The sequence below is a fragment of the Stenotrophomonas sp. 93052_Sma genome (assembly GCF_056481145.1).
In genome coordinates this window covers 115343-230403 of record NZ_CM151134.1, presented here as the reverse complement: position 1 = coordinate 230403, position 115061 = coordinate 115343, and the positions used below count along the sequence as shown (strand labels likewise).

The 115061-nt window shown below is 63.6% G+C and carries 91 protein-coding genes, 16 pseudogenes and 1 riboswitch (2 of these 108 running past the window's edge); of the genes and pseudogenes, 39 read left to right on the top strand and 68 right to left on the bottom strand.

The window, feature by feature from the left end; all coding sequences use genetic code 11:
- Nucleotides 1-1187: pseudogene (locus tag ACZK2V_RS01015) on the bottom strand (ATP-binding protein); it reaches 2410 nt to the left of the window's first position.
- 75 nt (nucleotides 1188-1262) lie between these two features.
- Between ACZK2V_RS01015 and ACZK2V_RS01010 the strand changes: the two are divergent.
- The 7 genes from ACZK2V_RS01010 to pnuC all read left to right on the top strand — a co-directional run bounded on the left by ACZK2V_RS01010 (nucleotide 1263) and on the right by pnuC (nucleotide 10034).
- On the top strand, nucleotides 1263-1901 hold the full coding sequence (locus ACZK2V_RS01010) for a response regulator (RefSeq protein ID WP_049421098.1): 639 nt from the start codon (nucleotides 1263-1265) through the stop codon (nucleotides 1899-1901).
- Between the two features lie 378 nt (nucleotides 1902-2279).
- Nucleotides 2280-3050, top strand: a complete 771-nt coding sequence (locus tag ACZK2V_RS01005) for a hypothetical protein (protein WP_049398613.1) — start codon at nucleotides 2280-2282, stop codon at nucleotides 3048-3050.
- 111 nt (nucleotides 3051-3161) lie between these two features.
- Entirely contained in the window at nucleotides 3162-5153 is a 1992-nt protein-coding gene (locus ACZK2V_RS01000; protein WP_486322904.1) for an XVIPCD domain-containing protein, read from the top strand.
- Between the two features lie 246 nt (nucleotides 5154-5399).
- Nucleotides 5400-5807, top strand: a complete 408-nt coding sequence (locus ACZK2V_RS00995; protein ID WP_189720358.1) for a glycine zipper 2TM domain-containing protein — start codon at nucleotides 5400-5402, stop codon at nucleotides 5805-5807.
- 125 nt (nucleotides 5808-5932) lie between these two features.
- On the top strand, nucleotides 5933-7057 hold the full coding sequence (locus tag ACZK2V_RS00990; protein ID WP_201117826.1) for a phosphotransferase enzyme family protein: 1125 nt from the start codon (nucleotides 5933-5935) through the stop codon (nucleotides 7055-7057).
- 43 nt (nucleotides 7058-7100) lie between these two features.
- Nucleotides 7101-7196: riboswitch (TPP riboswitch) on the top strand.
- A 70-nt stretch (nucleotides 7197-7266) separates the two neighbouring features.
- Entirely contained in the window at nucleotides 7267-9456 is a 2190-nt protein-coding gene (locus ACZK2V_RS00985) for a TonB-dependent receptor (RefSeq protein WP_049421096.1), read from the top strand.
- An 8-nt stretch (nucleotides 9457-9464) separates the two neighbouring features.
- A complete protein-coding gene (pnuC, locus tag ACZK2V_RS00980; RefSeq protein WP_201117824.1) occupies nucleotides 9465-10034 on the top strand; it encodes a nicotinamide riboside transporter PnuC in 570 nt (189 codons plus the stop codon).
- A gap of 635 nt (nucleotides 10035-10669) precedes the next feature.
- Here the strand turns inward: pnuC and ACZK2V_RS00975 are convergent.
- The 4 genes from ACZK2V_RS00975 to ACZK2V_RS00960 all read right to left on the bottom strand — a co-directional run bounded on the left by ACZK2V_RS00975 (nucleotide 10670) and on the right by ACZK2V_RS00960 (nucleotide 13676).
- Nucleotides 10670-11086 (bottom strand): hypothetical protein, encoded by a 417-nt coding sequence (locus ACZK2V_RS00975; protein ID WP_486322903.1) that lies wholly within the window; start codon nucleotides 11084-11086, stop codon nucleotides 10670-10672.
- Between the two features lie 84 nt (nucleotides 11087-11170).
- On the bottom strand, nucleotides 11171-12145 hold the full coding sequence (locus tag ACZK2V_RS00970; protein WP_049423112.1) for a Dyp-type peroxidase: 975 nt from the start codon (nucleotides 12143-12145) through the stop codon (nucleotides 11171-11173).
- 318 nt (nucleotides 12146-12463) lie between these two features.
- Nucleotides 12464-13039 (bottom strand): OmpO family porin, encoded by a 576-nt coding sequence (locus ACZK2V_RS00965; RefSeq protein ID WP_004134798.1) that lies wholly within the window; start codon nucleotides 13037-13039, stop codon nucleotides 12464-12466.
- A gap of 451 nt (nucleotides 13040-13490) precedes the next feature.
- Complete coding sequence (locus tag ACZK2V_RS00960; RefSeq protein ID WP_130768359.1) at nucleotides 13491-13676, bottom strand: hypothetical protein; 186 nt, start codon at nucleotides 13674-13676, stop codon at nucleotides 13491-13493.
- 274 nt (nucleotides 13677-13950) lie between these two features.
- Between ACZK2V_RS00960 and ACZK2V_RS00955 the strand changes: the two genes are divergently transcribed.
- Nucleotides 13951-15741 carry an ATP-dependent nuclease gene (locus tag ACZK2V_RS00955; RefSeq protein WP_014645525.1) on the top strand — a complete coding sequence of 597 codons (1791 nt, stop codon included), beginning with the start codon at nucleotides 13951-13953 and terminating at the stop codon, nucleotides 15739-15741.
- Between the two features lie 234 nt (nucleotides 15742-15975).
- Here ACZK2V_RS00955 and ACZK2V_RS00950 read toward each other — a convergent pair.
- The 9 genes from ACZK2V_RS00950 to ACZK2V_RS00910 all read right to left on the bottom strand — a co-directional run bounded on the left by ACZK2V_RS00950 (nucleotide 15976) and on the right by ACZK2V_RS00910 (nucleotide 26290).
- Nucleotides 15976-17135, bottom strand: a protein-coding gene (locus ACZK2V_RS00950; protein ID WP_086009122.1) for an IS3-like element ISPa39 family transposase whose coding sequence is annotated in 2 segments (ribosomal slippage) — nucleotides 15976-16877 and nucleotides 16877-17135 — 1161 coding nt in all. Because the reading frame shifts where the segments join, the coding sequence is not laid out codon by codon here.
- A gap of 237 nt (nucleotides 17136-17372) precedes the next feature.
- A complete protein-coding gene (locus ACZK2V_RS00945; RefSeq protein ID WP_033835097.1) occupies nucleotides 17373-18014 on the bottom strand; it encodes a hypothetical protein in 642 nt (213 codons plus the stop codon).
- 16 nt (nucleotides 18015-18030) lie between these two features.
- Nucleotides 18031-18729 (bottom strand): HupE/UreJ family protein, encoded by a 699-nt coding sequence (locus ACZK2V_RS00940; RefSeq protein WP_008264906.1) that lies wholly within the window; start codon nucleotides 18727-18729, stop codon nucleotides 18031-18033.
- Between the two features lie 29 nt (nucleotides 18730-18758).
- Entirely contained in the window at nucleotides 18759-21896 is a 3138-nt protein-coding gene (locus tag ACZK2V_RS00935; protein ID WP_014645523.1) for an efflux RND transporter permease subunit, read from the bottom strand.
- 9 nt (nucleotides 21897-21905) lie between these two features.
- Nucleotides 21906-23138: an efflux RND transporter periplasmic adaptor subunit gene (locus tag ACZK2V_RS00930; RefSeq protein ID WP_014645522.1), complete on the bottom strand. Its 1233-nt coding sequence runs from the start codon at nucleotides 23136-23138 to the stop codon at nucleotides 21906-21908.
- Nucleotides 23135-24385, bottom strand: a complete 1251-nt coding sequence (locus ACZK2V_RS00925) for a TolC family protein (RefSeq protein WP_014645521.1) — start codon at nucleotides 24383-24385, stop codon at nucleotides 23135-23137. The genes ACZK2V_RS00930 and ACZK2V_RS00925 overlap by 4 nt, the downstream gene beginning before the upstream one ends.
- Nucleotides 24386-24473: 88 nt before the next feature.
- Nucleotides 24474-24839 (bottom strand): hypothetical protein, encoded by a 366-nt coding sequence (locus ACZK2V_RS00920; protein WP_075075811.1) that lies wholly within the window; start codon nucleotides 24837-24839, stop codon nucleotides 24474-24476.
- Nucleotides 24840-24969: 130 nt separating this feature from the next.
- Nucleotides 24970-25620 carry a hypothetical protein gene (locus tag ACZK2V_RS00915; protein ID WP_033835782.1) on the bottom strand — a complete coding sequence of 217 codons (651 nt, stop codon included), beginning with the start codon at nucleotides 25618-25620 and terminating at the stop codon, nucleotides 24970-24972.
- A 19-nt stretch (nucleotides 25621-25639) separates the two neighbouring features.
- Nucleotides 25640-26290, bottom strand: coding sequence for a HupE/UreJ family protein (locus tag ACZK2V_RS00910; RefSeq protein WP_223224807.1), 651 nt, complete (start codon nucleotides 26288-26290; stop codon nucleotides 25640-25642).
- 379 nt (nucleotides 26291-26669) lie between these two features.
- Here ACZK2V_RS00910 and ACZK2V_RS00905 point away from each other — a divergent pair, with 379 nt between their 5' ends.
- Nucleotides 26670-26993, top strand: coding sequence for a hypothetical protein (locus ACZK2V_RS00905; RefSeq protein ID WP_008264507.1), 324 nt, complete (start codon nucleotides 26670-26672; stop codon nucleotides 26991-26993).
- 111 nt (nucleotides 26994-27104) lie between these two features.
- On the opposite strand, the gene ACZK2V_RS00900 is transcribed toward ACZK2V_RS00905, so the two are convergent.
- From ACZK2V_RS00900 to ACZK2V_RS00865, 8 genes are all read right to left on the bottom strand, one after another.
- Complete coding sequence (locus ACZK2V_RS00900) at nucleotides 27105-28439, bottom strand: MFS transporter (RefSeq protein ID WP_033836038.1); 1335 nt, start codon at nucleotides 28437-28439, stop codon at nucleotides 27105-27107.
- A 97-nt stretch (nucleotides 28440-28536) separates the two neighbouring features.
- A complete protein-coding gene (locus tag ACZK2V_RS00895) occupies nucleotides 28537-31782 on the bottom strand; it encodes a CusA/CzcA family heavy metal efflux RND transporter (RefSeq protein ID WP_014645518.1) in 3246 nt (1081 codons plus the stop codon).
- Complete coding sequence (locus ACZK2V_RS00890; RefSeq protein WP_014645517.1) at nucleotides 31782-32957, bottom strand: efflux RND transporter periplasmic adaptor subunit; 1176 nt, start codon at nucleotides 32955-32957, stop codon at nucleotides 31782-31784. Before ACZK2V_RS00890 ends, ACZK2V_RS00895 begins: the two co-directional genes overlap by 1 nt.
- Complete coding sequence (locus tag ACZK2V_RS00885) at nucleotides 32958-34181, bottom strand: TolC family protein (protein ID WP_033836037.1); 1224 nt, start codon at nucleotides 34179-34181, stop codon at nucleotides 32958-32960.
- Between the two features lie 87 nt (nucleotides 34182-34268).
- Complete coding sequence (locus ACZK2V_RS00880) at nucleotides 34269-34832, bottom strand: RNA polymerase sigma factor (RefSeq protein ID WP_049429827.1); 564 nt, start codon at nucleotides 34830-34832, stop codon at nucleotides 34269-34271.
- A 14-nt stretch (nucleotides 34833-34846) separates the two neighbouring features.
- Entirely contained in the window at nucleotides 34847-35275 is a 429-nt protein-coding gene (locus tag ACZK2V_RS00875; RefSeq protein ID WP_087948687.1) for a periplasmic heavy metal sensor, read from the bottom strand.
- Nucleotides 35276-35292: 17 nt separating this feature from the next.
- On the bottom strand, nucleotides 35293-35580 hold the full coding sequence (locus ACZK2V_RS00870) for a CnrY/NccY family anti-sigma factor (RefSeq protein WP_130768358.1): 288 nt from the start codon (nucleotides 35578-35580) through the stop codon (nucleotides 35293-35295).
- Nucleotides 35581-35780: 200 nt separating this feature from the next.
- Complete coding sequence (locus tag ACZK2V_RS00865) at nucleotides 35781-36062, bottom strand: hypothetical protein (RefSeq protein WP_033836035.1); 282 nt, start codon at nucleotides 36060-36062, stop codon at nucleotides 35781-35783.
- A 72-nt stretch (nucleotides 36063-36134) separates the two neighbouring features.
- On the opposite strand from ACZK2V_RS00865, the gene ACZK2V_RS00860 reads away from it, so the two are divergent.
- Nucleotides 36135-36395, top strand: a complete 261-nt coding sequence (locus ACZK2V_RS00860; protein WP_486322902.1) for a hypothetical protein — start codon at nucleotides 36135-36137, stop codon at nucleotides 36393-36395.
- Here the strand turns inward: ACZK2V_RS00860 and ACZK2V_RS00855 are convergent.
- Nucleotides 36396-37555 (bottom strand): IS3-like element ISPa39 family transposase gene (locus ACZK2V_RS00855; RefSeq protein ID WP_086009122.1). Its coding sequence is split into 2 segments (ribosomal slippage): nucleotides 36396-37297 and nucleotides 37297-37555, totalling 1161 coding nucleotides; the frame shifts between segments, so codons are not numbered across the junction.
- An 80-nt stretch (nucleotides 37556-37635) separates the two neighbouring features.
- On the opposite strand from ACZK2V_RS00855, the gene ACZK2V_RS00850 reads away from it, so the two are divergent.
- Nucleotides 37636-38007 carry a hypothetical protein gene (locus tag ACZK2V_RS00850; RefSeq protein ID WP_486322901.1) on the top strand — a complete coding sequence of 124 codons (372 nt, stop codon included), beginning with the start codon at nucleotides 37636-37638 and terminating at the stop codon, nucleotides 38005-38007.
- A gap of 153 nt (nucleotides 38008-38160) precedes the next feature.
- On the opposite strand, the gene ACZK2V_RS00845 is transcribed toward ACZK2V_RS00850, so the two are convergent.
- The 3 genes from ACZK2V_RS00845 to ACZK2V_RS00835 form a co-directional block, all read right to left on the bottom strand.
- Complete coding sequence (locus ACZK2V_RS00845) at nucleotides 38161-39492, bottom strand: TniQ family protein (protein ID WP_080052957.1); 1332 nt, start codon at nucleotides 39490-39492, stop codon at nucleotides 38161-38163.
- Between the two features lie 2 nt (nucleotides 39493-39494).
- Nucleotides 39495-40322 carry a hypothetical protein gene (locus ACZK2V_RS00840; RefSeq protein ID WP_158704735.1) on the bottom strand — a complete coding sequence of 276 codons (828 nt, stop codon included), beginning with the start codon at nucleotides 40320-40322 and terminating at the stop codon, nucleotides 39495-39497.
- 217 nt (nucleotides 40323-40539) lie between these two features.
- Entirely contained in the window at nucleotides 40540-42930 is a 2391-nt protein-coding gene (locus ACZK2V_RS00835; RefSeq protein ID WP_130768356.1) for a hypothetical protein, read from the bottom strand.
- Nucleotides 42931-44343: 1413 nt separating this feature from the next.
- On the opposite strand from ACZK2V_RS00835, the pseudogene ACZK2V_RS00830 reads away from it, so the two are divergent.
- Nucleotides 44344-44993 (top strand): annotated as a pseudogene (locus ACZK2V_RS00830) (DUF3363 domain-containing protein).
- A gap of 6 nt (nucleotides 44994-44999) precedes the next feature.
- Here ACZK2V_RS00830 and ACZK2V_RS00825 read toward each other — a convergent pair.
- The 9 genes from ACZK2V_RS00825 to ACZK2V_RS00785 form a co-directional block, all read right to left on the bottom strand.
- On the bottom strand, nucleotides 45000-45266 hold the full coding sequence (locus ACZK2V_RS00825) for a glutaredoxin family protein (RefSeq protein ID WP_008786730.1): 267 nt from the start codon (nucleotides 45264-45266) through the stop codon (nucleotides 45000-45002).
- 10 nt (nucleotides 45267-45276) lie between these two features.
- Nucleotides 45277-45975, bottom strand: a complete 699-nt coding sequence (gene copM, locus ACZK2V_RS00820; protein ID WP_071228802.1) for a CopM family metallochaperone — start codon at nucleotides 45973-45975, stop codon at nucleotides 45277-45279.
- A gap of 224 nt (nucleotides 45976-46199) precedes the next feature.
- On the bottom strand, nucleotides 46200-47396 hold the full coding sequence (locus ACZK2V_RS00815) for an MFS transporter (protein ID WP_049462200.1): 1197 nt from the start codon (nucleotides 47394-47396) through the stop codon (nucleotides 46200-46202).
- A 91-nt stretch (nucleotides 47397-47487) separates the two neighbouring features.
- Entirely contained in the window at nucleotides 47488-47832 is a 345-nt protein-coding gene (locus ACZK2V_RS00810; RefSeq protein WP_223224736.1) for a MerR family DNA-binding protein, read from the bottom strand.
- Nucleotides 47833-47929: 97 nt separating this feature from the next.
- Nucleotides 47930-49435: an efflux transporter outer membrane subunit gene (locus ACZK2V_RS00805; RefSeq protein ID WP_149909466.1), complete on the bottom strand. Its 1506-nt coding sequence runs from the start codon at nucleotides 49433-49435 to the stop codon at nucleotides 47930-47932.
- Between the two features lie 20 nt (nucleotides 49436-49455).
- A complete protein-coding gene (locus tag ACZK2V_RS00800; protein WP_134952122.1) occupies nucleotides 49456-52632 on the bottom strand; it encodes an efflux RND transporter permease subunit in 3177 nt (1058 codons plus the stop codon).
- Nucleotides 52629-53936 (bottom strand): efflux RND transporter periplasmic adaptor subunit, encoded by a 1308-nt coding sequence (locus ACZK2V_RS00795; protein WP_164171306.1) that lies wholly within the window; start codon nucleotides 53934-53936, stop codon nucleotides 52629-52631. The genes ACZK2V_RS00800 and ACZK2V_RS00795 overlap by 4 nt, the downstream gene beginning before the upstream one ends.
- A gap of 423 nt (nucleotides 53937-54359) precedes the next feature.
- On the bottom strand, nucleotides 54360-54737 hold the full coding sequence (locus ACZK2V_RS00790; RefSeq protein WP_134952144.1) for an ArsR/SmtB family transcription factor: 378 nt from the start codon (nucleotides 54735-54737) through the stop codon (nucleotides 54360-54362).
- A 43-nt stretch (nucleotides 54738-54780) separates the two neighbouring features.
- Nucleotides 54781-55869: a cation diffusion facilitator family transporter gene (locus tag ACZK2V_RS00785; RefSeq protein WP_134952143.1), complete on the bottom strand. Its 1089-nt coding sequence runs from the start codon at nucleotides 55867-55869 to the stop codon at nucleotides 54781-54783.
- Nucleotides 55870-56102: 233 nt separating this feature from the next.
- Between ACZK2V_RS00785 and ACZK2V_RS00780 the strand changes: the two genes are divergently transcribed.
- Complete coding sequence (locus ACZK2V_RS00780) at nucleotides 56103-56351, top strand: metal-sensing transcriptional repressor (protein WP_169708473.1); 249 nt, start codon at nucleotides 56103-56105, stop codon at nucleotides 56349-56351.
- A 9-nt stretch (nucleotides 56352-56360) separates the two neighbouring features.
- Nucleotides 56361-57659, top strand: coding sequence for an MFS transporter (locus ACZK2V_RS00775; protein ID WP_149909468.1), 1299 nt, complete (start codon nucleotides 56361-56363; stop codon nucleotides 57657-57659).
- Nucleotides 57660-57709: 50 nt separating this feature from the next.
- Here the strand turns inward: ACZK2V_RS00775 and ACZK2V_RS00770 are convergent, their stop codons facing one another.
- Nucleotides 57710-57991: an ArsR/SmtB family transcription factor gene (locus ACZK2V_RS00770; RefSeq protein ID WP_425523792.1), complete on the bottom strand. Its 282-nt coding sequence runs from the start codon at nucleotides 57989-57991 to the stop codon at nucleotides 57710-57712.
- Nucleotides 57992-58303: 312 nt separating this feature from the next.
- Here ACZK2V_RS00770 and ACZK2V_RS00765 point away from each other — a divergent pair, with 312 nt between their 5' ends.
- From ACZK2V_RS00765 to ACZK2V_RS00750, 4 genes are all read left to right on the top strand, one after another.
- Nucleotides 58304-60799 (top strand): heavy metal translocating P-type ATPase, encoded by a 2496-nt coding sequence (locus tag ACZK2V_RS00765; RefSeq protein WP_134950776.1) that lies wholly within the window; start codon nucleotides 58304-58306, stop codon nucleotides 60797-60799.
- Between the two features lie 15 nt (nucleotides 60800-60814).
- A complete protein-coding gene (gene cueR / locus ACZK2V_RS00760; RefSeq protein WP_049462209.1) occupies nucleotides 60815-61294 on the top strand; it encodes a Cu(I)-responsive transcriptional regulator in 480 nt (159 codons plus the stop codon).
- A gap of 15 nt (nucleotides 61295-61309) precedes the next feature.
- The gene (gene fdx, locus ACZK2V_RS00755; protein ID WP_008786744.1) at nucleotides 61310-61648 is read left to right on the top strand and encodes an ISC system 2Fe-2S type ferredoxin; all 339 of its coding nucleotides are present in this window, start codon (nucleotides 61310-61312) and stop codon (nucleotides 61646-61648) included.
- Nucleotides 61649-61865: 217 nt separating this feature from the next.
- Nucleotides 61866-62624, top strand: coding sequence for a MauE/DoxX family redox-associated membrane protein (locus ACZK2V_RS00750; RefSeq protein ID WP_049462210.1), 759 nt, complete (start codon nucleotides 61866-61868; stop codon nucleotides 62622-62624).
- A gap of 77 nt (nucleotides 62625-62701) precedes the next feature.
- On the opposite strand, the gene ACZK2V_RS00745 is transcribed toward ACZK2V_RS00750, so the two are convergent.
- Complete coding sequence (locus ACZK2V_RS00745; RefSeq protein ID WP_049462211.1) at nucleotides 62702-62893, bottom strand: heavy-metal-associated domain-containing protein; 192 nt, start codon at nucleotides 62891-62893, stop codon at nucleotides 62702-62704.
- A 100-nt stretch (nucleotides 62894-62993) separates the two neighbouring features.
- Nucleotides 62994-63110: an Lrp/AsnC ligand binding domain-containing protein gene (locus tag ACZK2V_RS00740; RefSeq protein ID WP_239684509.1), complete on the bottom strand. Its 117-nt coding sequence runs from the start codon at nucleotides 63108-63110 to the stop codon at nucleotides 62994-62996.
- 28 nt (nucleotides 63111-63138) lie between these two features.
- Between ACZK2V_RS00740 and ACZK2V_RS00735 the strand changes: the two are divergent.
- Nucleotides 63139-63528 (top strand): annotated as a pseudogene (locus ACZK2V_RS00735) (CopG family transcriptional regulator); the annotation flags it as partial.
- Nucleotides 63529-63578: 50 nt separating this feature from the next.
- A pseudogene (locus ACZK2V_RS00730) lies at nucleotides 63579-63686 on the top strand (P-type conjugative transfer ATPase TrbB); the annotation flags it as partial.
- Between the two features lie 1017 nt (nucleotides 63687-64703).
- Here the strand turns inward: ACZK2V_RS00730 and ACZK2V_RS00725 are convergent.
- Together ACZK2V_RS00725 and ACZK2V_RS00720 are read right to left on the bottom strand one after the other, a co-directional pair.
- The gene (locus tag ACZK2V_RS00725) at nucleotides 64704-65471 is read right to left on the bottom strand and encodes a histidine phosphatase family protein (protein WP_134950774.1); all 768 of its coding nucleotides are present in this window, start codon (nucleotides 65469-65471) and stop codon (nucleotides 64704-64706) included.
- Between the two features lie 927 nt (nucleotides 65472-66398).
- On the bottom strand, nucleotides 66399-66794 hold the full coding sequence (locus ACZK2V_RS00720; protein ID WP_134950773.1) for a hypothetical protein: 396 nt from the start codon (nucleotides 66792-66794) through the stop codon (nucleotides 66399-66401).
- A gap of 264 nt (nucleotides 66795-67058) precedes the next feature.
- On the opposite strand from ACZK2V_RS00720, the gene ACZK2V_RS00715 reads away from it, so the two are divergent.
- The 5 genes from ACZK2V_RS00715 (at nucleotide 67059) to ACZK2V_RS00695 (ending at nucleotide 71682) form a co-directional block, all read left to right on the top strand.
- Nucleotides 67059-67367: a hypothetical protein gene (locus ACZK2V_RS00715; RefSeq protein ID WP_049462213.1), complete on the top strand. Its 309-nt coding sequence runs from the start codon at nucleotides 67059-67061 to the stop codon at nucleotides 67365-67367.
- A gap of 210 nt (nucleotides 67368-67577) precedes the next feature.
- Complete coding sequence (locus ACZK2V_RS00710) at nucleotides 67578-68867, top strand: hypothetical protein (protein WP_486322900.1); 1290 nt, start codon at nucleotides 67578-67580, stop codon at nucleotides 68865-68867.
- Nucleotides 68868-68883: 16 nt separating this feature from the next.
- The gene (locus ACZK2V_RS00705; RefSeq protein ID WP_486322899.1) at nucleotides 68884-69969 is read left to right on the top strand and encodes a hypothetical protein; all 1086 of its coding nucleotides are present in this window, start codon (nucleotides 68884-68886) and stop codon (nucleotides 69967-69969) included.
- 55 nt (nucleotides 69970-70024) lie between these two features.
- Nucleotides 70025-71047: a P-loop NTPase family protein gene (locus ACZK2V_RS00700; RefSeq protein WP_223224734.1), complete on the top strand. Its 1023-nt coding sequence runs from the start codon at nucleotides 70025-70027 to the stop codon at nucleotides 71045-71047.
- Between the two features lie 314 nt (nucleotides 71048-71361).
- A complete protein-coding gene (locus ACZK2V_RS00695; RefSeq protein ID WP_486322898.1) occupies nucleotides 71362-71682 on the top strand; it encodes a TniQ family protein in 321 nt (106 codons plus the stop codon).
- Between the two features lie 732 nt (nucleotides 71683-72414).
- Here the strand turns inward: ACZK2V_RS00695 and ACZK2V_RS00690 are convergent.
- Nucleotides 72415-73020: pseudogene (locus tag ACZK2V_RS00690) on the bottom strand (IS3 family transposase); the annotation flags it as partial.
- 572 nt (nucleotides 73021-73592) lie between these two features.
- On the opposite strand from ACZK2V_RS00690, the gene ACZK2V_RS00685 reads away from it, so the two are divergent.
- From ACZK2V_RS00685 to ACZK2V_RS00655, 7 genes and pseudogenes are all read left to right on the top strand, one after another.
- Nucleotides 73593-75428, top strand: a complete 1836-nt coding sequence (locus ACZK2V_RS00685; protein ID WP_149908952.1) for an ATP-dependent nuclease — start codon at nucleotides 73593-73595, stop codon at nucleotides 75426-75428.
- Nucleotides 75425-77224, top strand: coding sequence for a UvrD-helicase domain-containing protein (locus ACZK2V_RS00680; protein ID WP_149908951.1), 1800 nt, complete (start codon nucleotides 75425-75427; stop codon nucleotides 77222-77224). Before ACZK2V_RS00685 ends, ACZK2V_RS00680 begins: the two co-directional genes overlap by 4 nt.
- 283 nt (nucleotides 77225-77507) lie before the next feature.
- Nucleotides 77508-78457 (top strand): annotated as a pseudogene (locus ACZK2V_RS00675) (DUF2268 domain-containing putative Zn-dependent protease).
- 212 nt (nucleotides 78458-78669) lie between these two features.
- Nucleotides 78670-78942, top strand: a complete 273-nt coding sequence (locus tag ACZK2V_RS00670; protein ID WP_012509703.1) for a hypothetical protein — start codon at nucleotides 78670-78672, stop codon at nucleotides 78940-78942.
- A 156-nt stretch (nucleotides 78943-79098) separates the two neighbouring features.
- Entirely contained in the window at nucleotides 79099-79785 is a 687-nt protein-coding gene (locus ACZK2V_RS00665; protein ID WP_486322897.1) for a hypothetical protein, read from the top strand.
- A 429-nt stretch (nucleotides 79786-80214) separates the two neighbouring features.
- On the top strand, nucleotides 80215-80478 hold the full coding sequence (locus ACZK2V_RS00660) for a helix-turn-helix domain-containing protein (RefSeq protein WP_049398603.1): 264 nt from the start codon (nucleotides 80215-80217) through the stop codon (nucleotides 80476-80478).
- Nucleotides 80475-81857, top strand: a complete 1383-nt coding sequence (locus ACZK2V_RS00655) for a HipA domain-containing protein (protein WP_486322896.1) — start codon at nucleotides 80475-80477, stop codon at nucleotides 81855-81857. The genes ACZK2V_RS00660 and ACZK2V_RS00655 overlap by 4 nt, the downstream gene beginning before the upstream one ends.
- Before the next feature lie 36 nt (nucleotides 81858-81893).
- Here ACZK2V_RS00655 and ACZK2V_RS00650 read toward each other — a convergent pair.
- Nucleotides 81894-82557: pseudogene (locus ACZK2V_RS00650) on the bottom strand (Ivy family c-type lysozyme inhibitor).
- 115 nt (nucleotides 82558-82672) lie between these two features.
- On the opposite strand from ACZK2V_RS00650, the gene ACZK2V_RS00645 reads away from it, so the two are divergent.
- Entirely contained in the window at nucleotides 82673-83149 is a 477-nt protein-coding gene (locus tag ACZK2V_RS00645; protein ID WP_201117804.1) for a YybH family protein, read from the top strand.
- 145 nt (nucleotides 83150-83294) lie between these two features.
- Here the strand turns inward: ACZK2V_RS00645 and ACZK2V_RS00640 are convergent.
- The 5 genes and pseudogenes from ACZK2V_RS00640 to ACZK2V_RS00620 all read right to left on the bottom strand — a co-directional run bounded on the left by ACZK2V_RS00640 (nucleotide 83295) and on the right by ACZK2V_RS00620 (nucleotide 86378).
- Nucleotides 83295-84318: pseudogene (locus ACZK2V_RS00640) on the bottom strand (NAD(P)H-dependent glycerol-3-phosphate dehydrogenase).
- Between the two features lie 20 nt (nucleotides 84319-84338).
- Complete coding sequence (gene secB / locus ACZK2V_RS00635) at nucleotides 84339-84857, bottom strand: protein-export chaperone SecB (protein WP_005407596.1); 519 nt, start codon at nucleotides 84855-84857, stop codon at nucleotides 84339-84341.
- Between the two features lie 100 nt (nucleotides 84858-84957).
- Nucleotides 84958-85395 (bottom strand): rhodanese-like domain-containing protein, encoded by a 438-nt coding sequence (locus ACZK2V_RS00630; protein WP_486322895.1) that lies wholly within the window; start codon nucleotides 85393-85395, stop codon nucleotides 84958-84960.
- A 57-nt stretch (nucleotides 85396-85452) separates the two neighbouring features.
- Nucleotides 85453-85878 (bottom strand): hypothetical protein, encoded by a 426-nt coding sequence (locus ACZK2V_RS00625; protein ID WP_049423133.1) that lies wholly within the window; start codon nucleotides 85876-85878, stop codon nucleotides 85453-85455.
- A gap of 32 nt (nucleotides 85879-85910) precedes the next feature.
- On the bottom strand, nucleotides 85911-86378 hold the full coding sequence (locus ACZK2V_RS00620; RefSeq protein WP_005407593.1) for a YiiD C-terminal domain-containing protein: 468 nt from the start codon (nucleotides 86376-86378) through the stop codon (nucleotides 85911-85913).
- A gap of 35 nt (nucleotides 86379-86413) precedes the next feature.
- Here ACZK2V_RS00620 and ACZK2V_RS00615 point away from each other — a divergent pair.
- The 3 genes and pseudogenes from ACZK2V_RS00615 to ACZK2V_RS00605 all read left to right on the top strand — a co-directional run bounded on the left by ACZK2V_RS00615 (nucleotide 86414) and on the right by ACZK2V_RS00605 (nucleotide 89605).
- Nucleotides 86414-87221: pseudogene (locus ACZK2V_RS00615) on the top strand (uroporphyrinogen-III synthase).
- Nucleotides 87222-87325: 104 nt separating this feature from the next.
- Nucleotides 87326-88303 carry a uroporphyrinogen-III C-methyltransferase gene (locus tag ACZK2V_RS00610; RefSeq protein WP_049423137.1) on the top strand — a complete coding sequence of 326 codons (978 nt, stop codon included), beginning with the start codon at nucleotides 87326-87328 and terminating at the stop codon, nucleotides 88301-88303.
- Nucleotides 88304-88309: 6 nt separating this feature from the next.
- The gene (locus ACZK2V_RS00605) at nucleotides 88310-89605 is read left to right on the top strand and encodes a heme biosynthesis HemY N-terminal domain-containing protein (protein ID WP_201117802.1); all 1296 of its coding nucleotides are present in this window, start codon (nucleotides 88310-88312) and stop codon (nucleotides 89603-89605) included.
- 219 nt (nucleotides 89606-89824) lie between these two features.
- Here the strand turns inward: ACZK2V_RS00605 and ACZK2V_RS00600 are convergent.
- A pseudogene (locus tag ACZK2V_RS00600) lies at nucleotides 89825-91118 on the bottom strand (acetyl-CoA C-acetyltransferase).
- 93 nt (nucleotides 91119-91211) lie between these two features.
- On the opposite strand from ACZK2V_RS00600, the pseudogene ACZK2V_RS00595 reads away from it, so the two are divergent.
- Nucleotides 91212-92098 (top strand): annotated as a pseudogene (locus ACZK2V_RS00595) (hypothetical protein).
- A 117-nt stretch (nucleotides 92099-92215) separates the two neighbouring features.
- Here ACZK2V_RS00595 and ACZK2V_RS00590 read toward each other — a convergent pair.
- The 11 genes and pseudogenes from ACZK2V_RS00590 to glnA all read right to left on the bottom strand — a co-directional run bounded on the left by ACZK2V_RS00590 (nucleotide 92216) and on the right by glnA (nucleotide 104504).
- Nucleotides 92216-92830: a superoxide dismutase family protein gene (locus ACZK2V_RS00590; RefSeq protein ID WP_049462224.1), complete on the bottom strand. Its 615-nt coding sequence runs from the start codon at nucleotides 92828-92830 to the stop codon at nucleotides 92216-92218.
- A gap of 31 nt (nucleotides 92831-92861) precedes the next feature.
- On the bottom strand, nucleotides 92862-93431 hold the full coding sequence (locus tag ACZK2V_RS00585; RefSeq protein WP_071228810.1) for a superoxide dismutase family protein: 570 nt from the start codon (nucleotides 93429-93431) through the stop codon (nucleotides 92862-92864).
- A gap of 93 nt (nucleotides 93432-93524) precedes the next feature.
- Nucleotides 93525-94971 (bottom strand): annotated as a pseudogene (gene ntrC / locus ACZK2V_RS00580) (nitrogen regulation protein NR(I)).
- On the bottom strand, nucleotides 94964-96025 hold the full coding sequence (locus ACZK2V_RS00575) for a two-component system sensor histidine kinase NtrB (RefSeq protein ID WP_132808743.1): 1062 nt from the start codon (nucleotides 96023-96025) through the stop codon (nucleotides 94964-94966). Before ACZK2V_RS00575 ends, ntrC begins: the two are co-directional and overlap by 8 nt.
- Before the next feature lie 115 nt (nucleotides 96026-96140).
- The gene (locus ACZK2V_RS00570; RefSeq protein WP_486322894.1) at nucleotides 96141-98186 is read right to left on the bottom strand and encodes a TonB-dependent receptor; all 2046 of its coding nucleotides are present in this window, start codon (nucleotides 98184-98186) and stop codon (nucleotides 96141-96143) included.
- Nucleotides 98187-98291: 105 nt separating this feature from the next.
- On the bottom strand, nucleotides 98292-98606 hold the full coding sequence (locus ACZK2V_RS00565; protein WP_049423150.1) for a hypothetical protein: 315 nt from the start codon (nucleotides 98604-98606) through the stop codon (nucleotides 98292-98294).
- An 84-nt stretch (nucleotides 98607-98690) separates the two neighbouring features.
- Nucleotides 98691-99866, bottom strand: a complete 1176-nt coding sequence (gene mltA / locus ACZK2V_RS00560) for a murein transglycosylase A (RefSeq protein WP_486322893.1) — start codon at nucleotides 99864-99866, stop codon at nucleotides 98691-98693.
- A 67-nt stretch (nucleotides 99867-99933) separates the two neighbouring features.
- Nucleotides 99934-100680, bottom strand: a complete 747-nt coding sequence (locus ACZK2V_RS00555; protein ID WP_486322892.1) for an N-acetylmuramoyl-L-alanine amidase — start codon at nucleotides 100678-100680, stop codon at nucleotides 99934-99936.
- Between the two features lie 229 nt (nucleotides 100681-100909).
- Complete coding sequence (locus ACZK2V_RS00550) at nucleotides 100910-102340, bottom strand: ammonium transporter (protein WP_049423160.1); 1431 nt, start codon at nucleotides 102338-102340, stop codon at nucleotides 100910-100912.
- Nucleotides 102341-102361: 21 nt separating this feature from the next.
- On the bottom strand, nucleotides 102362-102700 hold the full coding sequence (locus ACZK2V_RS00545; protein WP_004134334.1) for a P-II family nitrogen regulator: 339 nt from the start codon (nucleotides 102698-102700) through the stop codon (nucleotides 102362-102364).
- A gap of 394 nt (nucleotides 102701-103094) precedes the next feature.
- Nucleotides 103095-104504, bottom strand: a complete 1410-nt coding sequence (glnA, locus tag ACZK2V_RS00540) for a type I glutamate--ammonia ligase (protein WP_004153533.1) — start codon at nucleotides 104502-104504, stop codon at nucleotides 103095-103097.
- A 224-nt stretch (nucleotides 104505-104728) separates the two neighbouring features.
- Between glnA and ACZK2V_RS00535 the strand changes: the two are divergent.
- A pseudogene (locus ACZK2V_RS00535) lies at nucleotides 104729-105521 on the top strand (undecaprenyl-diphosphate phosphatase).
- Between the two features lie 73 nt (nucleotides 105522-105594).
- Nucleotides 105595-106422: an META and DUF4377 domain-containing protein gene (locus ACZK2V_RS00530; RefSeq protein ID WP_049423162.1), complete on the top strand. Its 828-nt coding sequence runs from the start codon at nucleotides 105595-105597 to the stop codon at nucleotides 106420-106422.
- 137 nt (nucleotides 106423-106559) lie between these two features.
- Here ACZK2V_RS00530 and ACZK2V_RS00525 read toward each other — a convergent pair whose 3' ends face one another.
- The 9 genes and pseudogenes from ACZK2V_RS00525 to ACZK2V_RS00485 all read right to left on the bottom strand — a co-directional run.
- Nucleotides 106560-107171, bottom strand: a complete 612-nt coding sequence (locus ACZK2V_RS00525; RefSeq protein ID WP_049423164.1) for a YbhB/YbcL family Raf kinase inhibitor-like protein — start codon at nucleotides 107169-107171, stop codon at nucleotides 106560-106562.
- A 10-nt stretch (nucleotides 107172-107181) separates the two neighbouring features.
- Nucleotides 107182-109250, bottom strand: a pseudogene (locus ACZK2V_RS00520) (tetratricopeptide repeat protein).
- A gap of 56 nt (nucleotides 109251-109306) precedes the next feature.
- Nucleotides 109307-110294 (bottom strand): annotated as a pseudogene (locus tag ACZK2V_RS00515) (YheT family hydrolase).
- A 52-nt stretch (nucleotides 110295-110346) separates the two neighbouring features.
- Nucleotides 110347-111094, bottom strand: a pseudogene (locus ACZK2V_RS00510) (lysophospholipid acyltransferase family protein).
- A gap of 164 nt (nucleotides 111095-111258) precedes the next feature.
- Entirely contained in the window at nucleotides 111259-111693 is a 435-nt protein-coding gene (locus ACZK2V_RS00505; protein ID WP_486322891.1) for a hotdog fold thioesterase, read from the bottom strand.
- Between the two features lie 10 nt (nucleotides 111694-111703).
- A complete protein-coding gene (locus ACZK2V_RS00500) occupies nucleotides 111704-113755 on the bottom strand; it encodes a phospholipase D family protein (protein ID WP_071228820.1) in 2052 nt (683 codons plus the stop codon).
- On the bottom strand, nucleotides 113752-114369 hold the full coding sequence (locus ACZK2V_RS00495) for a YceI family protein (RefSeq protein ID WP_032128717.1): 618 nt from the start codon (nucleotides 114367-114369) through the stop codon (nucleotides 113752-113754). The genes ACZK2V_RS00500 and ACZK2V_RS00495 overlap by 4 nt, the downstream gene beginning before the upstream one ends.
- A gap of 4 nt (nucleotides 114370-114373) precedes the next feature.
- Nucleotides 114374-114850: a SixA phosphatase family protein gene (locus ACZK2V_RS00490; RefSeq protein ID WP_005407539.1), complete on the bottom strand. Its 477-nt coding sequence runs from the start codon at nucleotides 114848-114850 to the stop codon at nucleotides 114374-114376.
- A 49-nt stretch (nucleotides 114851-114899) separates the two neighbouring features.
- On the bottom strand, nucleotides 114900-115061 hold the 3' portion of the coding sequence (locus ACZK2V_RS00485) for a ParA family protein (RefSeq protein WP_010487235.1). The gene runs 468 nt beyond the window's last position; only the last 162 of its 630 coding nucleotides appear in the window; its start codon lies beyond the right edge, outside the window; the stop codon is at nucleotides 114900-114902.

Genomic DNA, 115061 nt, shown 5'->3' with positions numbered 1-115061 from the left:
ACCCGCTTGCCCTGCAGGTCGGACAGACCCAGCAACGCCGGGCTGTCACTCCGGCTGACGATCACGTTCGGCACGCTGATGAAGGGCTGGCTGAACACCCAGTCCGGGCCCAGGTAGCGAGAATCGGCAGGAATGCCCATCACCGCCTGCAGCTCGCCGCGGCGCGCCTTCTCGCGCACCTCGTACCAGTCATGGCTGTTTTCCACCTGCAGGTTGGCGCCAGCCTGCAGCAGGCGCCGCAGGTATTCGCTGGCCAGGCCACTGGGTTTGCCATCCTGGTCCGCGAACGACAGCGGCGCCGCGTTCGGCGCGAAGCCGATCTTCAACGGCTGCTCCAATACCCGTTTCTCGGCCTGGCTCAACGCCAGCTGTGCCGATGCCGACCACTGCGGAGGTGGCAGCCAGCGCTGCACCAGCGCATCGCGCTGGGCCTGGCTGGTCGCAGCCAGTGCCAGGTCCAATGCTTCGGCCAACGGCTGCTTGCTGTTGGGAACACCGAAGTGCAGCCGTTCGGGCGGCAGATCGCTGGGACGCAGCAGCACGACCCCCTGCAGGTCCTCGCGTGCGATCAGTTCGGTGGCCACGTAGGCATTGCCGATGTAAACGTCGGCCTTGTCGTCTCTGACCATCTCCAGCGCCGCCAACGAGCTGTTTGCGACAAGCTGTCGTGCCCGGGGAAAGCGCGCCCGCACCTGCGGGCCGGTCAGGAAGTCCTGCTCGATCACCACCCGCAGTCCATCCAGGTCGGGGATATCGGAGGCACGCAGGTCATCCGGGCGTCCCACCAGGGCCAGCGGTGCCTCGCCATAGGCGGCGGTGTAGACCATGCAGCGGGTGCGGTCGGCACTGAGACCGACATTCATCACTACATCGATCTCGCCACGACATGCCGCATCCAGCACGGATGTCCAGTCGGGATAGCGTCGTGCCTCCACCTTCACGCCCAGCTGACGGGCGATAAGCGACAGATAATCCGGCCCCAGCCCGATCTGCCGACCATCACGGAGGGACTCGAACGGCGGCCAGCCGCTGTCATACTGGCCCACAACGATGCTTGGATGCGCGGCCAGGTACTCGCGCTGCAGGGGAGTGAGCGGCAGCAGTCCTGGCACGGCCTGTACCGGTGCGGCAGGCAGCACCAGCACGGCCAGCAGCAGGACCAGCCCGCGAACAGCCCAGCTACGCATCGGCGTCGATCTCCTAGAATCCTGCCAGGAACCGCGATGGTCGCGGTCCGGCGTGCCCGGTGGCCATACTAGAGCATGAGCTTGCGCATCATCATCGCAGACGACCACCCGGTGGTCCGTATCGGTACCCGTGCCGTTATCGAATCGAGCGGGGTGGGCCGCGTGGTCGGCGAAGCCGACAGCGCGCAGGCGCTGATGGCCCTGCTCGGCAGCCAACCCTGTGACCTGCTGGTCACCGACTACTCCATGCCGGGCAGTCCCCAGGCCGACGGCTTCGCCATGATCGGCATGATCCGCCGCCGTTATCCCGACCTGCCGGTGCTGATGCTCAGTGTCTCCAACAACCTGGCGATCCTGCGCATGGTGCTCGACAGCGGCGTGCTCGGCCTGGTCGACAAGAGTTCGTCGATGGACGAACTGCCACAGGCCATCCAGGCGGTCTACCGGGGCCAGCCCTACATCAGCCGCAGCCTGCGCGAGCGGGTCGAGGCCGCTGGCAGCTGGCGCATGCGCGAGGGCGACGGCAAGCCACTGTCGCCACGCGAGGTGGAGGTGCTGCGGCTGCTGGGCACCGGCATGACCGTGAAGGAAATCTCGCTGCAGCTGCACAAGAGCGTCAGCACCATCAGCCGGCAGAAGGGTGACGCCATGCTCAAACTGGGCCTCAAGGGCGACGCCGAGCTGTTCGATTACCTGCGCGACGGCAAGATCTGAGAGCCAGATCACACAAGAAGGGCAGCTGCCATCGCCCTCTTTGACCGGCCGCCGATCTGTGCCAAGATGGTCCGGCATGAGTTCTCAATGCGAGGTCGAAGGAATCGACCGGCTCATGTCCTCGCTCCCGTCCCTGGTGGACGTGGCGCGGTTTCCTGCCGGCCGTCTGGCCCGGCAACGCTGACCATGGAGAGGCGCATGCATCATCCCCCCAAGCTACGTTGGACCCTGCCGTTGCGGCCTCTGCGCGCATTCGCGGCGTGCCTGCTCGTCTCTCTTTCCGCTGCCGCCTGCAGCGCCGCCGATCCGGCCCCCTCGTCCTCCCAGCCCGGCGCCCCTGCGCAGGCTGCCAATGCGCCCCGACAGGATGTTGCCCCGATGCAGACCCCCACCCCCGATGCCGCCGCCACCCCGCCCGACGCGCCGACCGTGATGTATTTCACCTACCAGGTGGACGGCGATGGCGCGACCTCCTATGAGGTCCAGAACGGCAGCGTGGCGACCTTCTGGTTCGGCCACACCTTCACTCTCGATGGCACCACGTACTACACGGGTTTCTCCTGGGATACCCGCGAGCACTACGGCAAGCCGGGCGAGCAGACGCCGGCCGGTCCGGATGACCGCGCCAACCTTGCCGAGGCCACCTTCGTGCTGGCCGGCACCGACGCCAGGAAGCCATGGAAGTTCCGTGGCCAGGAATGGACCATCGGCGCACTGGGCGCGTACGACAAGGCCGACGATGTCGATACCCGGCGCAAGCCGCTTGAACATCGCACGGCCGATGGTCGCCTGCTGCTGGCGGTGCCGACCAGCAGCTTCGACCGCGGCATCAGCAGCACCGGCTATGCGCTGCTGCTGTTCAACCCCAGGCGCAGCGAAGACGACGTGGACAGCAAGGTCTGGCGCTATGTCGGTTCAGTGCGCACGGGTGAGGACAACAGTGCCGCCTGCGACGACGGCAACGTGATGCCCTGCACCGACAGCGATGGCGAACTGGCCTTCGCTGCCGACGGCAACGGCCTGCCGCGACTGACCGTGACCTTCAAGGGCACCACCATCGAAGGCCCCGGCAAGACCCGCGCACTGGGTGCCGGCGACGCCGTGCACTACACCTTCGACAGCGCGACCCAGCAGTACGTCGCGCCCTGATAGCACCCGCCACGCGCGGGTTCCCTGTTGACCGACATGTTCTTGACTCACGGATGAGTCCGGTTGGCGATTCGCGGCACGCGCCGCTCCATCAACCCCGAGGAAAACGTCATGGCACAGCATGACTACAGCAGAAAGGAAGTCCTGGACATCGTCGAGCAGGTCGCCAGGCAGAAGGGCATCCCTGTGGATGACTTCATGCGCTTCGCGCACATCGAGACCGGCGGCACCTTCAACGAGCGCGCCCACAACACCTCATCCGGCGCCAAGGGCCTGTTCCAGTTCGTGCCCGGCTCCGCGCGCCAGTACCACCTGACCGGCCACGAGTTCGACCCCACCCGCAACACCGAAGCGGCCGCGCAGATGTACCAGGACAACCTGGACTCGATGGCGCGCCGCAACGAGCGCACCGGCAACCCGTACCTGTCCGGGGGCAACACGCCCACCGGACTGGACCTGTACCTGGCCCACCAGCAGGGCAGCGCCGGCTACGGCTCGGTGCAGACTGCCATTGCCACCGGCACCTTCGGTGTGGTCCGCAACAGCCACGGCGACGAGATCAACATGCGCCGCAACGTGCTGAACCAGATCGGCTCCGACGCGAAGGCGCTGACCGGCCACACCCTGGCCGAGATGCGCGGGATGAACGACGGCGACCTGGCGCGGACGTTCTCCAGCTATTACATCCACAAGTACGCAGCGATCAGCATTCCGGAAAAGAACATCGAACCGCAGGCGGTAGTACAGGGCCAGGGCCAGACCCCGGCAGCACCTGCGCAGGCCAGCGCAGCCGTGGCGGCGGGTGCAGCCACGCTGGCGGCAACCGCAACGGCAGCTGCCACACCGAAGCCAGGCATTGAACTGCAGGCCGCCTACGAGGCCGGCGTGAAGTACGACGACGTCAAGTACGCCATCAACATTCCGGGCCACGCACTGTACGTACCGGGCAAGACCGGCAAGAACGTGGAGCAGGGTTACATCGACTGTTCCGGCTGGGTCGGCACGCTGCAGAACCGGACCATGGACGAGATCAACCAGAAGGCCGGGCACGCGGTGTTCAGCAAGGCTGATCGCATCGACCTGGGCAACCTCGGTTCCGGTGGGATCGTGCGCAAGGCGTTCGACCAGTCCGGCGTGCTGCTGGACCGCGACGCGATCCTGAAGCCCGATGCGCTGAAGGAAGGCATGATCATCGGCCTGGATACGGCCAGGACCCGCCATGAGCACTGGAACGGCATCGACCACATCGTGATGGTGGTGCGCGACCCCAACACCGACAAGCTGCTGATCAGCCAGTCCACCGGCAGCAAGGGCGTGCACACCATGCCGGTCGAGGACTACCTCAAGCAGGTGAAGGACCACCCGAACTGGAAGCTGTACGCCTCCGATCCGCTGTCCAAGGCGCGCGACCTGCTGGAAAACCGCACCCAGTCGCACGAGCAGACCCAGGGCAAGCCTGCGGCCGAGCACAAGGCCGCTGCCACGCCGCACGCCGAACTGTACAAGCAGGGCGCGCACAGCGAGGGCGTGCGCAAGGTGCAGGAGCAGCTGGGCCACCTGGGCTACGTCGGCGCCGACGGCAAGCCGCTGGTCGAAGATGGCCGCTTCGGCCGCAACACCGACGCGGCAGTGCGCCAGCTGCAGAAGGACAACGGCCTGGTGGTCGACGGCATTGTCGGGGCGAAGACCCTGGAGGCAATCAAGGACGCACGCGAACGGCCGTTGCTGAACGACGAGCGGCACCCGCGCAATCCGTTGTTCATCCAGGCCAGCAAGGGGCTGGAACTGCTGCCGGCCGGGACCTTCAAGGACCGCCACGCGCTGGAAAGCGCTGCTGCGGCTTTGACCAAGGAGGCGCATGCCGCCGGCCTGCAGCGCATCGACTCGGTGGTGCCCAGCCCGAACGGTGAGCGCCTGTTCGCCGTGCAGGGCACCATCGGCGACCCCGCCGCCAGCCGCGTGGCGGTGGAGACCCGTGCCGCCAGCGAGCAGAGCCTGGCACTCAGCAGCGGTGCCGTGCAGGGCGCGCCGAACGTGCTGCATCAGCAGCAGGACGCCCAGCAGGAGCAGGCCCGGCAGGCCCAGAAGGCGATGGGCGTCTAAGCCCGCGGCGCCTTGGGAGAGAAGGGAGGGCCACGTCCGCGTGGCCTTTTCCCTTTCTGCCAGCTGAGCGGCCGAGGCCGCTTTCAGCCTTGCTTCATGCCGCCTGCCGCTAGATGAATGCGCAAGCCGCACGGTGGACCAGGCAATGTTCCGGCAATGTTGGAACGCCAGCGTGGACATCACGGCAGCCGGGGCGCCCCGCGCCCTCCCTGCCCAGCGTGGCATGCACCTCACAGGAGAACGAACATGCTCAGTACTTCCGCACTCAGCTTCCGTGGTCTGGCGATGACCCTGGCCCTGCTGGCCGGCGTCGCCGTGGTCAGCGATGCCAGCGCGATGTCGAGGAAGGACAAGCGCACCCTGGTCGGCGCCGTCGTCGGTGGCGTGGCCGGCAACCTGCTCTCCAACGGTGATCCTGCTGCCACTGTCGGCGGTGCCGTGGCCGGCGGCGCGATCGGCAACCTGACCACCTCCGACCGCCGCGATCGTCGTTACTACGACAATCGCCGTTACGACAACCGCTACGATCGCCGTTACGACCGTGGCTACTACCGCAGCGGCTACTACGACCGCGGTGACGACCGTCGCTGGCAGCGCGAGCGCTACTACGACAACCGCTACTACCACGACCGCGGCCGCCATCGCGGCTGGTAAGCAGCGCGGCATCCCCCATGCCGATGCACGGACGGGCGGGTCGATGACCCGCCCGTTTGCGTTGGCCGCGTGCATGGCGTTGAATGCGCAGCCTTGGATGTGACTTTCCCCACTGGGGCTGCGGCATGACTTCTTCCTCCCACCGCGTGCAGGGCCTCAACAACGACGAGGTTGCTGCCGACTGGCCACCGATCAGCGCGGCGGACATTGCGTGGCTGCGCCGGCGCTACCCTCAGCTGGATGCAGACAGCCACCCGCACTGGCACAGCCCGCGGCCACTCTCGGCCGCTGCCATCGTCAATGGCAGGGACGGCGCGGTGTTCATCAAGCGCCACCACCACAGTGTGCGCAGTGCGGCCTGCCTGGAAGAAGAACACCACTTCATCGCCCATCTCGCTGCCGCCGGCGTACCGGTGGTGCAGTTGCTTGCGGCAGCCGATGGCCGCAGCGCCGTCGAGCACGGCGAATGGACCTTCGAGCTGCATGCGGTTGGCGTCGGCGAGGACCTGTACCGCGACGCCGTGTCGTGGTCGTTGCTGACCGATGTCGCGCAGGCCCGCGAAGCCGGCCGCATGCTGGCCCGGTTGCACCGTGCCGCCGCCAGCTATCACGCGCCACAGCGCAGTACCCATCTGCTAGTCGCGCGCGACGATCTGATCCGCGCCGACGATCCCATCGCCGCGATCAAAGCCGAACTGCCCACACGACCGGGGCTGGCCCGCTATCTCGCGCGCATTCCGTGGGAAGCACAGCTGCAGCGCGACGTGCTGCCTTGGCACACGGGCCTGGCCGAGCGCCTGCGCGACGAGCCACGGCTGTGGGCGCACAACGACTGGCATGTCTCCAACCTGCTGTGGCGCGACGGGCAGGTCAGCACCGTGCTGGATTTCGGCCTGGCTTCGCCCACCAGCGCACTGTTCGACCTCGCCACCGCGATCGAGCGCAACGCAGTGGCGTGGCTGGAACTGCAGCGCGGCATGGAGGCGGTGCGCATCGACATCGCACTGGCGTTGCTCGACGGCTACCGCGAGGTGCTGCCGCTGTCGGCGGCACGCGTGCAGCTGCTGGCCGACCTGCTGCCGATGGTCCATTTCGACTTCGCACTGTCCGAAGTGGAGTACTTCGAAGGCATCACTGGCTCGACCGCGAACGCGGATGTGGCCTGGCAGCCCTTCATGCTGGGGCACCCGGCGTGGTTCCACGGCGCGCCGGGGCAGGCACTGCTGCAGGCGCTGCACGCGGCAGCCTGAAGGGCACCGGCTCGCAAATCCGTACCATTTGTAGTGAAATGGTCACCTGAAGCGGGGGTGCCTGGATCTGCCAGGCTGAGAGAGTCCCTTGGAACCTGATCCGGTTTGCACCGGCGTAGGGAGCTTTGAGCCGCAGCCACACCCCCGTCATGGGCCGGTGCACCTGCGCGCCGTCGCTTCGTCTCCCTTGTTGTCCGAAGACGAACCGAATGAACCGCTGCCTGCGCCCCACCCTGCTCTCCCTCGCCCTCTGCGCCGCCTTGCCGCTGCATGCCAGCGAGGCCGACGCTGCCACCGATGCGGCTGCCACCGGCGCCGAGCGCTCGCCCACCGAACTGGCGGCAGTGCGCGTGCAGGCCGGCAAACCCAAGGCCGATACCTCACGCGTGAACGCCTTCGGTGGTGGGTCCTGGAGGGACACCCCGGCCTCGGTGAACGTGCTCGAGCGCGACTACCTCGACCGCCGCCAGGTGCGTTCGCTGTCCGAGCTGGCCAGCAACGATGCCTCGCTGGGTGATGCGTATGCGCCGGTGGGCTACTACCAGAACGTCGCCATCCGCGGCTTCGCGCTGGATGCCGCCACCAGCTACCGCTTCAACGGCCTGTCCATCGCCGGCGAACAGCGCCTGGCGCTGGAGAACGTGCAGTCGGTTGAGATCCTCAAGGGTGAAGCCGGCCTGGCCGCGGGTGTGATGGCGCCCGGCGGCATCATCAACTACATCGGCAAGCGCCCGGCCGAAGTGCGCACCGCCACGCTCGGTACCGACTCGGAAGGCTCGCGCTACGTCGCCGTCGATGTCGGCCACTGGATCACCCCGCGTTTCGGCCTGCGCCTGAATGCCGCATGGGATTCCAGCAATTCCTACGTCGAGCACGCCGATGGCCGTCGCAACTTCTACTCGCTGGCCGCCGACTGGCTGATTGGCGAACGCGGCAAGCTGGAAGTGGATGCCAACTACCAGACCAGCTCGCAGCGTTCGGTGTCCGGCTACCAGCTGCTGGGCGCGCGTGAGCTGCCGCACGGCGTGGATCGCGAATTCCTGCTCGGCTACCAGCCCTGGCAGCGCCCGGTGGATATCGCCAGCACCAACATCACCGCGTTGCACACCTACGACTTCAACGATGCCTGGCAGTCGCGCGTCTCGGTCGGCCACAGCCGCTCGGTGATCGATGACAACGTCGCCTTCGCCTACGGCTGCTACTACGCCACGCAGTGTGCCGATGGCAGCGTGCCGGGCAACTACTTCGCGCCCAATGGCGACTACGACGTCTACGACTACCGCAGCCCGGACGACACCCGCCGCAACCAGCAGGCCCGTGCCGAGCTGCGCGGCCGCTTCGAGACCGGCAGCGTCGGCCATGAGTTGACCCTCGGTGCCGACTACTTCCGCCGCACGGTAGACAAGCGCCCGAGCGTCAACGAGTACGTCGGCACCAGCAACATCCACGACGCACAGGTGCCGGTGTTCGCGCCGTCGCCGAAGATGCCAGGGCCGTCCGCACGACGCCTGGACAGCCGCCAGACCGCATTCTTCGCGCTGGACCGGATGAGCTTCGGTGATGACTGGCAGTGGCTGGCCGGCGGCCGCTTCGTGCGCCTGGACGAGCGTGCCTACGACAAGCGTGGTACCCCGCAGCGGCACAGCCGCCTGTCGCGTTTCCTGCCGCAGACCGCCGTGGTGTGGAAGGCCACCGACCAGCTCAACGCCTATGCCAGCTACGTGCGCGGCATCTCGCTGGGCCAAGAAGCGCCGTTCTGGACCAGCAACGCCGACACCTTCCTGCCGTCGGTGCAGTCGCGGCAGCTGGAAGTGGGCGTGAAGTACGTGCCGGTCGAGGCGCTGACGCTGGGCGCAGCCATGTTCCGCATTTCGCAGCCGTACCAGTACGCCAGGCCGGACAACAGCGACGTCGGCTACACCTTCGTCGAGGAAGGCAAGCAGACCCACACCGGCCTGGAGTTGACCGCCAATGGCCAGCTGACCGATGCGCTGCAGATCGTGGCCAGCGCCAGCATGCTGCAGGCACGTGCGCGCGACACTGGCACGCCGGCCTATGAAGGCCATCAGCTGGTGAACGTGCCGAAGGTGCGCGCCAGCGTGCACGTGGCCTATGCGCTGCCGTTCGTGCAGGGCCTGGATGTGACCGGCGGCTGGCGCTATGCCGGTGCCAACGTGGCCCGCGCCGACGGTGGCGTGCGCGCACCTGACTACTCGGTGTTCGATGCCGGCCTGCGCTTCCAGCATCGCCTGCACGAACGTGCGGTGACCTGGAACCTGTCGGTGGACAACGTGTTCAACCGCTTCTACTGGCGCGATACCGGTAGCAGCGGCGGTGACTACTACCTGTTCCCCGGCGCACCGCGACAGGCCCGCCTGTCGGTGACGTTCGCGCTGTGAGCGGCGTCATGCTCGAGTGGACCGCCGCGCTGTGCAGCATCCTCGGCGTCTGGCTGATGGCCAAGCGCCGGCTGGTGGCGTGGCCGGTCGGCCTGCTGTCGGTGACGCTGTATGGCCTGGTGTTCGCCGAGGCCAAACTGTACTCCGACACCCTGCTGCAGGTCGCCTTCGGTGGCTTCCTGGTCTACGGCTGGCTCAACTGGCGGCAGCACGCCGCCGACGAGGGCAGCGTCCGCATCGTGCCACTGGCACGCGGCAAGCTGCTGCGCGACCTGGCCATCGGCCTGTGTGGTGGCGTAGCGCTGGGTGCGGCCATGCACACCTTCACCGATGCCGCGCTGCCGTGGCTGGACGCGATGCTGACCGCGCTGAGCCTGGTCGGCCAGTGGTGGCAGGCGCGCCGCCACGTGGCCTGCTGGTGGGTGTGGATCGCGGTGGACGTGGTCTACGTGGGTGCCTACCTGTTCAAGTCGCTGCACGTGACCGCCGCGCTGTACGTGTTCTTCCTCGGCCTGGCCGTGTTCGGCCTGCGCGCATGGAGCGCGGCAGCCCGTGAACCAGAGGCAGCAACGCAGTAGCGCCACGCCATGCGTGGCCGGGGCTTACCGGTAGTCGCCAACCTTGGTTGGCGCACACCTGCCGACCAAGGTCGGCATCTACCCAACACATCCACGCAGGGCCTGAATCTACTGCACCCGCAAGATCAGTAGAGCCACGCCATGCGTGGCCAGGGCTTACCGGTAGTCGCCAACCTTGGTTGGCGCACGCCTGCCGACCAAGGTCGGCATCTACCCGGCGCATCCACGCATGGCCTGAATCTACTGCACCCGCAAGATCAGTAGAGCCACGCCATGCGTGGCCAGGGCTTACCGGTAGTCGCCAACCTTGGTTGGCGCACGCCTGCCGACCAAGGTCGGCATCTACCCGGCGCATCCACGCATGGCCTGAATCTACTGCACCCGCAAGATCAGTAGAGCCACGCCATGCGTGGCTGGGGGCCTACCGGTAGTCGCCAACCTTGGTTGGCGCACACCTGCCGACCAAGGTCGGCATCTACCCAACACATCCACGCAGGGCCTGAATCTACTGCACCCGCAAGATCAGTAGCTCCACGCCATGCGTGGCCGGGGCTTACCGGTAGTCACCAACCTTGGTTGGCGCGCGTGCCGACCAAGGTCGGCATCTACCAGGCGCATCCACGCATGGCGTGGATCTACTGGGTAAGCAGCAGGCCCAGCCGCAGCGGTTGGCGCATGTCGGGCGGCGGTGCCGCCTGCAACGGCGCGGCCTGCAGCGTCGCGCGCAGGTCGGCGTCGACCTGGGCATCGCCCAGGCTGTCGAATTCCAGTTTCGATATGCGGCCATCCGCCGCGATCCATACGCTCACCGGCAGCGGCGTCGGCGTATCCGGGTGTGCCTGCAGCCATTCCAGCACGCGCTGCGCCTGCGGGTTCTGCTCCTGCTGCAGGCGCTGCTGCAGCTGGCCGCCCACGGCGGCGGCATAGGCCATCCAGTGTGCGGGAGCCTCCTGTGCGGAAACGCTGGCACTTCCAAGTGCGAGCGCACCGAACAGCGCGGCCAACAGCCGCCACCAGCGGCGTGCGCCGGTTGTGTTCCTTGCCATCGCCATCGCCCGCTCCTGCGCTCTCATCCAACGGCTGATGGTCGGCGCGGTAGATGACAGGCAGATGGCGGTCGGCACTCCCCGGCGCGATCAATCGCCTAGGTCGGCCAGCACCTTGCGCGAGGGCGCGAAGAAGGTCACGCCGGTGGTGGCGGTGGAGAAATCGAGGATACGGTCATGCAGCGGCGCGGGATTGCCGATGAACATGCGCTCGAGCATCTTCTCGATCACCCACAGGCGGCGCGTGTAGCCAATGAAGTAGGTGCCGTACTCGCCACGGCCCGGGTTGGCGAAGGGCATGTTGTCGCGCAGAATCTCGTGCTCGCCGTCGGCGTCTTCGATGGTGCACAGGGTCTTGTGCGATTTCTGTGCATCGGCCGGCGCATCGTCCAGTTCGATGTTGTCGTGCTTGGTGCGGCCGATGATCGCTTCCTGCGCCTCGGTCTTCTGCGCGCGCCAGGCATCGAGGTTGTGCAGGTACTTCTGCACCACCACGTAGCTGCCGCCGGCATGCTCCGGATCTTCATCGCCCACGATGGTGGCTTCCGGCAACGACAGCCCTTCCGGATTGGCGGTGCCGTCGACGAAGTCGAGCAGGTCACGGCCATCGAAATAACGGAAGCCGGCCACATCATCGACCGTTTCCACCGCATCGCCGAACGCCATCAGCAGGTTGCGCTCGAATGCCACGATCAGGTCCATGGTGCGCGCACGGATGTGGTACAGCAGGTCACCCGGCGTGGACACCGCGGTGTGGGTCGCGCCCTTGATCTCGCGGAACGGCTTCAGTTCACGCGGCGGCGTGGTGCCCACCAACGGCTGCCACACGCGGTGACCAATGGCCACGTTGCAGGTGAAGGTGCGCTCGATTTCACGGATGGCCGTGTTCTTGATCAGGTCATCGGTGCTGGCCAGCACCTCGCGTGCCTTGGCGATCGACGCCTCGTCATCCTTCACTTTCAGCACCAGGAACGCCGCCGAATGGGTCAGTGGCGCGGTGATCTGCTGCGGCTCGTTGTCGAGCGTGTGGTTGAGGGCGGTGATCGGTGCGGGCTGGGAGTTCACGGCGATTCCTGCTGGCTTGAGGCGGGCGCATCGCGTGTGGCGATGTGCGGGCGATCATAGCGGAACCGCCTGACCGGGGACGGAGCGGTTCTCGTTCCGATGCCGGCGCTGCAGCACTATTCCTGCGTCAGCAGGGCTTGCAGGACCAGCGCCGTGCCATCGAAGCCAAGCGTGCAGCAGTGGTATGGGATGCCGCAGCAGGGCGTCAGTGAGCCCGCATAAAAGTGAAGCCCGGCGCGAGGCCGGGCTTCGGTTGGCGTGTGGGAGAGAGAGAGAGAGTCACACGCCAGCACAACACGCACTAACGACAGGCGTTTGTTACCAGGTGAAGCGCGGGCCCACGAACCACTCGCGGTCGCCGGCCTTGGCCAGCTTCACTTCGCCACTCAGGCCCCAGTTCTGGTTGAACTTGGCGGTGGCGCCGACGCGGCCGTAGAACTCGCCGTCCGGGTTGTAGCCGTGCTTCTTGCTGAAATCTTCGTAGCCGGCCATCACGTAGCCTTCCACGTACGGGTTGAACGCGGTGCGCACGCCCACTTCGGTGGAGTAGCCGTTGAAGTCCAGGCCGCGCTTCTCGTCGTACTTCTGGTACGCAACACGGGCCACCAGGTCGGTGTTCGGTGCGATGCCGTAGTTGTAGCCGACACCCAGGCGCCACTGGTCGACGTCATTCTTGAACTTGTCGGTTTCCTGGGCGCTGTAGTCGCCAAAGACGTGGAAGTTCGGGTGCACCGCAACGGAACCCTTCACCTTCCAGCCATCGGCGTCGCCGCCCTTGGCATCGGTGTTCACGTAGCCGCCTTCAACGTAGTTGTACGACAGGCCATCGGTTGCCGATGCAGCGAACGGCAGAGCAGCCAGAAGACCCAGGGCAAGCAGCGAATTCTTGTTCATCGGGACACACCTTTAATTATTTTGGTTTCGTCGACCGCCTCCCGGGAGGGGGGAGAGAGGAGGCGGTCGACAGGTGTGAATTATCCGTTAGGGGGTCTAATCAACCCTGAATATTGAACTGACTGGTGTATAAATAAGGCTGGCGTTCAGGGAACTCCGCATGGCATTTAGCCACGTGCCCATAGTTGGGCACTTGAACGCCAACTATGGGAACACATCGGCGTCCCAACTATGGGAACACTCTCGGGCACCGACTAGGGGTACGCCCCGAGTAGCCTGGGCGAGCGGCACTGAGACCAAGAAGATCTAGGCGTGAATAGCCCTGAGGCTCACTCAGACCTTCCGCTCAGATCGCCGGCAAGGCCGCCGACGCGCAGCGAGCCAGCAGGCCCACCCGACAAAGAAGACGGCAAAAGAAGCGATAAACAAGCCGACGATCAGGATATCTCGATCAATTGCGTTCATGTCCTCGCCACCGTTTGAGGTGATTTTCTTGACTATCTGATGATATCGAAATTGGTTTGGCTCTGCGAACGACCTCAAGCACATCGGCCCATTGCTTTTGAGAGATGGCGGCGATGCAGACGAATCCGTCAACCAAATCAATCAATGTGCTGCCCTCAACACTGCGCAGCATGCAAGGATCTCTCTTCGTCTGCCCGATAGAGCGCCGCCAACTAGAATCTGGCAATCGTGGTGGAACATTGGACACAATTCTAGCCAGCTACCCCTGCTGCGCAGTTGTCCTACTCCGTCAGACTGAAGGGAGCGCATCTTCTCTCCAGCTCCTAGGTCACTCCAATTCCATTCCGCCTCCTGCTACGGTAGCGGGTACGGAGAATTCGCCGAACGAAATCGGCTGAGCATTGACTTCGTCGCAAATGGAAATGAAAAATTTCTAGGGGGGATACATGCATATAAAGAAGATCACGCTACATCGCTTTAAGCAGTTTCGGGACACAGAGATAGAGATTGATCAAGGCCTTTCGCTTGTTGTTGGAGGAAACAACTCCGGCAAGTCCTCGATTCTGCAAGCTCTCGCTATCTGGCAGTTCTGCAAGACTATGCTAGAGATCGAGAAAGGGCGATCCAGCTGGCTGCAAACCAAGAACAAAACTGGCCTGGGCATGGGTATTGCGGATTTCACGCCGATGCAAATTCCATCGCTCAGCCATCTCTGGACCAATCTGAAGACTAGCAAGGACGACGAGCCCGACGGCTATACACTGAAGATTGGCGTCTATTGGGACCTGCCCGACAAACAGGAGCGGCACTTGGAGATAGGTCTGTCACAGGCCAATGATCGTCTCTTTGTGCGAACCACTTCAACGAATCTGGTAGCTGCTGAGATCGTCAACGCAAAGGGCGAGCCGATCGATGGCAACGTCCCGCGAGTGGGATATCTACCGCCATTCGCTGGCATCACTGATCGTGAAGGCAGACTGACTCCTGCCATGAGAGAACGTCTGATAGGCCAAGGCCTATCGGGTGGAGTCATTCGCAACGTCCTATTCGATCTGCACGAACACAACAGGAGGGAACGTGAACGCCTGCGTGGAAACAGCAGAAAGTTGAAGGATTCCTCGCTGAAATGGCTGCGCTCGAACGACCCTTGGGAGATCCTGCTACGCACGATGCAGTCCATCTTTGCCACTGATTTGAGGGTCGTTCCTTTCAACGAGAGATTTCACAGCTACCTTCGTGTAGAGAGCGCCAAGGGTGAACTGAAGGGTGACACATTCAAGCGACACCCCAAATACACTCCAAGAGACCTTATGGTGGAGGGAAGTGGCTTCCTCCAATGGCTGAGCGTGTACGCCCTCGCACTCTCACCCGATGTCGACGTCGTTCTTCTCGATGAGCCGGATGCACATCTGAACGCGACCCTGCAGAGGGAGCTGCTTATGTCCCTCGGGCACGTTGCAAGCCTCCGCAACAAGCAAGTACTGATGGCCACACACTCTCCTGAACTGATTCGCTTTTACGATCATGGGAAAATTCTGGCTGTCGCAGAAAGAAAGGCAAAGTACCTCCAAGAGGAAGTGGGCAAAGTCAAGGTTCTTGGCGGGATTGGGACGATCCAGACCCCTACCCTGCACTCCTTGATGGAGCACAGACGTATGCTGATCTTGGAAGCCGAGAGCGATTGGCGCTTCCTCCAGCTAATCGCTAAACAAGCAAACTTTGCGTGGCCCAAGAACGTTGTCCCTTGGTACTGGACGGGATCTGCCGGCGAGAGGCAGCAACTCTACCTCCAGCTGTTGGCGGAGATTCCTGGTCTTCGGGCAATCAGCATTCGGGATCGCGACGATGAGCCACATGCGACGGTCGGTAATGATCTTATCGACAAGTCTTTCACTTCCAAACAACCCCATTTCAAAGCCATGAAATGGCGGCGTAGGCACATTGAGAACCATCTCCTCTGCACGAGCGCCATAGCTCGCGCAGCTGGATCACCTCAAGGCGATGTCACCGCCTTCTTCGCCGAGCACGCTCTTGTTATCCCTGCTGATCCAACAGCTAGCGATATCGCACTACCAATCCGTGATGCGCATGGGAAAGAAATATTCATAAGCGGAAACTCCGTTCTTAAAAAATTCCGCGTAAGCAGAGAAGACGTCGCCAGGAATCTAACCTATGGAGAGGTACCCCAAGATATGCATACCTTCTTTGCCGAATTGAGTCAGCTTGCACAGCCCTGAATCCACGCGTCAGCTCAACGTATGCATATAGGTTAGAAGGGGAAGGATGGTCCGGCCCCTCACAATCCGGACCATCCTTTGCAGCCTACTACTTCTTCTTGGCTGCAGACTGCGCCTGAGCGTCGCACCTGTCCTTCAGCGCCTTGGTCTGAGGATCGGCAAGATCCACCTTGAACTTCGTCCGGTCAGCCAGCTGTTCACACGTTGACCTGCCCCCTTTCTCAGGGCCACTAGCTACTTAGTAGAGTCCAGGTTGGGGAGCATACCGCTCCGGTGGGTCAGGTTTCGATCAGCGGTCGAACCAGTCAAGGCACCTTCGTTGCGCAGCGCGGCGGCGAACTCGGCAGGCGTGCATTTGGGCAGTGAGCTGTGCGGACGCACCTCGTTGTAGTCCTTGCGCCAGATGGCGATTACCGCCCGTGCGTGCTCGAGCGAGATAAACCAGTTTTCGTTCAAGCATTCGTCCCGGAACTTGCCGTTGAAGCTCTCCACATAGGCGTTCTGCGTGGGTTTCCCTGGCTGGGTCAGCACAAGCGTCACGCCGTTGGCGGTCGCCCACTGGTCCAGCGCCCGGCCGGTAAACTCGGGTCCCTGGTCGGTCCTGATCGCCGCGGGGTAGCCGCGGAAACGGCATACCGCATCCAGGATGTCGGCCACGTTCTGGCCATTTATCCTCCGGCCGACGGCGATTTCCACCGCTTCCTTGGTGCAATCGTCCACCACCGTCAGGCACTTGATCGGGCGCCCGTTGGCCAGGGCGTCGAAGACGAAGTCCATCGACCAGGTGTGGTTGGGCCCCGACGGCAGCTGCAGCGGACGGCGCTCGACGGCCACGCGATCGCGCTTGCGGCGCTTGCGCACCGCCAGGCCAGCGTTGCGGTACAGCCGGTAGATTCGCTTGTGGTTGGCGATCCAGCCCTCCCGTTCCAGCAGGATGTGCAGCCGTCGGTAGCCGAACCGGCGACGTTCGCCCGCCAACGCAACGAGCCTGGCCTGCAACGGCGCGTTCGCCATGCGCGGCTGGTAGTGCAACACGCTGCGTGACAAGCCCAGTGCCCGGCAGGCCCGCCGCTCCGACAGGCCCAGCTTCGCCCGCACGTCCGCGACGGCAGCCCGTCGCGTCGGCGGGCTCAGTATTTTCCCCGCGCCACGATCCTCAGCGCTTCGTTGTCCAACATCGACTCGGCCAACAGCTTTTTGAGCCGCGCGTTCTCCGCTTCCAGTGCCTTCAGGCGCTTGGCGTCGGGCACATCCATGCCGCCGAACTTGCGCCGCCACAGGTAGAACGACGCGTCACTGAAGCCGTGCTTGCGGCAAAGCTCCTTGACCGGCGTGCCGGCGGCCGCCTGCTTCAGGAAGCCGATGATCTGCTCTTCGGTGTATCGCTTCTTCATGTCCGTCCTCTTGTGAGACGGACTCTACTAAGATCAGGTTGGCCCGGAAAACGGGGGGCAGGTCAACGTAGCAGGCTTTGCCTTAGGCGCCTCCTTCACTTCCGACTCGGCATGAAGCGCCGGATCATGTGCGAAGGCCGATGCGGACGCTGCAATGGAAGCGAAAAGGACGCTGATGAGGGCAAAACGATTCTTCATGTTGCTTCTCCTAGGTTGATTTCGGCGTTATGCCGGGTGTCACGGCTGGTAGAGGTCGGCTTGGTAGCCGGTAATTTGCACCTCGATGATCACGGGGGTGCTGCCGCGGTTCTGCCAGTACCACCCATGGGTACCTTCAAAGGGAGCAATGAACGTTCCCTCAGCCTGACGCTGGGCGCCTTCAACGGCGTAGCTGGTCCAGGGGCCCTTCACGTCGGGACGCTCGCCGTGCATGTCCACGGCAACATCAGACGTGGCCTTCCAGCTGAAAACCATCCCAGCGCCCTGAGCCATATGGGCCTTCACCTCCTGGCCCTTACCAGGGGCAAGCTCGATCGTCAGTGAGTCCTGCCGTAAAGGAGTGCTGGCGAGAGAGACAGCGGCGGGTTCGAAGGTCTGCTTGCCATTGCTCCCGAAGGCAACCTTGGCCTTCTCGAACAGCGCCGAGACGGCTTCGGCGCTGCCAGCAGATGCCGGAACTGGGGGAGCTACGGCCTCTACCTGGTCAGTGGAGGCTAGGGCGTCCAGACCCAGAACCTTGCCTACGCCCGTAGGGTCGATTCCGTACTCCGCGGGAAGCACGGTGGTGAGCAGAATCACCCCTGCAACGGCAGCGGCCAGGGCGGTGGATTTCAGCAGCTTGCGAGTGCTGGGCAGCTGATTGGAAAGCGTGATGGACATGAGTACCTCTGTAGATTCAGGAAACGAAGTAGCCGGTGAGCTGCATGCCAACAAGCACGAAGCCGGCGCACATAAGGGCGGTGTTGATGCTGTACGCCTGTCGATGGAATGACGGCAAGCGGCGCCAGAAGCCCATCACGATCAAGATGCCTGCGAGCGCGAGCAGCTGTCCGATCTCGACCCCCACGTTGAAGGCGAGCATGTTTGGGACAAGCCCGTCAGGTGAGAGCGAGAAATCCTGCAGCTTTGTCGCTAGACCAAAGCCATGGAAGAAGCCAAAGATCAGCACGGCGGCTTTGGTGTTGGGCTGTACCCCAAACCAGCGCTTGAACGCGCCCATGTTGTCCAGCGCCTTGTAGACAACCGACAGGCCAATGATTGCGTCGACCAGGTACGCATTCACATGCAATCCGCCCAGGACACCTAGCAACAAGGTGGTGCTGTGGCCGATCGCGAACAACGTCACGTAGATGCTGACATCACGCATCCGGTACAAGAAGAAGATCACCCCGAACAGAAACAGGAGGTGGTCGTATCCAGTCACCATGTGCTTGGCGCCGAGGTACGTGAACGCGATGAGCTGCAGGCCGGTACTGTCTTCCAGGAAGGCCTGGTCGCCTTCACTGACGCCATGCGCCCAAGCAACGCAAGGCAGAAGGATGGCTGCAAGCAGGTAGAGCCACGCTTGGGTTCGTTTGGAAATGGTCAACTGCATGTTCCTGGGAGGGGTTGAGATGGACGGGTTCACGCTGCGTCCTCCTTCCGCTCATCCCCTTCGCGGTGGATGAGGCGATAGAGCGCCGGCAACACCAGCAAGGTCAGCAGCGTGGAGGAGATGATTCCGCCGATAACGACCGTCGCCAGCGGGCGCTGAACTTCCGCGCCAGCCCCAACGTTTAGGGCCATTGGCAGGAAGCCCAGGCTGGCAACCAGGGCCGTCATCAGCACGGGGCGCAGCCGGGTCAGTGCACCTTCGGTTACCGCTTGGTGCAGGGGAGTGCCCTGTTCCCTAAGGCTCTTGATGAAGCTGATCATGACCAGGCCGTTGAGCACGGCGACGCCCGACAGCGCGATGAACCCCACGCCTGCAGAAATGGACAGGGGTATGTCACGCATCCACAGAGCCACCACGCCACCGGTCAACGCAAGTGGAACGCCGCTGAACACGATGGCAGCATCCTTGCCCGAGCCGAACGCCATGAAGAGCAAGCCGAAGATCATCACCAGGACGACCGGCACGACCACGGACAGCCGCTTGCTGGCAGAGATGAGCTGCTCGAAGGTACCGCCATACTCAATCCAGTAGCCTTCCGGCAACTGCACCTCCTGACCAACCTTCTCTCGCAGCTCCTCTACGAACGAACCAAGGTCGCGACCACGTACATTGCTGGTGATGACGACGCGACGCTTGCCGTTCTCGCGACTGACCTGGTTTGGGCCTGGCGCAACTTCAACTTTAGCCAGCTGCCCCAGCGGAACGAACGCTCTCTGTTCGCCGGAACTGGCCCCGAGGGCGACGGCTACCGGTAGCGATGCGAGCGTCCGGGTGTCCTGACGCAGGTTCTCGGGCAGACGAACGACGATGTCGAAGCGACGATCACCCTCAAAGACCTGACCGACCGCCTCACCGCCCAGCGCAACAGAGATGGTCTTCTGGACCTCGTCGATCGAAACGCCATAGCGGGCCAAAGCATCCAGGTCAGGCGTGATGGTCATAAGAGGCAGACCACTGATCTGCTCTAACTTCACGTCTGCGGCGCCTGGGATGGAACCTGCGGCGTCCTCGATCTGGCTGCCGATCTGCGCCAGCTGATCCAGGTCGTCACCGTACAACTTCACCGCCACCTCGGCGCGTACACCGGCAATCAGCTCGTTCATGCGCATCTGCACGGGCTGGGTGAACTCGTAGTTGTTGCCGGGAATTGCTCGGACAGCCTTCTCCAGCTCAGCAATGAGCTGCGCCTTTGGCTTGCGGGGATCAGGCCATTGGTCGCGATCCTTGAGCATGATGAAGGTGTCTGCGACCGACGGTGGCATGGGGTCGGTCGCTACCTCTGCTGTGCCGATCTTTGCGACAACCTCATCGACCTCGGGGAACTTCTTGATGGTCGCTTCAAGCTGGCGCTGCATGCCGATGGCTTGCGTCAGACTAGTGCCGGGAATGCGCAGCGCGTGAAGCGCAATATCACCTTCGTCCAGATTCGGAATGAACTCAGTGCCCATGCGACTGGCCAGAAGACCCGCCAGTACGGTGAGAACGGCTGCACCACCCACAACCAGTTTGCGAGCACTGACTGCCCGTTCCAGCATCGGGCCATACAGCTTGGTCACGCCCCGCATAGCCTTGGTTTCCTTCTCCGAGACCTTGCCCGTGACAAACTGAGCAACCGCAGCGGGAACGAACGTGAGGGACAATGCCATCGCACCAGTCAGCGCGATAACGACGGTCAGGGCCATCGGGTGGAACATCTTTCCTTCCACGCCGGAGAGCGCAAAGATCGGGATGTAGACGGCGGCAATGATGAACAAGCCGAACAAGCTGGGCTTGATCACCTCGGCACTGGCGCTGGCGGCCAAAGCAAAGCGCTCATCCCGGGTCAACAGACGCCCCAGGGCGTGCTGACGCTCGCCGAAGCGGCGCAGACAGTTCTCAACAATGATGACCGCGCCGTCGACGATCAGACCGAAGTCCAGCGCACCCAAGCTCATCAGATTTGCTGAGACACGGTTCTGGACCATGCCGGAGATGGTCAGCAGCATGGTCAAAGGAATGACCGCGGCCGTGATCAGTGCGGCGCGAAGATTTCCGAGCAGAAGGAACAGCACCGCAATGACCAGCAGGGCACCTTCCAGCAGGTTCTTCTTGACGGTTTCAATGGTGCGGTCGACCAGCTCCGTACGGTCATAGACCGCATGCGCGCGGACACCTTCTGGAAGCGTCTCGTCGATCTCCTTCAGCTTGGCAGCGGTTCGCTGAGCGACTTCGCGGCTGTTCTCACCAATGAGCATGAATGCAGTACCAAGTACCACTTCCTTGCCATCTTTGGTCGCTGCCCCCGTTCGAAGTTCGGTGCCCTCGTGAACGTCTGCGAGGTCACCGACGCGAAGCGGCAGCCCCTCGCGATTGGCGACCACGATCTTGCGCAGGCCGTCCATGTCCGCCACTTGGCCAGGAACGCGTACAAGGTACTGTTCACCACTCTTTTCAATGTAGCCGGCACCCACGTTCGCATTGCTGCGCGCCACGGCCTCCATCACATCCTGCATGGTCAGCTCGTACGCCTGAAGCTTGCGCGGGTCAGGCGTGATGTGGAACTGCCGCACATAGCCACCGACGGTGTTGACCTCTGTCACACCTTTCAGATGTCGCATCTGGGGGCGTACCACCCAATCCTGGAGGGTACGAAGCGCCATCGGCGTCCAGGTCTCTTCAGCACCCTTCTCGGCTTCCACGGTGTACATGAAGATCTCACCGAGACCGGTGGCGACCGGGCCCAGCGTTGGCTTCAGCCCAGTTGGGAGCTGGGATGCGGCTTGCTGCAAGCGCTCGGCCACCTGCTGCCGCGCGAAGTAGATGTCGGTACCGTCTTCGAATACAACGGTGACCTGGGAGAGACCATAACGCGAGATGGACCGCGTGTACTCCAGCTTGGCCAAGCCGGCCAAGGCTGTCTCGACGGGGAACGTTACCCGCTGCTCTGCCTCCAGTGGAGAGTAGCCTGGTGCTTCGGTGTTGATCTGGACCTGGACATTGGTGATGTCAGGGACGGCGTCGATTGGCAGCTTGCTGTAGTTCCAGATGCCCAAGCCTGACAGCGCCAGGACCAGAAGCAGCACAAGCCATCTATGCGCGATGGACGCGCGAATGATTCGCTCTAGCATGATGGATCCTTAGTGGTCGTGGCTGGCGCCAGACTTCTCGATGTCTGCACGGATCAGATAGCTCTGCTCGGCGACGTACCGCGTTCCGGGCTTCAGTCCGCCAAGAACCTCTGCCCACTCGCCATCACGCTTTCCAAGCTCAAGCATGCGCACCTCATAGGTATCGCCCACCTGCGCAAATACGACGGTAAAGTCGCGAAATCGCTGGAGCCCTGACTCTTTGACGGCCAGTGGAACAGGTGTCTCGGCAATGATGACCTCGGCCGAGACAGCCATTCCTGGACGCCACTTGCCGTCACCATTGGGGATACTCACGCGCGCAACCACGCTTTGGCCGCTGCTTGCCAGCGGAAGCAGGCTTTGGAGCCTACCTTCAGTCTCCAAGGCACCCGTGGCGGAACGGATCCGCACTGCTTGACCTGGAGCGAGACGCTCGGCGTCAGTGCCCAGAGCTCGTAGATCGACCCAGACCTCTGACAGATCGGCAACGTCGAACAGTGTGTTGTCGCCGGCCACATCACCAACACTGGTGTTGCGCGCAAGAACGATGCCGCTGAAGGGAGCAATCACCGCGTAGGTGCGCATGCTGTCATTGCCTTCAACCGTCGCCAGCGTCTGCCCTGCCGAAACGCGTTGGCCCATCTCGACCGACACGCTGCGGACAATACCTGGGAATCGTGCTTTGACGGCGGCCTGGCGGCCAGTGTTGACCGCGATGTTTCCCATCAGCGTGACCGTATCGCGGATAGTGCCAGCGGTAGCCTCTTCCACCACCACACCCGCATCCTTGGCAGCGCTTGGCTCGATGGTGGTACGGCCTTCATAGGACTGATAGGACCAGGTGTGTGTCTTTCCTCCTACCACTGCGTCTGCCTTCACGTCGAAAGAATGAGGTTCCACGACCTCGCCGTTCCCTACGAGATAGTCGTTTTCGGCGGTGAAAGTGAAATCATTGACCTCACCGTCGAGGCGCTTCAACTGCATTGTTGCCTTCACCTCATTCGGTGAGATCGGCTTGTCATTTCGATAGGCGTAGAGGCGGAACTGAGGAGGCGTGTTGGTTTCATAGACGGTGACTTCAAGTGCGAAATCACCATCGCGGAGCATGCGACCGCGGTTGGGGCCGCGCTCGTAGTCGCCGGCCGCGGCGGCGGATTCTGCGGCTTCTTTCTCAACCGGCTTTTCACCGCCACAGGCGGCCAGTGCCAGCGGAAGCAACATAAGAAGGGCGTAACGATTCATGGGCGGATATCCTGGGCGGAGGCGGTGAGGCGATCTGCCTCGACCAGCAATCGGAGATAGAGTGCGGCGGACTCGACTTCGCGCTCACGAAGGTCGAACAGCGTCTTCTGCGCCTGGCTCAATGCGAGATAGGAGAATCGACCCTCCTCGAAGCCACGACGGCTCTGATTCATCGCCTGCTCCGCCTTGGGGAGCTGCCGCTCACGAACGGAGGTGACCTCCAACTGCGCTTGGCGCAGCTGTTGATAGACTCCGAACAGCTCCTGGTTGAGCTCCAACATTTGTGCTTCACGGCGTGACTTGAGCGCACTCAGTTCGTAGTCGACTTCGGATACCAAGTAGGCTGATCGACGCCGGGTTCCCAAGGGAACCGAGATCGACATGACCAAGCCACTGTCCTTCGTTGCTTCAAGACGGCGAAGTCCAAATCCAACACTCACGTCAGGCTTCGCGCTGGAAACGGCGACATCGCGGCGCGCGGCAAGAACTCTGGACTGGGCATCGAAGGCACGTTGCTGTGGCGCGTTCTGAAGGCGTTCGGACAGCGTCTGGTAGTCATCCAGCGGAGGGAGGATGTTTGTATCGCCGGCGACGGTGTCGAAGTCAGCGGTGAAAGAGCCCCAGGAAGACGCAAGCGCCATGCGCGAGGCCTCCAACCGCTGGACTGCTTGATCACGCTTGAGCTCTGCATCGGCCAGGGCAATTTCAGCGGCCCTCAGGTCTGAATCCGGGTTCCGTGCCGCAGAGACCCAGCGGGCCACCTCTCGCTGAAGCGCGCGGGCCATACGAATCCGCTCTTCCGCATGCTCGACATGCTCCTGCGCCGCAAGCACGTCGATGAATCGACCAGCGGTGCGTGTGGCGATGGCCACCCGGGTCACATCAGCCTCTCGCAGGGCTGCATCCACCTCGGCGCCGCCAAGCGCTTGGCGGGCCGCCCGCTTGCCACCCAGTTCCAGAATCTTGGATACCCGGAACGTTGCCTCGGCAGCGTCCATACCTCGCACGCTGCCACTACCGGCCACGTTCTCCAGTTCTCCGCCGAGCACCAACGGGGCTGCTAAGCCCTCTCGCGCCGCACGGTTCTTTGTCGCCTCTATTTGTGCGGCATCTGCCTGCACGCTTGGGTGAGTGCCCAGAGCGCGGGCGACCGCATCCTCCAGGCGCAGCACTTCGGCGGCGTAGCCAGGAACGGCCACACCGCAGGCGCCGGCAACAGCCAGCGCCCACACACTACGGAATTTCACGGAAGCCTCCGGAAAGAAAGTCAGAACGACGCGCCGCCTTCCGCTACACGGGAGGCGCGCTCAGGCTGCTAGAGCGCAGCTAGGGTCGTCAGACGATCGGAGGTCGGAAGGGTGACGCCGGGTGCCCTGCAGGCACCCTCAGAAGTCGCAGAGCATGGACTTCACCGGCCAGCGGTAGTGAAGCCAGGTAGACGTGGGGCGTGAACAGGCTTCCAGCGAAACTCGCATCTGCCTGATGCAGTACCGCATGAGCGCCAGTGGCGTGATCCGGGTCCAGATTGTCGCCCGCACCGCCGGCATGTGAATGGCCATGATCCACCGCTGCTGCGATGTCATGTTCCAATCCGTGCAGTTCGCTGAGCTGGATCACCATCGGCCGCGCAACGACACTCAACAGCATCAGCGCAAAGAAGCTGATCCTGAGGGCAAGGCCGTGGCGGGCGGAAAGACGCATATAGGTTAGCTTAAGCGGGGCTGGCTGGGGTTGTCGAGGGGGCCGAAACTGGGCGCAGCCCATCGGAAATACCGCACATAGGGCGGTGGCCGGGCCTTAAGCGCACCCGGCCACCGCTAACCGCTGCGGTTTACATCTTCTTGATCAACTCGTACTCCCCTCCGGTGCGGAGCAGAAGCGTTACGGGCTCCTCGCCCCTGTTGCGCCAGAACCATCCGTGGTTGCCGTCGAAGGCAGCCAGGAGCACCCCCTGCTTGGTGGCTTCCCCTCGACCCTTCTCATAGCTGATCGCTCGACCGCCGCCGTCTCCGTGGGCGTCGAAGTTCACGACGCCGCCTTCAACAGACCACTGGTAGCTGGCGCGCTCGCCCGCCTTCATGACGAGCTTGATCTCGGTGCCTTGGCCCGGCGCCAGGACAACCTGTTCTTCGTCCCGCCATTCAGCAGCGGTGGCCGCATTGCTCGCGGCAGGCTTCTGAGCAACTTCAACGGTCTTACGGTTCTGCGTGGACACCTGCGTCAGCAGGGCGGCTGCCTCGTCTTCGGCGGCCTTTGCGTCCATCGCAGCGTCAGCTGCCGCTTCCTCGGCAAGCTGTTCCTTGATCTCCCCCATTTCCTTCAAGCCCAGTACCCGACCAACACCAGTGGGATCGATTCCGTACTCAGATGGCATCACCACTCCAACCAGGAGGACAATGGCGATGCCGGCGGCAATTGCGGTGGTGCGTCCCAACTGGCGGCTGGTGGGGAGGTCGCCTTCGGCGGGCTTACTGTTGTACATGATGTAGTTCTCTTGAAAGTCAGGAAACGAAGTAGCCAGTGAGCTGCATGCCGATCAGAATGAATCCGGCGCAGAGCATGGCGGCATTGGCGGTGTAGGCGTGCTTGAAGAAGCTGGGCGTGCGGCGCCAGTAGCCCATTGCGATCAGAATCGCGCCAAGCGAGAGGATCTGGCCGATCTCCACGCCGACGTTGAACGCGAGCAGGTTGGGCAACAGACCATCGGGTGAGATGTCGTACTCGATGATCTTGGTTGACAGACCAAAGCCGTGGAACAGGCCGAAGATCAACGTCGCAACCTTTGTGTTTGGCTGGAAGCCGAACCAACGCTGGTAGGCGCCCAGATTGTCCAGGGCCTTGTAGACCACAGACAGACCAATGATCGCGTCGATCAGGTAGCTGTTGATGCCCACGTTGAACAGCACACCCAGCAGCATCGTTGTGGAGTGCCCGATCGCGAACAGCGTCACATACAGCGCGACATGCTTCATCCGGTACAGGAAGAACACCACGCCCAGGAGGAACAGGATGTGGTCATAGCCGGTGGCCATGTGTTTTGCGCCCAGATAGGCGAATGCGATCAGATTTACTCCAGATATTTCCTGGATGTAGCCCTTGTCGCCTTCGGCGATCGCGTGAGCCAACGCCCCGTCAGCTGTGAGTAGCAGCATGAACAGGGAAAGCAGTGCGAGTAGAGTTCGCGGCCAGTGCGACCGTAGTGGGGGTTGGAGAAGGACGCGCGAGAGCGCCCCGGATTCAGAACTGGGGATCATGATGAGGATCTACGAATGCGGTCAGCGGACCTCCGCCAAGGCTATCCGCTACGACACTGGGAACCGGCGCAACGTGCTACGAGTGCGCAGAGGGCGCGCACGGCACGTCACACGGATCACTGCGTGTAAGCGGGGTCCGGGCGGGGAACGAATGAATAATTTCTTGCAGCGACGAACGTCCAGTAAGGATTGACTGGACGGGCGCTGCCAAGCCTCTGCTCAGTGCGAGCACGAGGCCTGGGTCTCAGGCGATAGGAGGCCTGAACAGGGATGAGCGATGATGCTGAAGCTCTGCCGCTGGCTGGTGCCAGGGATGGATATCGCTCAGATCAACTCGAGCGGGTCCAGCAAGGCTGGCCAAGATGCCTACAGAAGCCGTCAGATCGGCCTGGTGCAACAGGCTGTGCAATCCAACCGCGTGTTCAAGATCACGGTCTGCGGCATCACTCACCCCAACATGGGGGTGACCATGTTCCACCGCAGCCTGCACGATGTGCTGCAAGCCGTGCAGCTCACCCAGATGATTCAGGACGGGTCGCACGAACAGACTCGCCACCAGCATCATGAAGATGCAGCTGCGCAACAGCACGCTGGTTGGTAGACGAAGGGATCGCACGGGCAAAGACTAGAGGCTTGTTCTGGCAAAGTCGATATGACAACGTCGGGCGCGAGCGGTGAAAGTGCCCTCTCGCGCCCCTTGTTCAAGTTTCCGTCATCCAGGCCAACGAGGGTGCACGTCGTCGATGACATACCGATGTGAGTGCTTGCCGTTGGAAGAAGCGTGTTCCGCCCAGTGGGGATGGTCCGCAGCCAGATCGTCGTGACCGTGGGAGATCTCGTCCGGGTCATGGGCGGGCCAGATTCTCCAGGCGAACACGAATCCGGCGATGCCGACTACTGCCAGTGCCATGATCGCCACTGGCATTCCAAACTTCGCACCCACGGCTCCCGCCAGAGGGTAGGCAATCAGCCAACACACGTGGGAGAGAGAGAACTGCGCTGCGAACAGGAATGGCAGATCGGTGGATTCCGCTGATCGCCGCAGCAGTCTGCCGCCAGGAGTCACCAGCCCCGCATAGCTCATCCCCAACAATGCCCAGCCGGCGAGCACGATGGGCCAACCTATGGAGGAGGGCGAGAGCAGCCAGGTAAGCCCGAGGGTCACAAGTACGATGCACATTGCAAGGGCTGAGGAGAGCATCACGCGCCTGTCAGCCACCCGATCGAGAACCTTGGGGAGGACAAGCGCCGTCAGCATCGAGCCGCCACCGAAAGCTGCCAGCGCCCATGCCACCTGTGACTCTGCTCCGCCGAGAACGTTGCGCACCACAACGACGGTGTTCACGAACACCATGGCGCCGCCGGCGGCCGCACACAGATTAAGGGCAAGCAACCCTTTCAGCCTGGGCGTCTTCAGGTAGATCCGCATTCCTCGAATCGCGCGGGCGTAGGGACCGTCCTTTCTTAGGGACGGAGCAACGAAGGGGAATGCAGTTGAGAACACCAAGATGGCGGATATCACGAAGCCTACGGACGTACCAGCGAACAGGCCGTGGAAGCTGATCAGCGTCAGCAGAGCAGCGGCCAACGCGGGACTCAGCAGGCTCTCCAGGTCATAGGCCAGGCGCGACAGGGACAGTGCTCGGGTGTAGTCGCGTTCCTCCTTCAGGATTTCCGGGATCGTCGACTGGAACAGAGGGGTGAAGCACGCCGAGGCCGACTGCAGCAAGGCAATGAGCAGGTACACCTGCCAGATCTGGTTGACGAACGGCAGACAAAGCGCCGCGCCCGCCCGCACCAGGTCGAGGGCAATAAGCACCGGTTTGCGTAGATTTGCCGGGACGATCGCTCCGGACAGAGGGGCCAACAGCACGTAGACAATCATCTTGATTGCCAGAGCCGTACCTAGCACAGCGCCCGCCTCAGCCCCCGCCAAGTCATAGGCCAAAAGAGAGAGCGCCACGGTAGCCAAGCCCGTGCCGATCAGCGCGATAACCTGCGCAGCGAACAGGTTCCTGAATGTTGGAAAGCGTAGGACCTCGATCATGGCTCACCTCTAGATGGAACAGTGGAAAGCGCCGCTGCCCTGCGGATCGTAATCCGATCCGCAGGGCAGGACGTGAAGCCGTGGAAGGGGCTTGCGCTCAATCGACTTCGGGTACCGGCAAGGGGTCTTCAATGCCCGCGGCCTTCCTGCGCGCAGTTCTTCGGAGTACCAGCCCGCACAGCGCAGGCAGCACGAACAGCGTCAGTACGGTTGCCGTGGCAAGACCCCCGATAACCACTGTAGCCAGTGGCTTCTGCACTTCGGCGCCCGTACCTGTTGCAATCGCCATCGGGACGAAGCCCAGGGAGGCAACCAGCGCGGTCATAAGAACCGGTCTAACGCGCTCCATTGCACCCAGTTCGACCGCCTCATCTGGCGGAAGCCCCTCGTGCAGGCGTTTCTTGATCGCGGAGATCAGAACCAGGCCGTTGAGCACCGCGACACCAGATACCGCGATGAAGCCCACAGCAGCTGAGATCGAGAAGGGGATTCCTCTCAACGCCAATGCGAAGAATCCACCGGCCAGAGCAAGTGGCACCGCAGTCAGTACCGTACCTGTCAGCAAACCGTTGCCAATCGCCATGTAGAGGACGGCTGCAATGAGAATGAAGCAGAGAGGCACAATAATCGCCAGTCGCTTCGTTGCTGCCTGCAGATTCTGGAACTGCCCGCCCCATTCGATCCAGGAACCCGTGGGCAACTGCACCTGCTGGGCAATAGCCGCCTTGGCGTCGTCAACGAAGCTACCCAGGTCACGCCCGACCACATTCGCTTCCACATAGATTCGACGTTTGCCATTGTCGCGGCTCACTTCGTTCAGACCCTGTGTGAAGCGGAAACTGACCAATTCACGAAGCGGAACAGACTGACGGCCTTCCTGACTGCCTGGCGGCAGCATAACCGGAACGGCTCCTAGTACATCGAGATCGCTGCGGTCCACACGGGGCAGACGAACCACCACGTCGAAGCGCCGATCACCTTCGAAGATCTGGCCCGCCATGCGACCTGCCAGAGCAGCAGACACTGTGTCGGCCACTTCCTTGACGGTGAGTCCGTAACGGGCGATCGCGGCCCGGTCGAACGCCATGTCAAAGGTCGGGAAGCCTCCCGTCTGCGCCACACGGACATCCGATGCGCCCGGAATCTTCTTGAGGACGGCCGCAATCTTGTCAGCGCTGCCGGCAAGCGCCGTCAGGTCTTCGCCATAGATCTTGACTGCAACGTCGCTACGAACGCCGCCGATCAGCTCATTGAAGCGCATCTCGATGGGCTGGGTGGCGTCATAGTTGTTACCAACAAGAAAGGCTGTCTTTTCTCGAATCCTCTCGATCACCTGCTCTTTGGTCTTCACTCCATCCGGCCATTGGTCCTTGGGCTTGAGGATCACGTAGTTGTCGGACGCATTGGGCGGCATGGGATCTGCGGCCAGGCTTGCGGTACCGGCCTTGGAGTACACCGTCTGTACCTCCGGCAACGTCATCAGTGCCTTCTCAAGAGGAAGGTCGATGGCGACGGACTGCTCGATCGATGTGGACGGGATGCGAACGGAGGACAGGTTGAGATTCTGCTCATCCAATGTGGGCATGAACTCCCGACCCACAAAGCCAAAGGCCACAACGCCGGCCACCAGGACGCCAAGACCACCGGCCAGGTAGGGCATGGGTTGGCGGATTGCGCTGCGAAGCATCGGCTGATAGCGGCTCTTGGTAGCAGCTACTACCCGTACTTCCTTCTCGGAAATGTGGCCCTTGAGCATGACCGCCACCATCGCCGGAACGAAAGTGAGGGAGAGCACGAATGCAGAGGCCAGCGCCAGCATCAGGGTAATGACCATCGGAGAGAACATCTTCCCCTCGACGCCCTGGAAGGTCAGGCAGGGCACGAAGACCAGGAAGATGACCGCCTGCCCATATACGGTCGGGCGGACCATCTCCTTGGACGAGGCGATCGTTTCATGCAGGCGCTCCGATAGATTGAGCGGGCGCCCAAGTGCATGCTGTCGCTCTGCCAGGCGGCGCAGTGCGTTCTCGACGATGATGACCGCGCCGTCGATGATCAGGCCAAAGTCGAGCGCACCCAGGCTCATCAGGTTGCCAGAGATCCCGAGCTTGTTCATGCCGATCGCGGTGATCAGCAGGGACAACGGAATCACCAATGCAGCAATGACAGCAGCTCGCCAGTTTCCGAGCAATGCACACAGGATGACCACGACTAGAAGAGCGCCTTCGGCCAGGTTCTTGGCGACGGTCTTGATCGTTGCGACAACCAGCTGGGATCGGTCCAAGGTGGGAACAATCGTCACGCCCGGCGGCATGGTCTTGCCGATCTCCTGCAGCTTGTCACCCACCGCCGCCGCCACAGTTCGGCTGTTGGCGCCAACCAGCATGAGTGCACTGCCGACGACAGTCTCGTATCCATTGCGGCTGGCAGCACCGCGGCGGAGCTCACCGTCAACGACCACACGTGCGACGTCACCCACCGTTACGGGAACTCCGTTGCGATTGCCCACAACGGCACGGGCAATCTCGTCCACGGAGCGGATGCGGGCGTCTGCGCGCACCAGATAGGACTCGCCCGACCTCTGGATGTAGTCTGCTCCGACCGACAGATTGGCATCCTGCAACGCGTCGGCCAGGTCGGTATAGGAGAACCCGTACTCCGCGAGCTTGCTCGCATTGGGCTCAACGACATACTCCTTGACGTAGCCGCCGAGGCTGTCGACGTCTGCTACGCCTGGCGTCGTGCGCAGCTGAGGCCGCACAATCCAGTCCTGGACTGTGCGCAAGTAGGCCAGACGTGCCATGTTGTCCGTCAGCCGTTCCCCTTGATCAGTCAGGAACGAACCGTCGCTTTGCCAGCCAGGCTTACCATCATTTCGCGGGGCATCTTTGCCATCTGGGTGGGTGAATTCAACGCTGTAGTGGAATACTTCGCCCAACCCGGTCGAAACCGGGCCCATCAGTGGTTCGGCACCCTCCGGCAACTGGGGCCGAGCCTGAGTCAGACGCTCGGTGACCTGTTGGCGCATGAAGTAGAGGTCTGCGCTCTCATCGAAGATCACCGTGACCTGGCTGAAGCCGTTGCGCGAGAACGACCGGGTGTTCGCGACGCCCCGAAGTCCTGCCATCGCGGTCTCGATCGGGTAGGTAACGCGCTTCTCGACCTCCACTGGACTCAGCGTCGGGATGACGGTGTTGATCTGGACCTGCTTGTTCGTGATATCCGGAGTCACGTCGATCGGTAGCAGGTTCAGTTGCCACCCGCCGATCACCGCAATCACCAGTGTGATCAACAGAACCAGCCAGCGGTGCCGTACGGCACCCGTGAGTACTTGCTCGATCATTACTCGTCTCCGCCCGACTTTTTCATCTCGGCTTTCACCAGAAACGCATTACGGGTAGCAACCGGGGTTCCCGCAGTGACGCCAGAAAGGATCTGCGCCATACCACCGCTACGGAGGCCAATGAAGACCGGCTGTGCAGTGAACCCCTTACTGGTTCTGACGAAGAGGACGTCTTTTCCGTCGATGTTCTGGACCGCCTCTTCCGAGACAGACAGCCCCTCACCCGATCCGGAAGCGGTGACCAGCCGGACCTGCACACCGTCACCCACAACCAATCCGTTCGCCTCTGCGCTCGGGGTGATTACGACTGTGGCAGCCCTTGTCAGCCCACCTACGGCGGCAGCAACTGAACGGACCTTTCCTGAGGTGACGCTTCCGTCGGAGCGGGTAATGGACACGCTGTCGCCGGCCTTGATCCGACCGGTGTCACCCGCACGAACGGAGGCCTGAATCTCCACGCCATTGGAACCTGTGACCCTATAAAGGGAGGCCTGCGGCTCGACGAAAGCGCCCAGAGTCACTTGCGAGCTGCTGATGGTTCCATCGATAGGGCTGATGACGTTGACGCTACCTCCTCCATCCACATTGGCGGTGCGTGCCACCAGGGCAGCGCGTTGTGCTTCTGCTTGCGCTGTGAGATAGGCGGCGCGACTCGCCTCAGCCTCTTGTCGTGCCAGCACGCCCTGTGCGAGCAACGACTCATCGCGCTTGACGTTCTTTTCGGCGAGGGAGAGGCTGGCGCTGGCCACACGAAGGTCAGCCGCAATACGGGCCCCATCAGGGCTGGCTACGCGTGCCAGCACTTCGCCCTTCTTCACCTTGTCGCCCACCTGCCGGATGACATCGGTGACGTTACCGGCCGCACGTGCCACCACGACGGCCTCACCACCGGGGATTGCCACGACCGAACCCGATGCGGTGATATTCGCCGCTACCTGAGCGGAAGTGACGGGCTCCACCGAGATCCCGGCAGCGGCAAGATACTCCTTGGGAATCGCGACTTCCTGAGCTGCCTCCGCCTCCGCCGGCGCACTGGCGCTGGCTTCGTCTTTCGCGGGGTCGACCACCGTCTCTGAAGGGGCGGATAAGCGTGCAATGCCAAATCCCGCGCCAAGCGCCAAGGTAGCCACGCCGATCATCGTCAGGGTGTTAACAGCCGGAATACTTCTCTTCATCTACATGTCTCCAAAGGCAATCTGACCGCTGGCCACGGCGAGCGATGCGTAGGCGGCAACGCGTGCGAGTCGTGCATCCACCACGCTCAGCCTCGCGTCCGTCAGCGTGCGACGGCTAAGCAGCAGCTCAACCAGTGGGGTTCTACCGGCCTCGTATCCCAAGCGCGCCATTCGGTAGGCTTCCGTGGCTGCTTCCTCTCCCTTGGAGGCAGCGATCAGTCCTCGCTTGGCGGCGTCAACACGCGCAAGCGCAGTCGCACGGTCCGCCTGGCTCTGGAGGCGTGCTGCATCCAATCGAGCACGGGCGGCGTCGCTCCGTGCTCGAGCCGCGCTGATCCCGCCGCTGTTCCGGTCAAACAATGGGATGCTCAGAGACACGCCGACGACCAATGCGTCCCCACCGGCGGCGAAGTTGCGACGGCCTGCGGTGAGGTTAAGGTCCGGTGCCCGCTTGAAGCGTTCAGTGCGCAGAACCGCATCGCTCGCATCGACGTCTGCCTTCGCAGACAGGACAGATGCCGAATCGACGTTCGCAATTGCGGGCGCAACCCACTCGCGCACCAGGAGTGACTCGGACGTGCCTGAGTAGGGTTCAGCTCTTCCCGCCAGTACTGACAGTTGCTCGAGAGCTGCAGCCGCCTCTGCCTCTCTTGAGGCGGCAATCGCTTCTGCTGAGCTCAAGCCGGCCTGGGCTTGTGCTACGCGCAGGCTGGCCTCCTTTCCTGCGTCAACCAGCGCCTGAGCTGCCTTCAGGTCGCCTCTGGCGCGATCAACATCTTCGGCAGCAATGTTTCGCCGTATCAGCCCAGCCTCGGAAGACGCGTAGGCAACAGCCAAGGCTGCGGCGAATTCGACTTGTGCCTGGTGCTGGCGAGCTTCGGCCGCCTGCAGCCCTTTCTCTCCCGCCTGGATTCGAGCCCCACGTTGGCCAAAGATCTCGAGTGGCTGGCTGATGGTGTAGGTCGTCTGCCGCTGGCTCGCGCCATTGCTGGGGGGAGCGTTGAGATTCTCTGCGAGGGCATCAATGGTGGGGTTACGTAGCGCTCGCGCTTGGCGGGCTTCGCCCGCAGCGGCAGCTGTGTCGAACCCCTTTTCCTGAAGGAAGGGGGATTGGGCCCTGCTCTGCTCGAGCAACGCGCTGAAGTTCGGGGCGTCCGAGGCATAGGCCGCAGAGATACTGGTCAGGGCCAGCATCACCGTCAGGGCAAGCAATGATGGTTTCATGAGGATCCGGTGCAGTGGGGCCGCAATCTCGGCCGTCTTTCTGCACTACGCGGCCTGCGCGGCCTTCCCCTCGAATCCGGCGAAAATTTATTTCCCGCGGCTCAGTGCATCTGTCAGCTTGGCCCGTGCTCTCAGTACGCGACCCTCTATTGTTTTGAGACTGATACCCAGGGCGGAAGCTGCTTCAACCTGGGAAAGGCCGACGAAGGCAGTCAGAACCAGGGCTTCACGCAGGCTCGGGTCGATCGTGTTGAGAACCCTTCTTACTTCTGCGAGCTCAAGCTGAGAGCCGGCAACCTGCTCTGGCCCGGCCTGCTCGGAATGCAGGGCGCGTCCTTCCTCGTCATCCAAAGGCTTGGCCCGGAACAGGAAATGGCGGACGCGTCGAAACCGTTGCGTATCACGAACCTTGTTGATTCCAATACGCATCAGCCAGGGAAGTACCGAGCGCGTCGGATCGTACTCTGACAGGCCTCGCCAAGCGGCAACGAATGTCTCCTGCACGACATCATCGACGTCGGTTTCGGGCAGGCCCATGCCTCGAACCATCTGCTTGATTGCTGGCGAGTGACGGCGGACCAGGCGAGCGAAGGCCTCAGCATTACCTGCCGCAGCTTCAACTGCCCAGTTGTTGTCGTCCTCGATGGTCACAACGTTTGTGTGGCTCAGGGAGAGTCGGTGCGAAGTGCTTCAAGGAGTGCCTTGTCGTAGGCCGGCCGGTGCTCGGGTTTCAAGCCCTCGCGCATCTCGAACACATGCTCGAGCGTGATGCGCTGGAGATCGCCCGCAGCCCGCTCCACCTCACGACTTGCACGTTCCACCTGGGGGTTCCATTTGGGGTCAGCCGCGATGGCGTCCGCCAGCTGGCGGTTGGCAATCCGCAGGCGCGCTTCGATCTCACCTCGCCTTGTTGCGAACAGCTGTTCCTTGGCCTGGAGGATCTGCTTCTCCGAGTCGTCCAGAGGCACCACGGCGTGAAGGCGTTCATGGAGATCGCTGTGCCCAGGATTGAGCGAGTGCCAGGTCCAGCCGATAGCCAGCGCGCACACGACGCCAATGATGGCGCCAGCGATTGTTGCCAGCGGCAGCCTCATGAGGGGTCCGATTGCCATCAGCGTTCCACCAGTAGAGCGTATGGGGACATGGAAGCTGGGGCCGCGACCCATGTCGGGCGCGAGGGTGCCTGGGTGACAAAGAAGGCGGAGCCTACTCCTCCGCAGGTAAGCACCGCCGCGAGCGCGGCGCATGCGAGTGCCCGGCGGAACTCTCGCTTACCGGCCCATTGCGAAGGGGAAGCTTCTTGGGACAAGCGCTGAACTAGCACATCAGTGGCCTGCTCATTGCCGCAGGGCCGAGTGGCAGCCGAGGCCCTTGTCAGCCATTCATCTACGTCACTCATTTGAAGTTCTCCTCATCTGCCCTTCTTTATACGCACGCCAATCCCCCTTCCCCTCAAAGCTGCACATCAGTTCCCTCCAGCATTCGTGCTTGAGTTCCCCAAGTCCCGCCCTGAAGTTCCCCAAGTCCCGCCCTGAACCGTCCAGAAAGCCCTGCTCTGGGCTGGGAGGCAATGCCACCTCAGATCGAGGTCCTGTTCCCCTAATCACCGACCTTGCCGCCCCGCGCCTCAATTTGCTGAGTCAACACCGAGAGCAGCTGCTGGAAGGCCGCGTTGAAAATCCACCCGCCCTCCGGCCCGTGAGCCTCAGTGATCCCAGGAAGAATCGAGGCCCAGGCTCTCGATAACAAGTCTGGATACGGATGCGTGATGATTAGCGTCCGCACCCCGTACTCCAGGGCCTTCAAGTAGCCACGGTGCGCCGCAAGATCTGTCTCGCACGCCTCTAAGCGAGCCTTTAAGTCAGAAATCTCAAAATTCATTCCAATGTGCTTCTAGATGGACAATCGTCACAATCCGCATGATATTGCCGCAAGCCAGTGGAGCGCGCGCACTTGAGTATCCTGAACGTCCTGCTTAGCCCTGAACGGATGCTGGTTGCAGTTGACACTCTCGCCGAGGATGCACTCACCGGCGCCAAATCGTCCGGCGCGAAGTTCTTATTGATTCCACAACACAACGTGGTGCTTGCCTGCCGCGGTAGCACTCAATTCTTCCTTCGGATCTACGCACTTATGCTGCAGGCCAGCTTTCGGGCGGACTTCACAATGGAGCAGCTAGCCAAGGTGACCTGCCCCCTTTCTCAGGGCCACTAGCTACTTAGTAGAGTCCAGGTTGGGGAGCATACCGCTCCGGTGGGTCAGGTTTCGATCAGCGGTCGAACCAGTCAAGGCACCTTCGTTGCGCAGCGCGGCGGCGAACTCGGCAGGCGTGCATTTGGGCAGTGAGCTGTGCGGACGCACCTCGTTGTAGTCCTTGCGCCAGATGGCGATTACCGCCCGTGCGTGCTCGAGCGAGATAAACCAGTTTTCGTTCAAGCATTCGTCCCGGAACTTGCCGTTGAAGCTCTCCACATAGGCGTTCTGCGTGGGTTTCCCTGGCTGGGTCAGCACAAGCGTCACGCCGTTGGCGGTCGCCCACTGGTCCAGCGCCCGGCCGGTAAACTCGGGTCCCTGGTCGGTCCTGATCGCCGCGGGGTAGCCGCGGAAACGGCATACCGCATCCAGGATGTCGGCCACGTTCTGGCCATTTATCCTCCGGCCGACGGCGATTTCCACCGCTTCCTTGGTGCAATCGTCCACCACCGTCAGGCACTTGATCGGGCGCCCGTTGGCCAGGGCGTCGAAGACGAAGTCCATCGACCAGGTGTGGTTGGGCCCCGACGGCAGCTGCAGCGGACGGCGCTCGACGGCCACGCGATCGCGCTTGCGGCGCTTGCGCACCGCCAGGCCAGCGTTGCGGTACAGCCGGTAGATTCGCTTGTGGTTGGCGATCCAGCCCTCCCGTTCCAGCAGGATGTGCAGCCGTCGGTAGCCGAACCGGCGACGTTCGCCCGCCAACGCAACGAGCCTGGCCTGCAACGGCGCGTTCGCCATGCGCGGCTGGTAGTGCAACACGCTGCGTGACAAGCCCAGTGCCCGGCAGGCCCGCCGCTCCGACAGGCCCAGCTTCGCCCGCACGTCCGCGACGGCAGCCCGTCGCGTCGGCGGGCTCAGTATTTTCCCCGCGCCACGATCCTCAGCGCTTCGTTGTCCAACATCGACTCGGCCAACAGCTTTTTGAGCCGCGCGTTCTCCGCTTCCAGTGCCTTCAGGCGCTTGGCGTCGGGCACATCCATGCCGCCGAACTTGCGCCGCCACAGGTAGAACGACGCGTCACTGAAGCCGTGCTTGCGGCAAAGCTCCTTGACCGGCGTGCCGGCGGCCGCCTGCTTCAGGAAGCCGATGATCTGCTCTTCGGTGTATCGCTTCTTCATGTCCGTCCTCTTGTGAGACGGACTCTACTAAGATCAGGTTGGCCCGGAAAACGGGGGGCAGGTCAAAGGAACTGACATTGGTGATCGACCAGCTTTGGCCTGAGTACGAGAAGGCAGCCCTTGAAGCAGGCCTGTCGAGGCAAACCCTAGGCACCGAACTGGTACTTGGAGGGTGGTGCCCACGCGCCGGACGAATGATAGCCACCGCCTACGCCAAGTCCAACAGCACCGCAGCAACGGTGGTGCAACCCTTGGTCGGAGGTCTGGCGTCACCCGGCGAGCCCTTGCGGGCCATGCCTGACAGCTTTGCGGCGGATGCGGTAATTGAGGCGGGCAGGATTCAAGCGGCATGGTTAAACAGCGCCGCTGGCCGGCAGGTCGCAGGTGGTCGCCTGCTGGCAATCGACCTGCGCCAAGGGCGATCGGTCGTCCAAGATCTTGGACAGCTCTGATGCTCTGCGCATCCGTCGACGTAGCAAACAGCACTTATGCCACCCTTCGGCACTATTGCTGACACCTCGCAACCGTGGAATGCACTCGTGTTCGTCAGGCAGACGGGGCATCTAAGACCAAGAGACTTCTAAGACCACCAGGAAGGCTTCAGCTCATAGATTGGGTATACGAGCTACGCCCTTCATCCCTCCCACTGGGAGAAGAAGGCTACAGGCAAGTTCCGCGGATCGCACGATGTTCGATGCGACATCCATCTCGATGTGGATTCGTTTTGCCACGGCTTCGGATATCAGCAGCTGTCCTTGTAGCGAAAGTTTCAACTGACATGCAAGACGAAATGCTCTGTTTATCGTTCTTCGCGAAACACCGCGAATCATCATCTGTTGCCGCCTTAGCCGGACCGCATAGTGAGCGTGGTGGTGCGGTAGGCCAGACTTGAACGACCCTCGTCTTCCGCTCAGCTGCGCAAGCACCTGGAAGGATGGAAGGACGCACTGGTCATCACCAAGCAGAGCGTCAATCAATCGAGCAAACTCTCTTCGCTCATCTGCCACTCGACCGCGTCCTAGTGGGAGCTCCGGATTCGATCCAATTCCAGGCAGAAGTTCGGACGCAGATTCGATAGGCTGGAGAAGAATGTCCAAGACAGAAACGCACTGATTTGCCGATAGATTGAGTAGCTCATTGAACTCTAATCGACTCGGATCATTCCTTCTAAAGAGTCTGAAGCAATTCACTCTAGTCCAGCTCTTGTAGTCAGAATAGCTTGCAGGCAAGCGTGCAGGAGGTCGGTAATCCAACTTTCGCCCCTCGCCTCTAGCCACGACTGCCTCTATAAACACCTCCAAGTTCGAGAGTTCAAGCCTCTGATTTGGATGATTTGAGCACCAAGAGATCAGTTCCTCTATGCACTGATTGATCCAGCGCTGAGTCGGGTTCGCCGAGTCAAAGCGTGTGCGCCTGTCTAGGCGATCTCCGCAGGATGGGCACTTTCTCAATGCAATGCTCTTCAACTTCCCGAGTCCACAATTGGAACAGCTGTTCTCAATCCTGGCGTCGTGCAGCGAGCAGTGAGAATAAGCATCGAAGCTCCAAATCAGCCTCTCTGTGGCGCTCTCGTCCATATCGCTAGCTCCGATGCAAATCGGACACCAAGCGGCGTGTCGACTCCAGCTCGCTGCCCTTGAGGAGACGATCTCTGAGAGTCCATACAAAGTAGCACCGACAAGTGACTGCCCAGTCAGCTTCTCTAGTGAACGCGCACGCCGTACTGACACAGGCCCGAGCCCATCGAGTCTGCGCTGATCAATGTATCTAGACGGCACCTCCGACGAGTGGGTGTCGATAAGCTGAAGCATCTTGCACCACGAAATTCCGCTGAGCTTAGCCAAGCGATTTGCGTATCCATTGAGCGACTCTGTCCAGGGAGTACCTGCATCACGAAGCTCAAGAGGTGGAAGTACCGTCCATCTTGGTGGTTCCATCCTCACAGATCGCCTTCGCTAGGCAATGAGCCCTTGATGGTCAAGAAGTCCGCTAGGCGTAGAGAACGCTTGCCATCGGCAAGTCTATTGAACGCGTCTATCTCTCCCCAGAGCAGCCTGTGATTCCTTTCGGTTCCAGACGCTGCTCGCAGATGCCCGAGCTCGATGGTATTGGAACCATTGCGACAACGCTCTTCATTCGCCCGCATCAAGTACCGCAGAGTTGGGCCAAAAATTCCTCCTCCATTGAGAGCAATGAGCTCTAGGTTTTCCTGGAGAAGGCTACCTTTTGAAAGTGGAAATCCCTTGCCGATCGCCTTGATCAGAGAGGCGTAGGATCGCAGGTCGTCATTGTCATTCAGACCGTACGGACGCATATAGAGAACGTCAGATCTATTGAACACCTCTTGGGAATCCTCATAGAGCGTGGACGCTTCATGGGTTCCTATCATGATCGCCACACAACCAATTTCTTCAACAAGCGCCATGATGCCAAGCATGTAGTTGCGTGAACTCTGACTCTTCGGAACCCTGCAGATGTTCGCAGCCTCCTCTATGACGATGTACCTCAATCCGCGAATTCTAGACATGCGCTCAAACGAAAGACGAAGGTCTCTCTCCGCTGTTCTCGCGCGCACTTCACGCCAGAACACTGAAGAGGCTCGCCGCTCTGCGGCCACGTGCGTTTGGTCAGGATCGCCACCGGTTTCCATAGCATTAGTCCAGCTAGTGTCGGGCTCAGTTATTTCCTGATGTAGGCGCAAAGCGAAGTCTTTCGGATTGAACTTGTCGCCCTGATTCAGGATTGCCCTTACGGAGATCAGCGGCAAGTGGCCTGTTGGCCAAAGTTGGGGATTTCCTCCGAGCTCAGGCAACAGCTGCCGACGCAACTCGCTCTTTCCTGACCAGGAGGGCGCTATCAACCAAACAAAGTCTCCTGGCCGAGCTCTCGAAACTGATTTCAGTAGGCTGTGCTGGGTAGTTAGAAAGCGCTGATGTGGTATGAAAGGGAAGCTCATCTCATCAGCTGGAAAATGGGGCAGGATGCTAGCGTCCATGCGAATCCCCTTCCACAATGAGATCGGGGAGCTCATCAAAGTTGACGACCAATCTCGCTTGAACCTTCGATCGACTCGCATTTGGCGGGGCTTGCGTTTCCTTTCCACTTGCTAGCCCCATATCATTGGCTCGCTGCCTGGCGTTGGCCATGCTCGTCCTCTCATAGTTCTTACGCTGCAGCTCCTCCTTCTTGCTCTCAACATCCGGCGTGATGAACTGCTCCCACATTGCCTCGAAGTGACGATCCTGCTCGGAGTAGTGACCAATCTCCGAGACCTTCGAGCACCATGCCTTGTAGCGTCTCTTCGTGGTCTGAATCCAAACGAATGAAATATCCTCAGGATCACGCCGAGCACTGAGGATCTTCTCTTCATGCGCGCGCGACGCGAGATCCGCGTTCGTGTAGCTTCTCCTCCAGTGTCTGATCCCCCTTGTTCTTTCATAAGAGCATGATTTCAATTTCACTGAAGTTTGAAATAGGAAGTCATCGTCTACAACCGTTGGTATTCCAGAGTTTGGAGCAGTCAACTGACTGTTCTCAAATCGCTCTCGCGCACCTGCGAAGCCATCCACGGGCATCTCGGGCATCAGGCTGTACAGAAGGTGGTGAATTTCGGATTCTACGGTCGAGAAATCTAGGCGCGCGGTCGATCTGCTTTTGAATTTTCCATCGACACTTCTACCGGCTTTATCTGGCTTTGTGCTCCCAATCAATTTGTGGCTGACCATGGAATTGATAAGCCCTTGAACCGTCTCACACTGTGAGTTGAAGCGACTCGCGCCTGTCGGCACTGTGAGTATGGAGATGCCATAGGTTCGACAGAGATCACCTAAGGCTGACTTCAGATCAGTGCCTCGATCGATCACGATTGCGTGTGGAAGCTTCGCGTGCTCGCGCACATAGTTCCTCAGCAAAATTAGTGGCCCTTCGCGCCGAGCGGGACCGAAGACAAAGGCATGGGCCATAACCTTAGACGACGCTTCGTCACGGCCGCAGTACAGTACCGGGCAGTGGTCTTGCTGCCCTTCGTCTTCTTGTGTAAAGACTCGGTTGTCAACCTTGGTTGCATCGATGTGCAGGACAGAGTGCACAGCAAGCGCTTGGCCTGATCTAACCCGAGCGTCGGAACGCGGCCTATTTGCTTGATAGTTTCGCTTACCGCCGACAGCAAGATCACGTTGCCCCCTTGAAACGGATCGAACTCTTCTGACGAGCGCCTTCCGGCCAGGCACAGGAACGCCAGCGCACTCGCACTGCAGGGCTAGCTCACGATACAGATCGGCTAGCGTCGCAACCTTACCCTTTAGCCAATGTGAGCCAATGACTCCGCGTACAAGTTCTGATTGCGCGTGAGTGAGACGACTGGATCGGTTCCCGCACTTTGCGTAGTTGGTGATGAGATCATCTAGAGGATTGCGACCCTCTGCGCGCGCTAGTCTCACCCGCTCCTCCAACTTCCTCATCTTGGGTGTCGCTCGCTTTCCTTCACGAGCAAGGCATTCAAGCTTCTTCAGCCTTGCAACTGCCTTTGCCACATCAACTGAACTTGCGAGCGCAACTGGGCCGCTAGCTTCGGCATACAGGTTGTTGATGTTCTTACAGCACTCGGCCGCAATCGCCTCCGCCTGCTCTTGACTTAGGCTTAAGAGAAAGTTGCGCGTATCGGTAATCGGTATGTGCCCTATGGGCCCGTGGACTAGCCTATCCGCCAAGAGTCCTGCTGCGACCCCAGCGTTGAACCAAGGGATCTCTTCCATAAGAAACGCGATGCTTTTTGGCCCCATGTAAAGCTGCTTTTCCACCGCAGCAAAGCCCTCTCGGCGCACCATTGAGAGATCTTCATCCCAGTTTTGGTAGATGAACTGCAAGTTCCTATGGTATCGGCTGATGTTGCTGGGTGAGGCCCAGATCTTGTACTCGATCCCATGGGATGCTGCCCATCGCTCATACACCAGATTGCGATATTTCCCACCGTCCAGCACCCACTCTTCGGGCTTTCTCTCCACAAGAGTGCTGAGCTTGGAGATGGGCTTACATTCCACGATTTCCACGGAGGACCGTCGAACCACAAAGAAGTCTGCATGGGCGGTGCACACATGATTGCCGCGCCTTATGCCACGACAAGTGACCTGGCAAACATATGAGATGACGTCAGGATCAATTTCTAGCTCATATGCAAATGTTTGCTCGACTGTATGGCTTTCCAGCCTGCGAACATCGCGACACTTTCTTGAATAGAAGTCGACGACCACATTGTCCAGTGCATAGGCGCCAACGCTGCGCCCTGGTTCCTGGCCAAAGAGCTCGAGTGCGAAGGACCTATCTTCTACTGATAGATCTAGCGTTCTTAGATGATCCCTCAGCTGATCTGGGGTCATTGCCATCTCCCTCATGGTGGGAGATGGCTGCACGGCCCCCTCCCGCTTTGACGAGCACTTGAAAGAAGCACGGGTCGGGAGTAGATTCAGCTACGCGGAACTAAGCGCTAGCTGCGAACAAGCCCTGGCCTGCCAGCCAGGGTTTGTTGTTTCTTCTCCCCAGAGATCTTTCTTACTTAGCTCATTGCACGGGCTCCTTGATAGGTGCCTGCCGAAGGGACAAACGTCCACGGCGACCTGGAAAGTTCACCGCTTCGATGCCTAAGCGCCCCTGCACTGCAGCTCGTCTACCTGCATCTAGGCTACGGAATCCAAGTAGCTGCCTGGCATCCCCCACGCGAACACAGATCCCAGACTCATCAACGATCCTGTCTGCCAGTTCCTCTTCTGAGGACGCTTCAAGTGCCGCTCTTTGCAGGGAAAGTGCGTTCATTCCTCCAACATACGCAAACCAATGCTCGTTGCAAGCTCGTTGAGTCCCTCTGCATTTCGCAAGCCATAAATGGTTATACCTCCTTTAAAATCAATCCATTACAATCCTTGAAGCCTTAGTACGTCGAGCGTTCTCCGGACGAGTCGAATGCTAGATTGGAGCCCATTGCGCGAGTGGAACTAACAGTGGCTTTTCATTTGTGGGTCCATGCCACATTGATTAGCGACTTCTTGCATTGCGCGTTGCGTCCATCCGAGATCCGTGCTGCCTCACTAGGTTCAGCCACGTCTTCACAACCTTGCATCGGAATCCAGGTAGGTGGCAGACGCCAGCAGACTGCACGGTCTGGAGAGCGGATATTCATTCGCGTACCCATAGTTGGTTCAGCTATGAAAGAAGTCTCCAACTATGCAATCATTTCCTTCGATATCAATTAGCTACGCTACGAGCGCCCCGACTATGGGGCCAAAGTGCTAATAGTCGGTGAATGTAGAGCCTCGGCTGCACCCAACTATGAGGCCAAAACGCGCTCTAACTATGGGCACGTGGCTACATTGCTGTTAGACGGGCAACCATAGGTTTGCGTTTTGGCTGAACCTATGGTTGCGCAAGGGCTGAGAACCTATGGTTGCAGTGACTTAGGGGCAGAGCTGACGTCCGCGGCTGATTGGCCCTCGCCAACAGCCCAGGAGGCAAGCGCCGCCGTGACATCGGTCCAACCTTGTCGGTCCTTAACAAGTAAGGAGCCCCTTTATGTGCCCTACGAGGGTTCGCGGGGAGTCGGACGAAGCATGCGGTTGGCCTTAGCGACTCAGGACTAGTAGTGGTCGACATCGCTAGAGTCTCGTCCGCTACGGGCCGTACGCTGACGCGCCTCGCTCCTCTTGAAGTTCACGGCTGCTTCATGCCAGAAGCTGACATCGCTAGGCTACCTCCGACGCTTCTCAGAGGCCTTAATATCAAGCCCGCCTTAACGCTGCATGCGGCTAAGACCGGCGGCACTCCATCTACTAAATGGGCCCTGCGTCGGGCCGGCATTGTGGAGCGTTGCCGAAGGGCTATGGAAGGTGCCGGACGACCTGGCCGAGCGTGGCCGCCAGTACGACGCGCAGCGCCTGGGCGGCGTGGCCGTGGAGCTGAAATCGCACTTGCCCATCGAGCGGCAGGCCCGCGTGATCGGGGCCACGTGGCTCGACCAGCAGTTGATCGGCGGCGGCTCGGGCCTGGGCGACCTAGGCTTTGGTGGCGAGGCCAGGCCATGCAACAGCGCGCCGACTTCCTGGCCGAACAGGCGCTGGCCGAGCGGCGCGGGCAGCGCGTGATCCTGGCGCGCAACCTGCTGGGCACGCTGCGCAACCGGGAACTGGCACAGGCCGCGAAGGACATTGCCGCTGAAACCGGCCTGGAGCATCGCCCGGTGGCCGACGGGCAGCGTGTGGCTGGCATCTACCGGCGCAGCGTCATGCTCGCCAGCGGGCGCTACGCGATGCTGGACGACGGCATGGGATTCAGGTTGGTGCCGTGGCGGCCGATGATCGAGCAGCGGCTGGGGCAGCATATCGCCGCCGTGGTGCGCGGTGGCGGCGTATCTTGGGAGCTTGGACGGCAGCGCGGGCCAAGTATTTCTTGAGACCCTTCATCTACTTGTCGAACGGCCGAGCGCCTTCATCAGCCCCGGCTTCTGGCTCGCAAAGGTGCCATAGAAGACCTCATTACCGATGAGCGTGATCGGAGCCACGCGCACGCCGGTTCGTGACTTGGCTTCCGCAGAAATCTTCGGGTCGGTCAGGTCGCGTTCTTCAAACACGATGCTCTGCTGGGACAGCCACTCCTTCAGCACCCGGCAGTCCGGGCAGGCTGGAGTGCTATAGATGATGATGCGCGGGGTGCTGGCTTGGTTCATGGTCGTGCCTTCACTTTCCCCGAGCGGCAAGCCAGCTCTTCATCATGGCGATCTCTCCTTCCTGCGCAGAGATAACCTCCTGAGCCAACTCGCGGACCTCCGGGTCCTTGCCGTACTGCAACGCCACCTTGGCCATGTCGATCGCGCCCTGGTGATGCGGGATCATGCCGCGCATAAAGTCCACATCGGCATCGCCGCTGAAGTCAATCATCATGTCGGCGTGCATGCGGTCATTGCCGGCACGGTAGGCGGTCGTCGAGGCGTCGCCCGAGCTGCCGGTCCCCGCCTGTTGGCCGCGTTCTCCAAGCCACTTATTCATCATGGCGATCTCGCCTTCCTGCGCAGAGATAACCTCCTCGGCCAACTTGCGGACCTCCGGGTCCTTGCCGTACTGCAACGCCACCTTGGCCATGTCGATCGCGCCCTGGTGGTGCGGGATCATGCCGCGCATGAAATCGACGTCGGCGTTTCCAGTGAACTGCGCTCCCATCCCCGCGTGCATCTGGTCGTTCACGGCGCGATACGCGGTCGTGGAAGGACTGTCATTGGCCGAGGCGCTGGAGGGCATCGCGTGCCCATGGTGACCTCCGCTCGCATTGGCCTGCATCACTTCACCCGACGGGACCACCTTCTTCTGAACGGCCCTCAGGCCGATGGCGACCACGACGGCGCCCGCAATGAACAACAGGCTGAACTTGTTGACTCTCATGAAAAACTCCTTGAATGAGGTTGATGGAGTCACTGTAGGGCCTCCCATTGTTGGAAGGTCAAGGCCCTCATTTCGCCGTTGATGCCGATGAAAACCCTCGGCGCAAGATCCAGTCCTTCACTTCCGCCGCCTACGACAACGCGCTGTCGAAGCTGCAGCGGTGGAGGCAGGTGATGTAGCGCCTGAGGTGACCGCTAGATGGAACACCTTCCGCATCGGCCCGATCAGCCCGGACCTAGCCGCACCGGCTTTCGCGCGGTCTGCCACAGCAGCGGCACCAAGATCAGCGCCAGGGCCGGGAAGATCATCCAGTTGACCGCCTGCCAGCCCGAGTTGTGCAGGATCGATCCCGCGAGGAACGACACGGCCGCCGTGGCGGCGAAGACGAAGAAATCGTTCATGCCCTGCGCCTTGCTGCGCTCGGCCGGGGTGTGGCAATCGGTGACCATCGCCGTCGCGCCAATGAAGCTGAAGTTCCAGCCGATGCCCAGCAGCGCCAGCGAGCCCCAGAAGTGGGACAGGCCGAGCCCGCCCAGGGCCACCACCCCGGAGGCGGCGAGCAGCACCATGCCCACGGCGGTCACGCGCTCCTTGCCGTAGCGCACCATCAGCCGCCCAGTGAAGAAGCTCGGCCCGAACATCGCCAGCAGGTGCCACTGGATTCCCAGGGCGGCGTTGTCCACCGAATGCCCGTGGTTGACCATCGCCACCGGCGCGGCGGTCATCACGAACGCCATCACCCCATAGGACACCACGCCTGCGGCCACGGCCAGCGCGTAGCGCGGCATCGCCAGGAGCTGCAGCACCGTGCGGCCGCTGTCGGCGGCGGCTTCGGCCGGGGTCTGGCGCGGCGTGCGCAGCATCAGCAAGATCGGCAGGGCGATCAGCGGCAGCAGCGCTTGGCTGAGGAAGCTGCCGACGTAGGGCGTGCCCGCTACCGCGTCGCGCGTGAAGATCACCAACTGCGGCCCGATGATGGCACCCGCGAGAGCCCCCACCATCACCCAGGAAATCGCCTTGGCCTTGAGCGCGTCCTCGGCGGTGTCGGCGGCTGCGAAGCGGTAGCTCTGCACATACGCGCCGTAGAAGCCCGCCAGGAAGGTGCCGGCGCAGAAGATCCAAAACGAGGCCAGCATGATGCCCAGCGCGGCGATCAGGCCCGAGGCCACGCCGAAGCCGACCCCGACCACGTATCCGTTGCGGCGGCCATGGCGCCGCATGATGAACGCCGCAGGCAAGGTGCCGATGGCAAGACCCAGGCCGAACAGGCTCACAGGCAAGGTGATCGAGGCCGAGTCCTTGGCAAGCTGCTGGCCGACCAGCCCGCCCAGCGACATCACGATGGGCGCGCTGGCGCCACCGAGCGCCTGCGCGGCGGTGAGAACGCCGATGTTTCGGCGCGTGATGCTCTGGTCGGTCATGGGCGGTCCTTCTTGTTCGTTTGTCTGGCCGGAATTATTACACGCATGAATATATGTTCAGTTATTAGACCATGATTCGGCCATACGATGCTCATGAACCGCCGCAGCCTGGTCGCTCCTCGCAAATCTCCCGAGCGGCAGAAGGAACAGCCTGCCGTTCCAATGCGAGCAGGTGCTCTTTCACCCGGGTCAGTTGCGCCATGCGTTCCTCGACACAGGCGAGATGGTCCCGGACAGCCTGCGTCAGCAGCTCGGGTTCCGGGGACTCGCGATGCGTCCAGCCCAGCAAGTTGCGCATGTCATCCAGGCCGATGCCCGGCGCGCGGTAGTTGCGAATCAGGTAAAGCCGCTCGACATGGGCCGGGCCATAGCGCCGGTAGTTGTTGCGGGACCGCTCGGGAGCGGGCAGCAGGCCCTCCCGTTCGTAGAACCTGATGTTCTCAGGGGCGTGCCGGTCAAGCGCGCGAGTTCACCAATCCTCATCCAGCTCTCCGCGCGCAGCGATGGGGGACGCCACCGCTGCGCGCCGGCCCTCATCCCGGCGACCGGGCGGGCTGCTGCGCCGTGGCGCCCGATTGCACCGTGTGCTCAGTCCAGCCGCCGCCCAGCGCCTTGTACAGATGGATGAGGTTGTTCAGCCGCGTCAGGCGCGTGCGCACCAGGGTCTGCTGCGTGCCGTAATGCGTGCGCTGCGCGTCGAGTACAGTGAGGTTGTTGTCCACGCCCTCCTGGAAGCGCTGCTCGGCCAGCTCGTAGGCCTTCTGGCTGGCCGCCACCAGGAGCTGCTCCGCGCGGATCTGCTCATCGAGCGTGCGCTTGCCCGCCAGGCCGTCGGCCACCTCGGCGAAGGCCGCCTGGATGGACTTCTCGTAGTTGGCGATCTCGATGCGCTTCTGTACGTGCGCCACGTCCAGGTTGGCGCGCAGCGCGCCGCCGCGGAAGATGGGCAGCGTGATCTGCGGCAGGAAGCTCCAGGCCCGCGAGCCCGAATCGAACAGGCCGTCCAGCGAAGCGCTGGCCGTGCCCGCCGAGCCCGTGAGGCTGATCATCGGGAAGAACGCGGCCCGCGCCGCGCCGATGTTGGCGTTAGCGCCGATCAGCATCTGCTCGGCGGCGCGGATGTCCGGCCGGCGCGCGAGCAGTTCGGACGGCAGGCCGCTCGGCAGGCCGGTCGGCACGATGTCGTCCGGCAGCGCCATGGCCTCGTCAAGCTGCCGGGACAGCTCCGGCGTCAGCGGCTGGCCCAACAGCAGCACCAGCGCGTTGCGGTCCTTGGCCGCCTGCCGCGTGTAGGCGGCATGGTTGGCCTCGGCGGTGCGCAGCGCGATCTCTGCGCGGCGCAGGTCGAGCTGCGTGGAGTTGCCCGCTTCCACCAGTTGGGTGGTCAGCCCGTAGGAGCGCTTCTGCGTGGCGAGGGTGTCGCTCGTCAGGCGCAGCAGTTCCTGGTCGGCACGCAGCGTGAGGTAGGCGCTGGCCACCTCGGACACCAGGCTCATCTGCGTGGCGATGCGGGTCTCGTCGAGGGCCAGGTAGGACGCCAGCGCCCGGTCGCTGAGGCTGCGGACGCGGCCCCACAGGTCCAGTTCCCAGGCGGCCGTCACCCCGGCCACGTCGTAGCGCCGGAGCACGTCGCTTTGCCCCGTGGTGCTGAGGTCGGCCGGTGCGCGCTCTGACGCGCCGCGGGCGGAAACGCCCAGGTTCGGCAGCATCTCGGCACGCTGGATACGGTACAGCGCCTGAGCCGCCTCCACGTTGAGCGCGGCCTTGCGCATGTCGCGGTTGTTCTCCAGTGAAATGCCGATCAACTGCTGCAGCAGCGGGTCGCGGAAGAAGTCCCGCCAGCCGATCTCGGCCGTGATCGCGTCGTCGGGCGTCGCGGCCGCCGGTTCCACATAGGCCGCGCCCGAGGGATAAGCCGTGTCGATCGGCGCTGCGGGCCGGTCATACTTCGGTGCCATGGAGCAGCCAGTCAACGCCGCCGCGAGGGCGAGCGGCGCCAGCGTCCTGGCGGGTCGTGTGAATGCGAAAGATGTTTTCATGTCGTATGTCCTCCTGGCCGTCATGCGTGCTGGTCGGTCATGCCGACACGGGCATGGCGCGCTTCGCGGCGCAGCGCCAGCTTGCGCACCACGACGTAGAACACCGGCGTCAGCACCAGGCCGAATACCGTCACGCCCAGCATGCCGGCGAACACCGCGATGCCCATGGCGTGGCGCATCTCGGCGCCCGCACTGCTGGCCAGCACCAGCGGCACCACGCCAGCGATGAAGGCGAACGACGTCATCAGGATCGGGCGCAGCCGCAAGCGCGCGGCTTCAAGCACGGCTGCCAGCGGATCGGCCCCTTCGCTTTCCTTCGCGCGGGCGAACTCCACGATCAGGATCGCGTTCTTGGCGGCCAGGCCGACCAGCACCACGAAACCGATCTGCGTGAAGATGTTGTTGTCCCCCCCAGAGAGCCAGACGCCGGCGATCGCCGAGAGCAGCGCCATGGGTGCAATCAGCAGCACAGCGAACGGCAGCGACCAACTGTTGTACTGGGCCGCCAGGAACAGGAAGGCGAGCAGCACCGCCAGCGCGAAGATATAGATAGCAGTATTGCCAACTCGCTTTTCCTGGAAAGTCAGGTCCGTCCATTCGTAGGTCATACCGTCCGGCAGCGATTCGCTCACGATCTTCTCAATCGCGGCGGTGGCCTGGCCGGATGAGTAGCCCGGCGCTGGCCCGCCGCTGATGTCGGCCGAGGGGAAGCCGTTGTAATGCATCACCCGGTCGGGGCCGGAACTGCGCTCGATGGTCGCGATCGCGCTCAGCGGGATCATGTCGCCCGCTGCATTGCGCACCTTGAGCATGCCTATGTCCTCAGCCTGCATGCGGAACTGCGCATCGGCTTGGGCCATTACCCGGTAGGTGCGACCGAAGCGGTTGAAGTCGTTGACGTAGAGCGAGCCAAGGTTGACCTGCAGGGTGTCGAACACCTCGGTCAGCGACACGCCCTGCGACTTGGCCTTCACCCGGTCGATGTCCACCTGCAACTGCGGCGCATTGGTCTGGAAGCTGGCGAGCATGTTCGCCAGCTCGGGCGCCTGCATGGCCTTGCCCATGATCTGGCCCTGTGCTTGTGCAAGCGCCTCGGGACCCAGGCCCGCCCGGTCCTCAATCTGCAGCTTAAAGCCGCCCATAGAACCCAGGCCCGGCACCGGCGGCGGCGGGAAGATGCCGACGAAGCCGTCCGGGATCTGGCTGAACTTGCCCATGAGCTTGCCCTGGATGGCGAAGGCCGACAGCGACGGGTCCTTGCGCTCATCGAAGGGCTTGAGCATGGCGAACATCAGCGCGGTGTTCGGCTGGTTCACCGGTCCATTGACCGACAGGCCCGGGAAGGCCACCACGCTCTCGACGCCCGGCTCAGCCAGTGCGATCTTGGTCATCTCCTTGACGACCGCCTCGGTGCGATCCAGCGAGGCGCCGGTCGGAAGCTGGGCGATGCCCACGAGGTAGTACTTGTCCTGGGCGGGCACGAAGCCCGCAGGCACCTTGTGGAAGCCCAGCCAGGTCAGGCTCAGGAAGCCGACGTAGAGCAGCAGCACGATGGCGCTGCCGCGCACCGCGCGGCGCACGCCCCCGACGTAGGAATTCGAGGCGCGGTCGAAGAAGCTGTTGAAGCGGCGGAAGAAGCCGCCGAACACGCCATCGATGATGCGCGTGACGCGATCGGGCTTGGCCGCGCCGTGGTGCGGCTTGAGCAGGATGGCGGCCAGCGCTGGCGACAGCGTAAGCGAGTTGATCGCCGACAGGATGGTCGAGAACGCGATGGTTAGCGCGAATTGGCGATAGAACTCGCCCTGCAGCCCCGACAGGAACGCCGAGGGGATGAAGACCGCTGCCAGCACCGAGGTGATGGCCAGGATCGGGCCAGTCACTTCATCCATCGCCTTGCGCGCCGCGTCCTTGGGTGATTCGCCCAGCGCTATGTGGCGCTCCACGTTCTCCACCACCACGATGGCGTCATCCACCACGATGCCGATGGACAGCACCAGTCCGAACAGCGACAGTGTGTTCAGCGAGAAACCGAACATGTGCATCACCGCGAACGTGCCGACCAGCGAGACCGGCACGGCGATCAGCGGGATGATCGACGCGCGCCAGGATTGCAGGAACAGCACCACCACGATCACCACCAGGAAGATGGCCTCCAGCAGCGTGACGGCGACGGACTGGAGCGAGGCGCGCACGAAGACCGTGGGGTCGTAGGCGACGCTATACTCAATGCCGTCGGGGAACTTGGCTTGAAGTCGGTCCATTGCCGCGCGCACCGCGCTAGACACATCCAGCGCGTTCGCGCCCGGGCTCTGGATGATCTGTATCCCCACCGCCGGCTCGCCATTGAGCAGGCTGCGCAAAGAGTAGGAATCGGCCCCCATCGAGATGCGGGCGACATCCCGCAGGCGAGTTACCTGGCCGTCGGCGCCCGTCTTCACGACGATCTCGCCGAATTGCTCCTCGCTCGACAGTCGGCCCAGAGTGTTGACCGTGACCTGGAACGCCGCCGAGGCATCCGGCTGCTGACCAACCGAACCAGCGGCAACCTGTATGTTCTGCTCGCGGATGGCGGCAACCACGTCGCTCGCGATCAGCCCACGAGCAGCGACCTTGGCGGGTTCGAGCCAGACCCGCATCGAATACTCCCCGGCGCCCCAGACTAGGACATCGCCGACGCCTGGCGTACGAGCCAGCTCATCCTTCACATGAAGTGTGGCGTAGTTGGAGACGTACAGCGGATCATATCGACCTCCAGGCGAAAGCAAATGCACCACCATGAGAACGTCCGGCGACGTTTTCTCGGTGACAACACCGATGCGCTGAACTTCAGGCGGTAGGCGCGGCAACGCCCGCGAGACCCGGTTTTGCACCTGGATCTGCGCAATGTCGGCGTTGATATGCTGCTCGAAGGAGACGGTGAGCACCATTTTCCCGTCGGTGGACATCTGAGACTGCATGTACATCATGCCTTCTACGCCGTTGATCGCCTGCTCCAGCGGTGATGCCACGGTATCGGCGATCACTTGCGGGTTGGCACCGGGATAGCTAGCGGTGACCTGCACCGTGGGAGGCGTGACCTGCGGGTATTCGCTCAGCGGCAGCTGGAAGTAGCTGATCGCGCCCGCGATCAGCATCAGCAGCGACAGGACGATGGCGAAGACCGGCCGGTTGATGAAGAAGCGGGGGAAATTCATTTGCGGGCCTCCGCCGAGCCGGCCGCGCCGTCAGCCTTGGCGGGGTCCGCGCCACCGGCCTTGGCAGGCGCCGCAGCGGGAGCCGGAGCGTTTGCCGCAGCCTTGGTCGCGCCGGCCGCGCCTGCGGCCGGTGCCGCGGGCGCCTGCATGGGCACCATGCGCGGCGTGACCGCCATGCCGGGGCGCACGAGGCCCTTGATGATGATCTTCTCACCGGCCTGCAGGCCGCCGTTGATGACGCGCAGCCCGTCCACCACCGGCCCCAGTTCGATGGGCCGGTACTGGGCCTGGTTGTTCTCGCCCACAACCAGCACGTAGTTGCGCCCTTGGTCGGTGCCCACGGCCTGATCGTCGATCAGGACGGCCTCGCGCGCCGCGCCGGTGGACAGCTTGGCCCGGACGAACATGCCGGGTGCCATGCGCCCATCCGGATTGGGCACAACGGCGCGCACGCGGATCGTGCCGGTGCTTCGGTCAATGGTGTTGCCCACGAAGTCGAGCGCGCCCCTGTGCGGGAAACCCTTGTCCGTGGTCAGCCCGACCTGCACGGGCAGCGAGGCCTTGCCGCCGGCGCCCGCAGCGGGCCGCGAGCGGCTCACGACGTTGAGGTACGTGGCTTCGTCGATGTCGAAGTACACGTGCAGCGGGTCGATGGACACGACCGTGGTCAGCAGCGTGGCCGCGCCGGCGACACCGCCGCTGACCAGGTTGCCCTCGGTCACGAGCACGCGGTCAACGCGCCCGGCGATGGGCGCCGTGACGCGGGCGTAGGACAGATCCAGCCGCGCCGCAGCGACGGCGGCCTTGGCCGCTTGCACCTGGGCCTGGCGCGCACTGCGCGCGGAGACGGCATCGTCGTAGGTCTTGCGCGCGACAGCGCCGGTCGCCACCAGGCGCTCGGCGCGGTCGAAGTCGGCCTGGGCCTGACTGGCCAGCACCTCGGCCTGTTGCAGTTGCGCCGCAGCCGTGTCGAGCGAGACCTGGAACGGCCGGGGGTCGATCTGGAACAGCAGTTGTCCCTTGCGCACCAGTCTGCCCTCGGGGACGCTCACAGCATCGACGGCGCCGCCGACCCGCGAGCGCAGCTCGACGGTCTTGGGCGCGGCCAGGAAGCCGGTGTACTCGGCCGATGGCGCGACCGTGCGGGTGATGACCTCGGCCACGGGCACCTGCGGCGCCATCGGCGCGTCCGCCGGGGGTGCCGCGGCCTTGCCCTCGTCCTTGGCGTCGCGGGCGGCAATCGCTATGCCCCCGACGGCTGCGATGACGCCTGCCACCACAACGATTCTGATTTTTTTACGCATGGAAGTGCCCCTTTCTTGGATGCAGGACTCCGGCCCTTCCGAAGCGCTCTGCAGAAATTTGTGTGGAGGCTGGGCGTTACAACGAAGGCAAGGTCAAGCCCTTTGGGTTGCCCTAGCGGGCAGGCTGCATGGACAAGGTGGTGGGGAACCCCGCGTCGTCGCCGTGGCCACTCCGACATCCAGCTCACGAATGCCGTTATGCGGTTGAACCGGTCGGTCTTGTGGGTGATTGCGAGCGCGGGAGGCTCAGGCGTCCAAGCTGCCGCCGCCCATTGCTGTGCCTGCGCGGCATCCCGGCGCCCAGGCAGGGCCCGCGATTCAGGCTGTTGCGCCCAGGCCGCATCGAGGACGTCCTTGAGGCTAACCGGCGGCGTGGGTACCGGCGCCTCGCAACCTGCCATTCGCCTGGGTGCTTGGGCCTGGTCAGTCGTCGGCTTTGTCCTCGGAAATGTGGACCGCCATGTCCTGCAGCACCTGGCTGACGTGCTGGTCCGCGATGCTGTAGAAGATGTGCTTGGCTTGGCGTTCGCCGCGCACGAGGCGCGCTCCGCGCAGCAGCCGCAGGTGATGGCTGACCAGAGACTGCGACAGGTCGAGCGCTTCGGCGATGTCCCCCACGGCGACCGAGCCATGCATGCACTGCAGCAGGATCTTCAATCGCGATTGGTCGCCCAGCAGGCGGAAGGTCTCGGCCAGAACAGCGACGTCACTTTGCGACATTGCGAGGGCATCGGTCGCCGCGTCGTGGCTGGTGGTCGAGCATTGCGCGGTGTCGGCGCTGGTGGTTTCGCGGGACGTCATGGATGCAAATCCTCAAGTGGAGTGCGAGCCGGCTCGCGCGGCCTCAATGCCTGTGACCAGGAGCGGAATGGTCGTGGTCATGGCCGTGGCTGTGCCCGCCGCCATGCTTGTGATTGCCATGATCATGGCCGCTGTGGTCATGACCGCTGTGATCGTGGCCGCTGTGGTCCTGACGCTCCGACGTGGGCTGCAAGCTGCAGACGTTCTCGTCGGTGCCCGAGTTCCAGTCGATCCCGACCGTGGCGTGTTCGATGCTGAATTGCTCTCGAAGCACCGCTTCGACGCGTTTGACCACGGCGCGTGCTTCCTCGTCCACGTTGGGGCGAACGTGCAGCGTGGCCATCGTGCGCCCGGAGGTGAGCTGCCACACGTGAACGTGGCTGACGGCCGCCAGGCCCGGCACGGCGCCCATCAGGCCTTGCTCCACCTTCTCCGGCGAAGCATCCTCCGGCGCGCCTTCCAGCAGGATGTGGATCGACTTGGCGAGCAGCTTCCATGCGCTGCGCAGGATCAGCGCCGCCACCAGGACCGACAGGATGGGATCTATCGGCGTCCAGCCCGTGAGGTAGATGACGATCGCAGCGACGATGGCGCCGACCGAGCCGAGCAGGTCGCCCATCACGTGCAGGATGGCCCCCTTCACGTTGACGTGATCGGTCTCTCCGCGGGTCATGATCCACAGCACGAGCACGTTCACCAGCAGGCCGAGCACGGCGACGATCATCATCGGGCCGGCAAGGATCACGGGCGGCGCCTGCAGCCGCTCCCACGCCTCGTAGGCGATCCAGGCGACGATCGCGAACAGGGTCACGGCGTTCAGGAAACCGGCGATGACCTCGAAGCGCAGGTAGCCGAAGGTGCGCTTGCTGTCGGCCGCGCGGCGGCCGAACCGGAATGCTGCGTAGGCCAGTGCGAGCGCCGCGGCGTCGGTCAGCATGTGGCCCGCGTCGGCCAGCAAGGCCAGCGAGCCCGACAGCACGCCTCCGACGGCCTCCACAACCATGAAGCCGAAGATCAGGAAAAAGGACAGCAGGACCTTGCGCTCGTTGGCGCTGGTCACGGTCGGGGTGTGGTCATGATCATGGTCGTGATCGTGATCGTGACCATGGTCATGTGCGTGGGATTGGGACATGGGGCCTCGGGAAACTGGGTCTTTGACTGTGGCTCAAAATATAACACATGAATATGTGTTCATGTGAATTGATTTGCACATTTGTGTCCGCGTCTCACCACGGCCGGGATGCCGCTCCGGGCAATTGCCTTAGCCTGGCTCGGCGACCATTCCCCACGCCTGGCAAGCAGCCGTTGATCTAACATCCAGTGGCAATATCCCCCCTGGGGGGATATGATTTCAGCATGGAAGACATGCATAAGCACACCACCCATCCCGACCTGGTGAAGCGGCTCAAGCGCGCCGAGGGGCATCTGCGGCACGTCATCGGGATGATCGAAGGGGGAGAAACCTGCCTCGACATCGCCCGCCAGCTCGCGGCGGTGGAAAGCGCGGTGACGGCGGCCAAGCGCGTCCTGATCCACGACCACATCGACCACTGCCTGTCCCATGACGAGGACTCCGTTCTGACCGAAATGAAGGCGCTGACCAAACTGCTCTGAGGCCGTCCGATGCTCTCCGTGCTGAAGAACCGCACCTACCGCCACCTGTTCACCGCCCAGGTGATTGCGCTCGTCGGCTCCGGCCTGATGACGGTGGCGCTCGGCCTGCTGGCCTACGAGCTGGCCGGCGCGGATGCAGGCGCGGTGCTCGGGACGGCGCTGGCCATCAAGATGCTGGCGTACGCGGGGGTCGCGCCGGTCGCGCAGGCCTTCGCCGACCGGCTCCCGCGGCGCTCGCTGCTCGTGGCGCTGGACCTCGTGCGAGCGGCCGTCGCGCTGTCCCTGCCCTTCGTCACCGAGGTCTGGCAGATCTACCTGCTGATCTTCGTTCTGCAGGCGGCGTCCGCCGGCTTCACGCCGACCTTCCAGGCCACCATCCCGGACATCCTTCCCGACGAAGAGGACTACAGGAAGGCGCTGTCGCTGTCCCGGCTGGCCTACGACCTGGAAAGCCTGATTTCCCCGATGCTGGCCGCCGCGCTGCTGACCGTCATCAACTTTCACAACCTGTTCGCAGGAACGGTGCTCGGTTTCCTCGTTTCAGCCGCTCTCGTGGTCAGCGTGCGGTTGCCCACGTCCGTCCCCGGCCGGCGCCGCGGCATCTGGGAGCGAACGACGCGCGGCACGCGCATCTACCTCGCCACGCCACGCCTGCGGGGCCTGCTGGCGATCAGCCTGGCCGTCTCGGCGGCAGGCGCGATGGTGTTCGTGAACACGGTGGTGCTCGTGAAGGCGCGTTTCGGCCTGGGCGAAGTCGAGGTGGCGTGGGCACTGGCGGCGTTCGGAGGCGGCTCGATGGTGGCCGCCTTCGTCTTGCCGTCCCTACTGGAGAAAGTAGCCGACCGACCCGCGATGCTCACCGGCGCCGCTGTCCTCGTCGTGGGCACGGCGATCGGCGCACTGCTGCCGAGCTATGTGCTGTTGCTGCCGCTGTGGCTGGTGATCGGCTTTGGCTACAGCGTGGCGCAGACGCCATCCGGCCGTCTTCTGCGCCGCTCGGCCCACGCCGAGGACCGTCCAGCGATCTTCGCGGCCCACTTCGCGCTGTCGCACGCCTGCTGGCTCATCTGCTACCCGCTGGCCGGACGCTTCGGCGCGGCCACGGGGCTGCAATCGACGTTCGTCGTCATGTCCTTGATCGGCCTGGCTGGCGTGGCGCTGGCGCTTCGGCTGTGGCCGGCCAGCGACCCGTCGGACTTGGCCCATGACCATCCGAACCTGTCGGCGGATCACCCCCACTTGCGTCAGCACGCGAACCAAGGCGGGCACCATCACGTGCTGGTCGTGGATGACTTGCACCGGATCTGACCGAAAGGATAGGCCTCACGGGACGCGGTAAGGGCTGTTTCGCACCAAGGCTAGTCGTCGCTGTTGTCCTCAACGATGTGGATGGCCATGTCCAGCAGCACCTGGCTCACGTGCTTGTCCGCTACCTCATAGAAGATCTGCTTGGACTGGCGCACGCCCCTGACCAGACGGGCTCCACGCAACAGTCGAAGGTGATGGCTGACCAACGACTGCGAGAGTTCGACGGCTTCCGCGATGTCGCTTACCGACGTGGACCCCTTCATGCAGCACAGCATGACCTTGAGCCGCGACGGATCGCCCAGGAGCCGGAAAGTCTCGGCCAGGATGGTCACGTCATTCTGTGACAGGGAGGCCAGATCGGTGCTTGGGCCCTTCGGTGGGGCACTGACTGGTTTGCGTGGAGTCATCTCTCAAAAATTCCTACCCTCGAACGGCTGTTCGTGCCCTTCAGGATCAACGAGGCTGCGACCGCTTGAGCGCGCACAGCCCGGGACCAGGGCGAGCCTGGCGACCAAGGCCCCTCGTTTCCCCCGTGCGCCGGGCCATTTCTGAAACCTGACAGTACCCGAAAAAAGCGCTTGACCTTCCCACGATGGTAAACCCCAAGCTCCCCCCGTGTCGAATATCAACTATGGGAAACAACCATGAGCATGCCAATAACGAGTGATGCTCGTGCCACCGCAGCAGCGATCAGCCTACCCATCGAGGGCATGACCTGCGCGAGCTGCGTCGGCCGAGTCGAGGCCGCCCTGGCCAAGGTGCCGGGCGTGGACAGCGTTTCCGTCAATCTCGCCAACGAGCGGGCGGACATCCGCCTGGCCGGTCCTGTCGATCGCATCGCGTTGATCCAGGCGGTCGAGAAGGTCGGCTACGACGTGCCGGCTGGCACCGTCGAACTGGCGGTCGAGGGCATGACCTGCGCCTCCTGCGTGGGCCGCGTCGAGAAGGCACTCAAGGCCGTGCCCGGCGTCACCGAGGCCACGGTCAACCTCGCGACCGAGCGTGCCACCGTGCGCGGCGTGGCCGCCGTGGCGGACCTGATCGCGGCCATCGAGAAGGTCGGCTACGAGGCCAACCCGGTGGATACCGGCGCGCAGGCCGACGAGGAAGCCGCCGAGAAGAAGGACGCCGAGCGCGCCGAACTCAAGCGCGACCTGACCCTGGCCGCCGTGCTGGCGCTGCCTGTGTTCGTGCTCGAAATGGGCTCGCACATGATTCCCGGCATGCATGAGTGGGTGGCTTCCACCATCGGCATCCAGCAGAGTTGGTATCTGCAGTTCGTGCTGACCCTGCTGGTGCTCGCCATTCCGGGCTGGCGCTTCTACGAGAAGGGCTTCCCGGCGCTGTTCCGCCTGGGTCCCGACATGAACTCGCTGGTCGCGGTCGGCACGGCCGCGGCCTTCGGCTATTCGATGGTCGCCACATTCGCGCCCAGTCTGCTGCCGGCCGGCACGGTGAACGTGTACTACGAGGCGGCCGCCGTCATCGTGGCGCTGATCCTGCTGGGCCGCTTTCTTGAGGCACGGGCCAAGGGCCGCACCTCCGAGGCCATCAAGCGCCTGGTCGGCCTGCAGGCCAAGGAGGCGCACGTGCTGCGCGACGGCCGCATCGTGGACATCCCGATCAACGACGTGGCGCAGGGCGACATCGTGGAAGTGCGCCCCGGCGAGCGCGTGCCGGTCGATGGTGAAGTGACCGAGGGCCGCAGCTTCGTGGACGAGTCGATGATCACCGGCGAGCCGATTCCCGTCGAAAAGGCGGAAGGCAGCACCGTGGTCGGCGGCACCGTCAACCAGAAGGGTGCGCTGACGCTGCGTGCCACCGCCGTGGGCGGTCAGACCATGCTGGCGCAGATCATCCGCATGGTCGAGCAGGCGCAAGGTTCCAAGCTGCCGATCCAGGCCGTGGTGGACAAGGTGACACTGTGGTTCGTGCCCGCCGTCATGCTGGCCGCCGTGCTGACCTTCTTGGTCTGGCTGGTGTTCGGCCCGTCGCCCGCGCTGTCCTTCGCGCTGGTCAATGCCGTGGCGGTGCTGATCATTGCCTGCCCGTGCGCCATGGGTCTGGCGACGCCGACCTCCATCATGGTCGGCACGGGCCGCGGCGCCGAGATGGGCGTACTGTTCCGCAAGGGTGAAGCCCTGCAACTGCTCAAGGACGCCAAGGTGGTGGCCGTGGACAAGACCGGCACGCTGACCGAGGGCCGCCCGGTCCTGACCGACCTGGAGATTGCCGACGGCTTTGACCGCAACCAGGTGCTGGCGAAGGTCGCCTCTGTCGAATCGCGCTCGGAGCATCCGATCGCACGCGCCATCGTCGAGTCGGCCGTGGAAGGTGGCATCGCGCTGCCGACGATGACCGACTTCGATTCGGTCACGGGCATGGGTGTGCGTGCCACCGTGGACGGCGCGCGTGTCGAGGTCGGTGCCGATCGCTTCATGCGTGAGCTGGGTTTGGACGTGAGCGGCTTCGCTCGCACGGCCGAGCGCCTGGGCAATGAGGGCAAGTCGCCGCTGTACGCCGCGATCGACGGCCGACTGGCCGCCATCATCGCGGTGGCCGATCCGATCAAGTCCAGCACGCCCGTGGCCATTGCCGCGCTGCACCAGCTCGGCCTGAAGGTGGCGATGATCACCGGCGACAACGCGCGTACCGCGCAGGCCATCGCCAAGCAACTGGGCATCGACGAGGTGGTGGCCGAAGTGCTGCCCGAGGGCAAGGTCGAAGCCGTGCGCCGCTTAAAGGCCACCCACGGCCAGATCGGCTACGTGGGTGACGGCATCAACGATGCGCCGGCGCTGGCCGAGGCCGACGTGGGCCTGGCGATCGGCACCGGCACCGACGTGGCGGTGGAGTCGGCCGACGTGGTGCTGATGTCCGGCAACCTGCAGGGTGTGCCCAACGCCATCGCGCTGTCCAAGGCCACCATCGGCAACATCCGCCAGAACCTGTTCTGGGCGTTTGGCTACAACACGGCCCTGATCCCGGTAGCTGCTGGCGTCCTATACCCCGCATACGGTGTGCTGCTGTCCCCAATTTTCGCGGCCGGAGCGATGGCGCTGTCCAGCGTGTTCGTGCTCGGCAACGCGCTGCGCCTGCGCCGCTTCCAGCCGCCGCTGGCGGCGGATACCGCTCATTGAGAAAGGAGGAACACCATGAACATCGGTGAAGCATCCAAGGCCTCGAAGGTCTCGGCCAAGATGATCCGCTACTACGAGCAGATCGGCTTGATTCCCCCGGCCGACCGGAACGATTCGGGCTACCGCGCCTATAGCCAGGACGACGTACACCGGCTGCACTTCATCCGGCGTGCGCGCGACCTCGGCTTCTCGGTGGCCGAGATCACGGACCTGCTGGGACTGTGGAACGACAAGTCGCGCCAGAGTGCCGACGTCAAGCGCCTGGCGCAGCAGCACATCTCCGAGCTGGACCGGCGCATCGCGAGCATGTTGGAGATGGCCGAGACGCTCAAGGCGCTGATCCGGTGCTGCGCCGGCGACGAACGGCCCGACTGCCCGATCCTGCACACGCTGGAGCAACTCGATACCAGCGACGACGAGCCCGAAGCGCGCACCGGCGCCGTGCCACGGCGTACAAGTGGCAACGCAGCGGCAACGAAGCCGCGTGCGCACTGAGCAGCCGGGAGAGACATGCCCAAGATCACCGTATTGCCCCATCCTGAACTGGCGCCCGAGGGCGCCGAGCTGAACGTGCCGGTCGGCACCTCGATCTGCGAGGCGCTGCTAGACAACGGCATCGAGATCGAACATGCCTGCGACATGAGCTGCGCCTGCACGACCTGCCACTGCATCGTGCGCAAGGGGTTCGATTCCCTCAACGAGGTCGAGGAGTGCGAGGACGACCTGCTTGACCGGGCCTGGGGGCTAGAGGCGCAATCGCGCCTGAGCTGCCAGGCCATCGTGGCGAACGAGGACCTGACCGTCGAGATCCCGAAATACACGATCAACCATGCCAAGGAGAACCACTAGGACCCAGCGTGCCGCCGCGGGCGCGCCGGCCTGCGGCGGGGTTGCTCTGGCAGACGGAGGACTGACGGCGTTGCAGCCTGACGACCGACCCGCGAGCCAGATGTCTACACCCCCTTGCACCACCGCCGGTTAGGCTGGAAATGTCGTCAAAGTCCTTCAATCCGTGATAGTCGGCGCTGCGGCCGGCCCGTGAAAAGTCCCACAGGAGAAGTCCAGCATGTCTGCGCCCAAACAAGCCACGCTCTACCGGATGGTCATGCCCGGCCATACCTGCCCCTACGGGCTGAAGTCGCTCGATCTGCTCAACCGCAAGGGCTACGAGGTCGAGGACAAACACTTGGCGAGCCGCGAGCAGACGGATGCGTTCAAGAAGGAGCATGGCGTCGAGACCACGCCCCAGGTCTTCATAAACGGGCGGCGCGTGGGCGGCTACGACGACCTGCGCAAATTCTTCGGCATGTCCGTGAAGGACAAGAACGCCGTGACCTACATCCCTGTGATCGCGCTGTTCGCCATGGCGGCCGCGATGGCGCTGGCGGCGAGCTGGGCGGCCTTCGGCCAGCTCTGGAGCATTCAGGCGGCAGAGTGGTTCGTGGCCTTTGCCATGTGTCTCCTGGCGCTGCAGAAGCTCAAGGACGTGGACGGCTTCGCGACGATGTTCCTCAACTACGACCTGCTGGCCAAGCGCTGGGTTCGGTATGCCTATTTCTACCCGTTCGCGGAGGCCATCGCAGGCGTCCTGATGGTCGCGGGCGTGGGGATGTGGGTGTCGATTCCGTTGGCGCTGTTCATCGGGACCGTCGGGGCCGTGTCGGTTTTCAAGGCGGTCTATGTCGATCGCCGGGAACTCAAGTGCGCCTGTGTGGGCGGGGACAGCAACGTGCCGCTGGGCTTCGTGTCCCTGACCGAGAACCTGATGATGGTGGCGATGGCCCTGTGGATGTGGGCCAAGGTCGCCTACCTTGGGATGCACTGAGCGCCGCGCCAGGTACGGCACAGCGCACGTGCTCGCATCGGCCGTCCTGTGTGCAGGCCGGCCACGACGCGGTGTTACTACGCGCGCGGCGGGAAGCCAGCTTCGCTCAGGGCCGCGGCGATCTGCTCTTGCGAGGCCGAGGTCTGGACCTCGACACGGCGGGTCGGCGGGTCCGTGACGATCTTAGCGTTGGGGTCGATCGTTTGGATCGTTTTCGTAACGGTGCGGGCGCAGCCGCCGCAGGTCATGTCTTCGAGATGGAATTGCATGGAAAACTCCTTTCGGGTTTGGGTGTTTGAAGTCTGGTCCTTGCCAAGGTTGGAAGGTCAAGCGCTATTTGCATCCCCGCTACACCAATCGGCCGAATGCTCATAGGGGCAAGGCCGTGGTGCTCTTTACCCGATCCAGCACGAAGCTTGTCTTGCAGTCCTGCACGCTGGGGTGCTTGAGCAGCGTGTCGAGCACGAAGCGAGAGTAGTGAGCCATGTTCTTGACGACCACCCGCAGCAGATAAGGCGTGTCCAAATCCAGCATCGTCGCCGCCGCCTTGGCGTCCTGGCTGTCGCCGGACGCGGCCGACCAGCGCGAGGCAGCCATCGCCAAGCGATTGGATCGGCTGTCGCGCCAAGCCGAGCGCATGGAGCGCGATCAGAACATCGCCATCGAAACGCTGGCTCTGTTCATCCGCTACTACCTCACCGTCAGCACGCCGGTTCCCGAAGCGCACCAAGACGCGGCCCGCGCGCAGGGCAAGGCGCGATTCGAGCAGTTCACCGAGCAGCTTGGCCGCCACCTGATGCGCGGGCGCAGCCTGGCGCGTGACGTGGTGGAGGAACTGCACCCCGACCCGATGCGGATGGAGGACGCAGCGGCAGCCGCTCAAGCACGGGAGCGTGCGTCATGAGCGCCGTTCCCCAATCCATGAGCGCCACGTCGCTCGACCGGCGCATCCAGATGCTGCGCACGGCAATGGGGCCGCTGAACGCCACCGCGCTCGAAGACCCCGACGTCGTGGAAATCATGCTCAACCCGGACCGCACCCTTTGGGTGGATCGCCTGTCTGTAGCCACCTCGCATCCATGGCAGTGTTCGCTTCGGGTCGAATAGGGGCCCTAGCATTCCTGATCGCGTCGTCGGCGCCAGCTCGTCTGCTTTCGGCCGGAACCTACGCGTATGCTAGCAATCACAGTCCACAAAACCTTGTGGCGATTCAACTTGAATGGACTGCTATGCGCCAGCTTTGGATTGAAGACGAGTGATGTGGTCGAAGGCAGCGAGTTTCGCCTCCGCTTGAGACTTGTAGTTGCGGCGAGCGTGCAGGACAGTTGAGTCGTCTAGCGCAGCCAAGGTACAGGCCCATTCTCCGCCGCGCGGGTAAACGGTAATGCGGAATCCATCCGAAGTGATATGCGGATTCCCCTTTGCCGAAACTTTCCACGCACGCGCAGTCCAACGCTTGCGCTTTGCTGCGCGGCTTTTCATAGAGGCTTCACGGGCTCGCGAGGCCGCCAGGTCGCCTTCCATGTGGCCGGCACATACACACCCAACCTCGAGAACGTTCGGGTAATCTGGGTGCTCCATGTGATGGACGTAGCGGATGGTTTGCGACTCGCACATCTCGCAATCGATCTGCGGCTCTCCAAGATCCTCAATATCTACGCAAGTCCAGCCGCGATGCGGCACTCCGGCTACAGACCACTTGCCTCGCCTATGCGCGACCAGCTCTTATTCTGTCAGAGGATTAGTTACTGCCATAGACCCTGACTACCTAGTAGCCGGACCCTAGAGTCCGGTCAAATGAATTATTCACAGCGCACCTTGTGGCAGGCTATCCCCTGATACCGCTCGATCTTATGTCCGCTGCGTCCGGGTATCAAGCACATGCATACCCCCACCACGAACAGGGCGGGAGCGAGCCCTTCAGCGGAGGTCTCCCTGGAGTCGAAACTGGAGGCTAGCATCGCTCGGGCCGAAACCTGCCTCAGTGCCCGCTTCTGGCCAGAACCGGACGTTCTGCACGAGTAGCGAGCATGTCTGCAGAGAGATGGCGGTTAGGTGGTCGGGTCCCGACGCTGTACCTTACTTGGCTCCAGCGGGCTGATCCGACGAAGCGGTGGTTGGGGCCTCGGCCAGTTCAGGCGAAATGAAGTTGGCATGCACCAAGGCAAGCTGCCCACCTTCAGCAGCGTAGTACTCGGTGACCCCGCAGTTGGGCACATCGCCTTCGCGGTCAAGGTCGAGGATGGCATCCTCGTCCATGCCTTCTAGAAGGTATCGCATGCAATTCACAATCACTTGGTGCGCGACGATCATCACGCGTGCACCGGCGTGGTTCCGTTGGAGATCCCCGACAACGCCGCGTAGCCGCAAGATGACATCACACCAGCTTTCTCCGCCCGGTGGGCGAAAGTAGAACTTTCCAACCAGCCGTCTCTGCGCGGCCAGTTCCGGGAAGGTAGCGACGATGCCACTGGAGGTGTAGCGGTCCAGAACGCCGAACTCCTTCTCACGCAGGCGCTCATCAATGATTAGACGGTGGCCAGGGCCAAGCGCGTCGGCCACGGCTTGGGCGGTCTGCCTTGCACGCATGTATGGAGAAGTCAGCACGATTTGCGGGCGTTGGTGCTCGGCAAGTCCCAGTACCCAAGCACCCAGTGCTTGCGACTGGCGCTCCCCCAGCGAGGAGAGAGGCACGTCCGCGTCGCGGTGTTCCAACTCGATTAAGGTGATGTTATTTGCCTCAGCGTGGTCTCGCGCAACGTTTCCGGCGCTTTGGCCATGCCGTACCACCCAGATCCGCTCTGGCCACCGCGCGGCAACCCCCTCCATCGCACTGTTCTGCTGCATATCAATCTCCCGCTTATCTGTCCGGGCGTTGTAGCGGGCATAAAGTCCTGCAAACGACTGGGTTGAGACATGGTTGAGACCTTGTCGACGACCGAGCCACCTTATCCCCGCTTGACGAAAAGCCGATGTCCGCTGCAAGCGCTCCCTTTCGCAGCGAAGCGCTATGCCTTTGCCTAAGCCTCCACATCGCGCATTGTTAGCGCCGTTTCAAGGCCGGTTTAGTGTCGGCTGCATCGGGCACATGCGCGGCGCAAGAAGGAAGTTCTGTATGTCATTGGGGGAGAGCGCGACACTGTCATAGCATTCGAATTGACTGCACCCCAAGCGAAACCTTTCAACTTTGAAGTCTTCCCGAGCTGCTTCAATGCCCTCCCCCAAGCGAGAGCTGAGCTAGTCGCTCATCGATTCTTAACCGCGCCAGATCCAACCCCGTGTCATCGTTGGCGTAGGGTGAGCCAAACAACGGGACCTCTACCCACCAGCATTCCTGACCGGGGTGTACGTAAGGCGCATGATCGTCTAGCAGAAGGGCCTCCCCGGCGTGAGATGTAACAAATCGCAGGTCCTTAGTTGGTCCGTACCATGAAACGTAGTGAAGCTTCCCAAACCAGCTCGGGGCCACACCCTCCGCCACGAGAAGCCTACAGATTTCTCGCACTCTTGACTCCGGAACAGTCGTAAAGAGTACTAGCTGACTGAACTTGATCCGCATCGCTTCCAGGAACGCGAACAGGCCAGGGCGTGGGATCTGGCTGACCGCATTTGAGATCAGCGTTCCTTCTAGGTCCATTGCAAGAATGGTTGGTCTCATACATCCCTCTGATCTTTAGCCAGACCTGCACGAAAGTCAGACCGCTTCAGGTGCGCATGAACAACAGTCAGCAGTACGACCGTATTCCAGCGTCCATGGTAAATGGCACCCCTTGCCTAGGTGCTGACGTGCTGCCCATCCAAGTAAGATCGCACATCCCGAAGTTCGCGCAAGCCTCCGCGACAAATAAAATCCAGCACGGTGTTACCAGCAAACATGGGCGCCATGTTAGGTCGCCTTATCCAGCCATCCGCCTGAACGGGGTCAGGCAGAAGGATATGAAGAGCTTTGTAAATGCCGAGTAGATAGCTAATCCGCACCAGGACCTCGGCATCGATATGCTCGTAGGCCCCTCGCGCCCATGCCTCATAAAAAGCATCGGGTGGGCTTCCAAGCAAAGCTCTCTGCTGAGGTCCGGACAGTTGCCATCGCGCAGCGAGGTTGAAGAACGCTCTCAATGCTGAGCCTGAAAGCTCTTCGCGACTGAGCTCATCTGTAGGGATGGTCATCATGTACTCATCTTCCAATCAACCTCCCTTAGAGGCACATCGTGGCGCAGCACAACCCCACGCCTACAGGTGCGCCGACATCTCTTTCAACAGTCGGCAGCATGCCCATGCTAGCGCAATCCACAAACTGTATTGCGTACTAAATCATCTGACATGCCAGCCGCTGTAGCAGCATGCATATCAGATGATCTGATACGTGATCAGATAATCTGCGCCCCACAAGCAAGAAGATGTGCTCGCTGTTTGCAATATGAAAGAGAGTGAGTGATGCTCGCCTACATGGTGCCCTTGTCGATACAAACGCTAGCACTTCGCGCAACGACTCCTGACCAGCTCGCCGAGCAGGTGGCGGAGGAGTACGGGCTCTATGTCCGGCTCTCAGAAGTGTGGATGCTGCTTGGCTACAACAGCATCAGCGCGGCCAGGCGCGCGGCGTATGACAACCGCCTGGGAATAGCAACCTCGACCATTCCCGGCAGGAAGGGGCGCATGATCCGATCCAGGGATCTCGCCCAATGGTTGTTCAATGCATCACGCGGCGCAGATCCCGTAACCAGTCGGCGGACCGCTCAATGATCCCAATCTGCCCATGGAGGTCCTCCAGATGAGCTAAGAAGACTCTCTGGGGCAGAAAAGACAAACCCCGGCTGGCAGGCCGGGGTCTGTTTAAGGCGCAGCGATGAGAACCGCTATGCCGAATCTACCCCCTTACCCCGATAAGAATCAACCCCTAGGCATTCCGGGAGGGAGGCGGCTGCCCGCCTCCCAGTAGATAGGCAGGGTTCCATGAATCAAGAAGAACTGGCCCAGCGTCTGCGGGAGCATGAGGGCCTAACTGTCGAACAGCGACAGCACATCCTTGAGATGGCTAGCTCGAGTCCAGCGCGGAAGCCAGGAAAAGGCGCGCTGAACAACGTTGTGACCCACTTCAACTCAGTCAAGTGTGGCCAGCTCATCACGCTGGAGAGTCATACCGTTGAACATATGTTCGCGCTGACTCTGGAGCTGGATCCGGATGTGCTTGGCTACTTCCCGCAGGTTGCCTGTAAGGGAGTGAGACTTGGCAATCATGTAAGGAGCGGCACCTTGGATTTTCTGGTCGTCCGCACCCGTCGCATTGAGCTGGTCGAATGCAAGGCCGGCTCCGCTCGTGACAGCTTGCTTGCGGCAAAGTCCGGTGAATGGGTCGACGTCGATGGAAATCTTCAGAACCTTGCCTATGGCCCTTGGGCAAGGCAGCGCGGCATGGAGCACGTCCTGTGGCTCAGTCCCTCCCGCGTCGACACGCCACTCCGGAACCTGCAGGTCATCTATAACGAGGTGCGTATGGTACCCGCCAACGAGGCTCAAGCCTTGGGCAGACGCATCCATGCGCATCTCGCCGACGGCCCCAAGAGCCTCGATTGGATGATCGAGACTATCGAGGGATTCAACGTGAGCCAAGCGGCGCTTCTGCTTGGAACCCGCTGGGCCTTCGGTCCAGTTGAGCATGTTCCGCTCACGGACACGAGCAACTTCTTTTTGACCTTGAATCAGGCTCAGGCTATTGAGATAGGAAGCAACTTCTTTGAGGTTGCCAGGCACTCTCGCAATCAACTGAACTCTGCGTTCGCAACGGCGACGCTAGTCGACGCCACCAACGCCGAAAAGCGGCTCGCATTGATTCAATCCGCGCATGCGAAGGGTACAGCCGTCCCCAAACACCTGCGTGAGATAGCGCGGAAGGTGATCGAGGCGCGAAGCAGAGGTGACAACGAACTCGAGCAGTGCCTTACCAGGTTTCATGCAAGCGGAAACCGAATGAGCCGGCTTACCCCCGTTCAGGAGAAGCGGACGGCTGAGGCAATTCGCGCATACGCCGCAGGCAAGTATTCACAGAAGAAGGACGCATACGCTGCGCTCAAGGAGGCCTGTGAATCTGACGGCGAGTCGCCACAGAGCCGCCAGGCCTTCGAACGCAGGCTCGCTGATCCGCGCCTGGAGCTGCGTAAGGTCCTTGCAACGCAGGGAATGCGTGGCTACCAAAAGCAACGGCCGCGCTCGGACGCGCGACCGGTCGGGTACAGCCTTAGCTAAACATGCAGTCCTGCACGTGGACAGTACCAAAGTCGACGTGAGGGTGGTGAGCGACGATGGAATGGAAGCAAGCGCAGAGTCCCCTCTGATTTATCTAGGGACAGATGAGGCGACTGATCTGCCGATGGCGCATTCCATTGTCTTCGGGCCAGCACGGCGCGATGGTTTGGCCATCCTGATACGTGACTACGTCCGCAGACATGGACGACTGTTCAACAGCATCTTTGTCGATCGAGGAACGGAGAATCAGTCACACTTTCTCACTGCTCTGGCTTTGCGATATCAGTTCTCAATCCATATCTGCCCAACGGCAGGTTCGAGGTTCAACTCGGACGTAGAACGCTACTTTGGAAGGTTCAATTCCCAGGTCAGCCATGAGCTTGTCGGTAGCACCGATCCCGACAAGGCGGGCCGAGGCGTGGATGGGAAGTTCAAGAGCTACAAAACTGCCAAGCACCGCTTTGAAACCGTTCATACGGTTGCCAGGGAAACGCTTTATGAGCACTTCCCGAGCGTCCCTGTACAAGGCTTCGCAAGTCCGGCCGAACGGGCAGCCCACGCAGATCTTCTCTTTCCTAGTGCCGGCCTGCACGCATTGGTTGACGAAGAATTCCTCTTCAGAACCGCGATCCCGCACAGCAATAACAAGTATGTACCCGGACGAGGGTTCGAGGTGAATGGTCGGTACTTTCACTCCAATGAACTGAGGGAGCTCGACGCGTCATTCGATGTTGAGCAGCTTCGAACAGACCCGGAGGACCCGAGCTTCATCTGGGTTAGGACGAATCGTGGACTGTTCAAGGCGTTCTGCAACTTGATCGGGCCTCTAGCTAATTCCACCCTGATTGAGCGGTCATTCAGAGGTATGTATGACCAGCTCTACGCGCCATCGCTCCGCGAAGCAAAGCAGAGCGCGAGGCACGCTCAGGCGATGCGTACGGCAGCCGCGAACGCGAAGCCCAACACCGCGGCTCAACCCAAGCCGGGGGAGGCGGACTCCAGTAGCCTCCCTTCTCAATCAAATGACGCTCTTGACGAGATCGCTCTGCGCGGAATCAAGAAGCGAGCGATGGATGACTTTGACGATATTGAGTCGCCGTAGCTTGTGCAATTGGGGGCAAGCCCGCGCCAGTCATTCAAATTCACAGGAACCGATAGTGGACAGCAACTCTGGAATTCCTTTTGTGAATCATAGCCGCATGAGGACGGCTTACTCCGAACTCTTGAATGCCATCCAAGGTGCGCGCCCAGGTACGTTCGTCTGGGCATTGGCTCCTTCTGGCTCGGGCAAGAGTGAGATCAGACAAGCTATTCTTCCCGTCCTTGCCGGGAAGCAGAGCCTCTGGCCAGCTGGCACGCTTCCTTTGATATCGGTGCGTGCAATGGCCAATGATCGGGGAAAGTTCAACTCCAAGGATCTCACGCTGCGCCTCCATCACGCCGTGGTGGAACCAGACTTCGGCTGGCTGGAGAACAAGGACCGATCGGTCAGTACTGATGCGCACCATGTCCAGGCGGAGGCAGAGGTAAACAATCAGCTGTGGAAGAGAGTGAGGGCAACGCAGTCGCAGCCGAGATTGCAGCACAGCTTCGAATCTGTGGCGAAACAACGTCAACTTAAGTACATCTTCCTGGAAGAAGCGGCAACCTTGACGATGGTGCATCTTCATCAAACCAGCTATGGGTACATGTCGAACCTTGTGCGACTGATTGAAGAAATCGGCTGCGTCATAGTGATGCTGGCTACCCACACTGCGGAGAGTTTGTGGGCGGGACACCCCGACGTCTGGAATCGATCCCGGTTCGTCTACATCCGGCCGTATAACCTGAAGAATTCCCAAGACGAGCGGGATTTCGTTGCAGTGCTGAAGGGTATCGGGCAGAGCTTCAACCTGTCCGATCCCAAGCTCCTCGTTAAGAATACTGATTTGATGTACGCCAATGGTGCTGGCGTGTTCGGCCCCACTATCGACGTCGTCCATAGGGCTGAGCTCCGCCGAAAGAATGAGGGAGCGAACAGCATCACTGAAGCGCACTTGCACGCCAGCTCCTCAAGCGAGAAGGAGCTTGGAACCGTGTGGAGCAGCGTGCTGGCCTTCAACAAGCTTGCGGATCAGAGGCCCTTGAATGGTGAGAAGAGAATTGCTGACTTCCTGAAGCGCATGGGTACGGGGGAGTAGAGCGAAAATGACTACGGCACACATGCGGTATCGGTGGACAGCACTGCCGCCAATTGCACCGATCGACGGAGCCACCGCCCAGACTGAGTCACTTGGAGGGTACTTCCAGAGGATGTGCGAAACGACCGGGTTTACAAAGACACACCTCGCAGGAGTGCTTGACAAAGTTGCGGGTCAGCCAAGAAATGGACTGAGTGAGCGAAATAGCTTCGTGGGACCAGGGCAGGTGAGCCTTAACCGCGCGCGCGCTAGAGCAGCTGACTAACCAACGCCTGGTCGGCTGCACGCTCTCGCCTTTCATTAATGTCCTGCAGATGCGGGATGGCGGCCTTGCTGGCATCAATCGCCGCTGGTGTCCTGAGTGCCTGCTGGAGGCTGGCGAGAGTAACGGTCTAAGTGAGAGGCTCATCTGGAACTTCCTTCACTACTCGCATTGCTCCTTGCACTCAGTCAGAATCATTGATCGCTGCCAAGAATGCGGCAACAGTCAACAGTTGCGAAGGGGCAACGCGGCCTCGTGCGCCTATTGCGGTTGCAGCCTAGCGCGCAACCACGCACGAGAGGCCGAGCGCACTTCAGTCCTGGGCCAACGCCTCGATCGAGGACGTCGTACGCTGGACCGCAACCAACCCTGATGTGGTTATTCCTGCGGAGAACTATCAACGTTTCTTTGATGGGCTCCTTCAAGATGGGACATTGGATAGGCTGAAGATCGTTCATAACAGGTTCTGGAGGGATGCAATTCGCTTCAGACGAACTACTACCACTTTCAGAACGCTACTCAACCTATCCGCCATCAAATCTGTTGACATTATCGGAATTTTGACCGAACCAGTTCCGGCCTCATCGACTTCATTGTTTCCAAGCCATGAGGTGGACGGTGAGATCGCCTTTGATCTAGAGGACTGGGGGGCTCAGGCGAGGAAATTCGAAGTCGTGCTCCACGCGCTCTGCAAGGCCAATACGCGTGTGTTCCCTAGCCAGCAGTTCCTTAGCTTATTGTTGGTTTCTAAACGAAAAAGTTCTATCCACCGTGCGCCGTCATTCAGCGTCTACCTAGATCTTCAGAGGCAACCTGGCCAGGACCTTCTTGCGGGTCGGAACATGGCGAGCAGAATTATGGCCCTGTCCATGACCCTGCTTAAGAGCGGCATGCGCGAGCGGGGCGTAGCAAGTGAAGTTCTGAAGAGATTCGCCATTTCGGCAGAGATCGCTAGAGAGTGCGCCCGGACCGCAGTTGTTATTACAAAGGCCATGCGCTCTCCGGCCTTCCGAGCTTCCGGTGATCCCTTCCCGTGCCGCTGAAGAAGGCCAGAAGAAGACATCACTTCCCTGCGCAGCCGAGCGGGTTGTTCAACCGCGGGGTTCTACCCCGATATCACGGACGGTTCTAAAAGAGCTGCAACCTTCTGGTCCTGCCTGGCGACCCTTCGTCGCATCCTTGGGTTAGGGCGTCGCTCTATGTAGTCAAACGCATCCGCTCGTGCTGCATACTTTGTGGCGCAGTTCGTTCGATAGATCCGCTCACGCTTGAGTGGCCCAAAGAGGGCTTCGCAGGCCGCGTTGTCGCCACAATGACCCACAGCGCTCATCGAGCAGATCAGCCCGTTAGCCGCTAGATGCCCTTGGTAGTCGCGGCTGCGGAACTGGCTGCCTCAATCCGAATGCAGGATTACCTCATCGCTTCCTTGACGCTGCCACACCGCCATCTGCACAGCCCGGGTCACCATCTGGCGATCCTGTCGATCGTGTATTGACCAGCCCACGATGCGCTGGTCGTACAGATGCAGCTTGCCCTGTCGGGTCTTGATCTCGGTAATATCTGTCACCCACTTGGTTTCCGGCTCCAGCGCGAGAAAATCGCGTTCAAGCAGTTTGACCACGCCCGGCGCTGTCATGGCCGGAGTTGCGCACCGCCCGCGACGCTTGCGCTGGGGCCAGCCCTGCAGGCCGTCGGCGGCCATCAGGCGCGCATCCGTCAGTCATGAGAGCGTGGCCTGAATGACAGGCTTTGAAATTCCGAGAACACTGCAAATTCGATTGGTGGCCACAGCCCAGTTTCCAGATATGAGAAGTTGATTGACTCAGGGCAGCCGATGGGCAGCACCGCTGGAAGAGAAGGCTACGCCAGGCCGTTCCCGAAAGAATTGGCGATCCGGGGACATCAGTGTTACGAATTGCAATAACAAACTGTTGTCCTTCATGAGGGCCGTCGCCAATCAAACTCCGCCACCATGTACAAGCGCCATCACTGCATTGACCGAATAGGGCCTGCCACTTCATCGCGCGTCGGTGCGCTGAAAGGCACTGCTACCAGACGTACCCCCCTGCCTTCGCTTGGGGGACGGATCCGACGTCGCCCCTTACTTGCCTGAGGGGCCGGGGAACCAAAAGGCGATGCGCGTACGAGGGTTGCCGGAACGTCCAATTCCCCTGATTTGATTAGAATCTGCCCAGGTAGATAGGGGCTGTCAGCCGGCCATCGTCGTGCTGCAGCTAGGGACAGGAGGCGGCTACGCCGCCATGAGCACAAGGAGACATCAGGGTGTACTTGGCAGAGCTGTCTATCTCGAACTTCCGCAAGATCAACAACGCAGTACTGCACTTCCAAAGTGGACTGAACGTTCTGGTTGGTGCGAATAACGCGGGCAAGACCGCCATTGTCGATGCGTTGAGGTCTCTCCTTGCCGGGCACGATGAACCGTACCCGCGGTTGGACTCGGACGATATTCATAGGCCGAAGACAGGATCGCCTAGCGGCAACATCGTGTTCAAGTACATCTTCCGAGGGTTGAGCCCCGATGATGAAGCTGACTTCATGACTGCCCTGAAACCTGCCAAGGACGGGCAGATGGAGGCGCATATCACCATCAGCTTCTCCGAGGCGGATAAGACGGGGCGACTTAGAGCGAAGCGCTGGTGCGGAGACCATGATGATGTCGGCTTGACAACGGACATGATGGAGAACCTTCGTGGCGTCTATCTACAGCCCCTGCGCGATGCTTCTCAGGCTCTTAGACCCGGCCGCACAAGCCAGCTGTCCCGACTGTTTCAGCTGCTCGTTGATGACGATGGCAAGATCGAGATCAATAAGGCACTGAAGCTGCTGGATGATGAGCTCAAGACGAAAGCGCCGATTGTGAGCACCCATAAGGCGATAACCACTCGCCATTCCGAGATGTTGGGGCCACAGCTGTCCCAGCTGCTCGAGCTGGGGGTTAGCGTCAGCGATTTCCAACGCCTGGCTTCGCGTCTCTCCCTTACCGTTGATCTGTTCGAGCTTGAGCAAAACGGGCTCGGATTCAACAATCTGATCTTCATGGCGGTCGTTCTCAGCGAGCTGACCAAGAACCCGCAAGCCAGCTATCGAGGCCTGATCATTGAGGAGCCCGAGGCACATCTGCATCCCCAATTGCAGGCTGTGCTCCTGGGATACTTTGAGACCATCAAGGCAGTGGACAAAGAGAAGCCTGTCCAGCTGTTCGTTACCAGCCACTCACCCAACTTTGCCAGCATCGCCAACCTCGACAGTCTCACCTGTCTTGTCGACACCGGAATCAAGGTGGAGACTTTTTTTCCCCGAGACATCAAGTTTTCTGTCGGAAAGCGTGAGAAGCTTGAGCGCTATTTGGACGTCACTCGGGCTGAGCTCTTCTTTGCACGCCGCGCAATCCTGGTCGAGGGCGCTGCGGAATTGGTCCTTGTCAGTGTGCTCGCCGAGAAGTGCGGTCACGATCTACGTAAGCATGGGGTAAGCCTCATCAGCGTTGAAGGCCTCAACTTCGACTCATTCATTCCACTGTTCGGCGAGAAGGCGCTGAAGATTCCTGTTTCCGTGCTTACGGATGCAGACCCAACAGGTCCGAGTGAAGAGGATGAAGAGGAAGAGGGCGATGGCAGCGCAGAAGCGGACGACCATGCGCCGGAAGATGGGACCTCTAGTGGAAAGAAGAAGGCGGCTCCTGTCTACCCTTCGATCGGCGACAAGGTGCAGGTGTCCGCCAATACCTTGAGTATGCTCAAGTTCGAGGATTCATATCTCAAGATCTTCCATGGGCTAAAGACGCTTGAGTATGACTTGGCCTTGTACGCCAGCAATCGCAAGATCATGCTTGCGGCGCTTAAGGAGCTACACCCGAAGATCTCTGCGAACCTGGAGAAGAAGGTAGACGCCGCTACGGGAGATGCAGAGAAGGCTCGCGTACTGTTCAGCGGAATGTTCGAGCGGAAGAACGGAAACGTCCAGAAGGGGCGCTTTGCACAAGCTTTGGCGTACCTGATCGCCAAGGCGAAAAAGGAAGATTTCACTGTTCCGGAGTACATCCAGTCTGCAGTCGAACACGCTTGTCAGCTTGGCCCGAAGAAGGCTGAAGACGAATGAGCACGGATACTACTCCTTCAGCTGAACAGCGTGAGATCATCACGGCACCATTGCATCCGATGTCGGTCATCGCTTGCGCGGGAAGTGGGAAGACCTTCACGGCTGTACGCAGGCTGGCCCACATACGTCAATGCCTCGGTGATCACCGGGGCCGGGTTGCGCTCCTGTCCTTCTCGAACATCGCCGTGGAGACCTTCAGGCGCGAGTACCGGGCACTCGCAATGGGATCGCTCAAGATCCCGTCCCACCAGCGTGTCGAGATCGACACATTGGACGGGTTCATTACGACAAATATTCTGCGACCCCACGCCCATCGGACGATGGGGTGTACCACGACCCCGTTCTTGCTATCAGGGAGCGAGTCATTCCTTTTAGGAAAGGACTATCGCTTCTGGGTGGAATCGCCGAGAACCGATAACTACCCAGTGCCCCAAGGGCATATCCATCGCGTTGTCATAGGCCCTTCTGGGGCTGAAACGGGCTTTTTCTATCAGAACTCCGGCATGCTGGCGAGGATCAACAATGGCCCAAAGGTTGCCGCAGCCTTGGGAAAACTGGGGGCTTACACCCATGAGCTGGCCCGCTACTGGGTCGACCTTACCCTCCGCGAACAACCCGAGATCCTCCGAGTCCTTGCGCGTCGCTATCCCCATATCCTCATTGATGAAGCCCAGGATATCGGCATCCTGCACCAGGTGATCATTGAGAGGCTCAGCCAAGCAGGCTCTCAGATTTCCCTTATTGGGGATCCCAATCAAGGCATCTACGAGTTCATGGGCGCGACCGGCTCGTTCCTGTCCAGCTACCACAGCAAACCCGGTGTTTCTGCGGCCGCCCTGACGAGGAACTATCGGTCCGTACCGGCCGTACTCGATCTCGCCAACGCAATCTCGGCGCGCACGGACGATCCGGATAGGACAGCGCCACCTACGCTCCACGGGGCCTACTTCGTTCCGTACACGACTGCCGATACGAAAAAGGTCGTGGCGGCCTTCCAGGCAACACTGGTCTCCGCTGGGTTGGACCCAGCACGCTCCGCCGTGCTCTGCCGCGCACGCAAGTGGGCCAACGAGCTGGCTGGGCATGAGGGTGCGCCTGGCGTGGGAACGACCAAGATCCTTGCCCAGGCAGCGATGGCGCGCGATATCCACTCCGACTACTCAACAGCATTCAGACTCGTGGCAACTGCCATCATGGGTTTGATCGACAACGCGCCCAAGGGCATCGTTGCTCGCCTGACTCAGCCTGTCAGGTACCCAGAGGAACGAGCACTTCGTCGTGTCATCTGGGCTTTTACGCGAGATCCGGTCTCGGGCCTGCCCAGCGCGGCGCTGCCCGCTATTAGCGATTGGCAGCCGGCAATGTTGCAACGTGTAAGGGTCCTGATGACCAATCTGAGCACAGCCCACGGTCTCAACCATACATCGTCCACGCTCGGTGCTCGGCTCTCGAAGAGGAGTTTGCCCGGCTCACCGCTAATGAGCCCGCCTGACCTAGGTGCCGATCAGCCCTTGCGGGTCAGAATCAGTACCGTGCATCAGGTCAAGGGCGAAAGCCTGGATGCCGTCCTCTACATGGCAACGAAACCGCATGTATCTGCACTGCTAGGCGGAGGTTCCACCGAGGACGGGCGAATCGGGTACGTGGCTGTGACCCGGGCAAGGGATCTGCTGTGGTTGGCTGTCCCTGTAACAGCTTTGAAGAGCCTTCGTGCCGATCTCCATGCAAAGGGCTTCAAGGACGCAACCGCTACGGCTGCAGCCCCAACGGCCGGACAGGGCAACGGTTCCCCCTGAATGGGCGCATTGGATAGCAACCCAACGCGGCACTGGAATCAACGTCAGCGCAGGAGATGAAGCTGAATGGGAGCAAGCATAGGTTTCCGCTAGATCGGACTTGAATACGTTTCCCTTGATGGAACTGGGTTCCTGCCGGTCAGCGGGGAGACTATGAGTGCTTGGCAACCATAGTTGCGCCAATGGAAGCAGGAAATTTGCTCAACCTATGGTTGCGGATGGCGACAAACCTTTGGTTGCCCGTCTACTGTCGGCTTCTTACGCGCATCACGCTCGATGCTTGATGCGGGCACTGATCCTGATCGCCTCGCCGATCGCGCTGCTGCAGGCACAGGCGGCTGAGCGTGTCGGTCCTGCCGGGCACATCGTCGTACAGACAGACGATGTCACGCGCTTCTTCAAGGTGCTGGACGCCAACCATGGGCGCCCAAGCGCCGATGATCTGCAGCACGGCTATCTGGATGCGGGTACGGATGCCCTGCGCAGCTTCACCGACAGCCGTATCGGCTCGATGGAGCGGCTGGCCAGGGCCATCCAGGACAAGCCGGCATTGTTTGCGAAAGCGAGAACCTGCGCGGCCGCATTGCCATCGATCCGCACGCGCGTCGCCGCTGCCGTCGATCAGCTCGGCGCCCTGTTGCCATCTGCGCGCTTTCCTCCGGTCACCGTACTGGTGGGCCGCGGCAACAGTGGTGGCGTTACCACCGAAGCAGGTGTGGTCATCGGACTGGAAGCGCTGTGCAATGCCGACTGGATGCAGGCCGATGCAAGCGACCGCTTCGTGCACCTGATCGCCCATGAGTACGTGCACGTGCAACAGCCCGGCGCGCGCGTTGATGTCGAGCAGCCCACCCTGCTCTATCAGACGCTGCTGGAAGGCGGCGCCGAATACGTGGCCGAACGGATCTCCGGGCAACCGGCCAACGCGCATCTGCAGCGTTGGGCGCAGGGTCGCGAGTGTGCGCTGGAGCGCGCGTTCCTGCAGGACAGCATGGGTACCGATCTTTCGAGGTGGCTGTACAACGGCCCCGGCGACGATACGCGCCGCGGAGATCTCGGCTACTGGATCGGCTACCGCATCGCCCATGCCTATGTTGCGCGCGCGCCGACACGCCCAACGCCATCGCCGAACTGCTGGATGTCCAGCCTGGAAACGCTGCAGCGCTGCTGGAAGCAAGTGGATGGCAGCCTGCGTGCGGAGCAGGCGAAAGCACACAGACGCACATGCCGTGATGCCGGCTTCATGCAGGTGAATGGGTGATATTGAACAGGCACAAGGCGATACGCCGGTGCAGATCAGCTCGCTTGATCCCGCTTGTTAAGGTTCGTTGATTTACAGGCCTTCACAGCCCATCCACGTACTCAAATTCCAGCTGAAAGCGCTTGGTAGCGCCGGGAACAAACGCCGCTATATTCCAGCTTCCCCAGACGAAGGAGGGAGTGGAATGAAACTGACCTCGCAACACATGAAGATGGCCCGTGCACTCAGCGTGGCGCTCATCGCCACCGTGAGCCTTGGCGCTTGCGCCTCTTACAAGAACGAGTTTGCAACGATCAACTCGCGTCTCGACCAGCTCGATGTAAAGGTGCAGGGCGCCGCCCAGAGTGCCGAGTCCGCCAACCAGTCGGCGCAGCAGGCCAACCAGCGTCTGGACCAGATCGAAGGTCGCGTGCAGCAGCTTGAAAGGGCACCAGCGGGCCGCAAGCCGCGCGGCTGATCGCTCCCTCACCGTTTGAACTGATCCACCTCTGTATCGGGAACCAGTGGCCTTCGCCGGCCACTGGCATCCTTCCAGCAAGATTGCACTGCAAGGAGCCATCCCATTCGTACCTCCTCCTCCCCTGCGCGCCGCGCCCTCCATGCCGCACTGGCCATGGCACTGGCCGTTGCGTGCAGCGGCGTAGCCAACGCCAGGGACAAGGACGCACCTGCACCCCCGGTCGCCGCAGTCGATGAACTGCCCGCTGACCAGAGCGTGTCCGAGACGGTGATCGAACTGGCCGGCTGGGTAGTCGCCAGCAAGGACAACCAGGGTTATCCGTTCGCGATCATGGACAAGGCGGCTGCGCAGGTACTGGTCTTCGGCGGAGACGGCAAGCTGCGCGGTGCCGCACCGGCGCTGTTCGGTTCGGCCATCGGCGATCACTCCGCACCCGGCGTTGCCAAGCTCGCGCTGAGTGCGATTCCAGGCCATGACCGCACCACCCCGGCGGGCCGTTTCATTGGTGGCTACGGCCCCTCCGACGATGCCGGTCGCGTGCTGTGGGTGGACTACGATTCCGCCGTTTCGATGCACCCGCTGCCGCCAGGCACTCCGAAAGAGAAGCGCGCCGAACGGCTGGCATCACCTTCGCCGGACGACAACCGCGTTACGCACGGCTGCATCAACGTCACGCCTGCGTTCTACCAGCAGATCGTGCAATCCACGTTCGAGAAGGGCGGCGTGTTCTACATCCTTCCGGACAAGGATTCGATCGCGAAGACGTTCCCGGAGTTCGCGCAGAGCCGGGGCGATGCAAAGGACGAAGACGAGAAAGGCGCGCGGCGCGCGAGCAAGTAACAGACGCTTTGCCTGCGGCCATGGCTGGTTGTGGCCGGGGTGCGGCCAGGCCTGTTGACGTTGCGAGCCTGCGCTGCAGGCAGAGGTTCCCGGGCACGCTCCTGGCAGGCCCCACCTGGACCCCACTCATCGCGGACGTCCCACCCTCGTGGCGCTGCCCATATGGACCGGATGAGGCATCGCGCTCCCACGACGCCAAAGAATCCTTTAGTTCATGAGGATTTTTTGCAGGCTGGACGCCTTTGCAGATAAATCCTTATTTCAATGAGGATTTTCTTGCATCCAGCTCTTTTGCGAAAAAATCCTCTAGATCGAAAGGACTCTAAGGAATCCTGGGTTTTGCGCGAAGAATCCTCACTACAGTGAGGATTATATGGTATAGACGATGGATCGAATCCAGAGCGTCAGGCTCTGCTGGGGGAGTTCCCATTGAAGATCAGGCTTGAGAAGGCTGAGGCCTTGGGACCGCTGGTGAGAGCCGCCCGCAAGCATCAGGGACTGCGCCAGGATGCAACCGCCGAAGGCATCGGGGTCAGCGAGAATTTCCTGGCCAAGGTCGAACGCGGCGGTACCACGGTGCAATGGGGCAAGTTGTTCACCGTGCTTGACGAGCTGGGGCTGCATGTCGAAATCGACGTGCCGGACGAAGCGATGGCCCTGCTGGCCAAACGTGCCAACGGGAAGGTGCCATGAGCGCCCCCCGTATCGATCTCAAGGACGTCATTACAACGACCGTCCTGTCTGGACTGCACTATCCGCTTCCACCACGCGAACTGCAGGTCAGCATCGACGAAGCGCCGGTGGGCCGCCTGACCGAAGCAGCAAACCTGTGGCGCTTCACCTATGCGCCGGAGTGGCTCGGCAGCGCACATCGGTTTCCACTGGCGCCTGCGTTGCCACTGCAAGACACCGCCATCCTCGATGGCTCCAGCCAACGCCCCGTGCAGTGGTACTTCGACAATCTGCTGCCGGAAGAGCAGCAACGCACGCTGATGGCAACCGATGCCAGGGTGGATGGCGCGGACGCGTTCGCATTGCTGGCCGCCTATGGCGCGGAATCGGCAGGCTCGTTGACGCTGCTGCCTCCAGGCCAGCGCCTGCCACCCGGCGGCAGAAAACCACTGCCCGATGCGGAACTCTCCACGCGTATCCAAGGCCTGCCACGCACGTCGCTTGCGGCGGGTGCCGCCAAGCGCATGTCACTGGCAGGTGCCCAGCACAAGCTGGCAATCATCGAGACAGGGGGAGAACTCTACCAACCTCTGGGCGCCGAGCCCTCGACCCACATCCTCAAGCCTGACAGCACCAGCAGCAGTTATCCCCACAGCGTGGCCAACGAGTGGTTCGTGATGCGCCTTGCACAGCGCATGGGGCTGCAGGTGCCGAAGATCGAGCGCCGCTACATACCGGAGCCGGTCTTCATCATCGAGCGCTTTGATCGCGAAATCACCGCCGATGCCATCCATCGCCGTCATGCCATCGACGCCTGCCAGCTGCTCAACCTCGACCGGCAGTTCAAGTACACGCTCGGCAGCATCGACACCCTGAAGGTCATCGTCGAGCAATGCAGAAGCAAGCTCAAGACGCGCGTCCGCCTGTTCGACTGGTTGATCTTCAATGTACTCACCGGCAACAACGATGCGCACCTGAAGAACCTGAGCTTCCTGGTCGACAGCAGGGGCATCGAACTGGCCCCCCACTACGACCTGCTGTCTACCGCATGTTACGAGACCCGCGCGTATGCCGACGAGGGCGCACGTTGGCCAGAACGCTCGGAACTGTCGTGGCCCATTCTCGGTGTCGCGCGCTTCCACGACCTTCGTTTCGAGCATCTGGTTTCTGCCGGTGAAGCGCTGGGCCTGGGAAGGCCGGCTGCCACCCGGCAGCTGCGCCATCAGATCGACCGCATCACGAGCGAAGCCCAGGCGCTTTACGCGCTGGTGCTGCAGGAAAACCAGCAATGGTCGACCCGTTTCGACATCGGCCCAACCCTGGAAGGCGAAGTGCATTTCCTGAGAACACTGGTCCACGTGATCATCGCCGACATGGTGAGGCAGCTTTCACCGGCATGATGCGGCCGCCGGTACATCATCCGGCGTCACCACCGATTACTCGCAGGACTCGCCTTCTTCCTTCAGCATCGCTTTGTCCACCGGCTGCTCGCGCTCGATCAGCGCGCTGCTCGTCGCTGGGTTCACCCAGCCACCAGATTCTGCAGCGCGCGGTAAGGCGGCCGACCATCTTCGACTGATCGGGCGAGTACAGCATCGCCAATGCGGTGCCGGGGCAGTCGTGGGCCTGGCAGGCGGTGTAGAACCACCATGGCTCGCCCTGCAGCACCACCAGCTCGCCGGGCCCGCTGGGCCCGCTCAACAGGCGTTCGCGCAGCGACGGAATCTCCTTGTCAGCAGATTCGGCCGCGGCTGTGTTCTTCATCAGGGCGTTGAACGCGGCCAGCACCTTCGGGTCCTTGCGGCCGCAGTCGTCCACGGTGTTGCCGCCGACCAGGGTGAAGAAGTGGGTCGCCAGCGGATTGTCCGCGCAGGTGAGTTCGCCGCCAGCACCCGGGTCTTCCGGTTCGCCTTCGTTGTCCCACACCGAGGGGTCTACGCCGTCTTCGGTGGACGGCGCCTGCTCGACCACCGTTGCCGTGGCGGCCGGTGCTTCGGTGGCCGGTGCCGGTGCGGTCGGTGCTGCATCCGGCGCTGGTGCCTGTCCGCAGGCGGCCAGCAGTGCGACCGTCAGTGCCATCCCTGTGATCCGAACCTTCATTCCTTGTCCTTGTCTGATCTGCGGTGCATGCCGCCGCGCGGGCGCCTGCGTGATTCTAACCAGCAGCGCGCTAGGATGCGTTCGCACGCTCCCGTCATCGCCTGGAGCCGGACGCATGCACCGCACACGACTCGCCGTGATTTTCTGCAGTGCCCTGCTGCTGGCATCGCCGGCCATCGCCCACGATGCTGAAGGTGCGAAGCCCGCACAGCCTCTTCCTGATGCGGCCCTGCCCGCGACGCTGGATCGCGTACTGCGCGACTACGAGCAGGCCTGGCGCACGGGCGATGCCAGGGCACTGGCTGCGCTGTTCGCCGAGGATGGTTTTGTGCTGCAGAGCAACCAGCTACCGGTGCGTGGGCGCAGCGCGATCGAAGCCGCGTATGCCGGCCAGGGCGGCAGCCCGTTGCGGCTGCGCGCGCTGGCGTACTCGGTGGAGGGCAGCACGGGCTACATCATTGGTGCCTACCGCTACGGCAACAACGTGGGGGACACCGGCAAGTTCACGCTGCCGCTGAAGCGCGTGGGCGACGGGCCGTGGTTGATCTTCTCGGACATGGACAACGGCAACGCACCGCCGCGGGCGCGGTGATGGATTCCGCCGGGCATGGCCCGGCGCTACCGGGCGCCAACCAAGGTTGGCTGCTACCAGAAGCGGATTCCGGAGTAGATCCACGCCATGCGTGGATGGGCCACACACATAAAAAAACCCCGGCACGTAGCCGGGGTTTTTCGATTCACTTGAACAGCGTGTCCGGATACTCCGGTTTCTGTTCCCGTGCCAGCAGCGCGCAGGCCTTCTTCAGGCGTCTGCTCGCCGTGCAGCACGGCACGCACGCGGTCCGAGATCGGCAGGTCGATGCCATGACGGCGTGCCTGTCGCATCACTTCGTCGGCGGTCTGCACCGACTCGACCACCTGGCCGATTTCGCGCACGGCATCCTGCAGCGTCTGGCCACGGCCCAGGGCCAGGCCCAGGCGGCGGTTGCGCGACAGGTCGCCGGTGCAGGTCAGCACCAGATCGCCCAGGCCCGCCAGGCCCATCAGCGTTTCCGGCTTGGCGCCGATCGCCGCGGCCAGGCGCAGCATCTCGTTGAGGCCACGGGTGATCAGGCCGGCACGGGCGTTGAGGCCCAGCTGCATGCCGTCGGCCACACCGGTAGCCACGGCCAGCACGTTCTTCATCGCGCCGCCCAGCTCGGCACCGACCATGTCGTCGCCGGTGTAGGCGCGGAACGCCGGGCCATGCATCGCCTCGGCCACCGTCTGCGCGAACTCGGGCACGTCGCCGTGCACGGTGATCGCGGTCGGCAGGCCCTGGGTCACTTCCTTGGCGAACGACGGACCGGTGACGACGGCCAGCGGCACGTCCTCACCCAGCACTTCGCGCGCCACTTCATGCAGGAAGCGGCCCGAACCAGGTTCGAAGCCCTTGGTGGCCCAGGCCACGCCGGCACCGGCCGGACGCAGCGGCGCCAGCGCACGCACGGTTTCACCGAAGGCATGCGACGGGGTGACGACCAGGATCCAGGCGGCGCCCTCCACTGCCGACGCCAGGTCGGTGGTGGCACGCAGGCTGTCCGGCAGCGGGATGCCCGGCAGGTAGCGCGGGTTCTCGTGGCGCTGGTCGATGGCCTCGACCACGGCAGCGTCGCGCCCCCACAGCACGGTCGGGTGACCGTGCCGTGCGAGCAGGCTGGCCAGCGCGGTTCCCCAGGAACCGGCGCCAAGCACGGCGATCTTGTCAGCGGTAGTGCTCATCCGTGACGTCGCGGCAGGAATCAGGCGTTGCCAGCCGGCTCGGAGTCAGCCAGCGACGGTGCGTCGCCCTGCTCCTGGCGCTGGCGCAGGGTTTCTGCGTACAGGCCTTCGAAGTTGATCGGCTGCAGGAAGAACGGCGGGAAGCCGCCGGCCTGGATCAGGTCGCTGATCAGCTGACGCACGTACGGGAACAGGATGTTCGGGCACTGGGTGCCGAGCAGCACGTCGATCGACTGCGGGTCCAGGCCGACCAGGCCGAACACGCCGGCCTGCTTCACTTCGGCCACGTAGGCGGTGCGCTCACCGGCCTGGCAGGTCAGGGTCACGGCCAGCACCACTTCGAAGGCGTTCTCGCCCAGGCGCTGCACCTGCTGGTTCAGGTTGAGCTGCAGTTCCGGCTGCACCTGGTCATTGAAGATGGTCGGAGCGTTCGGCGACTCGAAGGAGACGTCCTTGACGTAGATCTTCTCGACGGTGAAAGCAGGGCCGGTAGCGGCATCGACCGGCGCAGCGGCGCCGTTGGTGATCTCTTCGGACATTTCCAGTAACTCCAGGTGAATGCAATGAAAACGATGGTCGAACTACTGCGATGGGGGCGGGATCAGGCCCATACAAGGCCGGATCCGCCACCTGCGGCAATCAGTTGCGGCCCTTGACCAGCGGCAGCTCGGCCTGCTGCCAGGCGGGAATGCCGCCGTCGAGCACGTAGACCTTTTCGAAGCCGGCCTTCTTCAGCGCCTTGGCGGCGGTTTCCGAGGCGTTGCCGCTGCGGCACACCAGCACCACCGGCGACTGCTTGGCGTTGGCCACCAGCTTGTTGTCCGGGCCGAAGGCACTGGCCTGGGCATTGCGGCTGCCGGCAATGTGGCCCTTCTCGAAGTCACCGCTGGCCGACAGGTCGACCACCACCGTGCCGCTCGCGTTGATCAGCTGGGTCAGTTCGGCGGGCTTGATGCCCTTGAAGCCCCGGAACAGGCGGCGGATCTCGGTGACGATGATGGCCACGGTCAGGCCGACCAGGGCCGCGGACAGCATCGGGTTTCGGCCTGCAAAGGCCAGCAACTCTTCGTAATTCACTCAGGTCACGGGTCGATTAAGCGGGCGCCGATTGTCGCACAAGCCGGACGCGGCCCGTCACTGCCCCTTCCACAGGTCCGGCAGGCCGGCGGTCTGCCACCAGCGCTTGGCCTCGGCATCCCAGCGCCAGCGCTCGACCACCACCACGGTGCGTTCGGCCTGGGTGTTCTGGTTGATCACCCCGATTTCGACCCGGCGCTCGACCAGGCCCCCGTCCAGCGCGGCGCTGCTGCGCTCGCGGTAGGACGACACGCGCAGCTGCGCGTAGCGGTTGAGCTCGAACTCGGTGGGCGGCTTTTCCTTGCGCAGCTTGGGGTCCAGATAGCCGATGGCATCGTCCATGCTGCCCCAGCGGATGGTGGCGCCGTAGGCGATCTGGGTCTCTTCCAGCAGCTTGCGCTGCTTGCGGCTCAGGTCGTCTGCCGAAGCCACGGCGCTGGCCAGCAGCAGGGAACACATCAGGAACTGGATGAGGCGGCGCATCGGTGGTTTCCCCAGAACGTCAGCCTGCCATCCTACCCTTTGGCGAAGGCAACGAAGCGACCGCTGAACTCGGCGGCGGGCTTGCCATCGGCACCGGGCTGGGTGGCGATGATGCTGATGCGGGCCTTGCGGCGCTGGCGGAAGGTGTTCAGGAAGGCATCCCAGCCAGTGGCCTCGGCCGCTTCGGCATGGGCGTGCAGGTCTTCGTAGACCGGTGCCAGGTAGCGCAGGTTGCTGTCGGCCACGTAGACCTCGGCATCGTGGCCGGCCAGGCGCAGGCGCAGGCTGACCAGTGCCCAGCCGGACAGGGTCAGCACCGAGGCCAGGCTGCCACCGAAGGCGTTGCCCTTGTCGTTGACGTTGGCGGCCAGCGGCGCGGTGATGCGCAGCACGCCATCGGCATAGCCGTCGAGCTGGATCTGCATGGCGCGGACCGCCGGCATGCAGTCAAGCACGTCCTGCAGGGCGGCCAGCGAGGAAGTCAGAGCATCAACGGACATCGGAGCAGGGACCACGACAACGAAGGGCCCGCATAATGCAGGCAATGGCCGACCATACGATACCCACTGGCGCCGCCGGTTCCGAACCGGGCTGGACCTTCATTTCGCTGCGACCGCAGGGCCAGAATTCCGCGCTGCGCCGCGCCGTTGCTGGGCTGGGCGGGCATGTGCTGGCCCTGCCACCCTGGCGCCTGCAGCGCCTGAACGGCACGCCAGTGGTGCACCAGCTGCAACGCGCGCTGAACTGCGATCGGGTGGTGTTCACCAGCCCGGCCGCCGTTACCGCAGCCGCCACCCTGTTGCCACTGGCCGAGGCACAACGCAGCCCGTGGCTGACCGTGGGCGAAGGCACCGCGCGCGCTGCGGGCGCAGGGTGTCGCCGAGGTGCATGCGCCGCAGCGGATGGACAGCGAGGGCCTGCTGGCGCTGCCGGTACTGGCGGACGTACGCGGCCTGCGCATCGGGCTGGTGACCGCCCCCGGCGGGCGCGGCCTGATTGCTGCGCAACTGCAGGCGGCCGGCGGCAGCATCGAGCGCGCCAATGTCTATCAGCGTCGCCTGCTGCGCCTGTCGCCACGCACGCTGGCTCGATTGGCGCATTCAGCGTATCCGTGGGTGCTGGCGGTCAGCAGTGGTGAGGCGTTGCTGCATTTCTGGCAGCAGCTTCCGCCGGCATTGCAGCAACGCTGTCAGGCACATGCCACCGCCGTCGTGGCCAGCGAACGGCTGGGCGAACAGGCGCACGCATTGGGGCTGCAGCGCGTGGTGCGCGCGGCCGGGCCCACCACCGCGCAGCTGGTGGCGGCTGCACACGCCACGCTCACCGTCCCGGCAGCGAACTGAACAGGGACGTGGGTCACGCTTGCCGCTGTGGTCGGCAACAGTGATGCTGTGCACAACGCGGCCTGCCGGAACCTGACCGGCGACGGTGCCGACAAGGAAGCCCCATGAACGAGACTCCGCCCGTTTCCCCGCCCCGTCGACCCGTGCGCTGGCTGCTGCCGCTGGCCGGGGTGGTCGTGCTTGGCGTGGGCGGCTATGCCGGCTGGTACGTCTGGCAGCAGCAACAAAACGAACAGGAAGCGCAGGCGCAGACCACGGCCGTACAGCTGCAGGGCCTGCAGGCGACGCTGGATGCATTGCGCCGCGACCAGCGCGCAACCAGCCAGCGCCTGCAGGATGCGGCGACCACCAACCGCGTGCTGCGCGACGAGATGCTGGGCCTTTCCCAGCGCAGTGCGCTGCTGGAAGAGAACCTGGCCAAGCTGGCCGACAGCGCCAACCAGGGCCGTCAGGCGGTACAGCGCGATGAGGCCGAGCTGCTGCTGACCCAGGCGGCGCAGCGCCTGAACTACGCCGACGACGTGGAAGGCGCACGCCGCTTGTATGCACAGGCCGCCACCGCGCTGGCCGATCTGCCCGACAGCGACGGCCTGAACCTGCGCCAGGCACTGGTACAGGAACGCGATGCACTGGATGCGCTGGGCACCGGCCCGCGCGTGCAATCGCTGCAACGCCTGGATGCCCTGGCCAAGGCCCTGCAGGGCCTGCCCTCGCAGGTGACGGGTAGCACCGCGCCCGGCGCCGGCAAGCCCTGGTGGCAGGCCACGCTGGCACCGTTCGTGGACATCACCCCGAGCCGCCAGAATGGCCCGCTGACCGCCGCCGAACGCCGCAATGCCGACGATGCGCTGCAGCTGGAACTGACCCTGGCGCGTGCCGCAATCGAACGTGGCGACCGCACCGGTCGCGATACCGCGTTGGCGCGCGTGGAACACTGGGCACAGCGGCGTTGGCCGGATTCACCGGCCCTGCGCGCGCAACGTGCTGAACTGGAGGCCTTGCGCGAGCTTCCGCTGCAGGCCAGCAACAGCGTTCTTGGCAGCACCCTGCAGCAACTGCGCACCCAGACCGACCGGAGGTAATCCCCCATGAAACCCCTGCAATCCCTGGTCGTGCTGTTGCTGGCGGTGGCCATTGGCGTGGTGGCCGCGCAATGGCTCGGCGCCGATGACCTCAACCGCTTCGGCGAAGTGACCCTGCGCTACGGCGGCTACGACTACCACAGCAACCTGCCCAAGGTGGCACTGCTGTCGGTGATCGCGGTGCTGGTGCTGTGGCTGCTGTGGAGCCTGATCGCTGCACCGTTCCGCGCCTGGGGCCGCTACCGCCGCAAGCAGGGGCGGGTGCGCCTGATCGACGGCCTGCAGGCCTATGAGCACGGCCAGTGGCAGCGTGCCGAAAAGCTGCTGGATGGTGCCGCCAAGGATCCGGAAGTGAGCGCGGTGGCGCTGGCCAATGCCGTGCGCAGTGCGCAGGCACGTGCCGACGGCCCCGCCGGTGAAGCCCTGCTGCAGCGCCTGGGCGAGAGCGATGCCACCCTGCAGGCGCTTCTGCGCGCCGAACAGCTGCTGGCGCGCGATCTACCGGTGGATGCGATCAACGCGTTGGATGTGGCGACGATCCAGCCGCTGCCGCCGCGCGGCCTGTGGCTGCGTACCGAAGCGCTGGCACAGGCCGGCCGCGCCCACGAGGCGTATGGCCAGCTGGGTGCACTGCGCCAGAGCAAGGTGCTGCCGGCCGACGCCAACAGCGAACTGGAAGCACGCCTGGCCGCACAGGCGCTGCTGGAAGCAGCCGACGTCAATGCGCTGGCCGCGCAGTGGGAAGCCACGCCGAAGGCGCTGCGGCCAACCCCGGACGTGGTGGGTGCGTATGCCAGCCGTGCGGTGGTCCTGAACTGGGATGAGCCGGCGTTGCTGGCGCTGGAACAGGCACTGGACCAGCGTTGGGATGACGAACTGGTGGCGCTGTATGGCCGCCTGCCGGCCGAGCGCCTGGCCACGCGCCAGGCCAACCTCGCGCGCTGGCGCAACGTGCACGACAGCTCGGCTGCGCTGCGCCTGGCACAGGGCCGCGTGGCCCTGGCCCAGCAGCAGTGGGATGCCGCCGATGCGTTCCTGCACGAGGCCATCGCCGCGGGCGCCGGTGCCCCGGCGTGGGAGGCACTGGGTGAGCTGTTCGCACAGCGTGGCGAGCACGCGCTGGCCGCGCAGTGCCTGGCCAATGCGCTGCGACTGCAGCGTGGCGAGGACAGCGTGGAACTGGTGCGCGGCACCGAAGCGCCGCTGCGTTCCACGGTGGAGGAGCAGCCGGTTACGGTGCAGCCGCCGGTGTATGACGCCAACGAAGAGCGCGACGAATTCGGCAATCCACGGTTGCCGTGAAGCGTGCCGACCAACGGTCGGCACCCACCGGAGCAGAAAAACGCCGCCCATTGGGCGGCGTTTTCATCTGTGGAACCCGGTAGTCGCCAACCTTGGTTGGCGCTCTGACATCTTCCGAACGATGACATCGCATGGCCGACCAAGGTCGGCATCTACCAAAGCAGATCCAACGCGCATTCCCGGTAGTCGCCAACCTTGGTTGGCGCGCGGTCGCAACGATCAGCGTTCGACGATCGCCACTACGCCCATGCCGCCGGCGGTGCAGATCGACACCAGCGCGGCCACCGCCGCGTTCGGCCAGCTGCTTGGCCGCGGTGGCGATCACGCGTGCGCCAGTCGCCGCGAACGGGTGGCCAGTGGCCAGCGACGAGCCCAGCAGGTTGATCTTGTCCGGGTCGATGCGACCCAGCGGTGCATCCAGGCCCAGGCGATTGCGGCAGTAATCCTCGCTCTCCCACGCACGCAGGGTGCACAGCACCTGCGCGGCGAAAGCTTCGTGGATCTCGTAGATGTCGAAGTCCTGCAGGGTCAGGCCGTTGCGCTTGAGCATCTCCGGCACGGCCACGGTCGGCGCCATCAGCAGGCCTTCGCCATGCACGAAGTCCACCGCCGAGACGTGCGCGTCACGCAGATAGGCCTGCGGCTCATGGCCGTGGGCACGCGCCCACTCTTCGCTGGCCAGCAGCACGGCGGCGGCGCCGTCGGTCAGCGGCGTGGAGTTGGCGGCGGTGAGCGTGCCGCGGCCGGAGACCTTGTCGAACGCCGGCTTCAGCGTGGCCAGCTTCTCCAGCGAAGTATCCGGGCGCAGGATGTTGTCACGCTCGACACCACGGAACGGTGCGATCAGGTCGTTGAAGAAACCGCGCTCATAGGCAGCAGCCAGCTTCTTGTGCGACGACACCGCCCACTCGTCCTGCGAGTCACGCGAGATGTTCCATTCCTTGGCCATGTCCTCGCAGTGGTCGCCCATGCTCTTGCCGGTGCGCGGCTCGGCCACGCCCGGGAACTCGGGCTTGAGCTCGGAGAACTTGAAGCCAGCGGTCAGCGCGCGGATCTTGTCGCCGGTGCTCTTGGCACGGTTGGCGGCCAGCAGGCGCGCGCGCAGCTTCTTGCCGTAGACGATCGGCACGTCGGAGGTGGTATCCGAACCGCCACCGATACCCGATTCGATCTGGCCGAGCGCAATCTTGTTGGCAACCGTGATGATGCTGTCCAGCGAGGTGCCGCAGGCGCGCTGCAGGGTGATGCCCGGGGTCAACGGCGACAGGCCGGAGGACAGCGTGGCTTCGCGGCCCAGGTTCCAGTCGCTGGAGTGCTTGATCACCGCACCCATCGCAACTTCACCCAGCTGCTGGCCGTGCAGGCCGAAACGTTCAACCAGCGCGCCCAGCGTACGGACCGACATGCCGAGGTTGCCGACATCCGAATACGCGGTGTTCTGGCGGCAGAACGGAATGCGGACGCCACCGAGGATGGCGACGGGACGAGCGTTGGGCATGGAGATACCTGGCATGGATGAGGGTGTCTGCAACATGGCCTGCACGACGGAGCAGGCATAATGGAGCCAAGTGTAGCTGCCGCCCTGTGATGGGCCAACCGTGGAACCATGAGCAAACCCGACCCCGCGATGAATGCCCTTGGCGTGCTGGCCCTGGAACTGGCCGGCGGCGAAATCCCCCGCCAGGCGGTGCTCAGCGCCGAACAGGCCGGTGAACTGGCCGATCGCGTCGGCCGCGACCTGTCCAAGCTGGTGCCGCAGGTGGCCGAGCTGGACCTGGTGTTCGCCGCCGCCCATTTCGACCCGGCCGAAGTACTGCGCCCGGGCTGGCCGATCCATCGCCGCCTGGAAGAACTGCAGATGCGTGCGCCGGGCCGCAACCAGGGCCCGCGCCTGCTGGCCTTCGGTACCGATGCCAACGGTGATGTGCCGCTGCCGTTCCAGGCCGATGCCAGCCTGGTGGGCGGTGGCCTGCGCGTGGTGCCGTTCCTGCTGACCGGCAGCGACGTGGTCACCACCAACGCGGTGGCCGAGGCGTTGGAAGACACGCTGCTGGCCAACGGCATGGCGCATGCCGACACCGCGTTGATGGCGCAGAACACCTTCGGTGCCCGCATCGAGCATGCGCGCTATTTCACCGTGAATGATCTGGCCGCGATGATGTCGATGCAGTACGACAACCAGGGCCTGGCCGCGCTGTGGCCGCTGATCGAGACCGCGATCATGGCGCCGGGCGAGGACGAGTGGCTCAATGCCGCGCCGGAGCCGCTGCTGCGCTATACCCATGGCGAGGCACGCATGGCGCTGTTCGATCCGGCCGGCTGGTGCGCGCACTACAACCACGGCAAGAACGACTGCGACCGCCTGAAGGGCATCTACGAGCAGTTCCTGATGCGCCAGCGGCAGATGGCCGCGGTGCTGGAAGCGCACGGCGTGCCGGTGCTGTTCGTGCATTGCGAGGCCGGGCAGGACCGCGCGAACTGCTGGCGCGCTGATGCGGGTGTTGGTAGTGCCGGCCGCTGGCCGGCAACATCCGGATCTGCGATTGCCGGCCAGCGGCCGGCACTACCTATAAAGAAAAACGCCGGCTTGCGCCGGCGTTTTCTGATGGCTTACTGCGCCTTCTGGATCACTGCGCAGGCCAGGCGCGCACCGGCGTTGCCGGTCGGCTGGGTCTTGTAGTCATCCGCATCGGCATGGACGATCAGGCCGCGGCCGATGATGTCGAAGTCATCACCCTTGCCGATGTTGACGTTGCTCGACACCGGGCCGTCGATGGTGGCCACGCCCTTGTCGTCGGCCTTGATGTTGGGCATGTCGCCACCGTGGTGCGGATCGGCGGACACGCTGCCGTGATCCTGCTTGCCCGGGTTGAAGTGGCCACCGGCGCTCATGCCGTCCGGCGCGCTGCAGTCGCCCTTCTCGTGGATGTGGAAGCCGTGCTCGCTGCCCGGCTTCAGGCCGCTGATCTGGCCGGTCACGTGGACCTTGCCGTCAACCACCTTGAAGGTGACGCTGCCCTTGGTCTCGTTGCCCTGGGTCGGCGCCAGCTCGGCCGTGGCCGAGGCATCGGCAGCCGGTGCAGGTGCTGCGGCCGGTTCGGCGGTGGCGCCGTCGGCCGGAGCGGCCGGCGCGGTTTCAGCCTGCGGCGCGGCCGGCTGCTGGTTGCAGGCCGCCAGGCCCAGTGCAGCAATGGCTGCGAACAGCGAAGTGTGGATCAAACGCATGGAATCTCTCCCTGGATGATGCCTGCAGTGATCAGCGGACAACCCGGATCACGCCACAGGCGATGCGGACGCCGGCATTGCCGGCGGGCTGGCTGCGATAGTCGTCGGCGTTGGCATGCACGACCAGTGCACGTCCGGCGATATCGGTGGCGGCGCCTCCGCCAAGGGTAACGCCCTTGAGGTGGATATCGACGTTGGCGCGGCCCTGGGCGTCGGCACGCAGATTGTCCATGTCGCCCAGGTGGTGCTTGCCGGTGCCGGCGCGGCCATGCGCAGCGCCACCGGGATTGAAGTGATTGCCGGCACTGCTGGCATCCACCGCGCTGCAGTCGCCGCGCTCGTGGATGTGGAAGCCGGCCTGCTGCATCGGCTGCAGGCCACCGATCAACCCGGTGATGTGGATGCCACCGGGCTCCACCATCAGCGCGATGCGGCCACTGACGATGCTGGCCGAGGCCGGCGACAGATTGGCCTCGGCCTGCTTGGCGGCGCTGACCACGGTCGGCGGTGGCGGGATGGGTTCGGCCTTCTTCGGCGCACTGCCACAGGCAGACAGCAGCGCGGCGGCGGACAACGGCAGGATGGCAAAGGACAGACGCATCGAAGACTCCTTGCAGGTGACACTACGGACGGCATCGTCCATGAACGATCAACGGTTCGGCAAGCGGGCGCGAGGATCGCGTGCAGGGACCGTTCAATGGCCCCCGCGACGGCGCCCGGCGCCCAGCTTGCGGGTAAGGGTATTGCGGCCAAGGCCCAGGCGGGCCGCGGCTTCGGCACGGCGGCCATGGGTGATCTGCAGCGCGGCCTCCAGCAGGGCATGGTCGACCCGCTCACGCACCTGCGCGTGCAGCCCTTCCACGCCTTCGGCCAGCTGACGGCGTGCCCATTCGGCCAGCAGCGCCTCCCACTGCCCCGGATCGGCGTTGGTGGTGCTGCTGCGACGACCGCGCGTACGGTTGAGCGCGGTATCGACGTCGGCCACGCCAATGGTGTCAGCGGCGGCCAGCGCCGCCATCCGCCAGCACACGTTTTCCAGTTCGCGCACGTTGCCCGGCCAGTCGTGTTCGCGCAGCGCCTGCAGTGCGGCAGCGGTCAGGCGCTTCGGCGGCGTATCCAGCTTGCGTGCGGCGGCGCCCAGGAACGTACTTGCCAGTTGTGCGATGTCCTCGCGACGCTCGCGCAGCGGTGGCAGCTGCAGGCGCACCACGTCCAGGCGATGCAGCAGATCGGCACGGAACTTCCCCTGCGCGACCAGTCCTTCCAGATCCTGGTGGGTGGCGGCAATCACCCGCACGTCGACGCGGATCAACTCGCGGCCGCCGACGCGGAAGAACTCGCCCTGTGCCAGCACGCGCAACAGACGGGTCTGCAGCGGCAACGGCATATCGCCTATTTCATCGAGGAACAGCGTGCCGCCGTTGGCCTGCTCGAAGCGGCCGATATGGCGGCGCTGGGCACCGGTGAAGGCGCCGGCTTCGTGGCCGAACAACTCGCTTTCCAGCAGCTCGGACGGGATTGCAGCAGTATTGAGCGCGACGAACGGCCCCTGCGCGCGCGGCGATTCGCGGTGCAGCGCATTGGCCACCAGCTCCTTGCCGGTGCCGGTTTCGCCGGTGATCAGCACCGCCAGCGGTGCCTGCGCCAGGCGGCCGATGGCACGGAACAGCGCGCATCGGCGGGGTATCGCCCACCAGTTGCGGCGGCTGGTCGCCATGCGCTTCCGCCGCAGGTGTGGGCGCCGCCAGTGCCGGTGCAACGGCCGGCAGCACACGCTGCGCCAGCGCCACGGCGTCGTCCAGATCGAACGGCTTGGACAGGAATTCATGCGCGCCACCGCGGAACGCACCGGCCGTGCTGGCCACGTCGGTGTAGGCCGACATCACCACCACCGGCAGCTGCGGCAGCGCGGCCTTGAGCTTGTCCAACAGCACCAGGCCATCGTCACCCGGCATGCGCACATCGGTGAACAGCAGCGCCGGCGGCGGGCCTTCGCTCAACGCCTGCAGGGCGGGGGCGGCGCTGTCGAAATCGACGACCTGGTAGCCCGCCTCGCGCAGCGCGGTGCACAGCACGAAACGCACGGCCCGATCGTCATCGACCACCCAGATGCGCTGCGGGGACGAAGAGGACTCAGACATCGCGTGGGGCCTCCTCGGCCGGGGCGGCGCCGTTGCCGATCGGCAGCAGCAGGGTGAACACGGTATGGCCCGGGCGCGAGCGGTAGGTCAGTGTGCCGCGATGTTCGCGTGCGACCTGCTGCGCCAGCGCCAGGCCCAGGCCAGTGCCTTCGGCGCGACCACTGACCAGCGGCAGGAACAGATGCTCGGCCAGCTCCTCGGGCACGCCACGGCCGTCGTCGGCGATTTCCAGGCGCAGCGCCAGCGTGTGCAGCTGCTCGGCGATGCGTACACCGTGTTCTACGCGGGTACGCAGGGTGATGTTGCCGGCGCCGGCCTGGATCGCGTTGCGCACCAGGTTCCACACCGCCTGGGTGAGACGGTCGGCGTCGCCGTGGAATTCGGGAATGCTGGGGTCGTAGTCGCGCTGCAGGCGTACCGCCCAGCCGGCCTCGTTCTCGGCCAGGCGCAGCACGCGCTCCAGCGCGGCATGGATGTTCAGTTCGGCATGCGGTGCGGCCGGGGCCGGCGACAGCAGCTGGTCGAGCAGGCCGTTGAGGCGTTCGATCTCCGAGCCGATCAGCTCGATCAGCTCGCGTTCGCTGGCATCGCGTTGGGCCGCGCGGCGGGCCAGCAGCTGGGCCGCGCCCTTCAACCCGGCCAGTGGGTTGCGCAGCTCGTGGGCCAGTCCCTTCAGCGCCGCACTGAGCGCGCTGGGCAGGGCCTGGGTCGGGTCGAGCCCGGGGAATTCATCGACCGGATGCGCCTCCAGCAGCCAGCCGCCATCGTCGCGGCGGCTCATCCAGCCCTCGGCGAAGCGCGGCGCCTCGCCGGGCACCGCCAGCGCCAACCGGTTCAGGCGCAGGCTGTCGCGCTCATCGCGGGCCAGGAAATGGGCCAGTGCCTCGCCCTGCACTTCCAGTGCGGCCAGCGGCCGCCCCAGCAGGCGCCGGACGCTGACGCCCAGCCAGCGGGCGAAGGCCGGGTTGCAGCCGGCAATGCAGCCATCGGCCCCGGCCCAGGCCAACGGCGTGCCCAGGGCATCGAGGGACGGCGGGGGTGCGGGGTCGGACATTGCACCAATGTAGTGCAAAACGCGGGTCCGGGGTCGGATCCCTTTCCGTCAGGAAAGGGCCCTGACCACTGCCGCAGGGCGAGCAAGCTCGCCCACTACCGGATACGTGAGCGGGTCACAGTTTCATATTGAGGCCGACGAACACGCTACGGCCAGGGGCCGGCGAAAACATCGGGCGAGCGCTGTCCCAGAAGAAGCTGTCGTACCAGGCGTAGGCGTACTGGCGTCCGGTAACGTTCTTCAGCTGCAGGTCCACGCTCCAGCGTGGGTTGATCTGGTAGGCCGCGCTGAGGTCGAGCACGGCAAAGCCACCGAACTTTCCGGCCACATTGCGCTCCTCAAGGTAGTAGTCGCCCTGCGCGCGTGCCTGCAGGCCGAGGCGAAGCGCGTCGCTGGCGCGGTAATCCGCCCCCAGGTTGCTGATGTATCGCGGGGTGGCGGCCACTTCGCGGCCCTGCAGGGAAATGCTGGCGTCGCGGTCGTCGCGGGTGATCTTCGCTTCCTGGTAGGCGTGCGACGCCCATACCGTCCAGTCGTCGCCCAGCTGCAGGCTCAACTGCGCATCCACGCCGCGTCGGCGGGTCTTGCCCAAGGTGACCGTGGTACCGGTGGCCGGCATGTTGGACACCTCGTTTTCCGCATCCTGCTGCCATACCGCCAGACGTGCCTGGCTGCCCGCGAACGGCTGGAACTTCAGGCCCAGCTCCATGCCGGTGTTGGTGGACGGATGCATCGGCGCCTGGCCCGGGGCGAGGTAAGCCGGCGCGGTGGATCCAGTGAGCACCTGGAAGGTGCGGCCCCAGTTTGCGTAGACGTGGGTGTTCTCGCCCAGGCTGTGGATGACGCTCAGTTTGGGCTGGCCGATGCTGCCGTAATCCTGCAGCCGAGCGCTGAGGCCGTTCATCAGGTGGGTACGGCCACTGAAGCGGTCCACACGGTAGGCCGGCACGATCTTCCACGCCTCGACGGGCTGGTAGATGGCCTGCACGTAGGCGCCCCAATTGTCGAAGCTGTGGGGGTCGTTGTTCTGCACCCGTGCCGGGGCACGGCTGAAGTCGGTGGGTTCGGCGTAGGCGTAGCGATCGCGGAGGTAGCTGTTGTCCTGCTGCTCGTAGTTCAAGCCGCCCTCGACGGTAAGCGCGGGGCTGGCCTGCCAGGTGAGCGTGCTGAGCAGACCGGTCTGCCGCTCATCCCACACGCGGCGCTGGCGCGGCAGGTTGCCGGTGGGCAGGTCGCTGAAGGTCACGCGGCGGTCGTCTTCGTAGCGGTTGTAATAGAGCCGCGTGCCGAAGGTGAGCCTCTCGGACAGTTTCATATCCAGGTGCGCGGCAATCTGGCGCATGTCGCGGTCATCGCCATCGTTGCCGTTGCGCAGGTCGCTGCCGCGGCGATGCGTGCGCAGTTCGTCGGCGGTCATGAAGCCGGGTTCTTCGGCTTCGTGGTGGTACGCACGCGCGGTCAGGCCCACGCGCAGGCCCTCGTCCAGCGAGCCGTAGAACCACTTGCCGCCCAGCGAATATTTCTTCGAGGTGTCGTGGTCGCGGTAGCCATCGCTGGCCTGGGTGCCGACGAAATAGTTCTGTGCGACGCCATTGGCTTCACGGCCTACCGCCAGCTGCGCATCACGGGTGTTGTAGCTGCCGTAGGCCAGCCGCGCATCGGTATAGCTGCCGCCCTGGCGCGTGCCGAAGTTCACGTTGCCGCCGATGTTGTGCAAGCCATAGCGCGGATCGTTGGTACCGCGCACTACTTCGATGTAGCTGATTTCCAGCGGGAACAGCATGTCGATGAAGCGCTGGTTGCCGCTGTTGACGTTGCTGGGGATGCCATCGATCAGCGTCTTGATGGCATTGAGGTAGCCCTCACCGTTGAAGGCGCGGAAGCTGACCTTGCCCGATTCGGCACCCTGCCGGGTTTCGGTGAGCTGGATGCCGGGCATCTGCCCGAGCAGTTCCCAGCTGTGCGAGACGTTTCGGTCTTCGATCTGGTCCGCGCCCAGCACGTCCACCGAGGTCAGCACCTGGTGCGCGCTCAGCTGGCCCTCCCCGTGCTGGTGTACCTGCACCCTGCCGAGGGTGAGTGCGGCGTCGGCCGATTGTGCGAGTGCTTCAGGGGCGAACGGAGCCGCCGCGAGGGTGGCCACCAGCGTGGAGGTTTTCATGGGGGTGGACGGGCGCAGATGAAATGTAATTATATAACATTACATGCGTCTGCCATGTGGAGTCGAGCCATGCTCGACTCTACAAAAACGGGGTGGAGCGGTGGCTTACACCGGGTAGCCGGTAGCTTCCCGAGCCTTCTTCCAGGCACTTTCGAATTCGCGCGCGGAGATTTCGTCGTCTTCGTCGAAATCCAAGAACGACACCGGCTGGTCGGCCAGCAGGAAGCGGTCATCGCTGTGGGCATGCTCGTCGGCCCAGACCATCCTGGTGCCGTAGATCTCCACCTGGCGCACGATCTTCTCGCCACGGGCTTCCATCAGCACGTTGCCCTTGCCCAGGCCCGATTCGGCCCAGTGCTTGTAGTACTTCTTTGCGGCGGATTTCGCGCCGGGTTTTGCGTTGTGCTTTGCGTAGGTCATTGCAGAGGTCCTGGCCGCAGGCGCGGCCGGAAAGTTCGGAATGGCGCCATTATCGCCCGACCTCGCAGCGCGCAGGTGAGTGCTTCACCGGGCCGACGCAGGCAGCGCCACGCCCTTCGGCCACAGCATCCAGATGTTGCCCTTCTGCTTCATGTCGCCGGCCAGCTTGCCTGCGGCATCGCCACTGCCCCAGTACAGGTCCGCGCGCACTTCGCCGGCAATGGCGCCGCCGGTGTCCTGCGCGGCCACCGGGCGCACCACCGGGGTGCCGTCCGGGCGCGTGGTGGACAGCCACAGCAGGCTGCCCAGCGGCACCACGGTGCGATCCACCGCCACGCTGTAACCAGCGGTGAGCGGCACGTTCAGTGAACCGCGTGGACCCTCCGGGCTGTCCGGGTTGCGCACGAAGAACACGTAGCTGGGGTTGCTGCGCAGCAGTTCCGGCACGCGCGCAGGATGGGCCCGGGCCCAGGCGCGGATCGCGTCCATGGTGACGTCTTCTTTCTTCAGCTGGCCCTGGTCGACCAGCCAGCGACCGATCGCGCGGTAGGGGTGGCCGTTCTGTTCCGCATAGGCCAGCCGCACCTGCGTGCCATCGGGCAGGCTCACCCGGCCCGACCCTTGGATCTGCAGCAGCTGCAGGTCCATCGGGTCGGTCAGCCAGGCCAGTACCGGCGCCTTGGCGCCCTTGGCCGCGATGGTGCCGGCGTCGTCATAGGGCTTGAGCACCTTGCCCTCGACGCGCCCGCGCAGGCGCTTGCCCTTCAATTCCGGGTAGACGCTGTCCAGCTGCACCACCACCAGATCATCGGGCGTGCCGTACACCGGTACAGTGGCAGCAGCCGTGCGGGTGAGGCTACCGGGGTAGATCGGCTCGTAGTAGCCGGTAATCAGCCCGTCGGCCTGGTGGCCGCCGGCACGCAATGCATAGACATCCAAATCGCGCTGCAGGAACTGGCGGATCGCCGCCGGGTCCTTGTCCGAAACCGTCGCGGCGGTGGCGCAGGGTTTGGCCCAGACCGCATCGTTCTTCAGGCGGGTGCAGCTGCTGCGCCAGGCGACGAAACCGGCCTGCAGGTCGCTGTCGGAGACCGGCGGCAGTGCACTCCATGCGGCCTTGGCATAGGTGGCCGCGGGCGGCGTGACCGGCGTCGGCACTGCGGTTCCGGTGCGGGGAGCGCTGGTGGAGCAGCCGGCGAGCACGGCCGCTGCCAGCAGGATGCAGTGCTTGCGCTTGAAGAAGGTGGCGGAATCGATCATGCCGCCATGGTGGAGTGCCGGCCGCTGGGCGGCAACCCAGCGCGGGGCCAAGCGTTCATGCGCCGGCTCACGGCGTCTGCAGCAGCAGGGAATGCAGGATGCGGGCGTCTTCGGCATCCAGTGTCTTCGGCAGGTCGTCGCGGCCACGGAAACGGCGGTGGAAGGCAGCGACGGCGGCGTCCCGGTTGTCGAGCGGATAGCCGAAGCGGGCCAGCGCACTCCACGCGTCAAAGCCTTCCGGCGCCGCACCGTCGACAGCGCGCGGCCAGACGCCGAATCCAGCCTCGGCCAGCTGCTGCCACGGGAAAAAGCGGCTCGGGTCCTGCTTGCGTGTCGGCGCCAGGTCGGCATGGCCGATCACCTGCCGCGGCGGAATGTTCAGGCGGGTGGTGAGATCGCGCAGCAGCACGATCAGCGATTCGATCTGCGCCGCACTGAACGGGCTGCGGCCGTCGTTGTCGAGCTCGATGCCGATCGATGCCGAGTTGAGGTCGGTGATGGTGCCCCAACGCCCGGCGCCGGCGTGCCAGGCGCGGCGCTCATCGGCAACCAACTGATAGCGATGGCCATCGGCACCGATCAGGTAGTGCGCGCTGACCGGTCCACCGCTGTTGGCCGTGCGCAACGTACGCAGGCTCTGCTGCACTGACTTCTGCTCGGTGTGATGGATGACGATGATGACGGGCGTGCGCGCGTTCTGGTTCGGCGACGGCACCCAGGTGGCGAGCGGGTTGCGGGTTTCCTGCGGCGCGGAGGCACAGGCGGCCAGCAGCAGGCAGGCCGAGAGCATCAGGGCAGTGCGGATCGGGTGCATGGCCTGATTGTGCGCGATCAGGCGCGATGATGCATGTCACAAGGAGATTCTGTAGGTCCACGCCAGGCGTGGATGCGCCACTCCGGCTGTGCCGACCAACGGTCGGCACCCACCAGAGCAGACCCAGACCCCGTGCCAAGCAAGCTTGGCACCTACCAGAACGAGGACAGTGGAAGTGCCGACCAATGGTCGGCACCCACAACATCAATGCAATAGCTCTGCCGCTACTTCAGGCGTCGTAGGCGGATTCGCCGTGCGAAGTCACATCCAGGCCGGTGCGCTCTGCTTCCTCGGTCACGCGCAGGCCAACCACGCTGCGCACCACCAGCAGGATCAGCGTGGTCACCACCGCCGACCACACCACGGTGAGGCCGACGCTGACCACCTGCACCCAGACCTGGTGCGCGATATCCAGATCCGCCTTGGTACCACCCAGCGACTGTGCACTGAACACACCGGTAAGGATCGCGCCGACGATGCCGCCGACACCATGCACACCGAACACGTCGGCGGTGTCGTCCACCTTCAGCAGGCGCTTCAAACCGGTCACACCCCACACGCAGACCACGCCGGCGACGAAGCCGATGATGATCGCGCCGAGCGGGCCGACGGTGCCGCAGGCCGGCGTGATGCCGACCAGGCCGGCCACTGCGCCCGAGGCCGCGCCCAGTGCCGACGGCTTGCCCTTGCTGATCGCTTCCACCAGCGTCCAACCGAGTACGGCAGCGGCCGTGGCCAGCACGGTATTGAGGAAGGCCAGCGAGGCGACGGTATCGGCGGCAGCGGCGGAACCCGCGTTGAAGCCGAACCAGCCGACCCACAGCAGCATCGCGCCGATATAGGTAAACGGCACGTTGTGCGGCTTCAGCGCAGTCTGGCCATAGCCCAGGCGCTTGCCGACGAACCACGCGGCGACCAGACCGGCCACACCGGCGTTGATGTGGACCACGGTGCCACCGGCGAAATCGATCGCGCCCATCTCACCCAGGTAGCCGCCACCCCAGACGATGTGCGCCATCGGGATGTAGCTGAGGGTGAACCACAGCGCCGAGAACAGCAGCACCGCACGGAACTTGATGCGCTCGGCGAACGCGCCGACGATCAGCGCGGTGGTGATGCCAGCAAACGTCGACTGGAAGGCGACGAACAGGTAGTCCGGCAGGCCCTTGATCGGGGTGTTGCCGACCGACTCCGGAGTGAAGCCCTTGAGGAAGGCGAATTCGGTGAACGAGCCGAAGAACGGATTGCCGGCGCTGAACACCGCGCTGTAGCCATACGCCACCCACAGCAGCAGCACCAGCGAGAACACCACCAGGATCTGGCTGAGCACCGACAGCACGTTCTTCGAACGCACCAAGCCGCCGTAGAACAAGGCCAGGCCCGGCACCACCATCAGCAGCACCAGCAGGGTGGACGTCAGCATCCAGGCCACGTCGCCATGGTCGTAGGTCGCGGCGGCTTCAGCCGCGGCCGGTGCGGCGGCCGCAGCGACCGGATCCTGCAGCGGTTCGACCGCCACGCTTTCGCTCGGCAGCGGCGAGATCTGGGCCTGAGCGTGGGCACTGCCCGGCCAGGCACCCGCAGCCAGCGCACTCAGCAGCATCAACAGGCACACGATATGGAACCGGGCTTGCCACCCGGTGAGAAGGCGCATCTTCATGGGGGAGTCTCCGGAAGGGGGTTACAGCGCGTCGGCACCGATTTCGCCGGTGCGGATGCGGATGACCTGTTCGACGGCGGTGACGAAGATCTTGCCGTCACCGATCTTGCCGGTGCCTGCCGACGATTGGATCGCTTCGATCACCGCATCGGCACGCTCGTCGGTGACTACGGTTTCGATCTTGATCTTGGGCAGGAAATCGACGACGTACTCGGCGCCGCGATACAGCTCGGTGTGGCCCTTCTGGCGGCCGAAGCCTTTCACTTCGGTCACGGTAATGCCCGACACGCCTGCGTCGGAGAGGGCCTCGCGGACCTCGTCGAGCTTGAACGGCCGGATGATGGCGGAGATCAGTTTCATGCGCATGTCCCGAGGGTGGATGGGGCCAGCGCGCCAGCGCGCGTTGGCATCAGGCAACCAGCGGCCATCAGGATGATGGCCGTGGCTGTTGCACCGGACACGTACAGGGCCGGGACGGCCGTGCCTCTCTCCTTGCACGACCGACGCGGGAGGGAGGGCGGCCCTGGTCGCGTATCCGGTCTCTCTTGCCCCTGTTTCAGCGGACCAACAGTCCGCTCTACTGCAGCGGGCCAGCGGCCCGCTCTACCACGGCGGGCCAGCGGCCCGCTCTGCCACGGCGGGTCGGGGTCCGCTCTACCACGGCGGACCGGGGCCCGCCCTGCGGCTCCCCAGCCGCGAAGACGGAAGCGATGGCGGCGGGTGGGAGGGGGAAGCCCACCGCCATCGCCACCGGTCAGCTGGCGTAGTACAGCTGGTATTCCAGCGGGTGGGTGGCCGCGCGGAACTTGGTCACTTCCTGCATCTTCAGCGCGATGTAGCCGTCGATGAAGTCATCGCTCATCACGCCGCCGGCCTTCAGGAACTCGCGGTCCTTGTCCAGCGCTTCCAGCGCCTGGTCCAGCGAGGAGCAGACCTGCGGGATCAGCTTCTCTTCTTCCGGCGGCAGGTCGTACAGGTCCTTGTCGCTCGGTGCGCCCGGGTCGATCTGGTTCTTGATGCCGTCCAGGCCGGCCATCATCAGCGCGGTGAAGGTGAGGTAGCCGGACTGGATCGGATCCGGGAAGCGCATTTCGATGCGGCGTGCCTTCGGGTTGGACACCCACGGAATGCGGCACGAAGCCGAACGGTTGCGGGCCGAGTAGGCCAGCATCACCGGTGCTTCGTAGCCCGGCACCAGGCGCTTGTAGCTGTTGGTGCCCGAGTTGGCGAAGGCGTTGATGGCCTTGGCATGCTTGAAGATGCCGCCGATGTACCACAGCGCCAGCTGGCTCAGGCCACCGTAGCCATCACCGGAGAACAGGTTGGTGCCGCCCTTGGACAGCGACTGATGCACGTGCATGCCGCTGCCGTTGTCGCCGACGATCGGCTTGGGCATGAAGGTGACGGTCTTGCCGTTGCGGTGCGCGACGTTCTTGATCACGTACTTCATGCGCAGCAGTTCGTCGGCCTTCTGCACCAGGGTGCTGAACTTGGTGCCGATCTCGCACTGGCCGGCGGTGGCCACTTCGTGGTGCTGCACTTCCACTTCGATGCCGACCTGTTCCAGGGTCTTGCACATCTCGGCGCGCAGGTCGTGCAGGGTGTCGGTCGGCGGCACCGGGAAGTAACCGCCCTTCACGCCCGGACGGTAGCCGCTGTTGGCGCCGTCGTACTTGGCGCCGCTGTTCCACGCCGCTTCTTCCGAGTCGACCTGGAAGAAGGTGTGGCCCATTTCATTGGCGAAGCGGACCGAATCGAAGATGAAGAATTCCGGCTCCGGGCCGAAGAACGCGGTTTCGGCGATGCCGGAGGACTTCAGGTAGGCCTCGGCGCGCTTGGCGATGCCGCGCGGGCAACGGCCATACGGCTGCATGGTGGCCGGATCGAGGATGTCGCAGCTGATCACGATGGTCGGATCGGCGTAGAACGGATCGACGTAGGCGCTGGCGGTATCCGGCAGCAGCACCATGTCCGATTCGGCGATTCCCTTCCAGCCGGCGATCGAGCTGCCATCGAACATCTTGCCTTCTTCGAACAGCGACGGCTCGACGATGCTGACCGGGAAGGTCACGTGCTGCTCGACACCACGCATGTCGACAAAGCGCAGGTCGACGAACTCGATCTGGTTGTCCTTGATCAGCTTCTCAACGTTTTCCACGGACATCGGTACGACCTCGGATGGGGATGAATGCCTGCTGAGGTACAGCAACGACCGTGCCAACTTTTCGCAGGCTGCAAGTCATTGATTTCAAAAAGGCCGCCCCGCAGCGGTGCAGAACCGTGCGCACCAAATGGGTGCAGCCGACAGCGGACGCACCCGTTTGGTGCGGCAGTGATCGTCTATCCTCTCGACCTTCTTCCTTCCTGCCGCGCGTGCCCGCACCGTCCATGTCCGACCTGCTCTCCGCCCTGTTGCTGGGCATCCTCGAAGGCTTGACCGAGTTCCTGCCGATCTCCAGCACCGGCCACCTGCTCATCGCCCAGCACTGGCTGGGTGCCCGTTCGGACTTCTTCAACATCGTCATCCAGGCCGGCGCGATCGTGGCGGTGGTACTGGTGTTCCGCCAGCGCCTGCTGCAGCTGGCCACCGGTTTCGGGCAGCGCGAGAACCGCGAGTACGTATTCAAGCTGGGCGCGGCCTTCCTGGTCACCGCCGTGGTCGGCCTGGTGGTGCGCAAAGCCGGCTGGTCGCTGCCCGAGACGGTCAGCCCGGTGGCCTGGGCACTGATCATCGGTGGCATCTGGATGCTGCTGGTGGAGGCCTACACCGCGCGCCTGCCCGACCGCGACCAGGTGACCTGGACCGTGGCGATCGGCGTCGGCCTGGCACAGGTGGTGGCCGGCGTGTTCCCCGGCACCTCGCGTTCGGCCTCGGCGATCTTCCTGGCCATGCTGCTGGGCCTGAGCCGCCGCGGCGGCTGCCGAGTTCGTGTTCCTGGTCGGCATTCCCACCATGTTCGCCGCCAGCGCCTACACCTTCCTGGAAATGGCCAAGGCCGGACAGCTGGGCAGCGAGAACTGGACCGAGGTGGGCGTGGCCTTCCTCGCCGCGGCCGTCACCGGCTTCGTCGTAGTGAAGTGGCTGATGGGCTACATCAAATCGCACAGGTTCACCGCATTCGCGCTTTACCGAATCGCGCTGGGCGCCGCGCTGCTGCTGTGGTTGCCCTCCGGCAGCTGAACAGCGCCGGGGCACGGTAACCCCGTTGCCGGCCCCACCCCGTTTCCCCCACGGTTCCCCAAGGAGAATCACCATGAACCGCAAGCTCACCCTGCTCCTCCCGCTGGCCCTGCTGGCCGCCTGCAGCCAGACCCCGGCCCCGGCCGGCACCGGCGGCGACGACGTGGCCCCGGCCGCGGCCAAGGCAGCAGACCAGCAGACGCTGGCGCACCTAGACGCGCAGCGCCTGCAGAGCCAGCACTGGCTGCTGCAGCAGGCCACCGCCGCCGACGGCAAGCGCATCGACGCGCTGTTCGCCCGCGAAGACAAGCCGGTCACCCTGGACTTCGCTGATGGCCGCCTGTCGGTCAGCAACGCCTGCAACCACATGGGTGGCGGCTACACCCTGGCCGACGGCAAGCTGACGGTCAGTGCGATGGCCTCGACCATGATGGCCTGCACCGACAAGGCGCTGATGGCGCTGGACGAGGCCGTGTCGAGCCGCCTGCAGGGCGAGCTGAAGGCCGAGCAGGATGCCGATGGCAAGCTGACCCTGACCACCGCCAAGGGCGACGTGCTGGTGTTCAACCCGGAACCGACCGCTGAAACCCGCTACGGTGGCGCCGGCGAAACCGTGTTCCTGGAAGTGGCCGCCAAGACCGAGAAGTGCTCGCACCCGCTGATCCCGGACTACCAGTGCCTGCAGGTGCGTGAAGTGAAGTTCGACGACAAGGGCCTGAAGCAGGGTGAGCCGGGCAAGTTCGAGAACTTCTACGGCAACATCGAGGGTTACACCCACGAGGACGGCGTGCGCAACGTGGTGCGCGTGAAGCGCTACGAAGTGAAGAACCCGCCGGCCGATGCGCCATCGCAGGCGTACGTGCTGGACATGGTGGTCGAGTCGGCCATCGAGAAGAAGTAAGACGACAGAAGGGCGGCCGCGAGGTCGCCCTTCTTCGTGGTGGGTAGGGCCGGCCGCTGGCCGACTGCCCCTTTTCATGGTGGCTCGACGCTACAGAAGCAAAGCCGGCCAGCGGCCGGCTCTACCCATCGTGCCGCTCAGCCCAGCGCCGGGTTCAACGTGTAGGTGCCATGCAGTGCGGCTTCGGCCAGCACGTGGCCGTGCATGGCGCGATATGCGTCGGCGGCGGTGAAGCGCGCCGGAAGTTCCAGCGAGGCCACATCCAGCGCGAACACGCGGAAGAAATAGCGGTGCACGCGTTCGTCGTTGAACGGCGGATACGGGCCGTCATAGCCCAGGTAATCGCCGGCCATGTCCGGGTTGCCCGCAAACCAGCCGGTGAAGTCGTTCAGGCCCTGGCGGCTGCCCGCCGGGCCAGCCGGTGCGGTCTTGCCCTTCACCACGAAGCCATCGCTGCAGCTGCCGGCGGCGATCTCCTGCACCGAGGCCGGAATATCGGCCATCACCCAGTGCACGAAGTCGCAGCGCGGCTGGTCGCGCGGCACGGTCATGTCGCTGCGGCCGACCGTTTCCGCAACGGTCGGCACATCCGGGTCCACGCACACCAGCAGGAACGAACGCGTGCCTTCCGGTGCACCGTTCCAGGCCAGGTGCGGATTGCGGTCCGGCGCGAAGCCGGTGGCATCGCCGGCGGCGAACGCGCGGTCGATCGGCGCGCCGTTGGTCAGGCTGTGGCTGCTCAGTTGCATCGGCTTCTCCTTACTCTTCCGGGTAACCCAGGCGCACCGCAATCGGGGTGAGCTTGGCAAAGGCGGCGCTCATCACGTCGCGGTAGTTGCGCCAGTGGCCCGGCGGGAAGCGCGGTGCGCCCAGCTGTGCGGCCGGCGGCATCTGCCGCTCGAACAGGCGTCCCAGCAGCTCGGCCATCGCGTGCGGATCATTGCCGATCTGGTCGATGCGCAGCAGCACGTGCGGATACAGTTCTTCCTCATGCAGGGTGGCAACCTGCGCCAGCCCGCGCGCCAGCCATTCGCTGGCTTCAGCCAGCGAGGTCATCGCCAGCGGAGCGGCAGCGCCGTAGGCCACCCAGTCCAGCAGCATGTCGCGCGGGTCACGCAGCACGAGCACCAGTCGTCCCTGCGGCAGCTGCGGGCGCAGCGCCCACAGCAGGGCGTTGTCCCACCACAGCAGCCAGTCGATGACGGCATCACCCTGCAGGCCACGCGCCGGCAGCTGCTCGCGCCAGCGCTGCACCAGCCGCTCCGGGGTCAGCACGCCGGAGGCGAGGTCCTGCAGCGTGTGGTAGTTCTGGAATGCATCATCCGGCGGATTGCTGGTGTAGCGGTCGCTGCGCAGCACCGGGCTGGCGGCCGCCAGGCCGGTCGCAACCCGCTCCACACCCGAACCCGGCGCACCCCACAGGAAGATCGGCGCGGAGCTGGCATCACTGTCGATCTCGCCCTTCTCCGGCCAGCTCGGCGGCGCCTTGGCCTGCGGTGGAAGCGGCAGGCGCTGCGGTGCCTGGTCGGCCTGCAGCGCCATCCACGTCTGCAGCGCCTGTTCCGGCTGGCCAGCGCGGTCCTGGATTTCACCCAGCCAGGTACGCAGGTCGGCGCGATGGCCGTCCGGCGCCCTGTCGATCAGCGCCTGCACGCGCGCGATCGCGGCAACCGGATCACGCTGCAGCAGGCCTTCGACCAGGCGTGTTTCGCCACTGACGCGGCCCGGTTCGAGGCTGACGATACGTTCGGCGATGGCTTCGGCCTGTTCGTGTTCGCCCACCATGTCATGCAGGCGCAGGCGTGCTTCCAGTGCCGGCAGATGACCCGGCATCGCGTCCATCCAGCGCTCCACGGTCGCCGCGGCGGTCGGGCTGCCGACTTCTTCCACGGCCAGGCGTGCCAGCCACAGGTCGTGCAGCTGCGGATGCTGTTCCAGGGCAGCGTCCAGGCGGCGCGGGCCTCGTCTTCGCGGCCCAGGCGCTGCCAGGACATCAGCAGCAGCTGCAGCACCTGGCGGTCGTCGGGGATCGATTCCAGCAACGGCAGCAGATGGTCCAGCGCCTGCAGCGGCTGGCCGCCGCGCAGCGACAGTTCACCGGCAAGGCGACGCATCGACGGCGTATCCATGCCTTCCTGCTGAAGCGCGATCTGCATCGCTTCGGCAGCCGCCTCCAGGTTGCCCTGGCGCAGCGCCAACTGCACTACCAGGCCATGCAGCGAGCTGATGGCCGGGTTCAGCTCCAGCACGCGGCGGAACGCCTGCTCGGCGAAGGCCAGCATGTCCTTGCCCAGGTAGGCGAAGCCCAGTGCGTACAGCACGCGGGTGTCGTTGGGCTGCGCCTGGTTGGCCGCCGACAGCAGCGTCAGCGCACGATCCGGGTCGTCGCGGCGCAGCGCGATCATGCCGTCGATGGTCAGCAGTTCCGGGTGGTCCGGCTCTACGCGCGAGGCCAGCGTGGACAGGCGCTGGGCTTCATCGAAGTCGTTGCGGCCGATCGCCAGGTGCGCCTGCATCAGATAGGCGGCGAAGGAATTCGGGTCAAGCCCGGTGGTACGTGCCAGCGCTTCGTCAGCGCCCTGATACTGGCGCAGGGCGAGCAGCAGGCCAGCGTGCTGCAGGTGCAGCTGGGCATCATCGGGGGCCAGCTGCAACGCCTGCTGCAGCGCCTCCATCGCATCCTCGGCCTTGCCCTGCTGCTGCAGCGCAAGCGCCAGCCAGCGGTGGGCTTCGGCCTGGCCGGGTTCATCACGGGTCCACGCCTGGGCCAGCTGCACGGCCTGGTCGGCCTGGTTCTGGCGCAACGCTTGGATGATCTGGTCTTGCATGGCGGTCCGGTTCAAGTGCAAACCCGCATTGTAGCGGTCCACGCACCGGTGCCGGTTCAGCCCGCCAGCACCCGCTGCAGGCGCTGCGCCACCCAGCGCTCGGAGAAGCCGTCGCCGCGCCAGTTTTCGATGAACCCGCAGTGGCCGCCCCAGCAGGCGGTTTCCAGGCGCGCCTGGCCCGGCAGCTGCCAGTTGCTGAAGGTCGCGTACGGAATCACCGGGTCATCCTGCGCCATCAGGATGTCGGCCGGTACCTGCAGGGACGACAGGCGGTCGCCGGCGATCGAGTAGCCGTCGAAATAGGCCTGCAGCGAACCGAAGCTGGTGTGGCGCTCGACCAGCCAGGCGGTCAGCGCGCGGATGTCCAGCTTCAGCACGCGGTCGTCGCAGTCGCTCAGCTCGGGGAACAGATCGCGCTTGCGGCGCAGCGAGCCGGCCCACTTGCGGCGGAAGTACCAGTCGTACATCGCCGGGCCGTTCTCGATGCTCTCCATCGTCAGCGCCGGGTCCAGCACCGGGCACACCGAGGCGACGCGCAGCAGCGGCACGCCGGCCGCCGGCGCGCAGGGCCAGGCGCAGCACGAAGTTGCCACCCAGCGAATAACCGGCGGCCACCAGCGGCAGCTGCGGCCAGCGCTGGGCGATATCGCCCGCGGCGTGCACCACTTCATCGATGAGATTGGAGTGGAAAATGCCGGGGTTCAGGTGATGGGTGTTGCCGTGGTCGCGGAAGTTCAGCCGCACCACGTCGAAGCCCTGCTCGATCATGCGCGCGGCGGCCATGCGCATGTAGCTGGATTCGGCACTGCCTTCCCAGCCATGCAGCAGCAGCGCGATGCCCTTGGGCTCGCGGCCTTCGACATGGCTGTGCCAGCCCTGCAGGCGCACGCCATCACCACCATCGAGGATCAGCTCTTCGCTGACCGCACCGGTGGCCGCCAGCAGCAGCAGGCCGCGCTGCAGGCGCATGCGGCTGGAGCTGAGCATCGACTGCAGGTGCGGATTGCGCAGCCAGCGCGGCGGCTGGTAGTCAGTCGCATGCAACGTCGGTGTACCGGCGTCCAGGACGGGTGGCGGGACCAGGGCCACCGTGCCCTCAGCCGGTGCTCATGGCCGCCACGATGCGCGCGCGAGGTTTCCGCGATGCGTCGACGGCCTTCCAGGTCCTGGGTACCGATCGGCTCCAGGAAATGCACTTCGGTATGCCGCGCCGGCTCACCCAGCAGGCGCAGGAAATTGGCGGCGAAACTCTCGCCCGGGCCGAATGCCACGATGGTCTGTGCGTCACCCTTGAACCCATAGACCAGCGCCACAGGCTGCACCGGAACACCGGTTTCGACCGCGGCCTGGAAGATGCGGGCATGGAACGGCCCCACTTCATGGCCACCGCGGGTGCGCCCTTCCGGGAACACGCCTACTGCCTTGCCGGCACGCAGGCGATCGGCCATCACCTGCATCACGCCACCGAGCGATTCGGTATTGCCGCGCTGGTGGAAGATGGTCTGCCCGCGCGCGGCGAGCCAACCGACCAGCGGCCAGCTGGCGATTTCGCGCTTGGCGACGAAGCCCATCATGCGCTGGCTGTGCAGGATGGAGATGTCGACCCAGCTGACGTGGTTGGCGACGAACAGCACGGCACCGGGCAAGGGCTGGCCCACCCGTGACAGGCGGAAGCCGAAGATCCACATCAGGCCGCCCTGCCACCAGTTCACCACCTTCGCCCCGAAGGTATCCTCGCCCACGCGCAGCTCGCCCCACGGCGGGAGCATGCCGATCAGGATCAGCGGCAGGAACACGATGATGTGGACCAACAGCAGCGGTACGCGGTACAGGTAACGGCACACACGCGCCACGCCGCCACGGGGGGCCGGAGTGGGGGGGAAGTCATCCGCGCACGATACCGGAGCGCCGCAGCAGCTGCCAGCCGATTTAGGCCATAACCGCCATTGACCGGGGCAATCGGCGGGGAACGCTGGGTTCTGCCGCCGTCAACACGCCCGCCGGGGGCTCAACCGTGGCCGGCGGCCACCACCGCCAGGGTCAGCCGAGAGATGCACACCAGCCGGCCCTGCTCGTCTTCGATGCGGATCTCCCACAGCTGGGTGCTGCGGCCGACGTGCAGCGCGCGGGCGGTGCCGGTGACCGTGCCCGAGCGCACGGCGCGCACGTGGTTGGCGTTGATTTCCAGGCCCACGCAGATCTGCTTGCCGGTATCCACGCACAGGTTGCCGGCGCTGCTGCCCAGGGTCTCGGCCAGCACCACCGAGGCGCCGCCGTGCAGGATGCCGTACGGCTGCCGGGTGCGCTCATCCACCGGCATGGTGGCCTGCAGCCAATCCTCGCCGGCGGCACTGAAGACGATGCCCAGGGATCCAATCGCCGTGTTGCGGCTGAGCGCGTTGAGCTGCTCGATGGAAACGGCTTCGCGGAACACCTGGGCCATGCGGGTACCTTCAGAGGATGGGAACGAGACCGGCGCCGAATGCGGTCAGCATGCGCACCAGCAGCCACTTCGGGCCGACGTTGACTTCGGGGAAGTCGCCGACGGCGACGTAGCAGTTGTGGAACGCCGGGTCCTGCCGTGGCAGCGGCTGCGGGCAGTCCGGACCGGGCTTGAACTCGTAGTCGGTGGCGTAGCGCCACGGCCAGAAGTCGAGGATCGGCAGCGCTTCGGAGGCTTTGCCGACGCTGTAGTTCAGGCCCGACAGCACTGGCGGCTTGGCCCGCGGCGCCACTGTCCACGAGTTCTGCGGATGGGTATCGCGCAGGATGCTCTCGGCCAGCTGCTCGGCAAACACCGGATCGTCGATGATCACCGCGCCTTCGGTGTTGTAGTTCTCGCTGCGCGGATCGAAGTTGTGGGTGCCGACCACGCCGATGCGGCGATCGACCACCAGCGACTTGGCGTGCAGGCCCATGCGGGCGCCCTTGCGGGTGACCGGCAACGGCTTGTTGACCGCCTTGCTGCCCAGGAACGACGGACGCGTCTCGGTGCGCAGCAGGCGCGTTTCCACCTCGCTGCCGGCGGCGCGGCGACGTTCGCGCGCGTTCTGGTAGGCACTGCCGGTACGCGGATGATGCACCGCCACCTGCTTGCGGGGCGCGGCCAGATCCCCGTCGCTGCCACCACCGGCATTGCTGCCAGCGGCGCTGCCGCCGATCAGCGGATTGCGCCCGCCGTCGTCGTCGCCTCCGGGCGCGGCGATCGGGTCGGGCAGCAGATTGCGGTAGTCGACCGGTGCATCCAGCGGGAACGGCTTGTACTCGAAGATGTTGAAGCCCAGTTCGCGCATGTTGCGTCGCTTGTACTTGTACGACAGCGCATACACGATCGGGTTGTCGGTGGCCGCCAGGCTGTTGCTGGACACCACCACGCGCGGCGGCTGCGGGCGCTTGCGCAGCTCGCGGAACAGCTTCTGCGCCGGCTTGGACAGCACCAGGTACGGCGTCTGCAGGATCACTTCCTTCTGCGCGCCGGCGATCAGTGCATCCAGCTGCGGCTCGGTCACGTGCTGGCCGGCCAGCGGGGCATCGGCCTTCTCGCGGCGGTGCTTGCGCGGCAGGTCGGCGACGTAGCGCACCGAGGCCACCGGCAGCGCGGTATCCACGAAGGAACGGGTGACGAACTCCATGTCATTGGCTTCAGCGCTGACCCGCTGCACCCGCTCCGGGCGGCGGAACGTGGCGGGCGGCAGCACCGGCACGCCTTCGCGCAGCAGGGTGCGGCCCACGTCATTCAGGCGCTCGGCCGGCACGCTGCGCTTGGCGCGCCAGAACGCATCGAAGTTGGCCGCCATCGCCCGTGCTTCCGGGCCGGCGATCATGACGTCGCGATCGCGGAAGTTGTACTCGCGATCCCAGTCGTAATAGTCGTCCTGGTAGTTGCGGCCGCCGACCACGCCGATCGCATCGTCGATCACCAGCAGCTTGTTGTGCATGCGCTGGTTGAAGCGACGGAAGCAGCACAGCACGCTGCCGGCGTAATCGAAGTAGTTCAGCCGGGCCTTGCCGAAGGTCGGGTTGTAGACCCGCAGCTGGAAATTCTGGTGGGCACCGGACAGCGCGCCGAGGATCTCCAGGTCGGAGATCGCCGAGAGCTGGTCGATCAGCACCCGCACCTTCACCCCGCGCCGCGACGCGGCCAGCAGTTCGTCGATGACCAGCCGCGCGCTGTCGTCCTTGTCGAAGATGTAGGTCTGCAGGTCGATGCTGCGGGTGGCACTGCGCAGCAGGTTCAGGCGCGCCACCAGGGCGCCCTCCCCCTCGTCCAGCAGGGTGGCGTAGTGGCGCGGCTGCTCCGGGGTGGATTCGGTGAACGCCCGGCCGGCCAACGCCCGCAGCGGCGAATCCTGTGCGCAGCGGTCGGCGCGCTGGCAGTCGACCTGGATCGAGCGCGCCTGCACGGCGATCGCTTCGGCGCGGTCGCGCTCGGCATTGGACAGCGATGCACAACCGCTGCCCAGCAACACGGTTGCCAGCGCCAGTACACGCAGCAGGAGGTTCACGGTTTCGGCGCCTCGCTCAGGCGCGCTCGCAATACGAAGGTCACTCGGTCACTCAAGGCAAGCTGCCAGCTGTCCATTCCATACCGGCCTCGCTGCACGGTACCGCGGCTGACGACGTCGCAATCATAGCCGGGTCGGGCGCAATCCGCCTTCTCGACCTTCAGTGTCTCGGGGTGGCTGATCCCGCGCAGGGTCAGCCGCCCGTTGATGTCGCCCCCGTCTTCCACGGTCTCCGGCCAGTACGGCAGCGAGTCGAACTCGACCACCGGGTGGCGGCCTGCGTCGAAGAACTCCTCGCCGCGCATCCAGCCGGTGTAGCGCGCCTTGCCGGGGATCTCGACCGAACGCGTGAACATCTTCAGGTGCACCTGATGGCGGCCGTCGGAGAGGATCTCGATGCGACCCTCGAAGTGCGGGAACAGGCCTTCGATGCGTTGCCCGAAGCGGGTCCGCACCTCGAAACCGATCTGCGAGCGCTGGGTATCCAGGTGCAGGACCCGGTGCGCTTCAGCGACCACCGGCGGCAAGGGCGTTGGCGGTGGCGCGGCAGCCCAGGCCGCGCCGGAAGCCAGCAGCACGGGCAGCAGAAAGCGGCTGCGCCGCGCCAGGCTCATTGGATCACGGCCACCAGAACGCGTTCAGGCTGGCCACGCCCGGCTCGATCGAGGCCTCGCGCGGGAAGCCGAGCACGGCAATGCCGGCCGGCGGCATGCCGCGATAGTCGCTGCTGGTGCCTTCCGTCATCAACGCCACCAGGCGCTCCAGGCCGGGGTTATGGCCGACGATCAGCACCCGGTCGAGGTCACGGCGGTCGTCCACCAGCGCCGCCAGGGTGCCGGGGGTAGCCTCGTAGATGCGGTCTTCCAGGCGCTTCTCGACATAGCCGATGGTGCCGAGCACGGCTTCCAGGGTCTCCCGGGTGCGCCGCGCCGGTGAGCACAGCACGCAGTCCGGCAGCAGGTTGTTCTCCTTCAGCCACTTGCCGGCGGCTTCGGCTTCGGCGAGCCCCACCGGCGACAACGGCCGGTCGAGGTCGGCCTGGCCGGGGGTAGCCGGTTCGGCATGGGCATGGCGCAGCAGGATCAGTTCACGCATCGCGGGTTTCCATGAAGAAGAGGATGCAGCAGAAAGAGTGACGCAGGCATCAAAGCTTCAGCCAGGACAGCAGCGGCTCCCAGTCGGCCTGGTGCTCGCGCACCTGGGCCGAGCGGTAGTCGAACAGGCTGCGGCCCAGGCCGGTCATGACCACATAGCTCTGGCTGTCGCGCAGCTGCGCGACCACCGGGTACGGCCATTCACCCAGCAT

What these genes read in the sequence shown, in the direction of transcription:
- ACZK2V_RS01010 (WP_049421098.1), top strand. Translation starts at nt 1,263, where the DNA reads ATGAGCTTGCGCATCATCATCGCAGACGACCACCCGGTGGTCCGTATC.
- ACZK2V_RS01005 (WP_049398613.1), top strand. Translation starts at nt 2,280, where the DNA reads ATGCAGACCCCCACCCCCGATGCCGCCGCCACCCCGCCCGACGCGCCG.
- ACZK2V_RS01000 (WP_486322904.1), top strand. Translation starts at nt 3,162, where the DNA reads ATGGCACAGCATGACTACAGCAGAAAGGAAGTCCTGGACATCGTCGAG.
- ACZK2V_RS00995 (WP_189720358.1), top strand. Translation starts at nt 5,400, where the DNA reads ATGCTCAGTACTTCCGCACTCAGCTTCCGTGGTCTGGCGATGACCCTG.
- ACZK2V_RS00990 (WP_201117826.1), top strand. Translation starts at nt 5,933, where the DNA reads ATGACTTCTTCCTCCCACCGCGTGCAGGGCCTCAACAACGACGAGGTT.
- ACZK2V_RS00985 (WP_049421096.1), top strand. Translation starts at nt 7,267, where the DNA reads ATGAACCGCTGCCTGCGCCCCACCCTGCTCTCCCTCGCCCTCTGCGCC.
- pnuC (WP_201117824.1), top strand. Translation starts at nt 9,465, where the DNA reads ATGCTCGAGTGGACCGCCGCGCTGTGCAGCATCCTCGGCGTCTGGCTG.
- ACZK2V_RS00975 (WP_486322903.1), bottom strand. Translation starts at nt 11,086, where the DNA reads ATGGCGATGGCAAGGAACACAACCGGCGCACGCCGCTGGTGGCGGCTG.
- ACZK2V_RS00965 (WP_004134798.1), bottom strand. Translation starts at nt 13,039, where the DNA reads ATGAACAAGAATTCGCTGCTTGCCCTGGGTCTTCTGGCTGCTCTGCCG.
- ACZK2V_RS00960 (WP_130768359.1), bottom strand. Translation starts at nt 13,676, where the DNA reads ATGCTGCGCAGTGTTGAGGGCAGCACATTGATTGATTTGGTTGACGGA.
- ACZK2V_RS00955 (WP_014645525.1), top strand. Translation starts at nt 13,951, where the DNA reads ATGCATATAAAGAAGATCACGCTACATCGCTTTAAGCAGTTTCGGGAC.
- ACZK2V_RS00945 (WP_033835097.1), bottom strand. Translation starts at nt 18,014, where the DNA reads ATGTCCATCACGCTTTCCAATCAGCTGCCCAGCACTCGCAAGCTGCTG.
- ACZK2V_RS00940 (WP_008264906.1), bottom strand. Translation starts at nt 18,729, where the DNA reads ATGCAGTTGACCATTTCCAAACGAACCCAAGCGTGGCTCTACCTGCTT.
- ACZK2V_RS00935 (WP_014645523.1), bottom strand. Translation starts at nt 21,896, where the DNA reads ATGCTAGAGCGAATCATTCGCGCGTCCATCGCGCATAGATGGCTTGTG.
- ACZK2V_RS00930 (WP_014645522.1), bottom strand. Translation starts at nt 23,138, where the DNA reads ATGAATCGTTACGCCCTTCTTATGTTGCTTCCGCTGGCACTGGCCGCC.
- ACZK2V_RS00920 (WP_075075811.1), bottom strand. Translation starts at nt 24,839, where the DNA reads ATGCGTCTTTCCGCCCGCCACGGCCTTGCCCTCAGGATCAGCTTCTTT.
- ACZK2V_RS00915 (WP_033835782.1), bottom strand. Translation starts at nt 25,620, where the DNA reads ATGTACAACAGTAAGCCCGCCGAAGGCGACCTCCCCACCAGCCGCCAG.
- ACZK2V_RS00910 (WP_223224807.1), bottom strand. Translation starts at nt 26,290, where the DNA reads ATGCTGCTACTCACAGCTGACGGGGCGTTGGCTCACGCGATCGCCGAA.
- ACZK2V_RS00905 (WP_008264507.1), top strand. Translation starts at nt 26,670, where the DNA reads ATGATGCTGAAGCTCTGCCGCTGGCTGGTGCCAGGGATGGATATCGCT.
- ACZK2V_RS00900 (WP_033836038.1), bottom strand. Translation starts at nt 28,439, where the DNA reads ATGATCGAGGTCCTACGCTTTCCAACATTCAGGAACCTGTTCGCTGCG.
- ACZK2V_RS00895 (WP_014645518.1), bottom strand. Translation starts at nt 31,782, where the DNA reads ATGATCGAGCAAGTACTCACGGGTGCCGTACGGCACCGCTGGCTGGTT.
- ACZK2V_RS00890 (WP_014645517.1), bottom strand. Translation starts at nt 32,957, where the DNA reads ATGAAGAGAAGTATTCCGGCTGTTAACACCCTGACGATGATCGGCGTG.
- ACZK2V_RS00885 (WP_033836037.1), bottom strand. Translation starts at nt 34,181, where the DNA reads ATGAAACCATCATTGCTTGCCCTGACGGTGATGCTGGCCCTGACCAGT.
- ACZK2V_RS00875 (WP_087948687.1), bottom strand. Translation starts at nt 35,275, where the DNA reads ATGAGGCTGCCGCTGGCAACAATCGCTGGCGCCATCATTGGCGTCGTG.
- ACZK2V_RS00870 (WP_130768358.1), bottom strand. Translation starts at nt 35,580, where the DNA reads ATGAGTGACGTAGATGAATGGCTGACAAGGGCCTCGGCTGCCACTCGG.
- ACZK2V_RS00865 (WP_033836035.1), bottom strand. Translation starts at nt 36,062, where the DNA reads ATGAATTTTGAGATTTCTGACTTAAAGGCTCGCTTAGAGGCGTGCGAG.
- ACZK2V_RS00845 (WP_080052957.1), bottom strand. Translation starts at nt 39,492, where the DNA reads ATGGAACCACCAAGATGGACGGTACTTCCACCTCTTGAGCTTCGTGAT.
- ACZK2V_RS00835 (WP_130768356.1), bottom strand. Translation starts at nt 42,930, where the DNA reads ATGACCCCAGATCAGCTGAGGGATCATCTAAGAACGCTAGATCTATCA.
- ACZK2V_RS00825 (WP_008786730.1), bottom strand. Translation starts at nt 45,266, where the DNA reads ATGAACCAAGCCAGCACCCCGCGCATCATCATCTATAGCACTCCAGCC.
- copM (WP_071228802.1), bottom strand. Translation starts at nt 45,975, where the DNA reads ATGAGAGTCAACAAGTTCAGCCTGTTGTTCATTGCGGGCGCCGTCGTG.
- ACZK2V_RS00815 (WP_049462200.1), bottom strand. Translation starts at nt 47,396, where the DNA reads ATGACCGACCAGAGCATCACGCGCCGAAACATCGGCGTTCTCACCGCC.
- ACZK2V_RS00805 (WP_149909466.1), bottom strand. Translation starts at nt 49,435, where the DNA reads ATGAAAACATCTTTCGCATTCACACGACCCGCCAGGACGCTGGCGCCG.
- ACZK2V_RS00800 (WP_134952122.1), bottom strand. Translation starts at nt 52,632, where the DNA reads ATGAATTTCCCCCGCTTCTTCATCAACCGGCCGGTCTTCGCCATCGTC.
- ACZK2V_RS00795 (WP_164171306.1), bottom strand. Translation starts at nt 53,936, where the DNA reads ATGCGTAAAAAAATCAGAATCGTTGTGGTGGCAGGCGTCATCGCAGCC.
- ACZK2V_RS00790 (WP_134952144.1), bottom strand. Translation starts at nt 54,737, where the DNA reads ATGACGTCCCGCGAAACCACCAGCGCCGACACCGCGCAATGCTCGACC.
- ACZK2V_RS00785 (WP_134952143.1), bottom strand. Translation starts at nt 55,869, where the DNA reads ATGTCCCAATCCCACGCACATGACCATGGTCACGATCACGATCACGAC.
- ACZK2V_RS00780 (WP_169708473.1), top strand. Translation starts at nt 56,103, where the DNA reads ATGCATAAGCACACCACCCATCCCGACCTGGTGAAGCGGCTCAAGCGC.
- ACZK2V_RS00775 (WP_149909468.1), top strand. Translation starts at nt 56,361, where the DNA reads ATGCTCTCCGTGCTGAAGAACCGCACCTACCGCCACCTGTTCACCGCC.
- ACZK2V_RS00765 (WP_134950776.1), top strand. Translation starts at nt 58,304, where the DNA reads ATGAGCATGCCAATAACGAGTGATGCTCGTGCCACCGCAGCAGCGATC.
- cueR (WP_049462209.1), top strand. Translation starts at nt 60,815, where the DNA reads ATGAACATCGGTGAAGCATCCAAGGCCTCGAAGGTCTCGGCCAAGATG.
- fdx (WP_008786744.1), top strand. Translation starts at nt 61,310, where the DNA reads ATGCCCAAGATCACCGTATTGCCCCATCCTGAACTGGCGCCCGAGGGC.
- ACZK2V_RS00750 (WP_049462210.1), top strand. Translation starts at nt 61,866, where the DNA reads ATGTCTGCGCCCAAACAAGCCACGCTCTACCGGATGGTCATGCCCGGC.
- ACZK2V_RS00745 (WP_049462211.1), bottom strand. Translation starts at nt 62,893, where the DNA reads ATGCAATTCCATCTCGAAGACATGACCTGCGGCGGCTGCGCCCGCACC.
- ACZK2V_RS00740 (WP_239684509.1), bottom strand. Translation starts at nt 63,110, where the DNA reads ATGGCTCACTACTCTCGCTTCGTGCTCGACACGCTGCTCAAGCACCCC.
- ACZK2V_RS00725 (WP_134950774.1), bottom strand. Translation starts at nt 65,471, where the DNA reads ATGCAGCAGAACAGTGCGATGGAGGGGGTTGCCGCGCGGTGGCCAGAG.
- ACZK2V_RS00720 (WP_134950773.1), bottom strand. Translation starts at nt 66,794, where the DNA reads ATGATGACCATCCCTACAGATGAGCTCAGTCGCGAAGAGCTTTCAGGC.
- ACZK2V_RS00715 (WP_049462213.1), top strand. Translation starts at nt 67,059, where the DNA reads ATGCTCGCCTACATGGTGCCCTTGTCGATACAAACGCTAGCACTTCGC.
- ACZK2V_RS00710 (WP_486322900.1), top strand. Translation starts at nt 67,578, where the DNA reads ATGAATCAAGAAGAACTGGCCCAGCGTCTGCGGGAGCATGAGGGCCTA.
- ACZK2V_RS00695 (WP_486322898.1), top strand. Translation starts at nt 71,362, where the DNA reads ATGCGGGATGGCGGCCTTGCTGGCATCAATCGCCGCTGGTGTCCTGAG.
- ACZK2V_RS00680 (WP_149908951.1), top strand. Translation starts at nt 75,425, where the DNA reads ATGAGCACGGATACTACTCCTTCAGCTGAACAGCGTGAGATCATCACG.
- ACZK2V_RS00670 (WP_012509703.1), top strand. Translation starts at nt 78,670, where the DNA reads ATGAAACTGACCTCGCAACACATGAAGATGGCCCGTGCACTCAGCGTG.
- ACZK2V_RS00665 (WP_486322897.1), top strand. Translation starts at nt 79,099, where the DNA reads ATGGCACTGGCCGTTGCGTGCAGCGGCGTAGCCAACGCCAGGGACAAG.
- ACZK2V_RS00655 (WP_486322896.1), top strand. Translation starts at nt 80,475, where the DNA reads ATGAGCGCCCCCCGTATCGATCTCAAGGACGTCATTACAACGACCGTC.
- ACZK2V_RS00645 (WP_201117804.1), top strand. Translation starts at nt 82,673, where the DNA reads ATGCACCGCACACGACTCGCCGTGATTTTCTGCAGTGCCCTGCTGCTG.
- secB (WP_005407596.1), bottom strand. Translation starts at nt 84,857, where the DNA reads ATGTCCGAAGAGATCACCAACGGCGCCGCTGCGCCGGTCGATGCCGCT.
- ACZK2V_RS00625 (WP_049423133.1), bottom strand. Translation starts at nt 85,878, where the DNA reads ATGCGCCGCCTCATCCAGTTCCTGATGTGTTCCCTGCTGCTGGCCAGC.
- ACZK2V_RS00620 (WP_005407593.1), bottom strand. Translation starts at nt 86,378, where the DNA reads ATGTCCGTTGATGCTCTGACTTCCTCGCTGGCCGCCCTGCAGGACGTG.
- ACZK2V_RS00610 (WP_049423137.1), top strand. Translation starts at nt 87,326, where the DNA reads ATGAACGAGACTCCGCCCGTTTCCCCGCCCCGTCGACCCGTGCGCTGG.
- ACZK2V_RS00605 (WP_201117802.1), top strand. Translation starts at nt 88,310, where the DNA reads ATGAAACCCCTGCAATCCCTGGTCGTGCTGTTGCTGGCGGTGGCCATT.
- ACZK2V_RS00590 (WP_049462224.1), bottom strand. Translation starts at nt 92,830, where the DNA reads ATGCGTTTGATCCACACTTCGCTGTTCGCAGCCATTGCTGCACTGGGC.
- ACZK2V_RS00585 (WP_071228810.1), bottom strand. Translation starts at nt 93,431, where the DNA reads ATGCGTCTGTCCTTTGCCATCCTGCCGTTGTCCGCCGCCGCGCTGCTG.
- ACZK2V_RS00575 (WP_132808743.1), bottom strand. Translation starts at nt 96,025, where the DNA reads ATGTCCGACCCCGCACCCCCGCCGTCCCTCGATGCCCTGGGCACGCCG.
- ACZK2V_RS00570 (WP_486322894.1), bottom strand. Translation starts at nt 98,186, where the DNA reads ATGAAAACCTCCACGCTGGTGGCCACCCTCGCGGCGGCTCCGTTCGCC.
- ACZK2V_RS00565 (WP_049423150.1), bottom strand. Translation starts at nt 98,606, where the DNA reads ATGACCTACGCAAAGCACAACGCAAAACCCGGCGCGAAATCCGCCGCA.
- mltA (WP_486322893.1), bottom strand. Translation starts at nt 99,866, where the DNA reads ATGATCGATTCCGCCACCTTCTTCAAGCGCAAGCACTGCATCCTGCTG.
- ACZK2V_RS00555 (WP_486322892.1), bottom strand. Translation starts at nt 100,680, where the DNA reads ATGCACCCGATCCGCACTGCCCTGATGCTCTCGGCCTGCCTGCTGCTG.
- ACZK2V_RS00550 (WP_049423160.1), bottom strand. Translation starts at nt 102,340, where the DNA reads ATGAAGATGCGCCTTCTCACCGGGTGGCAAGCCCGGTTCCATATCGTG.
- ACZK2V_RS00545 (WP_004134334.1), bottom strand. Translation starts at nt 102,700, where the DNA reads ATGAAACTGATCTCCGCCATCATCCGGCCGTTCAAGCTCGACGAGGTC.
- glnA (WP_004153533.1), bottom strand. Translation starts at nt 104,504, where the DNA reads ATGTCCGTGGAAAACGTTGAGAAGCTGATCAAGGACAACCAGATCGAG.
- ACZK2V_RS00530 (WP_049423162.1), top strand. Translation starts at nt 105,595, where the DNA reads ATGAACCGCAAGCTCACCCTGCTCCTCCCGCTGGCCCTGCTGGCCGCC.
- ACZK2V_RS00525 (WP_049423164.1), bottom strand. Translation starts at nt 107,171, where the DNA reads ATGCAACTGAGCAGCCACAGCCTGACCAACGGCGCGCCGATCGACCGC.
- ACZK2V_RS00505 (WP_486322891.1), bottom strand. Translation starts at nt 111,693, where the DNA reads ATGGCCCAGGTGTTCCGCGAAGCCGTTTCCATCGAGCAGCTCAACGCG.
- ACZK2V_RS00495 (WP_032128717.1), bottom strand. Translation starts at nt 114,369, where the DNA reads ATGAGCCTGGCGCGGCGCAGCCGCTTTCTGCTGCCCGTGCTGCTGGCT.
- ACZK2V_RS00490 (WP_005407539.1), bottom strand. Translation starts at nt 114,850, where the DNA reads ATGCGTGAACTGATCCTGCTGCGCCATGCCCATGCCGAACCGGCTACC.